Source organism: Clostridium sp. MSTE9, from assembly GCF_000277625.1.
Taxonomy (GTDB): Bacteria; Bacillota; Clostridia; order Oscillospirales; family Acutalibacteraceae; genus Faecalispora; species Faecalispora jeddahensis.
In genome coordinates, this window is the sequence record NZ_AKFU01000051.1 from 1 (window position 1) to 98,722 (window position 98,722).

Below are 98,722 nucleotides of genomic sequence, written 5' to 3' on the forward strand. Positions count from 1 at the left end.
CGGGGCTGCCATGGCGCGGTTCATTTACGTTGACAGGGAGGTGGTAACACCATGCTGAAATATCTCATCCAGGTTGTACAGAATTCGCTTACCACCGGAATTCTTTTGGCCATGTTGTTTGCCCTTTCACAGCTTGGCGGCAAACAAAAGCAAAAAAAATGGTTGCTTTGGGGGCTGTCAGCGGGAGTCGCGGCTGCGCTTCTGTTGGCGGTTCTCAAATCCACAACGGTTCTCATCAACAGAGAATACTTCAACATCGGTATTCTGTCTGTTGCAATCCTTTCGGAAATTCTTTTCTGTATGCTTTTGTGGGGCATTCTTCAAAAAAGACTGCCCGAACTTCACGAGAGGATATGGAGTGTATTATATGCCGTTTTGGCGGCTTCGCTGCTGCTCTATGCTCTGCCCGATATCTTTCTGTATCCCACCGAATTCCTGATGGCGGGGCAAAGCGTATTCAGTACGGATTTTCTGTATAAATCGATTGGGTATCTGGGCGGCCTGCTGATCGTGGGGCTTTCGGGGCTTGCCCTGTATCAAGTTGAAACAGGCCTGTCCTTTCGGCTGGTGCGAATTTTGCTGACCGTTGGTCTTGCCGTCAATATGGTGAAGCAGATCGCAACCATTGCACAGTTCTTATTGGCAAGGCGAATGATCCCCATGTCCAAGGGACTGTTTGAGTTCATTAAGATGTCTGTGAACTACAACGACTGGTTCCTTTACGGCATCATGGTCATCACGATTTTGATGCCCGTTCTGCTGTGGATCAAAAGCCTGCATCCGAAAGACGCCTTTTCCAACCCTGCGCAGCACCGAAGAATCCGCGCGGTATCGCGCAGGCAAAGGCGCTGGTGCACCGTTGTTCTGGCGGGGTATCTGCTCTCGATTCTATGCCTGACCGTGGTCAGGGCCTACGATGAGCGTGAGGCCGTCCTTTCGCCCGCCGAGCCGATGAACGTCGTCGGCAGCGAAATCGTGATTCCGCTTGAAAACGTCGGCGACGGTCATCTGCACCGATTTATCTATACGGCCTCGAACGGCACCGAGGTACGGTTTATCGTCATCAGAAAGAGTGCAAACACCAACTCCTATGGGGTGGGGCTCGACGCCTGCGACATTTGCGGGCCCACGGGCTATTATGAGCGCGGCGACCATGAGGTTGTCTGCAAGCTGTGCGATGTCGTCATGAATATTTCCACGATCGGATTTAAGGGCGGATGCAACCCCGTACCCCTTTCTTATACCATTCAAGCAGGCAATATGGTGATTCAGACAAACGATTTGGAAAGCGAAAAGAAAAGGTTTGAATAGGGGTGATGATATGTTCTGGAGAATGGTAAAAGGCGCGCTGTTTCGGCAAAAGGGAAAAATGCTGATGATCGCCTTCACAATTGCTTTGGGGGCTTCCCTTGCCACGGCCATGCTCAACGTGATGCTGGACGTGGGCGATAAGGTGAATCAGGAGCTCAAGACATACGGCGCAAATATCAATGTCATGCCCAAGGGAGCTTCTCTGCTCGATGATCTGTATGGCGTTGCGGAGGGCTCCGGCGTATCGGATCAATATCTGAAAGAATCGGAGCTCGGCAATATCAAGACGATTTTTTGGGCGTTCAATATTGTGGATTTCACGCCCTATCTCGATACAAAGGTGAAACTGAACTCTCAGGATGGAGAAGTAAAACTGATTGGGACATGGTTTCAGCATCACCTGGATCTTCCCACAGGGGAATCCCTTGATACCGGCATGAAAAACATGAAAAGCTGGTGGGATGTGTCCGGGCAGTGGCTGACCGATCAGGATGAAGCTTCCGCCATGGTAGGCAGCCTTATCGCGGGCAGGAACGATCTTCAGGTTGGAGACACCATTGAAATCGAGGTCGGGGGACAAACGAAGAAGCTGACCGTCAAGAGTATTTTCAATGCGGGAAGCGATGAGGACGAGCAAATCTATGTCCCTTTGCGAATCGCGCAGGAACTGACCGGCCGGGCGGGACAAATCAGCCGCGTGGAGGTCAGTGCTCTGACGACCCCCGACAACGAGCTGTCCCGCAGAGCCGCGCAGAACATCAAGAGTCTTTCCATCAAGGAATATGAAATCTGGTACTGCACGGCTTATGTCAGCTCGATCTGCTATCAGATTGAAGAGGTGATCACCGACTCCGTCGCCAAGCCCATCCGGCAGGTAGCGGAATCGGAAGGCGCTATCTTAGAGAAAACGCAGCTTTTGATGCTACTGATCACCATTTTGAGCCTGGTCGGTTCGGCACTGGGTATCTCCAATCTAGTCACGGCCAGTGTGATGGAGCGCAGCCGCGAGATCGGGCTGTTGAAAGCGGTTGGGGCACACAATTCCCCCATTTCATGGCTCGTACTGACCGAGATTCTCGTCACCGCGGTCGTCGGCGGCGTTGTAGGGTATTTTGCCGGACTCGGCTTTGCCCAATTGATCGGGCATTCCGTTTTCGGCTCGGCCATCGAAATCAAACCGTTGGTGATTCCGCTTGTCGCCGTTCTGGTTGCTCTCGTCACTTTGGCAGGGAGCATTCCGTCGATCCGGCTTCTGCTGTCGCTTCGCCCTGCGGAAGTCTTACATGGGAGGTGATCTGATGAAAAAGCAGACGATGTATTTTAGAATGATCATCAGCTCGCTCATCCGCCGCCGCTCCAGAATGCTGGTGGCGCTTTTGGCGGTGGCCATCGGCGCTACGGTGCTTTCCGGCCTTGTCACCATTTACTACGATATCCCCCGGCAGATGGGACAGGAGTTCCGCTCGTACGGCGCGAATCTGATCTTTGTCCCCACGGGCGGCGATTCGGCGATAAACGAGGAGGAAATGAAAAAAGCCACCGAATTGATTCCGGCAGAGGACATCGTGGGCATTGCCCCCTACCGCTATGAAACGATCAAGATCAACGAACAGCCGTTCATGGCGGCCGGTACGGATCTGGAGGAAGTGAAAAAGACCAGTCCGTATTGGTTTGTTTCGGGCACATGGCCTGCCGGCAGCGGGTCGGTTCTGATCGGACAGGAGGTGGCGGATCTCATCGGCCTTCTCCCCGGCAGCAGCTTTACCATGACCGGCACGGACAGTACCGGTAAGGGCTTCAGCCGTGATTTTACGGTATCCGGCATTGTGCAGACGGGGGGAACCGAGGAAGCGTTCCTCTTCCTGTCTCTTTCGGATTTGGAGGGTCTGATGGGGAACAGCGGCGAGCTGGATGTGATTGAGTGCAGCATTTCCGCTCCCCAGGCGACTTTGGAGGGGATCGTCAGGCAGGTCGGTGAAAACGTCGAGGGCGTTACGCCCCGGCTTGTCAAACGTGTCGCTGACTCGGAGGGAACTGTTTTGACCAAGCTTCAGGCTCTGGTGTATCTTGTCACGGTTGTTGTGTTGCTGCTCACCATGATCTGTGTTGCGACCACGATGATGGCGGTTGTCGCGGAACGGCGCCGGGAAATCGGACTGAAAAAAGCGCTGGGGGCTTCCAACCAAAGCATCGTAATGGAATTTTTGGGGGAAGGACTGTTTTTGGGGGCACTCGGTGGATTGATGGGCGTTGCGCTTGGGTTTGCGTTTGCCCAAACGGTCAGCATGAATGTCTTTACCCGCTCCATTTCCTTTCAGCCGCTGCTGATACCGGCAACACTGGCCGTTTCGATCGCGATCACCGGGCTGGCGTGCCTGATCCCTGTCAGAAGCACAACGGATGTTGATCCGGCAATCGTCCTGCGCGGTGAATAAAGGAGGAATCACGGAATGAATTTATTGGAATTGAAAGATATCTCAAAAATTTACGGCAGCGTCAAAGCGCTGCAAAATATCGATCTGCAGGTATCGCAGGGGGAATGGCTGGCGATTATGGGGCCGTCCGGTTCCGGAAAAACCACGATGATGAATATTATTGGCTGCATGGATAAGCCCTCCAACGGCTCTGTGATCCTTGACGGCATGAATATCGCGAAAGAGAGCGCAAAAAGCCTGACCAACATCCGGCGCGACAAGATCGGACTGATTTTTCAGCAGTTTCACTTGATCAACTACCTGACCGCCTTGGAAAACGTGATGGTAGCGCAGTATTACCACAGCATGCCGGACGAAAAGGAAGCGCTGCAGGCTCTGGAGCGTGTCGGCCTGGGCGACCGGGCCAAGCACTTGCCCAGCCAGCTTTCGGGCGGCGAGCAGCAAAGGGTGTGCATCGCCCGCGCACTGATCAACTACCCTATGCTGATTCTGGCGGATGAGCCCACCGGCAATCTGGATGAAACAAATGAGAAAATTGTTCTGGATATTTTCAAGCAGCTTCATCACGAAGGCAGCACCATCATCGTTGTCACGCATGACCCCGAGGTTGCCGAGGAGGCCCAGCGAACCGTTGTGCTGGAGCACGGGCGTATTTCGAGAATTGTCCGGAATGAAAAATAAACAGGGGGTGTTTTCCGTGAAAAACAAGGCTTTCTCCATTGTTTCTGCTTTGGCATTCACTGTGCTTCTGTTGGCAGGGTGTAAAGACAGTTCTGCCCCTGTCACCTACAAAGACGGCACCTATACCGGCAAAAGCAGCGGGGACGACCGGGGCGCTTACGGTGAGGCGACGATCACCATCCAGGATACGAAAATCACGGATTGTCAGTATGTTACCTGGCAAAAGGACGGAACCATCAAGGATGAAAACTACGGGAAGGTAAACGGAGCCATTTCCAACCAGGACTATTATGACAAAGCGCAGCTTGCCGTAAAGGCCATGAAGGAGTATGCGGAGAAGCTCGTGGAGGTTCAGAAGCTGGAGGATGTGGACGCCATTTCCGGCGCTACGATTGCCTTCGATCAGTTTCAGGAAGCCGTTAACGATGCTTTGGATGAGGCAAAAAAATGAGCCATACCGATAACGGAGGTCACAGGAGGCAATCGTTATGAAAAATCAATGGCTATATGATCGATTCACGCGCCCGTTCGCCCCGAAGAAAGAATCTTCCGCGATCGGTGACAACACAGAGAAGAAGATCGAAAAGACTTTCTTTGCGATGGGCACGATGATGAGCTTTATCGCCTATGGGGCCTGGGCTTCGGAAGCGCTGCAAGCTTCCGAAGCCGTCATCGCGAAGCTGGATTCTCTTCTTTCCCGGAAGAAGCCGGACAGCGAGATCACGCAGCTCAGCCTTTCGACCGGCGGTGGTTGGATGAAAGTGCAGCAGGACACGGACGCCGTACTGCGCGAGGCATTGCGGTACGCCCAAAAAACGAACGGAGCGTTCGACCCCGCGATCGGCGCGTTGGTGGATCTGTGGGCTATCAACAAGCGGGAGAAAAGCATTCCTGATTTAAACAAAATCAGGTGTGTCCTTGCCTCCTGCGATTACCGCAACATCGAGACGGACGGCGCAGGCAGATACCGAATCCATAACGGTGTGGGCATTGATCTGGGCGGGATCGGAAAAGGGTATGCGGCCGACAGGATCGACACTCTATGCCGGGAGCAGGGCGTTTCTTCCGCCCTGTTTTCCCTTGGAACGTCTTCCATAGCGGCATTGGGAGCAAAGCCGAACGGTTCCCCGTGGAAGGTGGGCTTAAAGGCGGCCGATTCAAAGCGGCCGCAATGCTTCGGCGTGGTCCGGCTCAGGAATCAGTTTTTATCCACCTCCGGCGATGATCAGCAGTGTTTTGTAAAGGACGGACGACGGTATCACCATATTTTTGATAAGGGTACCGGTTCTCCGTCCGATAAAGGGCTGCGCTCCGTGACGGTCATTGCAGACAGCGGAGCCATGAGCGAAGCGTATTCTACGGCGCTGCATGTTATGGGGTTGGACGCGGCTCTTGAATTCCAAAAATGCGAAGGCGGTTTCGAGGCAGTTTTCGTGACTTCTGATCAACGGGTCGTTTGTACACCCGGGGCGCAGACGATCTTTGAATTCAGAGGAGAAGCATTGGGATATCAGTATAAAAAATAAGAGTTAAAGAGGGTGTAGTTATGAAAAACAGACTTTTATCCGGCATTGCGGTCGCCGTTTTCGGGCTGCTGATCGCACTTGTTCCGGTTTGCATTTTCCCGGCCTGCTCAAAAGTGATTGAAACTGCGGCGGGCGGTGCAGTGCCGATGAAATGCTTCTGGGCCGGGCAGGCCGAAATCGGAATCGGTATTCTTATCCTGTGCGGCGGAATATTGCTTGTCGTTTTCAAATCACCGCTGACAAGGATCGGCGTCAGCCTGATGACCGCTTTGGCCGGTGTGTTAAGCCTTTTGGTCCCCACCCTGCTCATCGGTGGATGCGAAATGCCTACCATGCCCTGCAGGATGACGACTTTCCCCGCTCTGTATGTGTTAGGCGCCTTAACGGTAATCGCTTGTGCTGCAAACGCCTTCTATCTCTGGCGGAAAAATCATCAATCACGGGTGAAGGCAGATGGACAATAAGCCGTTAAACACAGTGAATATCGCGTTTCATACTCTCAAACGCAAACCGTTCCGGACGACCGGTCTGATCCTCCTTGTGGCGCTGTTTGCTTTCACGCTTTTTGGCGGGACAGTACTCTCCCAAAGCATGGAAAACGGCATGGACAACCTGTCGAAAAGAATGGGAGCGGACATTCTGGCGGTGCCGTATGGGTATGAGGCGGATATCCAGAGCGCTTTGCTTCGGGGAGAACCCAGCACGTTTTACTTTGATGCCGGTACAACCGAGAAGGTGGAAAGCGTGGAAGGTGTGGAGGCGGTATCCCCTCAGCTTTACATTGCAACGCTCAGTGCGGGATGCTGCTCTTATCCGCTCCAGCTGATCGGATTTGATCCCAAAACCGATTTTATCATCCAGCCCTGGATGTCAGGCTCTCTGGAGCATTCTCTCGCGGACGATGAAATCGTGATCGGCAGCAACATCAGTGCCAAAGTGGGCCAAAAGCTGAAATTCTTCGATCAAACCTATCTGGTTGCCGCCCGTCTGGATAAAACGGGCATGGGCTTCGACAACTCGGTTTTCATGAACCTTACCACGGCGAAACAGGTGGTGCGGAATTCGGAGAGAATTCAGGCGCATCCGGTAGCGGAAAATGATAACCTGATTTCGTCCGTAATCATAAAAATCAAAAGCGGTTATACCGGAAAGGATGTGGCGAACAACATCCTTCAGGCTTACGCCAAAGAGGGCGTGCATGTGGTGGTTGCCAAAAACATGATCAGCGATATCTCCGGCAGTCTGCGCGGGCTCACGACTTATATTTTGATACTGGCGGGAGTTTTGTGGGTTCTGGCTGTCGGCGTGCTCATTATCGTATTCTCCGTCACTTTAAACGGACGAAAAAGAGAATTCAGTATCTTCAGGGTTTTGGGCGCGACAAGAAGCAAATTGGTAAAACTGATCCTGTGTGAATCCTGCCTGATCAGTATTTTCGGCACTGCGGCCGGAATGACAGCGGCGGCCCTCGTCGTGTTTCCGTTCAGTACCTATATCAGCACATTGCTGGCATTGCCTTATTTGCAGCCCTCCCCCGGAGCTTTATTCCTCATGGCGGCGCTGAGCTTTTTGATCTCTTTTGCTACCGGTCCGATTGCCTCGGCTTATGCCGCGGTTCAAATAGGAAGCTCCGAAATCTATACCACGATGAAGGAGGGGGAATAATGCTGCTGGAAATCAAAGGCCTAAGCAGGGGATACCAGCGCAGGGGAAAAGCGTTTTGGGCCGTGAACGGCGTGGATTTATCCATCCGCCAGGGCGATTTTGTCAACATTATCGGGCGCTCGGGGAGCGGAAAAAGCACCCTGCTCAATATGGCCGCCGGGCTGCTGATGCCCACTTCGGGCAGTATCAGGCTAAATGGCACGGAGCTTTATGCTTTGAAGGACAAAGAAATTTCGGAGCTGCGAAACACACGATTGGGGTACATACCACAGGGGCTCGGCACGCTTTCCACTCTGACCGTTTTTGATAACGTCCGGCTGCCATATTTCCTTTCCAGGCGTCAGGGGGACGCGTCCGGACGGGCCTCGTTTTTACTGGATGAGGTCGGGATCTCCGCCCTTGCCGATATGCTGCCCTCCCAGCTTTCGGGTGGCGAGCTGCGCCGCGTGCTGATTGCAAGAGCGCTGATGAATGAGCCGGATATTCTGATCGCGGACGAACCCACATCGGATCTGGATATTGAAACGACCAGAGAAATCATGGAGCTTTTTGCCCGGATCAACAAAAACGGTACGACGATCTTGATCGTGACGCATGAGCTTGATACTTTGGAATTTGGGAACAGAGTGCTGACCATGGCGTCGGGTCAGCTGACAGAGGGATCGCATTTGGGTTCTCTCTAAAGTTCTTCCGATGAGCAACGTAAGCAAAGATAAAAGAAAGCCGTCAACTCCAGTCAATTGACTGGGGTTGAGGGCTTTCTTAGTTTTAAAATATAAATGATAAATGCGTATTAGAGTTGGCAAATAATTTTTAAAAAATGTGATTTTAGTTTCTAAGATAAAAAACAACTAGTTGTTTTTAGCTTTAACCATAAAGGTTGTTAACTGCATCTCAACAGGTTCTTGTAGCGGTGAAAATGGAGTTTTTGTCTAATATTTTATAGCTTCATTGTCCGATAAAACCGCATTAAATTGTCTATCGTTAGGGACAAATCCTGCCGTGAGCGCAGTTTGGCCACCGGAAAATCCACAGCGACCCGGTTAATACTGAAAATAGCGCTGACGCCTTCGTCGTAGGCGGCTTCCATGTCATCGCCGATGTCACCGACCAAAGCGGTGACAGGCACCCCAAGCGCTTTGGCTCTGCGGGCGATGCCAATAACGACCTTACCGCGCAGGCTTTGGCTGTCAAGCTTACCTTCGCCGGTAAAAATCATATCGGCCCCTGAGGCAAGTTCTTCAAACTGCACCGTATCGAGTATGGTTTCAATTCCCATTTGCAGTCGGGAATGAAAGAACGCTGCCATACCGGCACCCATGGCTCCGGCGGCTCCCGTTCCCGGAACGAAAGCCAAATCAAGCCCTATGGTTTGCTTGATGATTTGGCTTAAATGCTGTACGCCTGCGTCCAGCAGCTCAATCTCTTCGGGTGTTGCTCCCTTCTGGGGGCCGAATATAGCCGCCGCACCGGTAGGGCCATACATCGGGTTGTCGATGTCGCACATCGTGACAAATTCAATGCCCTCTATCATCGGTTCTATTTGGGAAAGATCCAGTTGCTGAATGCGGTGTAAGGTGCCTCCTGTTGGAATAAAGCTGTTTCCGGCTTCATCCAGAAAACGGATGCCCACAGCGCAGGCCGCACCGCAGCCGCCGTCGTTGGTACAGCTGCCCCCAAGCCCCATAATAATTTTGGATACGCCCTTTCGCGCTGCATGCAGGATTAATTCCCCCACCCCGAAGGTAGAGGCTTTCAGTGGGTCTTTGCGGTCTTCGATCAGGGGGAGCCCGGCGCTGGCCGCCATCTCGATGACAGCTGTGCGGCCGTTGTCAATCAGGCCGTAATAGCTGTCGATTGGTTCAAAAAAGGGATTGTTTGTTGTTACGATTACTTTTTCGCCGCCTAAGGCTTGTAAAAAACAATCCACACTTCCTTCGCCGCCATCGGCGACCGGAATCGAATGAATTTCTGCAGCGGGATAATATTCCTGAATTTTTTCTTCCAGCAGGGAACAGATTTCTATAGAGCTCATGGTACCCTTGAAAGAATCGGGAATCAATAGAAATTTATTCATGATCATCCATCCTTTTTAGAGGTACAGCGGCAGGGAATCCCTGCCGCTGTACCTCTATGAAATATGGCAGAGGATTATGCGTTTACCACGTTCACCGGTTTTTGCTCTAAAAACGCCTTCAGGTTGTTCACCGCAATATCCATCAGGCGGGCGCGGCTCTCTTTGGGCGCCCAGGCAATGTGGGGGGTGATGATGCAGTTTTTGGCGTTCAGCAATGGGTTGTTTGCTCGAATCGGCTCTGTGGCGACTACATCCAACCCCGCAGCGTACACCTTGCCGGAATTCAAAGCCTGTGCCAAATCGGCCTCTGCAACCAGCGGGCCGCGAGAAGTATTGATCAGGATGACCCCATCCTTCATTTTCGCGATGCTGTCTTTGTTGATGATCCCCTCGGTAGACGGAAACAGCGGGCAGTGCAGGGAAATAATATCCGATTGTGCCAGCAGTTCATCGAGTGTGACATAGTCGCCCAAAGCACGGGCAGCGTCGTTCGGGTATTCGTCATACGCCAATACCTGCAGGCCAAAGGCCCTGGCGATCTGCGCCGTGTTTTGCCCGATTCGTCCAAAGCCGATCACGCCGATGGTTTTGCCCGCCAGTTCGATCAACGGGGCATTCCAAAAGCAGAAATCGGGGCTTTTGGTCCATTCTCCGCGATGAACGGCTTCGGAATGTTCGCCAACATGATGGCAGATTTCCAGCAGCAGGGCAAACACCATCTGTGCAACGGCAGTGGTGCCGTAAGTAGGAATGTTGGTGACCGGAATTCCCTTTTCCTTAGCGGCCTCAATATCCACTACGTTATAGCCGGTAGCCAGCACCCCCACATAACGGATGCCGGGGCAGGCGGCAAATGTCTCGCGGGTAAGCGGGGTCTTATTCGTAATCACAATTTCCGCGTCGCCAATGCGCGAAAGAATTTGATCGGCAGGGGTGCGGTCGTATACCGTCAGTTCACCCAATGCCGCAAAGCCGTCCCAGCTTAAATCGCCGGGATTTTCGGTGTAACCGTCTAAAATGACGATTTTCATGACGAGGCCTCCGTTCTGAATTTGATTGGCTGGAAAACGATATTTAATCCTCCAGCAATGCCCATGCGCGGTTGACGACCCGCTTGGTGTTGGCCAAAATGATGTGGGCATCCTCGTGGGGACGCGGGGAAACCTCTGAGGAAAGCACCAAAGGATTCTTCGCGTTGAAAAAGCCTTCTTCTTTCAGCACGGTAAAAAAGTCCAAAAGCTGTTCGGTGTCATTGGCGCTGTTTGGATACCCAAAGCGCGGGTGCAGGTCACCGTATGCGTCAAAGCCCTCTTTTACCACGGCGTTGCCCATGTGCAGATGGGTGATGTAGGGCCGTAAGGTCTGAATGACAAATTTGCTGGTTTCATATGTTGTGGGGAAGTGCGAAAGGTCTACCATCAAACCGAAATTGTTGCAGTAGGTGCGTACATCAGAAGCAAACTTTGCCGCATAAGGGGCCGGGCCGATGAGTGCGGCCTTATCCATATCAAAATCAAAGACCTCGAGCTCTACGATCATGCCTTTTTCGGTTGCCCGTCTGCACACATTGCGGGTGGTTTTTATCAGTTGGAAATACGCTTGGTCCTTCGTTGCTTCTTCCCATTTTCCGGCCAAAAAGGCAATGCCTTTCGCACCCAAATATTCTGCTTCGTCCAAAGCTTCCAGCAACGTTTGCTCTGCCAGAACACGCTCTTCTTCGGCAATGGCATTGGGGTTCAGCTTTGGCCCCAACAGCCGGGGCTGCGCGCCATAGCATACTTTTAAATGGGATTGCTCTAAAATTTCTTTCGTTGCCTTTCGCAAGGCGTCGTCTTTGATTTGTGAAAGCTCGATTGCATCAAAAAAATCGTCCTGTGCAATCAACTGAAGCGACTCGAGTGAATCATACCGTGTAGGCGGAAAGGCCATCCAATGGATGGTACCGACCTGAAAATACTTGTGAATCGAATCTTTCATACATTTCCTCTCCTTTTTATATATCACTTTGTGTTGTGAATGACAATAATTTACCCTGCGATTTGTGTGCGAAAAGCTAAAATCATTTCTTTTTGCGCTGGAATACCTGCTTGGCCTTGCGGCAAATAGCAGAGCCGTTCAGTCCATATTTCGCAAGCAGTTCTTCATAATCGCCGCTTTCGGTGTAAGTAGAGGTACCCACAAATTCCATTGGGGTGGGGCACTCGCGCGCCAGCACTTCTGCAACTGCTCCGCCCAGACCGCCATAGATGCTGTGCTCTTCGGCGGTGACGACTGCCCCGGTCTCCGCCGCACAGCGGATTACCAGCTCTTCGTCCAACGGTTTGATCGTATGCAGATTTACCACGCGGGCATGAATGCCGTCTTTTTCTAAAAGCTCGGCCGCTTCCAGCGCTTTGTGAACCGGGTATCCGGTTGCAAAAATGGTAACATCGTTTCCGCCCCGCAAAACCACGCCCCTGCCAATTTCGAACGAATAACTTTCGTCAAAGATGGTGGGGGTTGCCGCACGGCTCAGCCGCAGATACACCGGGCCCGGATGGGCAGCGGCGGCAAATACGGCTTTTTCCGTTTCGACCGGGTCGCACACAGAAAGAATGGTCAGGTTCGGTAAGGCACGCAATACCGATATGTCGCAGGTGGAATGGTGGCTGGCGCCATCGTAAGAATCCGAAAGACCGCTGTAGGCGCCTGCCAGCTTTACATTTAGCTTATCGTAGCAAATCAGGCTGTTGATTGGGTCACCGCCCCGCAAAGCCGTAAAAATGGCGAAGGTATTGGTAAAGGGAATCAACCCGGAGGAAGCAAATCCTGCAGCCATGGCGTTCATATCCAGCTCAGAGATGCCAATGTTAAAATAACGCTCCGGGTATTTGCTGCCGAACACGGCGCTTTTGGTGGAGGAGCCAACGTCGGTTTCCAGTACGACTACCTTCGGGTTTGACTCACCCAGGCGGGCCAGCGCATTTCCGTAAGCGTCCCGAATGGAGATCAGATTACCCATGGTTACCAGCTCCTTTCCATTCCTCTTGTATGCTTTCGTACTCTGCGTCCGAAATCGGTCTGCCGTGCCAGCTGTTTTTGCCCTCCATAAACGAAACACCCTTTCCCTTGACCGTCTTGGCAAGGATGACGACGGGGCCTTCGGTGTAGGCTTTGGCTTCCTCCAAAGCGTTGGAAAGCGATGCAATGTCGTGTCCGTCGGCGGAAAGGACATGCCAGCCGAAAGAAGCAAATTTGGCGCCAATGTCCCCCATAGGCATGATTTCTTCATTCGTGCCATCCAGCTGAACGCCGTTGTGATCCAGAATGGCGACGAGATTCGGGGTTTTCAGTTTGGCTGCGGTCATGGCGGCTTCCCAGATAACGCCCTCCTGGATTTCACCGTCACCTAAAAGCGTGTACACCTGGTAATCCAATTTGTTTAGACGGGCGGACTCCGCCATACCCACCGAAGCGGAAAGCCCCAGACCCAATGGGCCGGTAGAAAGCTCTACCCCCGGGGTTTTATGGGCGCAGGGGTGGCCTTGCAGGTGGCTGCCCATTTGGCGCAGGGTTTTGATATCCACCAAGGGAAAAAATCCCTTATGGGCAAGGCAAAGATACAGCATGGGGGCCGCATGCCCTTTGGACAGTACAAAGCGGTCCCTGTCTTCCATTTGCGGGTTTCGGGGATCGACCCGCAAATGGTGAAAGTACAAAGTGACTAAAATCTCGCAGCAAGAGAGGGACCCTCCCGGGTGACCGGTCTGCACGCTGTGCAGCGTGTCGATCAGCTCACTGCGCAGGCGGTGGCAGAAGGTGTTCAGCTCTGCCAGCCGCGTTTCACTGATGCTCATAAAATGAATCCTCCGTTCCGCAAAAGCCGGGGGTTTTTGCATTGGTTGGTGATTGGAAGTATGTTATTATGATAGATAAAGTGTATGAACAATCTGCTTGACACAAAGCGCGGGGCTGGACAGAACCGGAACTCCGCAAATAGCAGCGAGTTCCTTTTCCATATGCGCCATAGAAGCCTGTGCCAGTACAACGACATCCTGGCCGTGGATTCCCCCAGCCGCTTTGCGTAAAATCGCATCGTGAGCCGACTGATTCATCTGTTTGATGGCTTCGTATGCGTCGTGGCACACCATATGGGAAAGCTCCACCTTTCTGCCAATTTTGGCGGCCTCCTCCAAAAGCTTTTGACAAGTGGGTTCTATGGTGCTTTGTGCCGTTGCCATCACTGTGATTTTACTGCCCAGGGTAACGGCTTTCTTCGTCATGGCGTCGTCTATTGCAATCAAAGGCACCGAAAGAAAAGGCCGGATGCGCGCAACTTCAGGAGTGAGCGTCGAGCAGGTAACGGCAATCACGTCCGGTTCTTCCAGCTCGATCGCTTTCAGCAGATGAAACAACCGGTTGCGGTTGTTTCGGGTAAAGCCCCGTACATTCGCGTCCGAAGCCAAAAATTCATCCAGTGTATTGTGGATGTTCAAATCCTCACCCGGCAAAGCAGTGCGGATGCGTTCTGCAAAAGAAAGAAAAACACTGGGGACGGTATGCAGCAAAGCGATTCGTTTCAAGAAATATCCACCTCCAAAGCAGAGGGGGAATAGGGGCGCCCGTATACCTCTTTCAAAATCGGCCCCAAATAGGCCATAGCGCCTTGCGCGGCTTTTTCCTGATCGGGAATTTGAAAAATTTCGGTGCTGAAAGCACCATCATACCCTGCGTTGCAAAAACACTGTATGATTTTTAAAAAATCTAGCCCGCAATGCCCGGGGTAGCGCCGGTTGTTATCTGCCAAATGAACGTGCAGATTGTAGTTCCGGTATTTCCAAATGGCGTCGTATATGTTCTTTTCTTCCAGATTTAAGTGAAAGACATCCATCATCAGGCCAAAGTTTGGGTGGTTTACATCTTGAACCAGCCGCACCGCCTCTTCCAGTGTATTGATAAAATTCGTCTGCATAATGGTGACGGTTTCGACTGCAATTTTCACATTCTCTTTTTCTGCACTGTTACTGATTTCCTGCAGAGCGGCAACGGCCCATTGGTAGCTTTGCTCTTTTGGGATGTCGTCAGAATATTGGCCCCGTACCCGGCCGATATTTACGTTTGCCCCCAAAAAACCGGCAAATGCAATGATTTCTTTTACCCGGTCTACCGCAGCCCGTCGGATGCTTTCGTCCCGGTGAGCAAAAGACAGCCCCAGCTGGCCAAAAACTTCCCCGGTACAGACCAGAGGAATCGTAAGCCCGTAACGCTCTGCGGCGTTTTTGACGGTGTTCCAATCCAATTCGGCGGGATTTAGCGTCATAAGCTCTGCGCCATCGTATCCTATGGCTGCCAAACGGGAAAAGGTGTGCTCCAAATCCCCTTGGAATGCTGTAACAGACGGTGCGATCGCAACATCCGGTGTAGCGACCTGATAACATAGCTTCATCGTTTTGATCCTCCTTGCAGCAAGGAAAGACCTTAGGGCTCATTCCCCTGCCTCATTAATCACACAGGCTGCTCTCATTTTCTGGCGGCTCTTTGCTTTCCTAAGGTCTTTCTGTTTGATTGCTTCCGTCAGGAATTTGTCCGCTTATGTACCGCCATTTTGGCGGCCATTTTTACCGCATTTTCAAAAGCGGAGGTATGCACCACGCCTTTTCCGACAATGTCATAGGCGGTTCCATGAGCGCAGGTAACAATGGGGTAGGGCTGACCGCCCGCAATGGTGATGCCTTGATCAAAGCCCTTTAGTTTTAAAGCGATCTGTCCCTGATCGTGGTACATGGTAACAACGCTATGAAAATCCCCGCGGAATGCCTTAATGAATAGAATGTCGGCAGAGAAGGGGCCTTGTACATCCATCCCCATTTCGCGGGCTTTTTCTACTGTGGGGCCAATGATGTCAAGTTCTTCCCGGCCGCAGCGCCCATTTTCGCCGCAGTGAGGGTTCAGTGCGGCAATGCCCAAAACGGGGTGCTCTACGCCGGTGTTTTTTACCGTTTGGTAAGAAAGCAGAATAGCCCGAAGGATCCGTTCCATTGACAGGTTTTCGCTGACTGCGCTGATGGGGATATGACTTGTTGTACGGGTGGTCATCAAGTCGCCCAGAACGTTGATTTCGCCAAAGGGCCCGGTCACACCGAAAATATCGGCCATCAGGTGGTGCTCGCTTTCGAAGGTGCAGCCCCCTTCTATCATGGCAGACTTATTAAAGGGTGCAAAGGAAAAGCCTTCAATTGTGCCGTCCTGACATAGCCGGCACGCCAGCCGAATCATTCGATTCACGGCTTTGCCGCAATCTGCGTTGATTTTACCGATTTCAATTTCAGCAGGATCCTGATCTTTTTGGTCCAGAACAGGAATTCCTTTGTTCCAGTCAGCCTCTGAAATTTCAGAGATGGTGTAATGGGGGGCTGTTGCGTTTACCATACGAAGTGCATTTTCGAATATCCGGTTGTCGCCTATGATAATCGGTCGGCAATGCTCGCTTAGAAAGCCGCTGGCGGCGGTTTTGGCCACGATTTCCGGACCCACGCCGGTGGAATCCCCCAACAGGATTCCTAGAATTGGTTTCGTGTTCATATTGTCTGGCATCCTTTCTTCTGGTTACCGGACTGCCGCGGTTGCATATGATTTCCACACACTCTGGTATTGCAGCAAGAAGCGTGCCAAACAGAAGAAACACGGTGCAAAAAGAAAAAAAGAAAGCAGGACAGCGGGCAATTCCACCGTCCTGCAAAAGGGCGAAGAGCGAATCCTCTCTCCCGTTTCTATGTAACATGTAACGAAAAGAAACAAAATGTTTCACTGTTGCTGTTTCTTTGCCCAGCGCCATAAGGTAGTGCGGCTGACCCCCAGCATTCGCGCCAAATCCTCCTGCTTTAATTTTTGTCTGGAAAGAAGCTGCACCAGCTGTTCCCGGCTTACGTTATCGGGCTGCTCCAAAATTGGTTCGGCGGGCTGTGGGTGCGATTCCCTAAGCCCCATGTTTCGCAGCTGAACATCGTCTACCACGGGGCTTTCGTTCAGCACCATCAGTTTTTCACAGAAATTGCGAAGCTCGCGGGCATTGCCGGGCCAGGAATAGCTTTGCAGCAAAGCGATGGCCTTGGGGGAGAAGGCAGGAATACTCTTTTTGTATTCCTGCCCGAACAGCCGCAGGAAAAAATCCGCCATCGCCATAATATCTTCGCTGCGCTCACGCAGAGGGGGCGCCTGTAGATTCAGCAAATTCAGCCGGTAAAACAGGTCGGCACGAAATTCCCGGGCTGCAATTTGCTTTTCGATATCAATGTTGGTGGCAGAAATGACCCGTACATCCACCGGAATGACCCGGTCGTCGCCAATGCGGCGGATTTCTTTTTCCTGCAGTGCCCGCAGTAATTTTGCCTGCAGGGCAATGGGCAGCTCACCGATTTCATCCAAAAAGATAGTGCCCTTATGCGCCAGCTCGAACAAGCCGATTTTACCGCCTTTCGAAGCACCGGAAAAGGCGCCCTCCACATAGCCAAACAGCTCGCTTTCCAGCAGGTTTTCCGGCAAAGCGGCGCAGTTGACAGCCACAAAGGGTTGGTGGCTTCGCTTGCTGGCCCGGTGAATGCTGTGGGCAAACAGTTCTTTTCCGGTGCCGGTTTCACCCACCAAAAGCACGTTGGCATCTACCTGGCTGTATTTGTAAGCGATGGACAGCGCTGTTTTTAAAGCGGGGGAAACGCCGATGATGTTATCAAAGCTATATTTGGCAGTAAGGCCTTTTGTAGTCAGTTCTTTTCGGATTTTTGTTTCTGCCGCGCGGATCTTATCGGCTGCCATGACCGTGATCAGCGCGCCCGCGCAGTTCTCATCCATCAATATAGGGCGGCAGCGGACAAAATACAGCGAACCAAAAAAATTCTGCAATTTTTCCGACTCTGTACGAGAAAGAATGACTTGTTCCCATTCAATATCCGGGCAGTAGTGATCCAGTTTTTTTCCATACATCTTTTCTTGTGCGGGAATATGACATAAATGGCAGGCCTGGTCATTCAGTGCGGTAATGCAGCCCTCGTTATCCACAGCGAAAATAGCATCCGGGGTGTTGTTCAGCACCGACTGAATCACCAGTGTTTTGGTACGTTCCTGATTGATGGTTTGTGCTGTGCTGATCGCTTCGGATACCGCCCGTTCCAAAGTCAGGTCACTGGTTTTGATATGGGTACACGCCAAATTCTGTTTGCTGCACTGCTGGCACAGGGTAAGCCCCCCGACAAAGACCTCAGCCCCTGCAGCCTGCCCTTCGCGCAGCGCTTCTTCCAATTGTGATTCATTGGTGACATCGTAGGCAAGAATTTTAAGCCCGGATAGTTCCTCTAAGCTGGCAACGTCCATGATGGAGGCCGACTGCATGCACACTGCTACCTTTTGGGGGCGGTATCTTCGTTTGCTTTCGGCAATGGCGTCCAGCACGTCGAAGCTGGTCATGTTGATTTCTATAATGTGTTTTTCGGGGTATTGACGGCGCAGAGCGCTGCAGGTCATGCCCCGTGCAACAATAATATCTGCGTCACGGTATTGCTCAGGGGGATTGGAAGTACCGTAGACGTGCATCGTTTGTACAGAAATTGCCGGGTCCCTTATTTTTTCTGCCCAAAGCCGCATTTTGTCCTGTACCTGGCTGTAAGGGATAATAATCAGAATTTGAACCATTGATTCCACACTCCCTTTTGGGTTCTTGGTGGCTTATGTGCCCTGGATTTTTCTATTCTAGCATGATTTGGAACCAGCGTAAACTAATTTGAGTTCATTTGGGAGAAGTATTTCAGATAAAGTTTCTAAAAAAAATAAACAAAATAAAATAAAAATAAATATTTCGCTTGAAACAATGAAACAAAATGATCAACATGAAACCAAATGTTACGATGTTGCTTCATGCTAACATTCTGCAAAAAATAAATAAAGTTAGGATAAAAAAAGAATTGCTATGAAAAATTACTAGATAAATCGCAGAGTATTTCGAATGTGTTGCTGAAATTGCCCTGAGGGCTTTTGGGTTGGCACGGGATTTGCTTTTCTAAAAAAGTAGCGAAGGGTAAACAAAAATCGATGGACAGAACCCTACCAAATGCGTTATGGTATTTTGCGGTAGAATATTTTATGAACAATCAAAAAAGGCAGCATTGTTCATAAACGAACAAATCTCTGCCGTAAGAATCCAAACTCAATCCACCATCCGGCTGTCAGCGGTTGCACATTTTCCACACATGATTTTGTTGTATTCCGGCGGACAGCGTTTTGCAGGAAAAAGTATCACAGTTGTTTCACCTGTACATTGGATGCTCCGTGCGGAGTCCGGTTGCCCCCAAACAGAGCGTTTGCGGATACCGGCATTATGAAGGAGAAAGGATCTCGTTATTATGAAAAAAAAGCTTTCTGTCATCTGTGCTTCTTTAATAGCGACCAGTATGTTGCTGACTGCCTGCAGCGGTTCCGCTGCGCCAAGCGAATCAAAGGGGACATCCGGCAGTTGGACGCCGAAATCCGAAATTGAGTTTGTTGTTCCGTCTGCTCCCGGCGGTGGCTCTGACACCAACGCCCGAATGATTGCCGATATTGCATTTACCAGCGGCTATACGCCAAAGAATTTTAAGGTGAATAATATGCCCGGCGGTTCCGGTGGGGTTGCTTTTTCCTATATGGCGACAAAAAAAGGCAATGATGAAATTCTGATGGTGCTGCACAACGGTCAGATTATGTCCACACTGGTGAACAAATCCCCTGTGGTAGCAGCTGATCTTACTTATTTGCCCGTAGTAGCGTTTGATAACCTGTTGTTGTGTATCAATAAAAACGGAAAATACAAGTCGGTAGAAGAAATGATCGAGGCGGCCAAAGCAAACCCCGGCAGTGTAAAAATAGGGGGAAGCCAAAGAGGCAACACCGACCACCTGTGTTTTGAAATGATGCGCAAATACTTGGATGTGGACATTACATATGTGCAGTTTAATTCTTCAGGGGAAACCATGTCTGCCTTACTGGGCGGGCATGTCGACTTTGGTATTTTCAATCCTTCGGAATGCGTCGGTCAGGTAGAGGCAGGCGAGGTTCTGCCGATGGCTACTTTTGCCGATGATCGCCTGAGCGGTCAGTTTGCCGAGGTACGCACGTTTGAAGAAATCGGTTATCCCGATATTCTGGTTACCGAGGTTCGTGCACTGTCCGGAACACCGGAAATGTCAGCTGAAGCCATTGCGTTCTATGACGAAATGATTCGCAAGGTTACGGAAACCGAGCGTTGGAAAACAGAGTACATCGAGAAAAATTATTTGACTCCAGTTTTTATGACGTCTGCTGAGGCCAAAGAGTTTTTCGATCAGGAAACCGAAAAATATAACAGCATCTTCAAAGAGGTTGGAATCATTCAGTGATAACCCTGACCAACGGTGCTTCTTTCAAATCTGTGGAGGTGTTTGATGTTGAAAGAAAAATTAAATGCACAAAAAATTGTTCTGACGCTGGTGTTTTTGGTTGGCGTGTATTGGATTATTGGTTCCCTGCAGTTAGACCTGTGGATTCGAAATGGCCCTGGCGGTGGCTTTTTGCCTTTGCTTGCGGGAATTATGTGTGTCGGTTTCAGTGGAGTGATCCTGCTCAGGGAATGGCAAAAGGAATCCGATACGGCTTTTAGTGTTCGGGCTTTGATTCCGTGGGGCGCGCTGATTGGTATGATACTTTGCGGAAAACTCATCGGGATTTTTCTTTCGCTCGTATTATTTGTATTCTTATGGCTGTACCTGTTTGAAAAATTCCCTTTGCGCAATTCCATTTTAACTGCGGTGATCTGGCCCGGTTTCCTGTATTTAATCTTCGTAGTGTGGCTGGGTTCCCCGCTGCCCAAGGGGCTTTTGGGACTGCTGTAATTCGGCGAAAGAAAGGTAGGAATTTCAATGGAAACGTTAGCCCTTCTTATGGAAGGCATCGCCATATCCTTAACGCCGGAAAATCTTCTGGCATGTCTTGTAGGCGGCCTTTTGGGCATGTGTCTTGGCTCTATGCCAGGGGTAGGTTCTCTGGCCGGCGTGTCCCTTTTGCTGCCGCTCACCTTTAAAATGAATCCCACAGCAGCGATCGTTATGCTGGCTGCACTGTATTATTCCACCATGTATGGCGGGTGTTTTTCCGCCATTCTGGTAAACATTCCCGGCGATTCGCCAGCCATTATGACAGCTTTGGACGGATACCCCTTGGCGCGGCAGGGGAAGGCCGGCAAAGCGCTGTTTTCCGCCAACCTGGCTTCGTGGATCGGGGGTGCCATCGGTATTCTGGCTTTGACCCTGATCGGGCCGCTGGCCGCAAAATTTGGTCTGAAATTCGGTTCGCCGGATCTGGCATGGCTGATCATTCTGGCGCTTACTTCAATTGGCTGGATCATCGGCGACAGTCCCTCCCGCGGACTGCTCGCCACAGCATTGGGAATCATGGTGGCCTCGATTGGTTTGGATGCGGCTTTGGGGCTGCCGCGGTTCAGCTTTGATAATGTATACCTGTTCAGCGGAATCAATATGGTTCCCATGGTCATTGGTATGTTTGGCTTCGGGCAGGTCATTGACATGGTAGTCAATCGCGACAATTTCAAAAAGATGAAAACCGAGCGAATCACCATCAAAGAAAGCTTGCTAAATAAGGAAGAGCTCAAGCGTATTTTGCCGGTATCCCTGCGGCAGAGCGGCGTCGGCACCTTTATTGGCGTGCTGCCCGGCGCGGGCGCCACAATGTCTGCATTCCTTTCCTATATTATTGAAAAACGCATTAATAAAAACCGCGATTTGATGGGCAGCGGTGCCATTGAGGGGGTTGCCGCTTCCGAGTCCTCAAACAATGCCGCGGCCATCGGAGCGTTTGCACCGTTGCTTTCCCTGGGGATCCCTGGCGGCGGAACGACAGCCGTTCTTCTGGGCGGACTGATGATGTGGGGCTTACAGCCCGGACCCATGCTGTTCCAAACAAACCCGGATTTTGTGTGGGGACTCATTGGCTCTATGTACATTGGTAACGTGGTGTGCCTGCTGATCTCGATTGCTTTCATTCCGTTTTTGGCGAACATCGTGCGTATTCCCACCGGCTACATGATTCCCTGTATTACAGCGGTGTGCGTTATGGGTACGTTCTCGACCAACAACAGCATGTTCGACGTGTATGTGATGATCGTATTTGCAGCCATTGCTTACATTTTAAAACAGGCAAAAATACCGTCGGCACCTTTGCTTTTGGCCTATGTACTCACCCCCATGCTGGAAATGTATCTGTGCCAGTCGTTTGATATGGGCGGCGGAAGCCTGGGGATTTTCGTCAGCAGTCCCATCTCCATCGTGCTGATTCTGCTGATTTTTGTTTTCTGCCTTGCTCCTGTTATGATTAACACCTTAAAGAAGAAAAACAATATTGAGGGCAATGTCATTGACGAAGGTTAATTGTGTTATTTTTTCTTTTCCCATTTCCTCCGAATCAATATTGACAGGATTACGCCAAGGCGTCATCCAAAAGTTTGGCGGGCAGCATAGCTGTTCGCCAAGCTTTTTTGATATCAGGATTGAAAGTACCCCAGTTAGGGCTCTATGGACTGATGTGAAGCAGTAATACGATATTAAGGATACTCAAAAGATAGAAAACCTCAAGGATGAAATTCAAAAATATGCGCATTCATAACAAGAGAAAGAAACGGTGATTGAGCGTATAGAGGTTGCATAGGAATCAGGCACGTATACCATAGATGAGCTGAAATCTCGTAAAAATCAAGATCAAGTCCGAAAAGAAAAGGTTACAGGAAGAAATAAAGCGTTTAGAATTTGAACCTAACTTTTTTAAAGCACAAGGTCAAACAGAAAAAGGGAATGTGTTGGAAGAATTTCAAGCGTTGATCGTGGATCCCCATCTTACAGGGGAGGAGCAAAATGAACTGTATAGAACACTGATAGACTGTATTGAGTATAGAAGGATAGGCAAGCAGGTGAAAATTCAAATAGGTATAAATGATTGTTGGGGAAAGTGCTTGAAAATAGTGGTATCCTTTCTTTTTTCAGGTATAATAAACACTATGATACCGAAAAGAGAAGGATGATGAAATGACTGGCTCACATAGAGTTCCCAATCACTTAGCCAAGGAAAAAAGCCCCTACCTTTTACAGCACGCTGAGAATCCCGTCGACTGGTTTCCGTGGGGAGAGCAGGCGTTTGAGAAAGCCAAACGCGAGGACAAGCCGATCTTTTTGAGCATCGGCTATTCCACGTGCCATTGGTGCCATGTGATGGCGCACGAATCCTTTGAGGACGACGAGGTCGCCGAGGCGCTGAATCAGGGGTTCGTCTGCATTAAGGTAGACCGCGAGGAGCGGCCGGATATCGATGCGGTGTATATGACTGTCTGTCAGGCCATGACCGGCTCGGGCGGCTGGCCGATGACGATCCTTATGACGCCGGAACAGCGCCCGTTCTGGGCGGGCACTTATCTGCCCAAAATGTCTACGTTCCGTTCCACCGGGCTTTTGGAGCTATTGGCGTTCATCCGCGAACAGTGGAGCACGAACCGTCAGCAGCTTCTGAATGCTGGGGAAGAAATCACAAATTATCTGCGCGAGCAATCCGGTCCCTCCCTCGGATCGGCCAAGCCGGAGCTGGATTTGCTCCGCGGCGCCGTCGCTCAGCTGAGCGCTTCCTATGATTCCCGCTGGGGCGGCTTTGGCGGCGCGCCGAAATTCCCGGCGCCGCATAATCTGCTGTTCCTTTTGCGCTATTCCGTGCTGGAGCGGGAAAAATCCGCGCAGAGCATGGCGGAGTATACGCTTTCTCAAATGTTCCGCGGCGGGCTGTTCGACCATATCGGCGGCGGGTTCTCGCGCTATTCCACCGATGTGAAATGGCTGGTTCCGCATTTTGAAAAGATGCTTTACGACAATGCCCTGCTGGCATATACGTATCTGGAGGCTTACGCCGTTACCGGCAGGCCGCTTTACCGCAGCGTGGCAAAACGCACGCTCGATTATGTTCTTCGCGAGCTTACGGATGAACAGGGCGGCTTTTACTGCGGGCAGGATGCGGACAGCGACGGAGTCGAGGGCAAATATTATGTCTTTACCCCGCAGGAAGTACAGGGAGTTCTGGGGAAAGAAGACGGCGAGCTGTTCTGCAGCCGCTTTGGCGTAACCGAAGCGGGAAATTTTGAAGGGAAGAGCATTCCGAATCTGCTGGACTTTTCTGCCTATGACGAAGAGGACCCGCATATTGCGCAGTTGTGCCAAAGGCTGTATGAGTACCGGCTGGAGCGTACCCGCCTGCACCGCGACGATAAGGTGCTGACCTCCTGGAACGCGCTGATGATCGCCGCGCTGGCCAAAGCGGGGTGGCTGCTCGACGAGCCGGAGTACCTGCAGGCGGCACAGAAAGCGCAGCGTTTTCTGGAAGAAAAGCTGGTGGATGAACGCGGGCGGCTGTTGCTGCGCTGGCGTGAGGGAGAAGCGGCGAATGACGGGCAACTGGACGACTATGCCTTCTACGCTTTTTCTCTGCTGGAGCTGTACCGCTCCAGCTTTGATTGCACGTATCTTCTCCGTGCCGCGCAAATCGCGGAGCAGATTTTAGAGCTGTTTTCCGACGCGGAGCAGGGCGGCCTGTATCTTACTGCCAAAGACAGCGAGCAGCTCATCAGCAGGCCCAAGGAGGTATACGATGGTGCGATTCCCTCCGGTAATTCCGTGGCGGGAGAGGTTTTTGTACGCCTTGCTGCGCTGACGGGCGAAGAGCGCTGGCGGCAGGCCGGCGAGCGGCAAATCCGTTTTCTCACCGGATGGATCAAGGAGTACCCGGCCGGGTATGGAATGTCGCTGATCGCGCTTTCTTCGGTGCTTTATCCCTCGCAGGAGCTGGTCTGCACCGCGCAGGGAGAGGAAGCGTTTCAGGAGGTGCGCGATTTCCTGCGCCGGCATTCGCTGCCGAGCCTGACGGTTCTGCTCAAATGCGCGAAAAACGAACAGGAGCTTGCCGCGGCAGCGCCCTTCACGGTAGAATATCCGCTGCCGCAGGACGGAGTGCGGTATTACCTTTGCCAAAATGGTACCTGCGCCGCCCCCGTGCAGGAGCTGGGTGCAGTCAAGCGGCAGCTTGCCCTTTCGCAGCAGAATGACTGATCAAAAGGGAATGATTTCGTCTGAGAACAAATGAAACAGGGCAATCAGAACAAAGGCTGGCCGATTCGGCCAGCCTTTGTATTTTGAGATGCTGTGTGTTATCATAAATTCAATTGGCTGTGTCTTGTGAGGGAAATGCGGACAAACGGAGGGAATGGGAATGGATTCACGAATTCAAAAAACGATACAGAGCCTGCAAAGAAACAATATGGCCGGCTATTACGTGGAAGATGAGACGGAACTGACTGCGTTGTTAAAAAAGCTGATCCCCGAAGGGAGCAGTGTGGGCTGCGGGGACTCCGTCACTCTGGAACAGACCGGCGTGTTTGATTTTCTGCGAACGGAAAACTATGTATTTTACGATAAGCACCGCCCGGGGCTTTCCTCAGAGGAGAAACGAAGCATCTATCTGCAGAATTTCGGTGCGGATACCTTTATTACCGGTACCAATGCCATCACTCAGGATGGGAAGCTGTTTAATATCGACGGCAACGGCAGCCGCGTTGCGCCCATGCTGTACGGGCCCGAGCAGGTCATCGTGGTCGTGGGCAAAAATAAAATCACCGAAACGGTGGAGGACGCGATCCAAAGAGCGCGTCAGATCGCGGCTCCTCTGGATGCCATCCGGCTGGGCAAGCACACTCCCTGCACTAAGCTTGGGCGTTGTGTGGACTGTAAGCACGAAGAGAGAATCTGCAACGATTTTGTTTTGATCGCCAGGCAGCGCATAGCCGGGCGAATTAAGGTGATTCTGGTAAACCGGGACTGCGGGTACTGATAAAATCGGCGCTTTTTACCTGCCTTCCATGTGTTTTCAAATGCCGTTTTTCATCGGCTTGTTTGTGCTTATCCCACTAACCAATTTTTAATTTTATCTTAATTTTGTGGACAATAAACAACGATTTTTACATTTAGTTCATAATTTATCTATTGATATTCTTTAAAAATACCGTATACTTAAGATGCATCCAAGAAAAGATGCAATGGAGAAAGGAGGTAAGGCAGTGAAAAAAAAGAAGGCGGCTGTTCTCGTGTGTGTTACCGGCCAGCGTGATTGCGATCGGTTGATCCGGGTGGGAAAAAAGCTTGCCGAAGAACAGGCGCTTCCAATGCAGGTGCTGTGCGTTCAGCCGCAGTCCGCCGGGTATGGCGCGTGCAGCGAAGAACTGGAGTACCTGTATCAAACGGCGCGGGAAGCGGGCGCCGAAATGACGATTATTTTTCAGGATGACAGTGCCCTGGTTGCAGCGGGATTTATTCGCCAGATCGGTGCGGTTCATGTGGTAACCGGCATGGCAGGGTTTGCATCTACCGGATTTATTGAAGTTTTGCATAGTATAGTGCCCAGGATTCCGATTTCCATGGTTTCAAAAGAGGAAGTCGTTTATAACATGTATCCTGTCGATTATAAAAGTCAAAATAGTCAGGCCATCTCTGCGGTCTGCACATAAAAGCTGAATCAAGAACATAAGCGGTCTGCCGGGTTTCCGGCAGGCCGCATTTTTCATTGCTGAAATAAAGGAAGCTTCTTCCGCTTTTTGCGGGGAGCCGAGGCAAAAATAAAGCCCGGGAGCACGGAAATTTCTCCGTGCTCCCGGGTTTATAAAAGGGAGGAAATCGATCAGTTTGCGACAGTAAGCCGGATTGCCGATTCGGCAGCCGTAGTGGTCGCTGTGTGTAAACCCGACGCAGCCGTGGCCGTGACGGAAGTGCCTTTTGTCCAGCCATATTTTTCGATCAGCGCCTTCGTGCGGGACGTGTCGCTGATGGCGATGCCAGCTGCGTCGATACGGATTTTTCCCGTATAGTTCCCGACCAGCTTTTGCAGCTCGCTGCCCGGTGCGGGAATGACCGCACGGGTTGTGAAATTGAGCTGGAGAGAATTGCGGTAGTCGTAGTTTCCGCTGAAGCTGCCGTTATCAGCCTCGATATCCAGCCGCAGCGCATCAATCAGCTCCTGAAGCTTTTCCTGATCCGGAATCAGGATGTGCTCCTTGCTGCCGTCGTACAAATGAATGGATTCGATAAGCTCCGGTGTCAGGTAGTATAATGCGTTGCCCGAAGTTTTGTATTCCTTTGTGGTGGTCACGGCCTTAACAGCCTCGTCATAGCGGCTGTTGTCGTGCGAAATCGGGTCGGAGGAAAAATACCGTTTTAGCACAGAACCGTCCTTCATGTGGTAGGTCAGCTGCACATCCGAGTAAAAAGAAGAACTCTGAATTTTGTACGGGTATCCTTTTGCGCGGATCTCGTCGACCAGCAGAGTGTGGAGCGCAGTTACCTTTTCCACATTTTCAGCTTCTCTCACGGTCTGTGGAACCCATGCAATCTGGCTGTTACCCTTTTCATTCATAATGCTGAAGCCATTCGATGGGTAGATGTTGCCTACGTTGTTCAGACGGGTTTCCACATAGCTGATCTCTTCCGCTTTCGGGATTTTGGTATCATACCCGAATGCGCCGGTAACACAAACACCGTAAAATGCTGCAAAGGCAACCAAAAATATGCCGTAGTAGGCAAAGCTCTTTTTCAGTCCCTTAAAGCCGCGCCCATAAATGGCCTCGGCAATGATATGGGCGATGATCGATCCGACGAACAGCCCGACAAAAAAGCTGGTGGTAGAGCCGAAGGTAGAATGGAAGATCAGCGCGCCGGCCAGGCCTGCGGCGGTTGTGGCCACAAACCGGATCAGGGTTTTCGGAATCGGGAAAGCGTAGTTGCTCTCTGCGCATTCACTCTTTCTGCTGCGGTACAGGTACAGCGCAGAAACGATCATCACGACGCTGAGAATCAGCCACCAGATGAGAAACGCCACGGAAGAGAACGTATCCGCTTCCAGACTGCCGTAAATCAGCGGCAGGTAGGAGGCTACAAAGGGAGAAAGCGCCGTGTAGGGGATTGACTGAAAATCAAGGTCCATACTCATGCCGGGGATGATCATTCCGGCGGTTGCGCGCCCGAGGAGGATCATCAGCGGGTAGGTAATGTTCACAACGACAATCGAAATCACCATATCAAAGGTGGTGCCGCTGCAAACCGCCATAAAGGAGCAGAAGAAAAACGAAGCGCATGCCATCAGGAAGACCCAGCCCAAAGAGGTGAGGAAGAATCCCATAAATTCAGAAACGGCAACCTGATAAACGGCCGCAACCACAAGTGTGAGTGCGAAATTCAGCACCAGCGGAATCAGCAGTGCCACAAAGCAGCTGAGTACCCGGCCGCCCAGCAGAGCGCTGCGGCTGACCGGCAGGGAATGGAACAGGTCCACACTGCGCTTTTGGTGCATGTATTGGAACGCCAGCACCGAAAGGATCAGCACCATCAGCAGTGACAAAGAAGCGGTGCACAGCGGGAGCACGACTTTCAGCGCGTTTAAAAACCGCTGAGACATGTCGATCACGTATCCGCTTTCCATATTGGTGCGCTGGGCGTTGTTCATGGCCAGAATTTCAACCAGCGGCAGAGTCACAAAGTGAAGGCCGCAGAACAAAGCAATCAGGCCAAAACGATGACGCAGCTCCCAGAGAAACGTTTGAATCAGTTCACCGCGCAGATTATTTGAGGATGTTTTCGATGTCATAACCGGCCACCTCCATTTCACTGATAAAGACTTCCTCCAGCGTAAGGGGAAGCAGTTCGATAAACACCGGGTTCAGCGCGTTGAGCTTTTCCAGTATTTCTTCTTTCTGCCCGCGGATGACAAGGTTCAAAAGAGAACCGCGGGAATCCTGTTTGATGATATCGAGCCCCTGGAACATATCCTGTGTGGGCATCGGCTTAAAGATGGCCTGCACGCGGTGAATGCCGAGCTTCAGAGCGTCAAGCTCCTGCTCGAATACAACGCCGCCCTTGTGCATCAGGCCGACGTGGTCGCACAGATCCTCCAGCTCGCGCAGGTTGTGGCTGGCGATGACGACGCTCATGCCGCGCTCTGAAACCTCGCTCGAAACGAGCTTTTTGAGCAGTTGGCGCATCACCGGGTCAAGACCGTCGAAAATTTCATCCAGCAGCAGATAATTTGGACGAACGGAAAGGGCGTTGATCAGCGCCACCTGGCGCTGCATGCCCTTACTCATGTTGATGATGCGGGCGTTTGTGTCAAGCGGAAACAGCGAGCACAGCTCCTGGTACCGATGCGCGTCCCACGACGCGTACGTTTTGGAATAAAAATCGGCCATTTCCTTCATGTTGGACTGCTGGAAAAAGTACGGATAATCCGGAATAAAAAACAGCTTGCCCTTAACGGCGCTGTTTTCAAACGGCGCCTGACCATCCACAAGAATTTCTCCATTTTCCGGCTGGTAAATGCCCGCCAGACTGCGCAGCAAAGTGGATTTGCCTGCGCCGTTGCTGCCGACAAGCCCGAAGATGGAGCCTCCGCCGATGGTAAAAGAAATTCCGTCTAAAGCGACTGTGCTGCCGAATTTTTTTACCAGTGATTTGACTTCAATCATTGCTCAGAACCCCTCCCGTTAAAATGGTTTTCCACCCGTTGAATCATTTCCGGCTGAGTAACCCCGCATTCTGCCGCATTGACGATCGCTTCACTGAGTTTTTCCAGCGCTCTCGACTTCTGCCGCGACAAGACGGAAAGATCTGGTGAGATATAGGAACCTTTCCCCGGAACGGAGTAAATAATTCCATTTTGCTCCAATAATTGATACGCTTTTTGCACGGTGTTTGGGTTGATCCCCAGATCCTGGGCCAACGTGCGAACGGACGGCAGCTGTTCATTCGGTTCCAGAGCGCCCAAAGCAGCCATTTTTGAAATGGATTTGTTCAGTTGCTCATAAATGGGCAGCCTGCTTTTATAATCCAGCGGAAACATCCGGTTCACCTCTCTGTGTATTAATGTGTATTAATTCGATTAGTACAGTCAGAATATAACATGCGCGCTTCCTGCTGTCAAGAAGCGCGCGGTATATTTTGGGTTACAGTTCTGTAAGCTTTTAGGAATCCGCAGGCGGCTCCGGCTGTGCGGTGTTGTCCTTCTGCGTAGGTGGAATGGGACGCTTGCCCTGCTTGTCCAAATCGGAATCCGACACAAAGAGCCGGGGCAGTACGCCGGTTTTACACAGAACCTGGTACAGCACGAAAAACAGTGTCATATAGATCAGGATGCTCACCCGGCCGGCTACCAGCGCAAAATAGATCGCGGCCAGCATTGAAAGCGGGTGAATATCTATGGAAGCGGAAACGATCTTCGGCTGAATCACCTGACGAATCGTGGAAATGAGCAGCCACGCAACGATCAGAGCCACCGCGGTAAAATAGTCACCCTGTACCAGGCTGATCACGGCCAGCGGGACATAAACCGTTCCCGGGCCCAGAATCGGCAGAACGTCCGCAATACCGGCGATCAGGCTGAGCACCAGCGGGTATGGCACCCCCAGCAGGAAAAACACCAGCAGGGTTTGCAGAAAGGTGATGAGGTAAATCAGCAGGAAAGAGGCCAGCAGCTTCCCACTCATCGCCAGGCTGTGACGAGAGGCCGAGCGAATGTTGATCACCGTGGTCTGCGACAGGAAGGACGCCACATGGCGTTTGATCACAGGCATATCCTTCGCAAAAAAGTAGGTGGAAAAGATCATGACGATAAACATCGTCAGTATCGCGGGCAGAGAGGTCAGAATCCGCAGAACCGTGTTCAGAACAGAGGTGAGGATGCCGGCGCCCGTCTGCAGGAATTTGATCAGCTGTTCCTGATTCTGGCGGATAAATTCCGAATCGATCCTGTCCACATAAATCCCGAGATGCCCCATCAGCTCATTGAGCGGCCCGACGATTTTCGTTGTATCGATGGAGGAGAGCCTCACCACCAGCGTGGTGATTTCTGTTACAAGCCAGTAGCCCAGCAGAGCCATTAACCCAAACAGGATGAAGAAAGACAGCAGGGTGACGAGAATGGACGCAAACCCCGGCCTCAGGCGCAGCTTCTCTTTCAGAAAGCGCACCAGCGGCTGCAGCATCAGCGCCAGTAAGAACCCGGCTACAAATGGGAAGGTAAAGCCCAGCGTCAGAGCAAAGAGATAAAAACAGACCGTGTACCCGATGAAAAACACAAACAATGGCTTTAACCGGGTCAGTTGAAGCTTGTCAAACAGAGTGGTTCCCTCCTTTTTGGATCACCGGCTAAGGAAAAACGCAGTTTTTTCTGCAGATACTGCCGGTTCCATCTGCAGAGGAACAAATTGGCCGCGATCAGGTCAACATTCGTTTGCCTAATCATATGCGGAAAATGAAATAATGATATCATCCGTGCCGTAAGTGGCCTGAATATTTGTGTCATTTGATCGCCAGGCCGGATGATTCCATGCTCTCAGGCGCCCAAAGTCTGCTTCGGAATGCGCCGTGATTGATATCGTGAAATTATTATACTCTAAAAAGGATACCGCGTCAAAATACAATGTGCGGGAACTGGTAAATTTACCGTAAACTTTCTGTGACAATTTTCCTGCTTTTTACTATTCTTGATCTCTTTCTATGGAACTTATTCAAAAACAGGTTCTTTTCTATCAACCTCACGCCGCGGATGGTAATCAATTGCCGTTGGCTGTAGAGAGTCTTGAAACTTGAAGTGGGGGATAGTCTCGCCACTTTGAAATAAATAACTGAGTTCCTTCCGATTCTTTTAACAAATGTAAAAAAGTGCCCGGTGGAGGGCAGACAAAAAATCTGCCTTTTAATTATGACGGAAGTGGAAACAATCACATCAAAATAAGTACAGAATGTAAATACTGAGGGATAGTTCTTGACAAAAAATTTTGTGCTCGATATTATTGTATCAGGGTAAAAAATAAACCTGCAATGTAGTAATAGAAAAGAGGTGATCGAGCGTGTTGGAGAGAATCAGGAGAGTCATGTATGGACGCTACGGCGGCGACCAGTTGATGGTTGGCAGCTTGGTAGTTTATATGGTGCTCGTAACGGCTTCACGGCTGACGAATTTCTATCCGCTGACGCTGGTGGCCTATGTGATTTTCGGGTGGAGCATGTTTCGCATTCTATCCCGCAACATTCCTCGCCGCTATGCGGAAAACCAGATGTTTTTAAAGTACTGGAATAAGGTACCCGCGTGGTTCCGTTCCCAGCAGAAATATTTGCAGGATCGTAAAATATACCGCTATTTCAAATGCCCAAAATGTACGACCCGTCTTCGCGTACCGAAAGGCCGCGGCAAAATCGAAGTGACATGCCCGGTGTGCAAGGCTCAGTTTATCCGGAAATCCTAAGTGCTTCTTGGGGATTTCCGGCTTTTTTATCTCAAAAAAGAGCGGCAGGGGAATTCCCCTGCCGCTCTGCCGTTGAAAGATTGTGCAGCCGCAGCTGTATTTTGCAGCTTTATGGCCGCGCAAGTTTCGGTGGCCTGTGTTTTTTACGGAGTTCAGTCAATGACCCGGTGATAATACTCGTCCACCTTGGCCCAGTCGATCACGCGGAAAAGAGCCTCCACGTAATCCGCCCGCAGATTCTTATACGATAAATAATAGGCGTGCTCCCATACGTCGATGCCGAGAATCGGCCGCCATTCGCCCCGGGTCTCCATGATCGGGTTGTCCTGGTTCGGGCTTGCAGAGATCATCACGTCTCCGCTGGAATTTGCGGAAAGCCATGCCCAGCCGGAACCGAACTGCCCCACGGCTGCCGCCGCAAGCTTTTCCTTCATCACCTCAAAGCTGCCGAAAGTGCGGTCGATCGCCGCGGCCAGCTTCCCGCCGGGGGTGCGTGAGCCGTTCGGGGAAAGCGTATCAAAATACAGATTGTGGTTGTAATATCCGCCGCCGTTATTGCGCACCGCAGTCCGCAGGGCAGGGTCCTTCACAGTTTCAAGATGTGCCAGAATCTGCTCAATGGATTCCCCGGAAAGCTCCGGCAGACGTTCCATCGCAGCGTTCAGGTTCTTGGTGTACGTGGCGTGGTGCTTTGTGTAATGGGTCACCATGGTCAGCTCGTCGATCGTCGGTTCCAATGTGTTAAAATCATAAGAAAGCTTCACTTGCTCAAACATGAAAACACTTCCTTTCATTTTCTGTGTTAGTTCAGTATAACATACTTTTCGCTCCCGTACAAGCCCAAAAGCATTGTTCTAGCTTTTGCACCGCGCCGCCGGATATGCAGAGCAGATTGCTTTTGCGTATGATTTTTTGCCTTGCGAAAGAGGAGCGGTCATGCTACAATCGTCTCATCATGCAAGGAAAGGCAGGCCCGCAGATGGAAAAGAAAAACATGCTGGTCTTATTCGGCTCCCCGCGGCCCCACGGCGCAACCGCGCTGCTGCTGCGGACATTTTTGCAAAAGGTAGACCCCGAAGCCATTCAGGTGACGACGTTTGATGCGTACCGCGGGAACTATCATCCCTGTACCGCCTGTGGATACTGTCAGACCCACGAGGCGTGTGTGTTCCATGATCTGGACGAGTTCGACCGGGAACTGCGCGCTGCGGATTATCTGGTGATCGCGGCGCCGGTGTACCATATGAGCTTTCCCGCGCCGTGTAAGGCTGTGATGGACCGCTGGCAGCGGTATTTTGAAGCACGGTTCGCCATGGGAATCCGCCCGCCGATTGAAAAGCCGAAAACAGCCGCTTTTTTAACCGCGTACGGTTCCAGCAACCCTGAGGGAGCGCATATGATGACCCGCCAGCTCGAGCTGGCCTTTACCGTTATGAACACGAAGCTGGAGCATGTGGTGGAGTGGCCGCATACGGATCGGACCGGCACGACCGAGATTCCGCCTGAGGTAATGGAGAAGGCTCATCAGGCGGCGCTTGCTATGACGGAAAAAACGTGATAAAATAAAATATCAAAGCTATTTTTACGGGAGGCTTATTAGTATGTCAGGCCATTCAAAATGGAGTACCATTAAACGAAAGAAAGAAAAAATAGATGGTGCCAAAGCCAAGATCTTTACTAAAATCGGACGAGAGCTTGCGGTGGCGGTAAAAGAAGGCGGGGGGCCGGATCCCAGATCCAATTCCAAGCTGAAGGACTGCATCGCGAAGGCTAAGGCCGCAAACGTGCCTAACGATAATATTGAGCGCATCATTAAAAAAGCGGCGGGCGACGGCGACGGTACCAAATATGAGAGCATCGTATACGAGGGCTATGGCCCCAACGGTGTGGCGGTGATTGTAGAGGCCCTGACGGACAACCGTAACCGCACCGCAGCGGATGTACGCCACTATTTTGATAAATTCGGCGGCAATCTCGGCACCAGCGGCTGCGTTTCCTTCCTGTTTTCGCAGAAGGGCGTGCTGGTGATCGAGCGCGAAGGATTGTCGGAGGACACCGTGATGACCGATTGCCTGGAGGCCGGCGCTGCTGATTTTCAGGCGGATGACGATGTGTTCGAAATCTACACCGAGCCGGACGATTTCAGCGCTGTGCTTTCTGATCTGGAGGGCAAGGGATATGAGTTCGTGTCTGCCGAGGTAGAGATGGTTCCCACCACCTACACCGCGCTGAACGACCCCGATTCCATCACTAAGATGCAGAAGCTGCTGGATAACCTGGAGGACAACGACGACGTGCAGAACGTGTGGCACAACTGGGAGAACGCGGACGACGCGGAATAATTTTGGAAGCGATCCAGTATCCATACGGGTTTTCAGGTGATTTTACAACAGTGGAATTCGTCTGTATTGTGTAAAATAGAATTCAATTGTGATAAACAGCTTAACTGTATTGTTACATACAAACATTGCTTAAGGAGTGTTTGATATGTTGACGAAAGATGCGGTTAAGCTGTATTTATTAGAAATTTAAGATGTAATATCAGTGATTAAAACTGGTTCCGTTATAATATCATGCAGCCTTTTGAACTTACATAGGAGCTTAGCGTGAAAATTTGTAAAAATAATAGCGTTGTATTGAGCTGATAAGAGGGCTTACAGATAAACTATCTGTAAGCCCTCTATTCTTATACAGCTTTATTAAATTACGCTCTACTGCCTTTTCCTTAAACTCTGCCATATTTCGCTTGTTCGATTTCTCTTTAGGCGTAGAAAAGCATCCCTTTATTTTCAGTATATCATACTGTCTAACAATTGGAATACAGTTCAGAATGCTAGCTTTTCGGGCTTTTTTGCAAATTAGCCCAAATGGCGTTTGTGGAGATTGCCAGATCAAGTGGAAAAAAGTTTTTGAATGATTGCCCAATCCTGATCGTTGAAATGATATTCACGCCTTAGAGCATCAAGATTTTGTACCCCACTGTTTTTTTTAGGAACAGCATGCAAAATACTATTGATTTTTTTGACAGATTCAAGATCGCGAAACTCTGAGTAAGTAAACTGAATATCCTTTCCATTATTAAAGAAAAATGTATACGAAAATGTATAATATCCAATCCTGCGGACTTGATGATGATAGTAAGCACCTATTTCCACCTGAGTGACCGTATTGAGTGGATATTGATTAGATACATGATTTAGGCAATCATATTTCACAATTGAAGTATCTGTGAGTTCATAACGTGAGTAGATGCCAAAAGCACCAATTACAAAAGATAATATTAAAATAATGGCTAAAGAAGCAGAAACAAACCTCTTATACATTTTTTTATTCTTACTTAAGTCGTTTATGCTTTTAGGTTTATGCTGTTGGCCAAATAAAGGATAGATATTACGGGTTTGCTCTCCATAGATTATTCCCCTTTTCCCGAAGATTGGCCTCTTTTCTTTAAATTTCACAATCCAAAAACAGAAGCTGATACAGAAAATGGTGAGCGTAGGTATCACTAAAAAGAGAGAAGAACTGCCTGTTGCTACAGCGAAAACACGATTGTTTGTAAACGAAGTAAAATTGTGTACCCATCCAGGAATAAAAGAAAAACTAAACGATATCATGATGATAATTAAAAAAAGAAAATAATAAATCAATTTATCTAAAACGGATAGTGGAGGCATCTTGGGTTTCTTCCGTTTCGGCATATAAATCATCCTAAGTATTATTAAGAATAGAGATCGGTTTTTAATTATATCATATATTTAGTGGATAATAAATTAAGATACAAAGATAGCGATGTATTTTATTCTGTATGTTAATGATTATCTGCTCTCTATCATCGCGCCGCCAGAAGAATATCGGTACTATGGATGATTTACTCTAAGAATGAATCGCCCGTACCACTATGAGTTACCCTCAAATGTTCATGAAAGCAAAAACAGGTTGGTATTGCTAACCTGTTTTTGCTTTTGATAGGAAGAAAACATGCCGGAATCAGAATTGTAAGCGGTTTATTTGAGTGCATCGAATGCACACGGCAATATCTAACCAATCTTTCTCAGCGCAGTCCATTGCTACGCGATGGAGTGATACAGACGGTCCAGCGGCTGAAATAAAATGCGGATTAAGATAAAATTGCTGACGCCATGCAGAATATCAAAGGGAATGCCCGCAATCCACCACGCCAGAGCGGTAGGGATGCCGCCTGCCAATAGGTAAATGAGCGAAAAGAAAAGGCCGAACAGCAGGCCGAATCCTCCGCCGAACGCTGCCCATGTCCATACGCTGCGGGGCCTTTTATCCAGTAGCGTAGCGATGATCCACAGAAACGCCCAAATGTACAGGTAGCCAAACCACCAGAAATGGAACCCATAAAAAACGCCTTCCAAAAGCACAAATACATAGATAATGAAAAGAGCTTTCTTTTGAAACCAGCGCGTATAAAGCAGGATCAGCAGCGTTACCATTTCGATATTCGGCAATGGGGAAAGCGCAATCTGTAAGACAAACAGTATCGCGGTGCATACCGACAGCCGGACCAGCTCTTTGGCGGTCAAAGAATTATTTTGAAGCATTTTCAATGTTTTCAACGATGAATTGATATTGATCGCCATCTGTAACTGGCTGCTGATCTATGCCATATTGTCCATATTCCCCGTTTACATAAAGCGCCCAGTATTGATCCCCTTGACTAAAGTCCGCGGTTACTCCATTGATCGTGTAAAGCGAGAACCCGTACTGCGTTTCTTTTCCCTCAATGGATAAAACAGATTCGGCTGCTTCTTTCAAATACTCAGCATCGGTATCGACGGTGAAATTTTCGGTTTTTCCATCCTCATAAACTACCGCGATAGAAATATGCTTGCTGCCCTCTGTGGGTTTTTGGGAAAAAATCGCCCAAAGGCCCGCGAGCAGGGCTATGGCCAGTACAAAAGCTGTGATGGGAATCCAAATCCGATTGCGATTATTTTGTTTTTCCATGAAATACCCCTTTATTTGATTGATCAGTCAGATTTGCCTTTTAATACGCGCTCTGCATATCTTACGCTTTCCATGGCGTTCTTTCCATAAAAATCAGCACCGATTTGGTCAGCATACTCTTGTGTCATGACGGCTCCGCCTACCATGACGAGCGTATCCGGCTTTTTTTCTTTCAGCTGACGGATCGTCTCAGCCATGGCAGGGACGGTGGTGGTCATCAGCGCGCTGAGCCCCACCAGTTTTACCTGATTTTCAATGGCCGATTCTACGATCGTTTCCGGCGGAACATCTCTTCCAAGGTCAATCACGTGGTAGCCGTAATTTTCCATGATCGCCTTGACAATGTTTTTCCCGATATCGTGAATATCGCCTTTTACTGTGGCCAAAATCACGGCCGGGCCGATTTCATCGGAAGCCGGCAGCTTTTTCCGCACTTCTTCAAATGCCGCCTTTGCCGCTTCGGCGCTCATCAAAAGCTGCGGCAAAAAGACCGTTTTTGCTTCAAATCCCTTTCCGACGATATCCAGTGCCGGCACAATCTGCTCCTGAATCAGGGCGAGCGGCTCTGTGCTCTCCAGCTTTTCCTTTGCCAGCTCGGCCGCCTCCGCACTGAAACCGCGGAGGATGGCGCCCTGCAGTCCGTCCGGCGTTTGGGAAGAATTCTGGGCGGCAGGGGCCTTTGACACTGTCACCGTATCCGACGGAACATTCTGAGAAAAGCGGATATATTCCTGGCAATTGTCGTCCAATCCGGCCAAGGCCAGGTAACTGTGATACGCTTTTTGCATTTCGAAAGAGAAGGGATTCATGATCGCCGCACTCAGTCCCTTTACCAAAGCCATGATAAAAAATGTGCCGGTGATAAAATCCCTGTTGGGCAGACCAAAGGAAATATTAGAGATTCCCAGAGAACAGCAAACGCCCAGTCTGCCTTGAATCATTGGAATCGTGTCCAGAGTGACCTGAGCCGCCTGCTGGTCGGAAGAAATCGTCATGGCCAGAGGGTCAAAAATCAAATCGCAGGCGGCGATCCCATATTCCGCCGCTCGACGTACGATTCGCTCGGCGATTGCGAAACGTCCCTCCGCTGTTTCCGGAATTCCGGATCCATCCAGCGTCAGGCAAACGACAAAGCCCCCATATTTTTTAACGAGAGGGAAGATGGCGCTCATACTCTCGTCACTGCCGTTGACAGAGTTGATCATCGGCTTGCCGTTGTACACGCGCATCGCGCGTTCCATGGCAGTCTGGTTAGATGTGTCCAGCTGAAGCGGCAGATCGCATACGCTTTGCAGCTCTTTCACACAGGTTACCAGCATTTCCGGTTCATCAATTTCAGGAAGTCCCACGTTGACATCCAGCACCTGTGCACCCTGCTCCTGCTGCAAAATACCTTCTTTGAGAATATAGCCGATATCCTTCTGCCGCAGGGCCTCTTTAAACCGTTTTTTGCCTGTGGGATTGATTCTTTCGCCAATCATGACCGGTTTGCCGCCAAATACAACGGCATGGGTATAAGAGCTGATCACAGCGCGGTGTTTGGAAAGAATCGGAGTAACGGGCAGGCCCTTTGTCTGATCCGTCATCAGCCTGATATAAGCAGGCGTCGTTCCGCAGCACCCGCCTATGACACGGGCCCCTCCGGCTGCAATGCGGAGCATGGTTTGTGCAAATTCTTCGGCCGACACGTCAAATACCGTTTTTCCGCCTTCCGAGCGCGGCAGCCCTGCATTCGGCTTGACCAGAACAGGGACGGACGCACAGGAAATAAATCTGGGGAGGAGCTCCAGCATTTTGTCCGGCCCTAATGAGCAATTGATGCCGATGACGTCTGCACCCAAACCCTCCAGCATGGCTACCATCGCCTCCGGCGTGGTACCGCTCATCAGCTTGCCCGTTTCATCATACACGTTGCTGACGAAAACAGGCAGACTGCAGTTTTCCTTCGCGGCCAGCACAGCGGCCTTGGTTTCATAGCAGTCGTTCATGGTTTCAATCAGCACACAATCAGCACCGGCTTCTGCGCCGGCCTGTACGATTTCGGCGAACAGGGAAACGGCATCTTCAAAATCAAGGTCTCCCAGCGGGGCAAGCAGCTTGCCGAGAGGGCCAATGTCCAACGCGACGAAACGATCCGGCTGACCGAATTTCGCTTCCTCTCTGGCGGTTTTTGCGCAGTTTACGGCGGCTGAAACCACCTCTTTTACCGAAAACCGGCCTTCCTGTCCGTCGTATTTCAACCCGTTTGCGCCGAAAGTATTGGTACAAACCAGATGGCTTCCCGCTTCGTAATACTGCCGGTGCAGATCCTTTATTTTTTCAGGATGCAGCAGATTCCATGTTTCCGGCAGCTCCCCGGGCGCCAGCCCCTGCTCCTGCAAATAGGTGCCGGTTCCACCGTCCAGATAAAAAATCCCTTGATTGATACATTCCATGATATTCATTTCTGCAAAGTCCCTTCATAGACGAAATGTGCAGTCTTGCTGACCGCAGGTCGGGCAATGATCCCGTTTAGAGCATACAGCCGGTTTTTCTGCTGTGTGGTCTGTTTGTTCCATTCCAATGATAGCCGAAACAGATTTCTGCGGAATCATGAGCAGCGCATCTGTCAAGGAAATGCCCGCATTCTGGTTCGCATGCAGGGCATCCAGCAAGGGTTTCTGCGCGTTTAAAGGCAAATCGCCGTAGCCAGGGCTGAAACGCGAACGAAAAGTTTGGCCAGGGTGCTCTTCGGCCCATTCCCGGCACAACAAATCACAAAAACTCTCGATGGCAACAGTACCGACGGCGTCCAACACAAGAGCCAGGGAAGGCGAAGTGACAAAAGCACGCTTTCTCTGCCGTTCGGTCTCTATGCCCGTGGTAGCTGCAAACAATATGGCACGGTCGCACCCTGCAAGATGTTTGGCAAGGCTTTTTCCTTCCACACAGAAAGTGCCGAAATCTGTTTTTGCCTCCGTAATAGACACGGGCACTTCCATAAAGCAGGCGGTATAATTTGCCGCCCTTTGAAAATCGGCCAGAGCCCTTTCCATCAAACCGACAAGCTGAGCATCCGGCTGAGAACGCCCGAGCCCCATATAGCGGCCAACTTCTTTCAGCGGGATTTCTACATCGGACGATTTATGAAAAACAGTTTTTACTGCGGAGCTATGTCTCATTAGATACCTCTGCGGGAGCGCCCACAATTTCCGATAGATTTTCCATGATCTTACGGGCAATCAAAGGATTGTTCATCGAATAAACGTGTACAGCGGGTATCCCATTGGCAAACAGATCTATAATTTGCTCTGTTGCATAAGCGATCCCCGCCTGGCGCATGGTGGCCGGATTCTCTCCGAAGCGATCTAAAATATACCGAAAGCGCTGAGGCAGTACGGTTCCCGAAAGAGCAATAATTCTGCGGATCTGAGCGACGTTGGTGACGGGCATAATTCCCGGAATGACAGGCACCTGAATTCCCGCGTTTCTGATTTTGTACATAAAGTTGTAAAAAATATTATTGTCAAAAAACATTTGTGACGTTAAAAAATCACACCCGGCGTCTACTTTTTCCTTCAGATATTCGATATCCTTTCTTTGGGACGGAGATTCCGTATGGCCCTCAGGATAACAGGCCCCACCGATGCAGAACCCGCCGTACCGGTGGATCTCCGACACGAGCTGACTGGCATAATGGAATTCCCAGTCTTCGTGTACGCTTGATTCCGGCGGCAAGTCGCCCCTGAGCGCAAGTACATTGCTGACGCCGGCAGCACGCAGGCTGGAAAGCTGCTCGCGGATACCTTCCTGTGAAGAATGGATGCAGCTCAGGTGGGCTAAAGCGGGTACGTGGAATTGATTCTGAATGTCCGCCGCAATCGAAACAGTATAATCACTGGTTCCGCCGCCCGCGCCATATGTCACGCTCATAAAGCTTGGCGAAAGCAGGGCGATTTCTTCGGCGGCCCTTTGTATGCTTTCATAATTGCTGCTTTTTTTCGGTGGAAAAACCTCGAAAGAGAGCGAGGGTTTTGGACCGCACAACAATTCCGTAAGCTGCATAACCATTCCCCTTATGTTTTATTTTCAAACCATCCCGATGGATGTCTGAATTTGGTATATTAATCTATTATACCAAAGAATTCCCCCAACAAGGTAATAGCATATTTTTATTTATTGTAATAGATAAATCCTATATATGAAGTACGAAATCACTTTTTCCTTTTCACCATCATTGAACTGAGCTGAAAACCATTGATTATGAATCTGTGGTATCATATGCGGGAATCGCAGAAGTAGTGGCAGGCATTAACAGAAATGTTTGTGGAAATGGGAAAGCAGGCGGTAAAGCGTATCCTAGAGAGAGGGAAGTCAGCCACTAGCATGGCCGAAACTTGGAATGGATGGAAAGGATGCTTTATTTCATAAAATTTATCTCTGGCTTTATCCTATAAGGAAAATGAAAACAGCAAGACGGTATCGCTTTCGCGATACCGTCTTGCTGCAAGGATACTTCCTTCTGACCTGAAATCATTGTACGAAATAGATTCATTGAGAGGTAACATAGCTTTTGCTTTATCATAATCCCTGAGTCGTTGGCAACCTGTTTTTCCATACAATATTCCAGATCATTCTCGCACAAAAAGCCTGGGAATAGCCTCAACAATACATGAGTTTTTAAAAAAAACTTTAGGATACCGGAACCTTCAGTACAATTTTTTTCACCATGCAGGGCTCGCCCGCAATCATCTTGGGCATATGGGCCTCCTCCGGGGCGACTACAATCAGTTCTCCCTGGGAAAGAATCACCTGGCTGGCCGTCTCTGGGCTGTGGTAAATGGTGATGTCCCGCTCAGCATCGTAGGGAATCTTCTCCTCCAGTGTATCGCGCGGGGCCAGATGAAAGCCCTCACGTCCTGCAACTATGTAATGAATGTCAAAGTAGCGGTCATGGGTCTCGTATTTGCCCTCGTCTGCAGGAATGGTCGTATACTCCTGTACGCTGGCGGTAACTCCTTGCTCCAGCTCAATCTTTTCCACCGGAAGGTCTGCAAGATCGGGTCTGCGGAGAAAGGCATAGCCGATTTTGAATTTTTCTGCCAAATAGTCGTAATGTTCGGCCAGGGCAAGACTGGAAATTAACATATAGGTACTCCCTTTCTTCTGTCGCAATGTGTTTGTGCGACAATCTGTTTATTTTTCCGGGTTTTAGAAATTACAGTGCACCAGACAACCAATGCGTTGCCCAGTGCAACCCTAGAGAAACCGCTAAGCATACTCGGCGCGACAAAGAGGATGGTTGCCGCAAAGAACAGCACCAGCTCCACCAACGTCAGGTTTTTTCTCAGATGATCCGCCACCGTTGAAGTCAGGAAGAAGGTGCTGCATCCTGAATATCAACCTGACTATGGAGGAAATCCAGTGGGAGGTGGATCGCCGGGGCCCTTCTGCACATGATTTTATTGATCCTAATTTGCTTCTCCGCTCCATTTGGGGTGACGGTAAACCTCCGGATTTGCCACACCGGGCCACTGCTCACCCTGCAGAACAGCCAGACAGCCGTCGGCGCACATGGTGGCGGCGCGGATCGTGGCCTCTTTTGTCTGGGCGGCGCTGTGGGGAGAAAAGATGAGATGCTTTGCTGCCAATAGCGGATTCCCCAGTCGGGTGGGCTCTTCTACCGGAGTGTCGATTCCCGCCCCCGCGATGATATCGTTATTGAGGGCCTCAATCAGTGCGTCTTCATCCACAATGCCGCCTCGAGCACAGTTTACCAATATCGCCGAGGGCTTCATCTGGGCCAGCTGTGCTTTCCCAATGAGGCCTTTTGTTTCAGGCAGCAAAGGAATGTGAAGGGTTACAATGTCCGCAGCCTTCAGCAGATGCTCCAGCGTCGGGCAGGGCTGCGCGCCGCGTTCTGCAATCTGCTGCTCAGACAGGTAAGGATCATAGGCCATCACCTTCATCCCAAAGGCAGCGCACAGCCGCCCAACACGATTACCAATGTCACCAAATCCCACAATGCCTACTGTTTTGTCCAGCAGCTCAAACTGGCGGCCGCAGTTTCGGATTTCAAAATTTCCGAGCAGCGCTTCGTTGTGACACTCTACCAGGTTAGAGGCCAGACCCAGCATCAGGGCCAGGGTGTGCTCCGCCACCGAATCGGCGTTGCAGTGCGGGGCGATCACCACCGGAATGCCCCGGGCAGTGGCCGCCGCCACATCCACGCTGTCGAACCCAATTCCGGAGCGCCCTATTACCTTCAGGTTAGGGGCCTGTTCCAGCTCCTGGGCGTTTAGGTGTCCGATGCGGATCACCAGAGCATCCGCAGTGGAAAGCTCCTCCAGATACTCTGTGGGGTTGCCGGAATTGGCAACCCAGATTTCTCCTGCTTGGGCAAATTTCTCATATCCCTCTTTGCAAAGAGGCTGTGTCATGATGGTTTTCATTGGCGTTCCTCCCATATCAGCAAATTTCCCCTTTCGTCAAAGGGCAGTTCCTTTGGTTCCTCAACAATTTCGATGCCGGGGGTGTTTTGGGCAAGCTCCCAATATGCTTTGGAAAGATACAGCTCGCCCATGGTCAGTGTGTTGCGGATCAGTACAATTCTGGGATTCTCGGGGTCAATGTGATTGCAGGTTTTGATCGCGCCCTGAATGGCCATCTTGTCGTCTCGCAGTACCATGGCCAGCTTAATGGGCCAAAAAACAGTGGAGGTCAGGGCATTGGGATAGGTCTCCAGATAATTGAATTTCTCATAAAAGCGAAGCGTGGTGGTATCAGCCTGACCGATTCCCATCCCGTTTCCGTGGGAGGCCTCGGTCAAATCCAATACTGCCGTGCGCTGGTGCTTCAGACCGCCGCCGCCATAGGGGGTGGACCAGGTTCCGGTGATGTTGGGGTCCATGCCGCTGCCGGAAAAATCCTTTCCGATCTCCTTCACCACCATGACATCGGTTTCATCCACCAAAATTCGGGGCATCAGACCTTTGGCATACTCCAGCAATCCTGGCTCTTCCACCGGGATTTCCTCGTTGCGCAGCACTGTTACCCTGCAGGTTTGGTCGTGGGCATTTTCAATTACCCCAATGCCGAAGAGTACCTTTGCATGGGTGCGGACAAAATTTCCGAAGAGGGGGATGCGGGTTTTAAACACCCCAAAGCCGTCCCGGTGAAGACTGTCCGCCCCCTCCTGATTGCCGAGACCGATGCAGAGCATTTTGGTCAGTCCTGACTCATAGCCGCCCCGAAAGGCGCTGTGGGGCTTGATGCGATTGATCGCCACGATGCCGTCTGCCTCATAGGCCAGCTTGTCGATGTAGACCGGAAGACGTTTTCCCTCCTCTTCCACGTGGCCCAGTTCCACCGTCTCCATGGAGGAATCAATAGGGCATCCGCAAAATTCTTCCGTAATACCATAACCGAAGAGGATGAGCCGCTGACCCTCGGCGGTGGCCCCTCCGTGGCTGCCCATGGCAGGGACGATAAAAGGGTGACAGCCAAGGCGTTTTAAGTAGGAGACCGCTTCCCGCAGCACAACATTCATATTGGCGATACCGCGGCTTGATCCCGTAAGGCAAATACGCATTCCCGGACGGAGCAGTTCCTCCAGCCCCTTATTCTCCAACTGGCGGCGCACCTCGCCGGCTACGTCGGTCAGGTGGGTGTCGTCAAAGTGCTGCCGAATCTTGAACATGGGCGGGATGTGAACCTCCTTCAGCAGTCCCTCAATGACACTATAGTCCTGAAAGCTATGGTTAGGGTTTTCCAAAACAACGCCCCCTTTCTTTTTCTTTATCTTACCGCAGAAAAGAGGAGACTGTCTTTTGAAAATTTTATTCTTTATTTGCACTTTTCTCAGATATATGATAAGGTGACTATGAGGTGATACTCTATGGAAAGCAACGTAACCGTTCACCGGGTGGTTCGCGACAAAAAGAAACCCGGTCAGTACATTGAACCTCACAGCCATCCTTTTTTTCACTATCTGTTCGGTCTGGCAGGTCACGTCCGCATGCATGCTGCAGAAACGGATTTTATTGTGCCGCCCGGCGGGCTTGCTATGATACCGCCGGGGATAGAACACTCCATCCACAGTCTGGATGATTCCTGTAGCCTGAATATAAAATTTACCTGCGAGGGCTGCCTGGCAAAACCGGCGGCGCAATTACCCCTTTTTTTGCCGTGGGTCGGAGATTACCAGCAGGTGTTGCTGAAAAACCTGTTGGAGGAGGCAGTCCTGCAGCGAGCTGGCAGTGCTGAGCTTGTAAGTCTGCGGATGTACGAGCTGCTGCTCCTGTTAAATCGGACAGAGTCTGCCGCACTGCCTGCACCACCAGTGGATGTAGGGCGAAACAGCAAGCTGAAAAAAGCACTGGAGCTGATTGCGATACATCCGAATTTGTCCGTGGCAGAGCTGGCGGCGGCCTGCGGCTACCACGAGAATTACTTTTCTTCCTTTTTTAAAGAAGCCATGGGCTGTACACCCCGGCACTATATTAACCTGCAGAAAATTAACAAGGCCAAAGATCTGTTGCTCTTTTCAGACTGCAATGTAACGCAGGCTGCGGAGCAACTGGGATTCAGCTGTGTACACTATTTCAGCCGGGTGTTTCATCAATTGACCGGCATCACCCCGTCAGAGTATCTTAGCCGCGGCAGCCAACCGGTTACTGTCAATGTAGTGCATAACAGCAACACGCCCGCGGGGATATTCGAATTCCCGCTTCGCGATCCGGCATCCTGATCATTTCACGGTACATTCAAGACGGATACTGCAAGGTCTTATATACGGTAATTTTGTATTATAAGACCCAAAACGCCTCTCCAAAGCATAAAAACGCACGATGGCATTGCCATTGTGCGTTTTAGATTTTTAATATCAGACAAATCTAAAGACATAAATTTTGCACACAAAAATGCAACAATGCAAAGGGCAGAGATGATAATGGCGACCTTATAATCATTGTGGAAAAAAAGCTAAATTATGCTTTATGGTAAAATACATAAGGAAAGTATAGACAATGCAGATATACAGCAGTTTTTCGCGATTGCATCTAGAAAAAATAACGACATGCAGAACATGTGGCACGACTGGGAGAACGCGAACGGCGCGGAATAATAAGAATAAAAACAGCCTTCCGATTGCATGGTGCGAACCGGGAAGGCTGTTTTTCTGCCCAAAAGCAGGAAAGGCCCCGCCGTTTTGGCGGAGCCCTCCTGCTTGGTTCAGAAGATTGTATATCCTGTGAGTTGCACTCGTAAGCAAATTTGATCGGGCGCTATACCACGGCCCGGATTGCCGCAGGGCTCATTCCGTAAAACGCGAAAGAAACGCCCGGGTGCGCTCGTTGCGGGTGTGAGAAAAAATTTCGTCCGGCGTGCCGTTTTCCAGAACTGTGCCGCCGTCCATGAAGATAACGTGGTCGGCCACGTCGTGGGCAAACTGCATTTCGTGCGTTACCACAACCATGGTCATGTGCTCTGCGGCCAGCTGGCGCATGACCCGCAGAATTTCGCCCGTCAGCTCAGGGTCAAGAGCCGAGGTCGGCTCGTCGAAAAACAGGATTTCCGGGTTCATGGCCAGCGCCCGGGCAATCGAAACCCGCTGCTGCTGCCCGCCGGAAAGCTGATACGGATAAGCGTCCGCTTTTTCAGAGAGCCCCATTTTCTTCAGCAGCTCTCTTGCGGTAGCGGTAGCTTCCTCGTGACTTTTCTGTAACACGCGCACCGGCGCGTCGGTAATGTTTTTCAGTACGCTGTAATGCGGGAACAGGTTGAAGTTCTGGAATACCAGCCCCAGACGCAGGCCGATTTTTCGGCACAGCTCGGGGGAGGAATACACGGCTTTTCCGTCGGGGCCGTTTTGTACCAGTACGTCATCGCAGACGGAAATAACGCCCGAGTCCACGTTTTCCAGCTGAGCAATGCAGCGCAGCAGGGTGCTTTTTCCCGAACCGGATGGCCCGATAATGGCGAGCACCTCGCCCCGGTGCACCTCCAGCGAGATCCCCTTGAGGACTTCTTCGCCGTCGAAGCACTTTTTGATATCTGTTGCGGTCAGAATCGTCTGGCTCATTGGCAATCCCTCCTTATTGGTAATAGCTCAACCGGTTTTCCAGCACTGTAAATGCCCGGGTGACAATCCCGTTCATTACCAGGTAGAACAGCCCGGCGATTACCAGAGGAGTCATATCCACAGCGCTCGAGACCCACTGAGAGGTGACCTTCAGCAGCTCAACGACGCCGATTACCTGCGCCAGAGAGGTATCTTTTACCAGGGTGATGAATTCGTTCCCCATCGGCGGGGTGATCCGCTTGATCACCTGGGGCAGAACGATGTGAAAAAAGGCCTGCGATTTGGTGTACCCCAAAACCTTTGCGGCTTCCCGCTGTCCATTGGGGATGGACTCCAGACCGCCGCGGTAAATCTCGGCAAAATAGGCGGCATAATTCAGGGCAAACGCAACCTCTGCGGCCAATACGCGATCCAGCTGGATTCCAAGCAGGGGCTTTAACGCGTAGAACATGAACAACAGCTGCAGCATCAACGGGGTTCCGCGCATGATCAATATGTAGAAGCGCACGGGCAGATTGACGATTTTCAGTTTCGACATTCTGCCCAGTGCCACCAAAAGTCCCAAAGGAAGCGAGACGATCAGGGTGAAAAAGAAAATTTGCAGAGACATCAGCGTTGCCGTAAACATTTCTGTTAATAGCACCTGATAATTCATAGCTTAGACCTCCGGGACCAATTTCGGAGACGGGTTTTATTTCACGTCTACCGTTGTAACATCTTCGCCAAACCATTTTCCAGAAATGGTGGTCATTGTACCGTCCTTTGCCATCGCACGCAGGGTCTCATCGATCTTATCTTTCAGAGCCAGATCGTTTTTACGCATGCCGACGACATAGTCCTCAGACGCCAGAGAAATCGCCGTACCGCCGTTTTCCAGAATGCGGAAGGAGCCGGGCTGGTTTTTCAGGTAAAAGCGTGCGACAACCTCATCGATCGAGATCGCGTCGATTGTGCCGTTCTGAATTTCCAGAATCGCCTTGGTGTAGTCGTCGATCTGTATCACATTCTTCAGGGAGCTCTTGAACTCCTTGTTTTCCACCGCGTTCAGAGCCGCTTCGGCGGAGGAATCGCCCTGTACGCCGACCACCCTGCCGCTTAAATCTTTGAGCGTTTTGTAGGTGGATTCCGTCTTGACCAGAATGATCTGGTTGTTGCTCATATAGGGAATGCTCAAGGCCATCGCTTCGGCGCGCTCAGGGGTTTTGCTGAAACCGTTCCACAGGCAGTCCACGTTGCCGTTGTCCAGTTCGGCCTGCTTGTTGCTCCAGTCGATCGGCTGAAGCTTCAGCTCTACGCCAAGGCGTTTGCAGGCTTCCTTCGCCAGATCGATATCGAATCCGATCAATTCACCGGTATTGGTATCTTTATAGCCCATCGGGGGGAATGCATCGTCCAGCCCAACAACCAGAGTGCCGGCTTTTTCCACCTTGTCCCAGGATTCATCTGCGCCGGCCGCGGAGGAAGCCGGCTGATTTCCCTGGCCGCAGGCAGTCATGCCGAGCGATATCGTAAGAGCGAGGAGTGAAGCCAGTAATTTCTTCATAATAACAGTCCTTCCGATTTTGATCACATTTCGGTCACTTTAGCGTAGTAGCATTAGAAAGTGCCCGCGATAACGTTTTTTATTCTACTCGATTCGTAAGAAAAAGTAAAGAGATTTTGAAAAGTCTATGCAAAGTATGCAAAAAGCTTCCGGATTTGCCGGAAGCTTTCGGAGCATCATTACAGCAAAGCGCGGCCCCTTGACGGAGAATTCCGCAGGCGCCGCGCTCTTTTAGAAATTACCAGGAAATGATCAGTTGAAGTAGCTGCGGTTGCGGGCAGCCTGACCGTGCTGTGTCACGTTATACGCCACGTCGAAGCGGATGGAAACGTGATTCAGTACGGTAGAACCGCTCAGCACATCCACCACAACATAGCAGGTGCCGGGGGCCTTTCCGGTTACGCGGTAATTGCCGTTGGCCAGCCTCTGCACGGTGGCAATTCCGGTGCGGCTGGAATAAACGTTGATGGTTTTGGTGTAGGCGTTTCCGGCCAGAACGACGCCGATGTCGTAAATGTTGCCGGGGGCCATGGTGTAGGTATTCGTATCGATCATAACAGAACCGGCATACTGCACGCCGTTGTAAATCAGATCGGTATTGGTGGAGCCGTTATCCGTTCCGGTGTTCGCGCCGGCAGGGATATCCGAAGAGGGATCGCTCTTGAGCTTAAAGGTATACCCCTTGCTGTTGGCGTATGCGCGCACATAAGAATCCGATGAGCCGCGCAGCGTGGTATTGTCTCCAAACGCACTGCGGCCGATGTCCTGTACGCTGTCGGGGACGACAAGGGTATAAAGTTTCGTGCAGTCGTAGAACACACCGTCGCCGATTCCTCTCAGCCCATCCTCTATAGTGACGGAACTGAGCATCTGGTCGTAAGCAAACAAGTCATCCTCCAGAGTATCGAGTTCGGCAGGAATATTGACGGACTGCAGGCGTGAGCAGTAAGAGAAGGCGCCCTCTCCCAACATGGAAAGATACTGGGGAAGCTTGACAGACTGCAAATTAACGCAGTAGGCAAACGCCTCGGGCTTGATTTCCTCCAGAAGTGAGGGCAGCGAAATCCCCGTCAGTGCGCGGCAGTTATAAAATGCACGTTCCCCAATGGAATAGAGCGAGCGCGGAAGGGATACACTGGTCAGAGCGGTGCAGTTGAAAAAGGTCTTATCCGGAAGCTCTTCCATACCGTCCGGCAGGCTGGCACTTGTCAGTGCTGTGCAGTAGGAGAAAACGGAATCATCCATCTCTGAGATCGTGCGGGGAAGAGAAACGGAAGTCAAAGCTTTGCAGTAGCTGAACGCTTCCTGTCCAAGGGTAGTAAGACCGCTGCGGAAGCTGACACTGGTAAGCTTTGAGCAATAGCTGAATGCGTTTTCTTCAATAGTATTTACATCCGGCGGAATAGATATGCTTGTGATGCCGGAATTGTAAAAGGCTGCGTCTTCAATGACAGTGACATTCGACGGAATCGTGATATCGTTTAAAGCGGTGCAGCCGCTGAACAGCCCGCTGCTGATTTCTGTCAGCTTTTTGGGCAGGGTGATATAATTGAGCTTGGGGCATTCCGCAAAGGCGCGGGTGCCGATCGTCTCAACACTGCTGGGCATGGAGACCGAGGCCAGACGGCCGCAGTCGTAGAAAGCCTTCTCGGCGATTGTTTCAACGGAATCCGGAATTGTCACATAAGTCATACGGTTGTTTCCCGAAAACGCACTTGCGCCGATTTCGGTAACGGTGGATGGGATTTTTACGGTAGTGTCGGTTCCGGTATACTTTGTCAGCACTCCGTTTGTTATTTTAAAATCGCTGGATGCGGCGAATACAGGCGGTGCGGAAAAAGCCGATACAGCCAATACGAAACCGATGACCAGGGTCAGCAGTTTGTATTTCTTCATAGAAACACGCTCCCTTTTTAAAAATGCATAAGATGTCGTTTCATTCTGTTAAACAATATAACTATAATGTATCATGAGATGGAAATATTTGCAAGAAAAGTAACAAGAATGAAAAAACTGCTTTTTGCAAAATTGGGAAACATGTTTTGTGTTGACCATGGCAGCAGAATGGCTTATACTGGAAATAAAGAGACCAACAGGAACCAGGCAGGAGAGTGATACAATGAAAAAATTTGTCATTACGATCGCACGTGAGTACGGCAGCGGCGGCAGAACAGTCGGCAAATTGCTGGCTGAGGAGCTGGGTGTTCCGTTTTATGACAGAGAGCTGCTTCGTATGGCGTCTGACGAAAGCGGAATTAACGAGACACTGTTTGCGAAAGCGGATGAAAATCTGAAAAGCACTGTGCTGTGGAAGGCGTTCCGCAAATCGTATTCGGGCGAACTGATTCCGCCGGACAGCGAGGATTTTGTATCCAACAGCAATTTGTTTCAGTTCCAGTCCAAGGTGATCCGCGAGCTGGCCGCGCAGGAATCCTGCGTGATTATCGGCCGCTGTGCGGATGATATTCTGCGGGACATGGATCATGTTTTAAGGCTTTATGTTCATGCGCCGATGGAATCCTGCATGGAACGGGCCAGGGTTTTCCACCCCAATCTTTCGGATTCGGAGCTGCGCCGCCTGATTCAAAAAATCGATAAGCGCCGCGCGGAATATTACGAGTATTTCACCGGGAAACACTGGAAGGATGCGGACAATTACGACCTGTGCTTCAACAGCAGCCAGCTTTCGTGGGATCAGTGTGTCCGGCTGGTCAAGGCGTATTTGGATATTAAACTGGGCTGATGGCCCCCAGAGCCGTTGAAGCGCGACGTAGTCGCAGCGTGTTCTGCGCTGTTTTTGGCGGCGGGAACGTTCCGTTGAATTCATAAATAAAAAAGCCCCGGAGACGACTCAGTCGTCTCCGGGGCTTTTCAGTTTTCAATCAGCATTCGGGTCTCCCCGGACTCATACTCCAACTCGATGCTGTGAATGCCGTTCCCTTCAAACAGAACCAGGGCGGGGTCGTCGCACAGCGCACAAATCAGCGGTATCCGTTCTTTTGATGTACCGAACGAAACGCTGCGGATTCGTTTGACCCCATTGGGATGCACAAAGCTTTTGGGCTTGGGATCAATATTGAAATAGGTCATCAGAAAAGGAATTTGCAGATCATCGGGGAACAGGCAGGTAAAGCGGAGCTTGTGGCCCTTGGTGTCATTCCTGCGGGAGGGCATGACAACATACTTCTGCTTGGCCTGATCCAGAAGCTTTTTTTCACGCTCCAGATTCGGCTCGTAGTTTTCCAGCGCCAGTCCGCAGGGGCCGCCCTCGTGGGTATCCCACAAATCGAGGCGGTCGGCAAACTTTTTTTTGCCCGACAGACGCAGCAGGCGCTTCATCATTTCCGGCATACCGGTAGAGGCAAGCAGCTCGAGGTACGGCCCGTCAGAAAAATAAATGATGGCATTATAAGCCCGCTTTGCCGAGCCGTATTCCACGGCAAAGCCCTTTTCGCGGTATTCTTCCACCGCTTTCTGCAAATCGTTTACTTTCAGGATCATGTGACTGACTTTCATTTGTTTTCTCCTCCCGTCAGCGCCGTCGGCGCGCCATCATAGCCATTTGCCGAAATCAGGAATGATGGACTTCTTTGTTAGTTATAACATACAAGTGCGCAGATTTCAATTCCTCAACCTGTTTTTAGAGAAGAAATGGGGGAGGGAACGTTCGGATTCTTTCCGGTAGCTTTCATATTCTGATTTTCGGCCGCATATCTATAACCAATCAGATTAGTTTGGGAGGCAGAGCTGTGAAAGGCATAGTAGAAGAGCGAGCCGTAGAGCTGGGAGAATACATCATAGAGAACAACGCGACCGTTCGCAAAGCCGCGAAAAAATTCGGCGTCAGCAAATCCACTGTACATAAAGATGTGGCGGAACGTCTGAAATATGTTGATCCGCAGCTGTACAAAGAAGTGAAGAATGTGCTGGAGATCAACAAGGCCCAGCGCCATATTCGCGGCGGCATGGCCACCAGAATGAAATACAAAAAAGACTGATCCGACCTGTGACTTCCTGGCAGCCGGTCTGTATCCGGCTGCCGCAAAAACGGCGGTTCCCTCTTCGAAAAGAAGGGGGAGCCGCCGTATTTGATTTTTAGGGATCAGTGTTCGATCATCCGGTACCCGGCTGAAAGAAGTGCGCTGCGGATTTCTTCAATGTGCTGGTGGTTGCGTGTTTCCATCACGATGCGCAGGGTGCAGCCGTTGATGTCGCTGCCTTCGCCGGAATGGTCGTGGCGAACCGCCACCACGTTGCCTCCCATATCCGCTATAATGGCCGAAACCTCTTTGAGCTGGCCAGGCTTGTCGATCAGCTCGAGCGTCATGTCGCAGGAACGGCCGGCCTTGAGCAGGCCGCGGTTGATGATGCGGGACAAAATCGTCACATCGATATTGCCGCCGGACACCAGGCAGACGACCTTCTTGCCTTTCAGATCCAGCTTGTTAAACAGGGCGGCAGCTACCGAAACGGCGCCCGCCCCCTCAGCGATCAGCTTCTGCTGTTCAATCAGCGTCAGAATGGCGGTGGAGATTTCGTCGTCGGTTACGGTTACGATCTCGTCAACGTATTGGTCACAGATGGAATACGTCAGGTCGCCGGGCTGCTTGACGGCGATGCCGTCCGCGATCGTGCATACGCCGTTCAGGCATTCCACCTGATGATGCGCCAGCGCCTGCACCATAGACGGCGCGCCGCTGGACTGTACGCCGTACACCTTGCAGTTGGGGCTCAGCGACTTGATGGCATAAGCCACGCCGGAAATCAGTCCGCCGCCGCCGACCGGCACGATCACCGCGTCCACGTCCGGGAGCTGGCTCAAAATTTCAAGGCCGATGGTGCCCTGGCCCGCCATCACGTCCTCGTCGTCAAACGGGTGGATGAAGGTGCTGCCGGTTTCCTCCTGAATCTGGAGCGCGCGCTGGTATGCGTCGTCGTATACGCCGTCCACCAGCTCCACCTGTGCGCCGTACGCGCGGGTGGCTTCCACCTTTGAGATGGGGGCGGAATTCGGGATGCAGATGCAGGACTGAATGCCGCTTCTGGCGGCCGCCAGAGCCACGCCCTGCGCGTGGTTCCCGGCGGAGCAGGCGATGACCCCGCGCTCCTTCTCCTCCGGACTGAGGCGCGAGATTTTATAGTAAGCGCCGCGCACCTTAAAGGAGCCGGTGACCTGAAGATTTTCCGTTTTCAGGTAAACCTCGCAGTCGTCGCCGATTTTCGGCGCGTGGATTAAATCGGTCTGGCGGATCACATCCTTTAAAACGAATGCGGCGTGGTATATTTTATCTAAGGTCAGCATGCTTCTACCCCCTGAGTGCTCATGGCCATTGCTCCTGTGCGAAGAATCTGTTCGATCTGGTACGGCTTGCACAGCTCGATCAGGCTGTTCAGCGCCGTGGCGTCGCCTACCAGCTCCAGAATCATCGTGGTGGGGGAAACCTGCAGAATCGAGGCGTGGAACGCGTTGGCCAGCGTGACGAGAAACTCGCTGTTTTCGGGTGTGCGGCGAACGCGCAGCAGCAGGTGCTCGCGCACCACCGCACTGTCCCGCTCCAGAACGGTCACCTGCTCAATTTCCTCAAGCTTGCTCAGCTGTTTATCCACCTGGCGGACGATGCGGTCGTCGCCCTGCACGACAATAATCATTTCGGAATACTGCTCATCCTCCGTCTGTGCGGCCACGATGCTGATGATGTTGTAGCACCGGCGGCTGAACAGGCCCGAGATGCGCAGCAGAACGCCGGGGGTGTTTTTGGCGCGCACCGACAAAATGTACTCTGTTGCTTTTGTGTCACTCATTGCTGCTGCTCCTTTTCGTCGATTTCCAAAATGGCTTCTTCCGCCGCAGAACCTGCGGGAACCATGGGCAGAACGTTCATGTCGCTGTCGATCAGGCAGTTGATCAGGGACGGGCCCTGGTAGTCGAGCGCCTGACGGAGGACAGGCTCCACGTCTTGGCAGGTGCGGATGGTAAAGGCTTTTACGCCGAACGCTTCGGCCAAAAGCTCGTAATTCGTCGCTTTATTCAGCGTTGTCTGAGAAAAGCGGCCGTCGTAAAACAGCTTCTGCCACTGGCGCACCATTCCCAGAACGTTATTATTTACGATCAGCTCAATCACGGGGATATTGTACTTGGCGGCGGTGGAAAGCTCCGCACAGTTCATGTGGAAGCTGCCGTCGCCCGCAACGTTGACCACCCGCAGCCCCGGCTGCGCCACCTGCGCGCCGAGCGCCGCACCCAGGCCGAAGCCCATGGTGCCCAGCCCGCCGGAGGTGATCATGCGGCGCGGTACTTTGAAGGGATAAAACTGCGCGGTCCACATCTGGTGCTGGCCCACCTCTGTGGAAAGGATCAGCTGATCCCCGGCCAGATAGTGAAGCGTTTCCAGCAGGTACTGCGGGGTTACGCCGCTTTCACAGACGGCCTTCTGCGAGAGCGGATACTCCCGCTGCCACGCTTTGATCTGTGCCGTCCATTCGGGGTGGCTGGCTGTTTCCAGCCGGCTGTTCAAAGCCTGTAGAATGGCACGGGCGTCGCCCTTCAGGCGGAGGTCAGCATAGATATTCTTATTAAATTCGGCGGAATCGATGTCGATATGCACCACGCGGCAGCCGCGCGCGAACAAATCCGCGTTGCAGATCACGCGGTCAGAAAAACGGGTGCCGACCGCGACCAGCACATCGCATTCCTTCAGTGCCAGAGCGGAGGGAACCGTGCCGTGCATGCCGAGCATGCCGAGATACCGCTCGTCGGTCTGGTCAAACCCGCCCTGACACATCAAGGAGCAGGAAACCGGGGCGTCCAGGCGCTCGGAGAGCTCCCGCAGAGCGTCGGAGGCCTCCGACGCAATGACGCCGCCGCCCGCGTACACAAAGGGGCGCTGGCATTCCCGGAGCAGCTCCACTGCCTGCTGGAGCCTGTTTTCATCCGGAAGAGCGGACGCGCTGACCGGATGATCCGGTTTTTGGGAAGTGAATTCGCATTTGTGCGCCGTTACATCCTTCGGGATATCCACCAGCACGGGGCCCTTCCGGCCGCTTTGTGCAATGCGGAACGCTTCGCGCAGGGTGAATGCCAGGTCGCTGACATCCTTGACGATAAAGTTGTGCTTGGTGATGGGCATCGTGATCCCTGTGATGTCCACCTCCTGAAAGCTGTCCAGACCCAGAAGGCCGAGGTTGACGTTCCCCGTGATGGCAACCATCGGAACGGAATCCATATAGGCGGTGGCGATGCCGGTCACAAGGTTTGTCGCGCCGGGGCCCGAGGTAGCAAGGCAAACGCCGGTTTTGCCGCTGGCACGGGCATACCCGTCGGCAGCGTGGGCCGCGCCCTGCTCGTGAGAGGTTTCAATGTGATTGATCTTGTCCCGGTACTCGTACAGGGCGTCGTAAATGTTCAGCACCGCTCCACCCGGATACCCGAATACGGTGGTAGCGTCCTGTTCCAGTAAGCATTCCATAATAATCTGCGCGCCGGTTAACAGCATGTTTTTTCCTCCTGCAATGAATTTTCGTTCCGGGGAGGATGCAAATAAAAAAGCCCTCGCCTCCGGTTTCCCAGAGGCGAGGGCGTCAGCTCCCGCGGTACCACTCTGTATTGCTTGCCCAGTACAGGCAGCATCTTGCTGCATATCTAACAATATGCTTCCCAATAACGGAGGAAATCCGGACTCAGCTTACTACCCAGCGGTTTCAGCCGTCTGCTCAAGGGTGATGTCCTGTGAGCGCCCTGCTGCCTCGCACCAACCGGCAGCTCTCTGAAAAGACGGTATCTCACATTCGTGTCCCTATCAAAGCATTTTTTCTGTTGCTATCATAGTATTCGATTGTTTTTCGTTTGTCAAGAGGGACAGGCAGAAAATTTGTTTTTCTTGAAAGGACAGAAATAGAGAAATCAGGGCAGCTCAGGCTCTGTCGCCGAGCAGAGTCGATACGACCCCACACAGGATTCCGCCCACGGGGAACACCACCCATCCCGGGTGCCACAGGCCAAACAAAAAGCCGAGAAGGAGGAACACCGCTGTCGCTATCAGCATAATGGCGCCGCTCAGCCGGCCTGCAAGCGTATCGTCCTGCCCCCTGGAAGCGTGGCGGTGGTGGTAAACAGGCGCGGACGGCTGGTATTGCTGCAGCTGCTCCTCCCAGTAGGATTTCTGCATCCCGAAGTAAACAAACAGGCTGACCCCGGCGGCAACCAGCAGGAAGAAGATAGTCGTAGCCAGAAAACCTTCGCCGAAAATCGCTTCAAAAATCTGCTGCATCACAATGGCGAGGATACAGCAGACCACCCCCGCGGTGATCGCGATGGCAAAGCGGCCGCGGAACGCCTCATAGCCGCGCAGCAGCTCTTCGGGGATGGAGGGAGGGTAGCTCCCTGCCGTAGACGCTGCGGTGGGGGGATCCTGATCCTCCGAAATCCCCAGCTCCTGCCGGATTTCATCCATGCTGCCGAATTCCGAGATCACGGCCCCGAAAGCCTCGTTTTCGTTCTTTCCCTCTTTTAAAAGCGCTTCATAGCGCTCCTCCATGCTTTCAATGATGTTCATTTTCACTTCGGCGACCTCTTTCGTGCGGGGCAAGGAGGCAAAGGAATTCTCTACGTAAATCTGAATTTTACTCATGCTCATGCTCGTTCTCCTCTTTCTCACTGGTAAAATAGTCTACGATCTGCCTGGTCAGCTTCCATTCGCCGCACTTCTCGCGATAATACGATCTTCCGGCATTGGTGATGGTGAAATATGTGCGGGGTTTGCCGAAGGATTCCGAACCGTGATAGCTGGCGATATATCCGCTTTTTTCCAGGCGGTTGATGGCGGAATATAAGGTTGTTTCTTTCATGCTGTAAATTCCCCTGGTGCGTGTCTGTATTTCCTTCGAAATTTCATATCCGTAAGAGTCGTGTTCCAGCAGAAGAAACAGGATCATGATGTCGTTGTAGCCGCGCATGATATCGCTGCTGATCAAATTAGTTCCTCCTCCTTTTATTACTACGTCTGTTGAAGTAATTTGAGTATAGCACAACTACTACGACAAGTAAAGTAATTTTTGAAAAAACTTGACAGACCCTTCTGTTTTCCGGTAAAATACTTTTAACTTAAAAGCTTAAAGGAGCATCCATATCCATGAATTCTGTTCAGCAGGAGGAGCTGAATCACTTTTTTGTAGAAACCTTTAATAAGATTCTGCAGTATGAGGAAGCCGCGCTTTCTGCCGGAGACACATCCGGCCTGAGCATGAAGGAGCTGCACATACTGGAGGCTGTGGCGCAGATGCAGGCCCGACAGGAGAACACCATGTCGAAGATCGCGGCACGGCTGGGGATCAGTGTGGGCGCGCTCACCACGGCAGTCGGTGTGCTGGTCGCAAAGGAATGCCTTGAGCGCCGCGGCTGTGAGCAGGATCGCCGGGTTGTGTGGATTGTACTGACTCCGAAGGGGGAAAGGGCGGAATGGCAGCATCGTCTGTTTCACCGCGATATGGTTCAGATGATCGGCGATTCCCTTTCGGAAGAAAGACTTTGCTCCCTTTTGGAATCCCTGAAAATCTTGAGTCGTTTTTTTGAAGAAAAAAAGGAAGGCGGAATGACAGCATGAGCGTTCAGATTTTAATAGACAGTACGGCAGATTTGTCCCGGGAGGAGGCCGAGCAGCTCGGAATTCGGATTGTTCCGCTGACGGTGCATTTCGGCGATCGCCAATATATCGATAAATTTACGATCACAGACGAAGAGTTTTACGGGATGCTGAATACGGAAGCAGAGATGCCGACGACAACGCAGGTCAGCCCCCAGAGCTTTCTGGATGTTTATGCCGAGTACCCGAACGATGAGATTGTGGGGATTTACATTTCCCAGAAGCTGAGCGGTACATATCAGTCCGCCGTGATTGCCAAAGAGGAGTGCGGGCGCAGCGACGTTTACCCGATCGATTCCACAACGGTTTCGGCCGGTGCGACTTTGCTGGTGCGCGAGGCGATCCGCCTGCGCGACGAGGGGAAGAGCGGCAAAGAAATTGCCGAGTACATCACCGAGCTGACGAAACACGTGGAGATGCTGGCGGTCTTCAACACGATGAAATATCTGGTCAAGGGCGGCCGCCTTTCCAGCACAAAGGGGACGATCGGCAACCTGCTGGGGATCAAACCGATCATTCGGGTAAAGGACGGCGTCCTCGAGGTGATCGGGAAAGAGCGCGGCATGAAAAAGGCATGTGATTTTGTCGTTCGCCATCTGCGTGAGCTTCCGGATTTTGATTCGTCGATGCCGATTGCGTATTCGCATAGCTTTAACCAGCAGGATCTTGATGCGCTCAAGCAGGAGCTGGGAGAAGGGCAAACCCTGCTGATGGGCAGCGTGGTGGGTACGCATGCCGGCCCGGGCGCTATTTTGGTAGGGTATTTCCGTAAATAAAATGCGAAACGCTACTGCCCCACTGCGGCTGCGGAGCGCAGGATCATTTGTATAAAAAAAGCCCCCGCCTGATAGCCAATGTCATTTAGTTAAGACCAAATCTGCAAAAAAAGAACCCTCGTCTGTTTTTTCAAAGAAATGGACGGTAAGCTCGTCGTCGCTACCGCCGACGAGCAGGAGCAGGCATTGCTGACTGTCAACGGTGAGAGCATGACCGGCAAGATGACGAGCTACCTCATCGCCGGGGAGGATTTGCAGGGCGAATACTGGGGCGCTGTCTTTCTGCTGCCCATTTCCCTGCTGGAGCGTGCGCTCGGTTGCCCGCTGACGGTGGGCCAACAGCTTGAGGGCAACTTTATTCGCGACGGCAAGTTAAGCGCCATGCATTCAAAACGGCGGGGAAACTGGTGATTGAATAGCCGCTGTGGTGCTATTGTTACAGTTTGGCGTGACACTGTTCAACAATTGTCACATAAATCTATCGAAAATCAGCGCTGCACTTGACAGTTTGTCACATAAAAGGGTACAATATCAATGGTGCTCTATCCGGAGATCGATGGAAAACCCAGTCATTCAGGTATGATCTGTCCGCAGGGCGACAGAGATGCAGGATTTTTAAAATCTGTTATAAAGCATGGCCGATGATTGGACTGCTTCGTTTTGGCCGGACACAGCAACAAACAAGCGAATTTTTCGATGGCCTAACTATATGGAAACATTTCGTGTTTATTTTGCAAATGAGAAATATAAAGGGGCGGATATTGTGGCAAATTATTCAGCAGAAGAATTATTGGATTTTTTTACGATTTTGACGCCATATCTGAATGAAATATTTACGGAAGATGTTGATGTTTCTGTCATTAAAGAGGGTTATTATACTTCATATGCCCCGGGTAGATCTTTCGACTTTAAAGTCAAGGTCGGAGACCCGATGCAAGGTAAAGCTAGCAAACAATGTATGGCAACCGGTCAAAAGGTTGTGCAAAAGGTTTCAAAGGAGCAATCCGCTTTTGGCGCACCTTATATTGCGTGCGCATACCCGTTTAAAAATGGCAACAAGGTCGTTGGTTGTGTTATTACAGCCCAGGCTGTAGATACTCAAGAAAAAATACAACATATTTCGAATAATTTAGCTACATCCGCACAGGAATATACCGCCAATATGGAGGAGATTGCCGCAACAACTGCGCAACTTGCCAATATTTCCGGTGAACTTGGGTCTTTTAGCAATCAACTCACAAGCTCGATCAAGCAAACTGACAAAATCGTCGCTTCCATCAGCAGCATCGCAAGGCAAACAAATTTATTGGCCTTGAACGCATCGATCGAAGCTGCTCACGTCGGCGCGCTTGGCAAAGGCTTTGACGTAGTGGCCGGCGAGGTGCGCAAGCTGGCGGTCGAAAGTGACGAGTCGGTTAAAACGATTAAGGACCTGTTGAACAAGGTGCAGCATGCCATTATTCAAATGAACGAGAAGATTCAAGCAGTTGACCGTACTGCAAAATCCCAGGAAGCGTCGATACAGGAAATGGCAAAGGCCAGCCTTGATTTTGCGGCGATGGCCGGGGAGCTTGCGGGAATTTCCAATTACATGTCAAACGAATAGCAATCCATATCCGCAAAGAAAACAATACAAAGCCCGAGGGTACGCGAACCGCTGCAATTCCTAATGTGATTTTGTTAAGCCCAAACTTACAAAAAAATGAAGCTCCCCGCCCATTATTCAATGAATGGGCGGGGAGTCTCTTTTTTGCTGATTGATGCGAATGATTGGATCGGGGGCATTTTTTTGTTTATAAAAGTTAAGGAGCAAATTTTTCAATTTGCTCCTTAACTGAATGACATTGACCTGATGGCGGGGGTTTTTTCAATTCCGATGATTTGGCGTCTGCGTGAAAGTTTAGAACAAAACAGCGTTCTGCCGCAGCGTTCCGTCTACAGAATTCCGATTACAGCTGATTGCCGGAGGTCGTGGAAGACCGGAATTTTCCGGGAGCGGCTCCCGTGTGCTTTTTAAACGCGCGGATAAAGTTGTTGGCGTTGCCGAATCCGCATTCCACCGCAATCTGGGCAATCGGCTTTTTCGTGTTCCACAGTAAATCCTTGGCGTAGGACAGCCGGTTCATCAGCAAAAATTGCTTTGGACTGTACCCGGTCATGCTCTTGAAGCTGTGCGACAGGTAATAAACGCTGATGTAAAACTGTTCTGCCAGCTCTTTGATCTGAATGTCCTCCAGACAATGCTCCTCCAGATACTTTTTCACTTCGTAAATGTGGGAGGAGTGCCTTCCATCATAGGAGGCGAACTGACCGGCGGAGCGGCGATAGGCCAGAATCAGAGACTGCTGCAGAAAAGATACCATGTAGTCGCCGCGGTAAGGGCGAAAGCGCGCGCTTTCGCGGGACATTCCTTCAAACAGCGTCTCGGCTTCCTCCTGGCAGTCTGTCAGATCGAAGGTGGGGAAGCTCTCGGCGGAATGATGCTGAAAAACAGACATCAAAGGGCTGTCGTATAGAATGTGATGGATTTTCAGCGGCTGAATCGTCACCAAATACCGTTGGTACGGCGCTTCCAGCACCTCCAGCGAGCATTCATCCAAATTGCTGAAAAAGAACATATGTCCCGCAGGAATAATGTAATTTGCTCCGTTGACAGTCAGTCGGATTTTTCCTTGTTTGATGTAAATCTGACGGTATACGTTGAAGTACAGCTGTTGAATCGGCATGTCGGAATCAGCATAGGTACAGTCAATTGCCAGATCTAACTGCGGTTCCATAATAGACCTCCTTTGCCCCTTTGATTCATGTTTTCAGAAAACGGTCAGTATGTAGGTGTTCGATAAACCGGCCATCGCCGCAGGGATGGGCAGGCGGTTTCGTTCAGGCCAAGGCAGTGCGTTTCAGGCCGCGGGCCAAAGCCTTTTTGTCCGGAGAAACCCGGTAGGATTCCGTGATCTTCTGGATCGCCTTATTGTGAATAAAATCATCCCAGGTCGGCTGCTCCAGATAGGGAAGTGTTCGTGCCGGGTCTTTGGCAAAACACTCCGAAATTGCCCATGCGGCCGCCATTTTGGCATAATACCCCTGCGCCTGTATTTGTGTCAGCCGAAGCAGCGTGCGCTCCAGGTATTCCTCGCCGCAGTAATGATCCAGCAGCATCACCATACCGAAGCGGCAAAAAAATTCCCGTTCGGATTCCACATAGGGCAGAAGAAAATTCCACACAGTTTCCGGTTCGCGCCCGGCCAGGCGGAAGCCGGAGCAAAAGCTGTCGCATACAGACCAGTTGTCGATCTTGGGAATAAAATCGGCGGTGCGGGCCAGCAGCTCCGCCGTATCTGCCTTGGCACACCCGAGAACAAGGCCCTGAAGCATGATCTCCTCAAAGGTGCCGTCCGATGCCTGTGCGAGATAGCCGCGCCAGTCTCCCGCTGCAATCTGTTTTGCCAGCCGCCGCAGCGTGGGAAGCCGCACTCCTAAAATGTGGGAGGTTCCGGGCAGAAGCTTTTCACTGAACGCACGATACGATGATTCCGCTAACAGCTCCAGTTGCTGACGGGCCGGAACTTCCCAGTCCCATTCCGGCCGGACGCTTTTCTCCATCCGAAAGAACCTCCTTACCGTGGTTTTCCGCACCGGGCAGAAAACCGGACGGCAGTACTTGGAACCGATTCAGTACACTCGGAACCAACTCATATGCTTTCAGAATAACAGCTTGAACGATAAAAATCAATAACCCTAAAAGCAATTTTTAACAAATCTCTCAAAGAATCGGCTCTGTATCTTGTTTTGAAAGCGATGCTGCATCGGGGAAAACTGCTTAAAAGAATATTCGCTGTTCCGGAAAAATTTTTCATTCCAATAAAGCAAAAGCTGTCCTGCTGCTTTTTAGAATTGATTTTGCTTTGGTTGCAATTGCTGCGGAAAGTGCCCATATCGGGCGGCAGGAGAAACGGAGTACCAACCCCTCGTTTTGTCTGGACAGAATAAAAGCCCGGCAGCATACCGCTGCCGGGCTCAGACTGTTGAGAAAATTGCACAACCGCGAAATCAGGAAACAATTTTGCTTCCTGTGCTGCTGCGTGCCTGCAGGGCAGAGGAACCCGCAAAGTGCAGTCGCATACAACAAGAGTGAGACTGTACTTTGCGGCGTTTGCCGTTTGTCTTGTGCAAATTTCGGCGGCCTGCATGTTTTTTGAAAAGCAGATCAGATTTCCTTTTTGACCTGACAGCATGCGGGAGAAACGGAGTCTGCAGTCCCTTCCGAGCTCTCTTTTTTCAGCAGATAAATGGTTGCTGCGGCAGTCAAAGCATAAAGAAGAGTCATAACCAGCATGATGATGTCGGTATTCAGGCCCAAATCGCTTCTCATTACCTGATAGCTGCCCAGGAAACCAAAGAAGATAAACACTGCGGCAGAAATCAGCTTCACTGTCCGCTCCGGGATCTTCTTACACAATACAACGCCGATGATGATTCCAATGCCGTCGGCGATCAGCATGCCCAGCGTGGTACCGGCCAGAATCCAAAGCGGGTTTGTGGGGAATTTTGCGGCGAGCGCCACCGTGGTCAGCTGGGTCTTGTCGCCCATTTCCGCAATGAAAAACGCGATTGCCACCGTCGCAATTGCCCCGAATTTTGTGGTTTTGTTTTCCTCTCCATCCAGCTTGTCCCCCCGGATGGTCCATAACCCGAAAAAGATAAACGACAGCGCGGCAATCCCCTGAATCCATACCTGGATCGTTTCAAAGCGCGTCAGCATATGGCCAACAGCCACGGCCAGCGCATGGTTTAAAATCGTGGCCAAAAAGACACCGATCATGACCTTAGTAGCTTTGTATTTTGCTGCGAAAGCCATTGCCAAAAGCTGTGTTTTGTCTCCCATTTCGGCTAAGACGACTGCGCCCAGTGAAAAAACTAAGGCTGTGATTCCCATTCTACTTCCTCCGTTTGTAATAAGAATTACAAAAGAAAAACCCAAGTATAGCTTTAACAGCTATACTTGGGTGTGTTACTCAAAACGTGGAGATCATGTATAGCCAATAAAGGTATACATGAGTCTCGTTAATTAAGGCAAGCCAGACCTGGTCGAGTCATTGTGTTGACTTGCCGCATACATAAAGTATGCAAACTACTCCCTCATGGGTTTTCAATTGTGGCTTCATTATACTGTGTGCAAGCGGGAAAGTCAAGTAAATCATTCCAAGTGAAAGAAATACGGACAAATGCGCATCAGCAGAATCATGGGTTGGCAGGCAGCGGTGCATGCGGCCTGTCCCATTTGTTCAGGGTACCAAAGGGTTCTATGTCCTTGGGTGACAGGGCGATGGGAAATACATCCGGTATAAAACTTTGCCGTTTGCTGTGCTGTTGTGGAGACAGCACAGGGTTCAAAAAATCCCCCAAATGAAGAACACCGGAGGATTTTTTCTGGGATGCTGCCGTAACGAACGGATGTGTTTAATCGGATTCTTCCTCAAGACGTTTTGCTAACCGTTCCATACATTTGTGACATACATTGTGGTCTTTGTACTTCGAAATTCGATCCATGCTCCCACAGAAAATACAGGATGGCTGGTATTTCTTCAGAATAATCGCAGAATCTTCCACGAAAATTTCCAAAGAATCTTTTTCTGTGATGTTGAGAGTGGATCTAAGCTCTTTTGGCAGTACGATACGCCCGAACATATCGACTGGCCGAACAATCCCCGTAGATTTCATGATGGTTCCTCCTAATCATAACCAATACCAATATGAATTCCCAATAAATTGATATTGCGAGTTAATAATACCTTTTTTTGGCATTTGTGTCAATCAACAAACAGTGAATAATTCTTTAATTTTACAATATGTATTTGTACAAATAAACTTAAAATTTTCATTCTCATGCTGTTCTTTCGATAAAAATGCTTTGGGTATGGAATGAAGCGCTTTTACATATGTATGTACGGGTGAAGAAATATGATGAATTACATTTGGGCTGGAATGATTCTGTTCAGTTGTATCTGCGCTTTGCTGACCGGGCGGCTGCCGGAGCTGTCCGATGCAGTGCTCTCCGGCGCGGCAAGTGCGGTTCAGCTGGTGATTGTTCTGCTGGGCATGATGTGCGTATGGACGGGTCTGATGAAAATTGCAGACGCCGGAGGGCTGACAAAGCTGCTCAGCCGGATGTTTTACCCTGTGATGAGGCTGTTGTTCCCCAAATACCCGAAAGACAGCGCCGCCATGAAGGCGATCTGCATGAACATAACAGCAAATCTGCTGGGGCTGGGAAACGCGGCTACACCGCTGGGGATCGCCGCTATGAAAGAGATGAGCCGCGTCAATAAACGGCCGACAGAAGCCGACAATAATATGGTGATGTTTGTGGTCATCAACACGGCGTCGATCCAGCTGGTGCCTACCTTTATGGGAACACTGCGGGCGCAGTACGGTTCTGCTCAGCCCTTTGATATTGTGCCTGCCGTATGGCTTGCTTCCATTGTGTCGCTGGGGCTGGGTATTTTGGCCGCAAAACTGCTGGAAAGGCGGGAAAACAGGCTTGGCTGATATAGGGAGCATGGTGGTACCGGCCACGATTTTTTTTATTCTCGTTTTCGGCTTTCTTAGGAAGGTGCCGGTGTTTGACGTCTTTGTCAGCGGAGCCAAGGAAGGCGCTATTTCGTGCTTTGAAATCCTGCCGTCCCTGGTGGGGCTGATTCTGGCGGTAAACATGCTCAGTGCATCTGGTGCGCTGGATTTGGTCGCGTCCTTTCTTCGGCCGGCAGCACTGGCGCTCGGCCTGCCGCCGGAGGTGATGCCGCTGGCGCTCATGCGTCCCGTCTCCGGCAGCGGATCAAACGCGCTGCTGCTGCAGCTGTTCCGCGATTACGGGCCGGACAGCTTTGTCGGGCGCGTGGCCTCTGTGATGAACGGTTCGACCGAAACCACCTTTTACGCGATCGCCGTGTACTTCGGTGCGGTGGGAATCAAAAAGACCCGCCATACGATCCCCGCAGCCCTTACGGCCGATCTGGTGGGGTATATTGCTTCGGTGTGGGCGGTTCGTATTCTTTTTTTGTGACGGTAAAGAGGATCAAATGCTTCCTCTTCAATGGCGGGCATGCCTCCCGCTTCAAAATTCCTAATAAATATACAGTTCAATCGGGAAAAATCGATGCAGAAGGGAGCGTGTTTCATGAAACACGCTCCCTTTGAATGGTTTTGATTCCGACAAGGAATATACAGAAAATAAGAGTGCCTTTTTCGGGAAAAAACAGCAGGAATGCCGGATGAGAGCAGTTTTGGGTATTGCGTATTCAGTCGGATTTGGGTATAATAACCTTCGTGAAAAATCGGGGGAGGATGCACTTATGCTCTTAACGCTGGATATCGGCAATACGAATATTACGATTGGTGGTTACGAGGGGAAGAAGCTTCGATTTGTATCCCGAATGGCGACCGACCGTTCCCGAATGGAGGATCAGTACGCAATCGAACTGCGCGATATCCTGGATATTTACGGGGTAAAGGTGATAGATGTTACAGGGGCAATCATCGGCTCGGTGGTGCCGCCGGTAACGACCTATATTACCCGTGCCATTCGAAAGCTGACTAAAATAGAGCCTGTTGTCGTCGGGGAAAAAACCGTGACCGGGCTGGATGTTCGCCTGAACCCGCCGGAAGCGCTGGGCGCGGACCTGGTGGCGGGCTGTGTGGCGGCGGTTGAGCTGTACGGCGGCCCCTGCATTATATGGGATATGGGCACGGCTACGACGGTCTCTGTGATCGACAGCAACGGCAGTATGCTGGGCGGCTGCATTATTCCCGGCGCGGGCATCAGCATGGAGGCGCTTACCTCCCGCACGGCTCAGCTGCCGGCTATCAGCATGGAAGCGCCGGATAAGGTGGTCGGTACCAATACGGTGGACTGTATGCGCTCCGGCCTGATTTATGGACAGGCCTCCATGGTGGACGGAATGTGCGACCGAATTGAGGAAGAGCTTGGGGTAAAGTGCAAGGTGATTGCCACCGGCGGACTGTCGCGCGACATCGTTTCTTATTGCCGGCGCGAGATTATTTACAGCTGCAATCTGCTGCTGGAGGGTCTGCGGATGCTGTATGAAAAAAATCTGCCGGTATAAATATTTGACATAGACTATTCTTTTTGCTATACTAAAATAAAGTTTTATAGGATTCCGCGGCATCTGCCGGTCTGGATCAGGATAAAACACACAGGATACTGTGTTCACAGAAGGATGCAGCCTGGGAGGTCTCTAAGATTTCCCGGGCATTTTTTCTGTGATGAACAGAAAGGAGTTGTAGCAAAAATGCAGTGGGTCTTTTTGCTGATCGCAGGATTGTTTGAGGTGGTTTGGGCGGTCGGGCTGAAGATATCCGAAAACTTCAGCAAATTAGTCCCCAGTGCGGTGACGATTGTGGGGCTGATCGCCAGCATGTATTTTCTGTCGCTGTCGCTCAAAGAGCTGCCGATCGGTACCGCCTATGCCATCTGGACGGGGATCGGCACGGCCGGAACGCTGATTTTCAGCATCTTCTGGTTTCGGGAGGCGATCACTCTGCCGCAGGTGCTGTGCGTCATGATGATCATCGGCGGGGTAGTGGGGCTGAAATTGCTGTCGCCCTCTTAATTTCTGATTCCTCTTTGATCAATCAGTTCTATGAAAAACATTGCCCGGCAGGTTTCCCTGCCGGGCAATGTTTTTCAGCTTTTTATCGAAATTCTAGGTGATTGCATGTTAAGTAAGGCTGCCCACCCGGGTGTTCAGCCAGTTCAGCAGCAGGTGCTTCGCGAATGGCTCTGTTTCAAACCGGGTACACAGTTCGTCCAGCTGGGCATACGAATACCCGAACTCTTCCTCGAACAACTCTTCGCACCAGACCAGCTCTTTTAAATAAGAAGCCACTTCTTCCGCGTGAGAGAAAATATGCAGGCTGAGCTGAAAATCCTCGCGCTTCCAGTACCGGTTAAACCGGCTGCAAAAACGGCGCAGGGCTATTTCCCGCTGTTCCCCGGTGCGCTGCCATACGGCGCTCAGCTCGAAAACAAAGCCGCTCATCGCAAGGCGATGGGGGGAATCGGTTGTCTGAACCATCTCCAAAAGCTCCGCCGTGGACTGGATGGGTACCATCAGACGATCGTTTTCGGGGTGAAGCACATAGTAAAACACGGTGGGAAGAAAAATATACTGCACAAAGCCCAATACGGATTCGGTGTCCGGGTAGCAGGCCCAGTTGCTGTCGAGCAAAAAGCGCCGCTCGTCCGCAACGCAGGCGTTGACGAAAACAGGCTGCCGGAGTTCCTCCGGCGGCACAAACAGATCGTTCCACACGTCCTGCTTTCCGAGGGTCCACTCCCAGAATCCGGGCTGCTGATATTTACAGGCCGGGCTGCGCATGGCGGTTACCTCGAATAATACTCAACGACCAGCTGATCGTTGACTTCCACCGGAATTTCTTCACGGTTGGGCAAACGGGTCAGCGTGCCGCTGAAGGCGTTGAAATCGCGCTCCAGATAAGGAACAGCGAACCCCCTGCCGTCCAGAAAATTGGTACGGAACAGCTCGTTGCTTCTGGATTTTTCGCGCAGCGTAATAACATCACCCGGCTGAATTGCATAAGACGGGATCGAAAGCTTCTTGCCGTTCACCAGAATGTGGCCGTGTGTTACCTGCTGGCGAGCCAGACGAATGGAGTTGGCAAATCCAATTCGATATACCATGTTATCCAGACGGCACTCAAGCTTCTGCAGCAGAGCATCGCCGGTCTTGCCTTTGGATTTTTCCGCCGCGCGGTAATAACGGACCATCTGTTTTTCCAGAATGCCGTAGTACGCCTTTACCTTCTGTTTTTCGGTCAGCTGCATGCTGTATTCCGAAACTTTTCTTCTCTTGTTGAATGCCGGTGCGCCCGCGCGGTTCATGGCCTTGGGGTGCCCGCAAACATTAACCCCCAACCGGCGGCATTCCTTAAAACGAGGGCCTCTTCTTGTTGCCATTCCTGTCTGTCTCCTTTATTCGTTTCTGATTTTGCAGTCTAAAAGTTAGCGAACGCTAACTTTGGGGCAGCGACCCCCGCCGCAAATAGCTGTTACAGTGAGCGCGTCCATGATTAGGTACGCACAAGATGATCGTGTTAGAAAAAACTAACAAAAGCATTATAGCAGATTCAGGTTCCGTTGGCAAGAGCGGATTCCGGATTTTTTCGGTTTGTGTGCAGGTGCAGCCCGATTCGGGATGAGTGAGAAGATCGTGTGAAATCGGGCTCTGCCAAAATGGTTTCGCTGCGGAATGCGCCGTTCTGTACCGGCGGGGTCATGACATGATTACGCCCCGCAGGCCATCGAGCAGGAATTCCTCAAAGCTGTTTGCCGCGCCCCAGTCAAAACGGAACAGCCCTTCTCCGCCGCCTCCGCTGACGTAGTGCATGCGGGTTCTGCCCTCAAAATCATCCAGCGTCACCGTAAGGGTCAGGCGGTTGCTGGCCCGCCAGTAGTGCTTTTCATAAATCAACACCACGCACTGGCCGGCGCCTCTCGCGTTCACGGTGTAGCTGTCGATCTGCTCGCCGGTGATGCTTCCCTGTACAATGATTTCATTGATTCTCTTCATCGCATCGAACAGGCTGATCGAAAGAAAAACAGTGTTTTCCATCCAGGAAATCCTCCTTCATACGTGATTTAAAATAATTGATCAAGTTACGGATCAGGCAGAATCGAATCCGATAAAGCCTCTTTCATCCAATCTTGAAAGGCGGCCGCCGCGCCCAGGTCGAAGTCCCAGGTTTTGACGTCGGTGCCGGAAAAATGAACCCGGGTCGTTCCAGTCAAATCATCCAGAACGGCCTGCATCACCAGATAATCGCGCCCGGTGCGCATGTAATATTTTCGGTATGCCGTAGCCGCAACCTGTTTTCCTTCCGGTGTGTTTAACCGGTAAGCCTCGAACGCCCAGCCGCTCATCGCGCTGTCGATCCTCTTGTTCAGGCGTTCCAGCGCCTCTTCTACCGAAAGGAAAACGAAAAACGTCATTTCCATGATGTTCCCCCCTTAGGACTGACGCTTACCCGAAACAGGCCGTGCTGATTGCAGTAAGCATAGAGCATTCCCGCACCGGTCATCGCAAAGCGGGCCTCGGGGTTCTGTTCCGGGTACAGCTTTTTCATCCGAATCTGATCCGGCGTGATCAGGGCAAGAAACGAAATAAAGTGATCCTTTTCCATCGGGTGCCTGAGCGTAACATAATACTCATTTTCTACCTGCTGCACACAGACACCGTGCGCCTCATCGGCTTCCTCCGCTTCCTGCACCGGCAGGGTGATGCCGCAGCAGGTAAACGAGCCCTGGCCAAGCGAGTGGATCACGTTACCGCATACCGGGCAGACATAAATGCAGGTGCGCAGCATGTTGCCGGAGCGGTTGCTGTTGGTCACCTGTTCCCCCGATAAAAGCTCCGCAACGGAGACCCCGAGTGCTTTCGCCAGCGGCTCCAGAAGAGAAATATCCGGCAGGCCGCGCTGCGTTTCCCATTTGGAAACAGCCTTGTCGCTCACGGTCAGCAGATCAGCCAGCTGACGCTGGGTATATCCTTTTTTCTCACGCAGGAATTTTATCGTGGTTCCCGTCACATACTGTATCATATGAAAATTCTCCCTTTGCAGTTGTCCTTCTGCTGAAAATGATGGATTTCTTCCCCGTTGAAAGTGGGAAGAAACTGCCGTAGTCTGTCAAACGGCCATTCTTCGCCAGAATAACAAATATGCAGCCCCAAAGCAACCTACGCTTTGTAGAGAGGAAAACGGGGCAGAGGCGATACTATCAGTATGCCCTCAGAAAAAGCAGTTGTCAACAGACCGTAGGGAAAGTCGTGCAGCCGCAAAATCATTCTACGGTTTTGCTTGCAGCGTTTCTGTATGTCTGTAGGGCGGTCACGCCCCGAAAATTAGTCCCATAGAACAACCATCCTTTTTCTTTGTTGGTTTTGCCGCCTTCTTTGGTGTGTTCTAGACGACCCGCATGTTTTTCGGCAGGCTCTGTCCAGAAAGGTTTCGATGAGAAAGCCCGCCGCAGAATTCTTGACAAAATACGTGTTTGGTGGTAGCCTTAGAGCAGTATTTTTAAATAACAGAAAAGGCTAAGACGAAGAGAGTAAGCTTTTTACAAAATGCAAAGCGAGCCGGGGAGGGTGTGAGCCCGGCCAGAGTAGGGAAAGACGAAGATCACTTTGGAGCCGCAGGCTGAATCAGAGTAGGCCGTGCCGGGATTCCCCCGTTACCGGGATAGCATATGGCGGTATGTAAAAGGGTGGTATAACGAAGTTTGGCCTTCGTCCTGATTCGGGACGAAGGTTTTTTTGTTCGTTTGAGCGTAATATTGTAGGAGGTACAGACCATGTATCAAAAAGTATCCACAGATCTTCATTTTGTGGACCGTGAAAAAGAAGTGGAGCAGTATTGGCAGGAGAACCATGTGTTTGAAAAAAGCGTGGAAACCCGCCGCAAGGGAGCGCCTTATGTTTTTTATGATGGCCCGCCTACGGCGAACGGCAAGCCGCACATCGGCCATGTGCTGACCCGTGTCATCAAAGACCTGTTGCCCCGCTACCAGACCATGAAGGGCAAGCAGGTGCCGCGCAAGGCCGGCTGGGATACGCATGGCCTGCCTGTAGAGCTGGAAGTGGAAAAGCTGCTGCACATCAACGGCAAAGATCAGATTGAAGCCTACGGCTTGGAGCCTTTCATCGATAAATGTAAGGAAAGCGTCTGGAAGTACAAGGGCATGTGGGAGGATTTCTCCCGCACGGTCGGCTTCTGGGTGGACATGGATCACCCCTATGTCACCTATGACAATAACTTTATCGAGTCCGAATGGTGGGCGTTAAAGCAGATTTGGGAGAAAGAGCTTCTGTACAAGGGCTTCAAGATCGTTCCTTACTGCCCGCGCTGCGGAACGCCGCTGTCGAGCCACGAGGTGGCGCAGGGGTATAAGGACGTCAAGGAGCGCTCCGCGATTGTCAAGTTCAAGGTAAAAGGAGAAGACGCCTACATTCTGGCGTGGACGACCACCCCGTGGACTTTGCCCTCAAACGTGGCCTTATGCGTGAACCCCGACGAAAGATATGTAAAAGTCAAAAAAGACGATACCGTTTATTATATGGCGGCGGAGCTCGTGAACACCGTTCTCGGTGAGGACGCTGAGATTCTGGAAAGTTTTGTCGGCACCGATCTGGAATATAAGGAATACGAGCCGCTGTTTCCCTTTGTGCAGCCGAAGGAGAAGTGCTGGTTCGTCACCTGCGACCGTTATGTCACGCTGACAGACGGTACCGGCGTGGTTCATACCGCGCCTGCGTTTGGTGAGGACGATGCCCGTGTGGGACGTGTTTACAACCTGCCGTTTGTTCAGCTGGTGGACGGCAAGGGGCAAATGACAAAAGAAACCGCATGGCCCGGCGTGTTCGTCAAAGACGCCGACCCGCTGATTCTGGACGACCTGAAAGCAAGGGGCCTGCTGTTTGCCGCGCCGAAGTTCGAGCACAGCTACCCGTTCTGCTGGCGCTGCGACACCCCGCTAATCTATTACGCAAGAGAATCCTGGTTCATTAAAATGACTGCGGTCCGCGAAAATCTGATCCGCAACAACAACACCGTCAACTGGATTCCCCCGGCCATTGGCAAGGGCCGTTTCGGCGACTGGCTGGAAAACGTGCAGGATTGGGGCATCAGCCGCAACCGTTACTGGGGCACGCCGCTGAATATCTGGGAGTGCGAATGCGGCTGCCGCCATGCGGTCGGCAGCATCGAGGAGCTCAAAAAGATGTCCCCGAACTGCCCGGAGGACATTGAGCTGCACCGCCCCTATATTGATGCCGTCACCATCACCTGCCCCGACTGCGGCAAGCAGATGCACCGCGTGCCGGAGGTGATCGACTGCTGGTTCGATTCCGGTTCCATGCCGTTCGCACAGCATCATTATCCCTTTGAAAACAAGGAGCTGTTCCACGAGCAGTTTCCGGCGGACTTTATCTCTGAGGCGGTCGATCAGACCCGCGGCTGGTTCTATTCGCTGATGGCGATCTCTACGCTGCTGTTCGATCAGGCGCCGTTCCGCAATGTCATCGTGCTGGGCCATGTTCAGGACGAAAACGGGCAGAAGATGTCCAAATCGAAGGGCAATGCGGTCGACCCGTTCGATGCGCTCGAAACGTACGGCGCAGATGCGATCCGCTGGTATTTTTACAGCAATTCGGCGCCGTGGCTGCCGAACCGTTTTTATGGCAAAGCCGTGGTGGAGGGTCAGCGCAAGTTCCTTTCTACCCTGTGGAACACGTATGCGTTCTTTGTGCTGTACGCCAATATCGACGAGTTTGACGCTACCCAGTACCGTCTGGAACCCGACAAGCTGACGCTGCTGGATAGATGGCTGTTCTCGCGTCTGAATTCGATGGTGCGCGACGTGGACACCAATCTGGAAAATTACCGTATTCCCGAGGCAGCCCGTGCGCTTCAGGATTTTGTGGACGATATGAGCAACTGGTATGTGCGCTGCAGCCGCGAGCGCTTCTGGGTGGAGGAAATGACCCAGGATAAGATCAGCGCGTATATGACTCTGTACACCGCTCTGGTGACGGTGGCGAAGGCCGCGGCCCCGATGATCCCGTTCATGACGGAGCAGATTTACCGCAACCTGGTGTGCAGCATCGACCCCAAAGCGCCCGAAAGCGTGCATCTGTGCCTTTTCCCGCAGTGCGAGGAATCCATGATCGACATGAAGATGGAAGAGGACATGAAGCAGGCCATGCAGATCGTCACGCTGGGCCGCGCGGCCAGAAACGAGGTCGGCATGAAGATCCGCCAGCCTCTGGCGAACCTGTTCATCCACGCGGAGCGTGATCTGGGCGAGGATTATCGCGGGATCATCCGCGAGGAGCTGAACATCAAAACGGTTCACTTTGTGTCGGATGCGTCCGATTTCTCGGATTACCGCTTTAAGCCGCAGCTCAAGCTGCTCGGTAAAAAGTACGGCAAGCAGATCAACGAAGTCCGTGAGGCTCTGGCTGCCCTGAACGGCTCCGCCGCGAAGAAGGAGCTGGATCAGAACGGCTCGATCAAGCTCTCGATCTCTACCGGAGAGATTTCTCTCACCGCGGAAGAGCTCCTGATCGAAACCGCCCAGAAGGAAGGTTTTGAGTCCATGTCCGATAAGGGCGTGACCATCGTGCTCGATACGACCCTGACCCCCGAGTTGGTGGAAGAGGGTTTTGTGCGCGAGATCATCAGCAAGCTGCAGTCCATGCGCAAGGATGCCGGCTTCGAGGTGACCGACCGCATTATCGTGTACCAGAACGGCAACGATAAGCTGGCCGACCTTCTGTGGAAAAACCGTGAACAAATCAGCCGCGAGGTGCTGGCGGACGAAATCCGCCTTGGCGAAACCGATGGATACACCGCCGAATGGGATGTCAACGGGGAACAGACTACGTTTGGCGTCGTGAAGGTTTCGTAAGCAGATTGAGCAGATATTAAGAATCAGATTCAAGTAAACGGGGAGAAGAACCAAAGATGATTCTTCTCCCGCAATACAGGCCCGAAGCCGGATCCATTTTCCGGCTTCGGGCCTGCTTTCTTTGTGTTTATCCGTCTGTTCTCTCGTTGTTTTGCAGCAGAAACCTGGCTGCCGCGGTGTTTTCCTCCGCGACAAAAATCCGGTACTCATCGCCGCTTTCCGGGCCGAAGTGCACTCTGGTCAGCATGGGGGTTCTTCCGCCCAGATTATTTCTGGATTCCCGGAAGGCGCGGTTTTCCGTCTTGGTTTTAAACGGCAGGCCGTGCTCTCTCAACACATTCTGGCCGCGGAAAAATTGTTCCGGATTGGTGCTGAAAAAGACCTCGTGCCAGCGGGGAGAAAAAAGACCCATGAGAAAGGCCTCCTGTTTGCTTTGTCCGTGAGTTATTCTTTGCCGTAAGAGCAGCAATAGTCCACGGGCTCCTGCATTTCAATCTGGAATTTGCTGTTGGCGGGAACCTCAAAGCTCTGTCCTGCCTCAATGGTCTGCCATTCTGTCCGGCCCGGCAGGAGTACTCTCACTGTGCCCGCCAGAATTTCCATCAGCTCGCTGTCTCCTGTTCCGAATTCGTATTGTCCGGGCAGCATGATGCCGAGGGTTTTTCTGGTACCGTCCTCAAACAGCACAGTGCGGCTGGTCACTTTGCCGTCAAAATAAATATTGGCTTTCTTTACTATGGTAACATTCTGAAACTGTTCCATGTTTTGCCCTCCATCGCATGTCGTGTAGTGTGCTTTTTCATATTATCACGTTAAATCGCTTTTCGCAATCCTCTGCTTCGTTCGGCGCTGTTTCTTATATTTTTCCCCGCATATTGAGAAATTGGATGCAGAAGAATATAATGAAACCAATTCTAAGCTGTCTGGTTTGCGTTTCAAAAGGAGGAGGGAATCCAGTTGTTCGGTAAATTTACGGTCAATTCCGATCAGGATCATATCAGTGTGAAAGACTTTCGCCCCGATGACACCATCGGTCTTTCCAAAGAGGACATTGAGGAGAAGTATAAAAAACTCCATGACGAGTTTGAGGAGCTGCAGGAAAAGTTCTATGCCTCGAAAAAGTATGCCCTTTTGATCGTGCTTCAGGGGATGGACTGCAGCGGGAAGGACGGCACCGTGCGAAAGGCGCTGTCCGGTATCAACCCCAACGGCTTTTATGTGGAAAACTTCAAGGTGCCCACGCCGCTGGAGCTCAATCACGATTATTTGTGGCGTGTCCACCAGAAAACGCCGAAGCGGGGGGACATCGTCGTCTTTAACCGCTCGTATTATGAGGATGTGCTCGTGACGCGTGTGCACAGGACGATCGACGACGAAACGGCGCACAGCAGGTTTGATGAGATCCGCGAATTTGAAAAATACCTGGTCAACAACGATACGATTCTGCTCAAGTTCTTTCTGCATATTTCGAAGGACTTTCAGCAGAAAAAGCTGGAGGAGCGGCTGGAAACCCCCGAAAAGAACTGGAAGTTCTCCGCGGCTGACCTGAAAGAGCGGCGCTTCTGGGACGAATACCAGCACTGCTATTCCGATGTGCTTTCGCACTGCAGCACAAAAGAAGCGCCGTGGTATGTGGTTCCGGCCAATCACCGGTGGTTCCGCGATTATTTTGTGCTCAGCGTGATCGTGAAAACGCTCAAAGAGCTTTCGCTGGAATTCCCGGCGATCGACGGCGATGTGCGGGAGCTGATCAAGGAAGTAAAGAACAACAAGTAGTTTCAAACTGTTGCAGAAGCGATGCGGCTTTGTTTGCAGCAGGGCTGTGTTCTGTTTTTTTGATGCAGGCGTTATGCCGGTCAATTTGAGTTCAACTGTTGGTGTTTTTCGCCCGGACAAGGCTCCTGAATCGGGGCCTTGTCCGTTTTTGCGTGGAGTCGTTTGGGACTTCATCACAATGGCGTGTAACCTCCCGTTTTGTGCTCGTAGTATTTTTGTCAAATGATTGAATATTTTGACGCAAAATGGTACAATTAATTTTCATGAGGTAGGTGAACAGGTTGAGGTTGAAAAAATGGCTGGTGTCCCCTCTGAACAAAGAGCGTGCGGCGCAGATTGCGGAGGAGTACGGTCTTCCGTTTTTTCTGGCAATGATGTTGGAGATTCGGGGCGCACACCGGCGCAATCAGATAGAAGAATTGTTGGGAGAAAGGTCGGAGCTGTCCGACCCGTTTTTAACAGCGGATATGGACAAGGCGGCGGAACGGATCCGCCGTGCGCTGGACGATTTTGAGAAAATCGCAATTTATGGGGATTACGATGCAGATGGCGTGACCGCCACGGCTATTTTGTACTCTTACCTGGAGTCTTGCGGCGGCAATGTGATGTATTATATTCCGGAGCGTGAGGGGGAGGGCTACGGCCTGAATCTGAATGCGGTGGAATTTCTGCACAGCAGGCAGGTAAACCTGATTATTACGGTGGATAACGGTATCGCCTCGGTCAAGGAAGCCGAGTATGTCAAAGAACTGGGGATGGAACTGATTGTCACCGACCATCACCGTGCGCAGGAGGTTCTGCCGGACGCGGTGGCGGTGGTGGATCCCCACAGGCCGGACGATGCTTCTCCCTATAAGCAGTTTGCGGGAGTGGGCGTTGCCTTTAAGCTGATTATGGCGCTTGAGGGCGAAGACTGCGATCTGGAAGGCTTGATTGAAAACTATGCCGATCTGGTTGCGGTGGGCACCATCGGCGACGTGGTGCCGCTCACCGGCGAAAACCGGCTGCTGGTGCGCGAGGGGCTGCGATTGCTTTCGCGTACAGACCGCCTTGGCATCCGCGAGCTGCTCGAGCGCTCCGGTATGGCAGGGCGGCAGCTGACTGCAGGGAACGTGGCCTTTTCGATCGTGCCGCGCATCAACGCGACGGGCCGCATCGGTTCGCCAGGCAGGGCCGTGCGCCTGCTGGTCAGCGAAGACCCCGACGAGGCGCGCGAGCTGGCAGAGGAAATCTGCGACGACAACGATTGCCGGCGGCAGATTGAATCCGAGCTGTTCCAGAGCGCCCTGCAGGATTTAAAGGAGCACCCCGAACGCCTGTACGACCGCGTGCTGGTCGTCGCCGGGCGCGAATGGCACCACGGCGTGATCGGTATTGTGGCGGCACGTCTGGTTGATCACTTTGGCAAGCCCTGCATGGTCATCTCGTATTCGGGGGATCAGGCCAAGGGCTCCGGCCGCAGCGTCGAGGGCTTTTCTTTATTCGAAGCGCTCTGCTCCTGTTCGGAGCTGTTTACAAAATTCGGCGGGCATCCCATGGCGGCCGGTATCAGCCTGCCCGCAGAGAATATCGAGACGTTCCGCGAGGCGGTCAACCGCTACGCGGCCGGTGTTCCGGATGCGGTTCCCACCCTGCGGCTCGACTGCAAGCTGCGCCCTGCCACGCTCAGCACGGAGCTGCCGGGCCTTTTGCAGGCGCTGGAGCCGTTCGGCACAGACAACCCGGCGCCGCTGTTCGGGCTGTACCGTATGCGTCTTGAAAAAATCACCCCGGTGGGGGAAGGAAAGCATTTGCGGCTGATGTTTTCCCGCGACGGAACCATGACGAACTGCATGCTGTTCCATACCACCGCAAAGGAGTTTCCCTATGAGCCCGGGGATGAGCTGGATTTGGCCGTTACGCTGGACGCAAAGGAATTCCGCGGTGAAATGCAGCTTTCTGTGTTTATCCGGGAGATGAAGCTGTCGGCATTGGATACAGACGCGTTTATTCGGGGCAAGCTAACCTTTGAAAAATATAAGCGGGGAGACGATCTCACTCTGAAAGAAGCGGAGGAGCTTCTGCCGGATTACACAAATTTTGCACAGCTGTATCGCTTTTTGCGGGAGCGGGGCGGCTGGTCGGGCGGGGCGGAGCTTCTGCTCTACCGGTTCGACGGCGGCAAAATAGGCTACGCCCGGCTTCTGACCGCATTGGAAGTATTTGCGGAGCGCGGCCTGCTTTTGCTTCAGCAGAGCGGCGATCAACTAAATGTTGAGCTGTGCGAAACAGATCAGAAGGTCAATTTGTTTGAATCCCCAATATTATGTGATATTAACCAAATCAAAGAAGATGGTGTTGCACATGACTGATACAACTTCAAAAACCTATGATGATCTTCTGCAGGCGATGGAAACGAGCGGCCACGATTTTGATCTTGATCTGATCGGGCGGGCGTACCGGCTTGCGGAAAGCTCCCACACGGGGCAAAAGCGCCTTTCGGGCCAGCCGTACATCATTCATCCTGTGTCGGTCGCGTGCATCCTCGTGGAGCTTGGTATGGATTCGGAGTCCGTGGCGGCGGGCCTTCTGCACGATGTCGTGGAAGATACCTCCGTCGGGCTCGATCAGATCAGAAAGCAGTTCGGGTCGGATATTGCCAGTTTGATCGACGGCGTTACCAAGCTGGGCCGGATTCCCTATTCCTCGCGCGAGGAGCAGCAGGCGGAAAACATCCGCAAAATGCTGATCGCCATGTCCGAGGATATCCGCGTCATTATCATCAAGCTGGCGGACCGCCTGCACAATATGCGTACGCTGGAGTACATGACCCCCCAGAAGCAGCGCGACAAGGCGCTGGAGAACATGGAGGTTTACGCCCCCATCGCGCACCGTCTCGGTATCCGCGCCATCAAGGAGGAGCTGGAGGACCTTTCTCTGCGCTACCTTGACCCGATTGCCTACCAGGAAATCGAAAATACACTTGAGCTGCGCAAAAAAGACCGAGACCACTTTATTGAAACGACCAAGGCGCTGGTCTACGACCGTGTTTCCCGCATGATCCCCAATGTGTACCTTCAGGGCCGCGTTAAGAGCATTCACGGCATTTACCGCAAGGTGTTCATGCAGGGCCGCAGCATGGATGAAATTTACGATATTTACGCGGTGCGCGTGATCGTGGATACCGTCAACGACTGCTATAACGTTCTCGGCATCATTCACGACATGTTCCGTCCGCTGCCGAACCGCTTTAAAGATTATATTTCCACGCCGAAGCCGAATATGTACCAGTCGCTTCACACCACGGTGATCGGCAAAGAGGGAATCCCGTTTGAAGTGCAGATCCGTACCTGGGAAATGCACCACACAGCGGAATATGGTATCGCGGCGCACTGGAAATACAAGCTCGGCCTTGCCGGCAAGGGCGATTCTCTTGAAAACCGCCTGGCATGGATTCGCCAGATGCTCGAAAACCAGAAGGACAGCGACGCGACCGACATCGTGCGCAACATCAAATCCGACCTTGTGCCGGAAGAGGTGTTTGTCTTTACGCCGAAGGGAGAGGTCATCAACCTGCCCATGGGCGCCACAGTCATCGACTTTGCCTATGCCATTCACAGCGCGGTGGGCAACCGCATGATCGGCGCCAAGGTGGATAAGCGCATTGTCCCGATCGACTATAAAGTCAAAAACGGCGAGATCATCGAAGTCCTCACCACAAAGGAAGCTAACCACGGCCCCAGCCGCGACTGGCTCAAGATCGTGAAAACGAGCGAGGCGCGCAATAAGATCCGCCAGTGGTTCAAAAGAGAGCGCCGCGATGAAAATATTGTGGAGGGCCGTGCCGAGGTAGAGCGCGAATTAAAGCGCAACGGCATCGCGCTCACCGAAGAAGAACTGAAAAACTTCCTGCTCGGCATTGGGCGCAAGGTCAGCTGCAATACGATGGACGACGTGTACGCGGCCATCGGTTACGGCGGAATCCAGCTGTGGAAGAACATGCCCCGCCTGCGCGAGGAATACCTGAAAACGAGAAAGCCGGCGCAGACAACGGAACGCAAGCAGTCCCAAAGCCCCATCAAACGGGCGGCGGGCGGCGTTCTCATCGACGGCATGGAAAACTGCCTGATCAAGTTCTCGCGCTGCTGTAACCCGCTGCCGGGCGACGAGATCATCGGCTTTATCACCCGCGGCTTCGGCGTGTCCGTTCATAAACGGTCCTGCCCCAACGTGCCGCGGAATATCGCAGAATCCCCCGAGCCGGAACGCTGGGTTTCCGCGCACTGGGAGAGCGGCGAGGTCAAGGAGGAATTCAAATCCACCCTTGAAATCGTGGCGGAGGTCCGCCCGGGACTTCTTGCCGACCTGACCCAGCAGATGTTTACCCTGCGCCTGTTCATCCACTCGCTGAATTCGCGCGAAACAAAGGACGGCAAAACAATCATTTCCGCTACCATCACCGTCAACGGTATCGACCATCTGGCCGGCGTGATCTCGAAGCTGAGCGGAATCGAAGGCATTCTGTCCGTTCGCCGTTCCTGAGGGCTTGGTATCCCCTCACGACTGATTGGAAGGAGACTCGGCTTATGAAAATCAACGCAATTACCGGCGGACTGCTGGAAGAAAATTGCTATTTGCTCACCGACGACGAAACCGGCCTTTCCGCCGTGATCGATCCCGGTTTTACTTCTGCGCGGCTGGATGAAGCCATCCGCGCTCTGCCCGCGGAAAAAGTGACGCTCTGCCTTTTGACCCACGGCCACTTTGACCATATCGACGGTGTGCCGCACGTCAAAGAGCTGACGGGGTGCGAGGTGTACATCTCCCGTCCCGACGCGCCCTGCGCCGGCGACCCGGACATCAGCCAGGGCAGCATGCTGCCCTCGATCCGGCACGAGAGCTTTGTGCCGGACCACATTTTCGACGACGGGGACGTCATTGAGCTGGGCAGCCTGAAAATCAAAGTGCTGTTTACGCCCGGGCATACCGTCGGCAGCTGCTGCTTTCTTGTGAATGATGTGATCTTCAGCGGCGATACGCTGTTTGCCGGCTCTATGGGAAGAACCGATCTTGCCACCGGCAGCAGCCGCGACATGCAGCAGTCCCTGCAGAAGCTTGCCAATCTGGAGGGCGACTACTATGTCTATCCCGGCCACGGCCCCTCCACAACCCTGGAGAGAGAAAGACGGTACAATCCGTTTCTAAATGAAGAGGAATTTTATTGATGGTTCTGTTGGTCGACGGGCACCCGTATCATTACGAAATGGAAAATCTGTGCCGGGTGTTCCTGCCTTATGAAGAAATCAAAACGGTGTTTGAAGTCCCCGAAGCGCTGCCGGAAACGCAGACCACCGTTTACACGGGCCTGCGGCAGCAGGGCGGTCAGGTGCAGATTTCCGTACGGCTGCACCTGGGCGGCCGGATGCTGGAGGACAGCAGGTCCTTTCCGGAGTCCATCTTACGGATGGACAAAGAAGCGGAGCGCCTGATGGCGGTGATGCTGTTCGAGCTGTTCGCCGAGCGCTGCGGCTATCGCCCGCAGTGGGGTATTCTGACCGGCGTGCGCCCGATCAAGCTGCTGCGCCGTCTGTGCGGGCAGATGGGCCGGGAGCAGGCCATCGGGCATTTTACCTCCGGCTTTCTTGTCACACCCGAAAAAACGCGGCTGAGCGTGGTGACGATGGACAACGAGCAGAAAATCCTGTCCAAATCCCGTCCCGAATCGTACAGCCTTTACATTTCCATCCCGTTTTGTCCCACGCGGTGCGCGTACTGCTCGTTTGTGTCGCAGTCGGTGGACAAGGCCATCCGGTTGATGCCGGAATATGTTTCCCTGCTGTGCAAAGAGCTGAAACATACGGCAAAGGTGGCTGGGGAACTGGGCCTTCGGCTCGAATCCGTCTACATCGGCGGCGGAACGCCCACGACCCTTTCACCGGAGCAGCTGCGCACGCTGCTCGATACGCTCTGCACCCATTTCCCGGTTTCGTCCTGCCGCGAATTTACGGTGGAGGCCGGCCGGCCCGATACCGTAACGCCCGAGCGCCTGCAGGTGCTCAAAAAATTCGGCGTGACCCGCATCAGCATCAATCCCCAGACGATGAATGACGAGATTTTGGAGCGGATCGGCCGCCGCCACACCACCGCGCAGACGGTTTCGGCGTTTGAGCTGTCCCGCAAAATAGGCTTTGACAATATCAATATGGATTTGATCGTCGGGCTGCCCGGCGATATGGTGGAGGGCTACCGAAGCACGCTGGAACAGGTGCTGCGGCTTGACCCGGAGAGCGTTACCGTGCATACGCTGGCTCTGAAACGTTCCTCCCGGCTGAACCAGTCGGAGCGCGACGGCTTTGATCCCGACGCTGCTGCGGCCGCGCAGATGCTTGACGACACCGCGAAAAGCCTGTTTTCGTCCGGGTACGAGCCATACTATCTGTACCGGCAGAGCCGTATGGTCGGCAATCTGGAAAATACCGGCTGGGCCAAGCCCGGCTGTTACAGCGATTATAACGTGTACATCATGGATGAGACCCATACGATCCTGGCCTGCGGCGCAGGCGCCGTCAGCAAAGTCAAGGACCCGTATTCCGATACGCTGCGGCGTATTTTCAATTTTAAATTTCCGTATGAATATGTCAGCAGACATGAGGAAATGATTGCAAGGAAGGAGCAGGTGAAAGAGCTGTATGAACTATTTCGCAAATAGCTACGTCAAATATGTCGATCACCTCGAGCAGATCAACGAGGCGGCCAAAACCGACCCGATCGGCATGATCGAGCAAATTGAATCCGCCTATCGCCGGTACCTGGGCTCCATCGTCAATACCATCACGGAAAATCCGGAGCGAAATAAAATCATTCTGCTGGCCGGGCCGTCCAGCAGCGGCAAGACCACAACCATGGAGATCATGAAAGAGATGCTCCAGAACCGCGGGGTTCGCTGCGCGACGATCTCTCTGGACGATTTTTACCGGGGTGAAAGCCAGGCGCCTCTCCTGAAAAACGGCGATCACGATTATGAATCGGTGGATGCGCTGAATGTTCCCGTGCTGGAGAGCTGTATGATGAACCTGATTGAAACCGGACGCTGCGATGTGCCGGTATTCGATTTTTCCATCCATCAGCCGACAGGCCATACAAAGCCGGTGGCTCTGCCGGAAAACGGCGTGGCCATTTTCGAGGGAATCCATGCGCTGAACCCGCGCATCAGCGCGCACCTGCCGCAGGATCACCTGCTCAAGCTGTACATCAGCGTCAAGCAGGATATTAAAGACAGCGCGGGCGTGGTGCTGTCGCACAACGATCTGCGGTTTATCCGCCGCGTGGTGCGCGATTACAGCTTCCGCGGTGCCGGCCCCGAGCGAACGCTCTCCATGTGGCAGAATGTGCTTGACGGCGAGAACAACTATATCCGTCCGTACAAGAGCGTGAGCAACATCACGATCAATTCCATCCACATGTATGAGCCCTGTATTCTGCGCCGTAAGGCCATCCCGCTGCTGCGCGAAATTTCGTGCGAGCATCCCCGCTATCACTACACCAGCCATCTCCTCACACAGCTCGAACGCTTTGTGCCGGTGGACGAAAGCCTTGTGCCGGAAAACTCCATTCTGCGGGAGTTTATCGGCGGGAGCATCTACCAGAGCGCCGTGGAATAAGTTTCGGATGATCGGCAAAGCCGCGCTGCCGCAAATTGCGAAATAATTTGATTTCGCTGCGTCAGTTTCGCGCCGCCCGGCGGTTTTCGACAGTCTGAATGCTTTTTACAGGTTTGGACCATTTTGCACACAAATAATTTATAATTTGTTTACAGGACAGATTCTTGCATTGTTAGCCAAATAGGTGGTATAATCGAAGTAACAAAAATCGAAGGAGCGTGTCTACGATGGGCCTTTTTGAAGATGTTGTCATCAATGCGAAATCGGCGGCGAATGCGGTCGGGAAAAAAGCCGGTCAGCTTGTGGATGTATCCAAACTGAAAATCAGTGCGGCCGAGCTGAATAACGAAATCAACAAAAAGTATGAGGCTTTGGGCAAAGCGGTTTACGACGCCAAAAAAGCAGACAGCGATCCTGCGGATTTGGTAGCCGAAGCAATGGTCGCGATTGACGAGCTTCAGGATCAGCTAAAGGCGCTCGAGGAGCAGATTCAGGAAGCTTCTGCCCAGCTGTAATCCCTTTTGAGCAAAACAAACGAATGAAACGCCCGGATTCCGTTTTGGCGGAATCCGGGCGCTTGTGTATCGATGGATTTTCGCATAACCGTTCCCCGGGGCTAATATAAATTCCAAAGAGAGGGCAAACGCCCGAACGGGATTTTTGGGGAATGGATGTGCTACTATGGGGAAAGCTTCCCGCAGGAAGAGCCAGAGCTTTTTACACGGTGCTTTGATTCTGACAGCGAGCATTTTAATCGTAAAATTGATCGGCGCCCTGTTCAAGGTGCCGCTGACCTGGGTCATTACAGAGGATGGCCTGGGGTATTTCAATACGGCCTATAATTTTTACGGGCCGATTTACAGCCTGGCCACGGCAGGGTTCCCAATCGCGATTTCGCGCTTGGTTTCCGAAAGCTGCACCCGCGGCGCTTACCGGGATATCCGGCGCATCCACCGCGCGTCGGCCCCCATCTTTATCGGCACCGGAACGGTCGGCTTTGCGCTGATGGTGTTCGGCGCGGCCGCCTACGCAAAAATCATCGGCAACGAAAACGCCCTGCCCGCGCTGTACACGCTGGCTCCGGCAATTTTGTTCAGCTGTTTAACCGCCATTTATCGGGGATACTATGAAGGTCTGCGGAATATGTACCCCACCGCAATTTCAGAAATCATCGAAGCGCTGAGCAAGCTGACGGTCGGGCTTTCCGCCGCCTGCCTGATTCTGCATCAGGGAATGAAGGAATACGAAACCCTCGGAACGGTGTTCGGGGTGGCCGCCGCTTCGCGCGATTACGCGAGAAGCGCGGTGCTGCCCTACGCCGCCGCAGGCGCGATCCTCGGCGTAACGGTAGGCTCGCTCCTCAGCTTTCTGTTCCTGTTCTGCCGCCACAAGCTGATCGGCGACGGAATTACGGAAGAAAACCTGAGAAATTCCCCGCCGCCGCGCAGCATGCGCAAAACAGTCTCCCGTCTGGTGAGAACGGCGATCCCCATCGGGATCGGGGCCATGGCCGTCAATGTGGCTGCCATGGTGGACACCACCTTTTTGCAGACCCGGATACACAATGTAATGGAGCAAAATCCACAGGTATTGCTTTCCATGTATCAGGGAATGATACCACAGATCAACATTGAGACAGATACCGTCCCGAATTTTCTGTTCGGCTGCTTCTCCATGGCGCTGACGCTGTTTATGCTGGTACCGGCCATCACGCAGGCGTTTGGCATCAGCGCGCTGCCCAACGTGACCGCTGCGTATACGCGCGGGGAAGCACTGCACCTGAAAAAGAGCATGGAAGCGGTTCTGCGGGTTACCGCACTGTTCAGCATCCCCGCGGGCATGGGTCTTGCGGTGATGGCGGGGCCGGTGGCGCGCCTGGTATTCGGCGCACGCCCCTCACTGCCCATTACCTCTCATGTTCTGGTCATTATGGGAGTCGGCGCGATTTTCGCGTCGTTCAGCACGCCGGTCAACAGCATGCTGCAGGCGGTCGGCCGGGTCGATCTGCCCGTAAAGCTTCTGGCGGTCGGGCTGACGATCAAGGTGACGCTCAATTACTTTCTGGTGGGAATTCCGGAAATCAACGTGCTGGGCGCCGGCGCGGGCACACTGGTCTGCTATTTTTTCCTCACGGTGGCGGCGCTGATCTGCCTGTGCCGCGAGACCAGAATCATGCCGGATTTTCTTTCGATTTTTGGTAAGCCGCTCATCGCGTCCATCCTGTGCTGCGCCGCTGCGTGGTCGACTCGAGGGCTGCTTTCGCATGTTCTTTCAGAGAATCTTTCCACGCTGGGCGGAGTAGGCGCGGCGGTGCTGGTTTATTCGCTTTCGCTGCTGTGTTTGCGTGCAATTTGCCGCGATGATATTTTGATGCTCCCGAATGGGCAAAAAATTGCAAAAATACTTGAAAAACATGGATGGATAAGGTAATATAGTACTAGTTTTCGCCGGCTATATTCCAGGAAAGGACCTGTCAGGTTGGATTTTCAAAGAAAAGAAACTTACACGATTGAGGACCTGCTGCAAATCGTCAGAATTCTCCGTTCGCCCGGGGGATGCCCCTGGGACCGGGAGCAGACACATCAAAGCATCCGGGCCTGCCTGATTGAAGAAACGTATGAGGCGGTCGAAGCCATCGACACCGAAGATACGGAGCTTCTGAAGGAAGAACTGGGCGATGTGCTGCTTCAGGTAGTGTTCCATGCAGATTTGGAAACTGAGGCAGGCAGGTTCAATTTTGATCAGGTTGCCGACGGCATCTGTAAAAAGCTGATTGTTCGGCATCCCCACGTGTTCGGGGATGTCCATGTCCAGGATTCCGCAGAGGTTCTCAAAAACTGGGATGCCATCAAAAAGAGCACCAAGCACCAGTCGACTCAGGCACAGGTGCTGGAAAGCGTTTCACCCGCACTGCCAGCTTTGATGCGCAGTGCCAAGGTGCAGCAGAAAGCGGCAAAATCGGGGTATGACTTTGCCGATGTCTGGCAGACGCTGCAAAAGGTGGAGGAAGAAACCGCGGAACTGAAGGAGGCGATCCGGAAGGGTAATGCGCAGGACTGCCAGCAGGAGGTCGGAGATCTTTTGTTTTCAGTAGTGAATGCGGCCCGGCACCTGAAAACGGAACCGGAGCAGGCGCTGACCATTTCCTGCAACAAATTCATCGCGCGTTTTACCGCGGCGGAGGAGTTGGCCAAGGAAAGGGGACAGCGGCTGGACACTTTGTCGCCTGAAGAGTTGGACAGGCTTTGGGATGAAGTAAAACAGCGTACCATTCCCCAGCTGGAAAACCAGACTGAAAAATAAAATTTTGGAGGTAACAAATCTTATGAACAAAACAGAATTGATTTCTGCAGTGGCAGAGAAAGCCGCTATTTCCAAGAAGGATGCCGACAGCGCAGTGAATGCAATGATCGATGTCATCATCGAGACCGTTGCGAAAGAGGAGAAGGTTCAGCTGGTTGGCTTCGGTACTTTCGAGGTTCGTTCCCGCAACGAAAGACAGGGCCGTGACCCCAGAACCAATTCCCCCATCACGATCCCCGCGTCCAAGATTCCGGCATTCAAGGCTGGCAAAGCATTTAAGGATGCTACCGACAAATAAACTGTTATCGATATTGAAGGCTGCGGACAGGCGTTTTGCGTTTGCCGTGGCCTTTTGTGTTATCGTCGGCAGGGTTGATCGTTGTGCTTTTTCTTCCGTTTTGGGCGGGAGAAACGACGGCCTTGGATTCAATGGCCTTATAGAAGCATAGAAAAGGAGAAAATTTGTCTCATGAGATTGGATAAGTATTTAAAAGTATCCCGTCTGATCAAGCGGCGCACCGTTGCAAACGAAGCGTGCGACGCCGGGCGGGTCATGGTAAACGGCAAGGTCGCCCGCGCCTCTTATGAGGTAAAAGAGGGCGATGTGCTGGAGCTGCAGCTCGGCGCGCGCAGCCTGAAAGTGCGCGTGGTGCGGGTGAGCGAATACGCCCCCAAAGGGGAAGCGTCCGAAATGTACGAGGCGGTTTCCTGAACTGAGCCAGAATATGTCCCTTTGCGCCAGCATATATGTAGTATAGCCCAATCCGCTTTCGCGCCGGATTCCTTGCCCTCTCCGCAGGTGGGAAAGACCGGAAGAAAAGCGGAATTGTGATAAACTATACTGTCGGGAGGGTACGATCATGGCGGAAGAAAAGAAACCAGCAGCCAAAACGGTCCGCGCGCCGCACAGCCTGATTGTGGATAACAGAAAAACACTTACGGCAACAGGGGTCTCGAATGTAGACAGCTTCGACGACCAGACGGTGGTGGCGTATACCGACCTTGGCGAAATCGTCATCCGCGGCCGGAACCTGCAGATCGGCAAGCTCAATACCGAAACCGGCGAGCTGACGATCACGGGGGAAATCTATTCTGTTACCTATACCGATCAAAAACAGAGCAGTGGGGGCGGTGTGTTCTCCAAGATGTTCCGATAGCGGGGTGATGGCGCTTTGGGTCTTACTCTGGAGGAGCAGGGCCAGGGTTTTCTGATGGCTCTGGCAGTTGGATTCGCGCTCGGCGCGTTTTACGATGTGTTTCGCATTTTCCGGGTGTTTGCCCGCAGTGAAAAACGCCAGGTGATCTGGCAGGATATCTTTGTCTGCTTTGTCGCGGCCGTGGTGAGCTTCCTTGTGGCCCTTGCGGTGAACTGGGGAGAGGTTCGGTTTTATCTGTTGGCGGGCGAGGCCATCGGCATGTGCGTTTATTTTCTTACCCTCGGCGAAATTACCTTCCGTTTAGCGAAGCTTCTTCTGCGGATTTTAACGGCGATCAAAAACTTTTTGCTGCGCTGGATTCTTCGGCCGATCGGGCGTTTGTTCCGCCGGATTTTCCGCGGGGTGCGCACGATCTGCGTAAAAATCGCGAAAGTCACAACAAAACCCTTAAAATTTCGGAAGAAAAGAAAAAAATCGCTTGAAACCTCCCCATCCGATAGTGTATAATCAGCTATATGGATTCTGAATTTGCCCGATTACAGCGGACTGCAGAGAGGGGAGCTGTTTGACTTTATGAGGGTGCTGAAAGCCAAAAAAGAAAAGAAGAGCTTTTTGCTGCGGTTTGCCATTCTGGTATTTGCGGTTTACGCGGCGGTCGCCCTTGTGAACCAGCAGATGCAGATCAGCGAAAAGAAGCGGCAGCTGGCCGATTTAAAGCAGCAGATCAAAATTCAGGAGATCAAAAACGAGGACTTAAAACACAGCTTGTCCTCCGGCAGCGGCGTCAGTGACGAGTACATAGAACGCGTTGTGCGGGAGGGGCTCGATTATGCCAAACCCGGCGAACGTGTTTTTGTAAATATTGCGGGGAATTAAACGGCTCTGAATTTAAGAGGAGGATATTATTACTGTATGCAACTTGAGGTAGGGACAATTCTTGAGGGAAAGGTTACTGGAATTACAAAGTTCGGTGCTTTTGTAGAGCTTCCCGAGGGCAAAACCGGGATGGTTCATATTTCTGAGGTAGCTCCGACCTTCGTGAAGGAAATCCGCGACTATGTAACGGAAAATCAGATGGTCAAGGTGAAAGTGCTGAGCATCAGCGATGATGGCAAAGTGAGTCTTTCCATGAAAAAGGCTGTTCCGCCGCCGCCTCGTGACAACGGTCCTGCCGCGCGTCACTTCGCGCCGCGTTCTTCCGGGCCACGCCCTTCCGGACCGCGCCCTGCAGGTCGGCCTGGCAACTACGAGTGGCAGGCGAGCAAAAAACCTGAAGCGTCCAGCTTTGAGGAAATGATGTCTCGGTTCAAGCAGACCAGCGATGAAAAAATGTCCGACCTCAAAAGGTGCATTGATTCCAAGCGCGGCGGCTTTACCAAGCACGGCGGCTCATCCAAATAAAGCAGGCGGAGTGGTTACACTCCGCCTTTTTGCGTAATGGTTCCAGGGGTTGTTTACAGAATCGGCACGATGGTTCGTTCCGGTAAAGCGAAGCAGCAGCCTCGTTCCAATCCCTGGAATCCATGCGGTACGCGTGCCCTTTGGGCATTCCTGCGGCGCCGCTTTGGTTCGCTTTGCTTTTAAAATATCCGATCGATCTGAAGTTACAGACAAGCCCGGATTTTTCCGGGCGTCTGCCCGTTTTTGGAGGTAACACATGCTGATACAAAATGCAATGATTTATACGATGGCAGGCGACCCGATCCCGAACGGCTACCTGCTGGTGCGGGACGGCAAAATCGCCGCGGTCGGCCCCATGCCCGCGCCCGACGCCGTGGGGGAGGAGGTGGTCGACGCCGGCGGTGCTTCCGTCTACCCCGGCTTTGTGGACGCCCATACCCACCTCGGCATGTGGGAGGACGGCCTGACCTTTGAGGGCGACGACGGCAACGAGGATACCGACCCCATTACGCCGCAGATGCGGGGCATCGACGCCGTGAACCCTCTCGACCGCTGCTTTGAGGAGGCCTGCGCCGCGGGCGTGACGACAGTCATTACCGGCCCGGGCAGTGCGAACCCCATCGGCGGGCAGCTGGCCGCGGTCAAGACAGCGGGACGGCGGATCGACAACATGGTCATCCAGGCGCCCGTGGCGATGAAAATGGCGCTGGGGGAGAACCCGAAATCCACGTACCACGGCAAAAGCCAGACGCCCTCCACCCGCATGGCTACGGCGGCTCTCATCCGCGAGGAGCTGTACAAGACCCGGCGCTATCTGGAGGATCTGGAGCTTTCTCGCAAGGACGAGGACATCGATCCGCCGGAGTACGACATCAAATGCGAAGCGCTCATTCCGGTGCTTCAGCGCAAGCTGCAGGTGCATTTTCACGCACACCGGGCCGACGATATCTTTACCGCCATGCGCCTGGGACGCGAATTCCATCTCGATTATGTGATCATTCACGGAACGGACGGCTACCTGATCACCGACGATCTGGCCGGGGAGGATGTGCCGGTGCTTTCCGGCCCCATTCTGTGCGACCGTTCCAAGCCCGAGCTGAAGAATCTGACGCCGGCGTGCCCCGGCATGCTCCAAAAGCAAGGCGTCCGCATTGCGATCGTCACGGATCACCCGGTCGTTCCGATTCAATACCTGCCGCTGTCCGCCGCTCTTGCGGTGCGCGAAGGGCTCGAGCGGGAAGAAGCGCTGCGCGCGATCACGATCAACCCCGCGCGCATCTGCCATATCGAAGACCGTGTCGGCTCTCTGGAGCCGGGTAAGGACGCCGATTTTTCCCTCTTCCGTGACGACCCGCTTCAAATCAGCACAAAGCCGGAAATGGTGTTTGTATCCGGCCGCCGGGTATTTTGATACTAGGCTTCCGCAAAACAGGTGAAAAAAGACGTTGCGCTCTCTCCGTTTGCAGAAGGAGCGTGAAATAGATCTCTGCTGTTTCGCGAGAGATGAGTATGAGATGGTTCGATCCGCGCCCGTGCGGCGCATACAAAAAGGAGTGTGGAGTGTATGAGAGAGGTTCCCGTTTCCCTGATCAGCGACGGGCTGTGCCGGATGTTTATCGAGGCGAACCGCGAGCTTTCCGGCGATCTGGAAAGCTGCATCCGCTGCTCTGTGCAGAAGGAGAGCAATCCTCTGGGAAAATCGATTTTGGAGGATCTGTGCGAAAATCTGGATGCCGCACGGCGGCTGAACCTGCCCATCTGCCAGGATACCGGCATGGCGGTTGTGTTCGCGGAGATTGGGCAGGAGGTGCACCTCATCGGCGGCTCGTTTGAGAACGCCGTGAATGAGGGTGTCCGCCGCGGCTATGTAGAGGGACTGCTCCGCTGCTCCGTGGTAGGCGATCCGCTGCGCCGCATCAATACCGAGGATAATACCCCCGCCGTGCTGCACACCCGCATTGTGCCCGGCGACCGTGTGACGCTGACCGCCTGCCCTAAAGGCTTCGGCAGCGAGAATATGAGCCGCCTGAAGATGATGACCCCGGCGGCCGGGCCGCAGCAGATGATCGATTTTGTCACGGAGACCGTCCGCCTTGCGGGCGGCAACCCCTGTCCTCCCGTCGTGCTGGGCGTTGGGATCGGCGGCGATTTCGAGCTGTGCGCACAGTTGGCTAAAAAGGCGCTGTGCCGCCCGCTGGATGAGCCGAACCCCGACCCGTTTTACCATCAGCTCGAGCAGGATATGCTCCGCGCGGTCAACGAGCTGAACGTCGGCCCGCAGGGCTTTGGCGGCGATGTGACCGCGCTGGCCGTGAATATCGAGACCTACGCAACACACATTGCCGGCCTGCCCGTTGCGGTCAACGTCGGCTGTCATGTGACCCGGCATAAAAAAATGATCATTTAAGATCGAACTACTTCTATTTTTTCGGTATTTATGTTATAATACTCCCAGAGAGTTCGGGTCAATTTTCAGGAATATGTTCCGAAAACTCTGCGATTTCCATTTGCAAAGGAGATGCGTACATGAATATCACGATTACTGGACGTAAGGTCACACTCAAAGATCACTTCAAGAGCCTGGCAACCAAAAAGCTTTCCCGTTTTGATAAGATCTTCGATGCGGACGCGGACGCTCATGTGGTGGTCACGCTGGAGCGCAACCGTCAGACGGTTGAAATCACAATCCGGAGCAAGGGCATGATTTATCGTGCGGAGGCTACCGATTTTGAAATGAACGACGCGCTGGATCAGGTCATCAGTGCTCTGGGCCGGCAGATTCGCAAGAACAAGAGCCGTCTGGACAAGCAGATTCATTCTGCGGCGCTGGATCAGCTCGTGACGGAAACGCCGGAAGAAGCCGAGCCTGCCGCAGTCGCCGAAGAAGAGGAATATCGGATTGTGCGCACCAAGCATTTCCCGGTGAAGCCCCTTACGGTGGAAGAAGCAATTTTGCAGATGAACCTGCTCGGTCATCAGTTTTACATGTTCCGCAACGGCGCTACGGGTGAAATCAATGTAGTATATCAGCGCAAAAACGGCGATTACGGTTTATTGGAGCCGGATGCGGAATAATATAGTGAGTCAGCGGGGGCCGCGTCAGACTGCGGCCCCCGTTTTATTTCCCGGGTAAAACACAAAATTTTTGCCCGCTATTTTTTCAGATACGGAGAGAAACACAATGGATCAATTTCAACTGGTATGCCCCTGCCTGCTGGGCGTAGAAGGCCTGGTGGCGGAAGAACTGCGGGATATGGGCGCGCAGCAGGTAGAGCCCCAGAACGGGCGCGTGGTGTTCGCAGGCAGCGAAGAAATGCTGGCGCGCGCGAATCTCTGCTCCCGTTACAGCGAGAGGGTGCTTGTGCTGCTCGGCACGTTCCGTGCCGTTACCTTTGAGCAGCTGTTTCAGGCGGTAAAGGCCCTGCCGTGGGAGCAGTGGATCGGCAAGAAGGACCGTTTCCCGGTCAAGGGACGTTCGCTCAGCTCTCAGCTTTCCAGCGTTCCGGACTGCCAGTCCATCATCAAAAAGGCCATTGTGGAACGCCTGAAGCTGAAATATCGCATCCCGTGGTTCGAGGAATCCGGCGATATGTATCAGGTACAGTTCCTGATTTTAAAGGATACTGTCAGCGTGATGCTCGATACCAGCGGCGTGGGGCTGCATAAGCGCGGCTACCGCCCCAACGCGGCGGAGGCCCCGATCAAAGAAACGCTGGCTGCGTCGATGGCGAAGCTGGCCCGTCTTTGGCCGGATTCCCACGTGTACGACCCGTTTTGCGGCTCTGGCACGATTCTCATCGAATCGGCGCTGCTCGCGATGAACATCGCCCCCGGCCTGCAGCGGAGCTTTGCTGCGCAGAGCTGGAAGGGGATAGATGAAAGCGTGTGGATACGCGAAAAAGCGCGCGCGCAGGATCTGGTTCGGCGTGACAGCACCTTCCTTGCTACCGGTTATGATATCGACGGCGCGGCCGTTGCCCTGACGCTGGAAAACGCGAAAAAGGCCGGCGTCATCGCCCATATCCGGGCGGAAAAGCGCGACATCCGCGACTTTGCGGAAGAGGGCGAGCGCGGCTGTGTGATCTGCAACCCGCCCTACGGCGAGCGCCTGCTCGACCTGAGTCAGGCGGAGGAGCTGTATACGGCCATGGGGCAGCGCTTTGTTCCCAAACGCGGCTGGAGCTACCACATCATCAGCCCCGACGAAACGTTTGAAAGCTGCTTTGGCCGTCCTGCAGACAAGCGCCGCAAGCTGTATAACGGAATGATCAAATGCCAGCTGTACAGCTATTATAAAGCGTAGAAGAGAGAGAAAGTAAAAGGCAGGATTCCACATGGAATCCTGCCTTTTACTTTTATTATCAATAATAATATATTTTTATACCAATATATTTCTTATTAATATATTTAAAATATGTCAATTCATGCTATTGTAAATAAAAATTGGAAAATGTATAAATCTTTCAAAGACCTGTAAGAAAACAATAGAACGGGAAGCGGAGAGGCTTTTGGTAAGCCGAATAATAAACGAATCACTTCCCAAAGTATTTATTGATGGTAATTGACTGAAAACACTGATTCGTATGCAATGGGATAGGAGGTAATGTTACTTACTGTGAATACCTTCTATTCCATTTTGAATTTATGTAAGTTATGAGGTGGGATCATGAAAGTACACTTTCGATGCTTTTTATTTCTTCTGATTTGTTTTATCATGGTATCCTCCGCTTCGTGTATAGAGTGGATAAAAGAAGAACGTTTTTCAGCAACTGGTTCTGCATCTGAAATCGATAAAATAGAGCATTCAGCTTTGGAAAACCCGGCCCCTGTGATTGACTCCATAGAGTTTTATCCTACTGAGGGCTATCTTCATCCTGACAGTGGAAACAATCCTGCATGGTGGTCGGAACTTAGCTTTTTTGGAACGGTAAAAGGTGATTTTACCAATTCGGAAAATGATAAGATCATGAATCAATTAAAAAAGTTTTTTCAGATTCAATCGGTAGTTACGGAGCAGAATCAAGAGCTTTTCGTTTCTTCCGCTGATTGGCTGGTATCGGGAGACGATAAAGAGAGCCGCGAAATTCAACTAAAAGTAATATTCAAAGAAAAAATACAGGAAAAAACAATAGTTACTGGGATCAGAATGGAAGAAAACGGAATTTTAACGGAATCTCCGGTTGGAAAATATGATATTCAGCCTGTTCCTTATGCAGAAACAAAAAATTGCTTTATGTTTGAAAATAGAATCGATCTTCTGGATACGGCGACTGAGGATATGATGCTGACCTACAGAGTAGCGGTACCATCCAAACATCCGGATACGATAACCTTTCACGCTGTAATTTCAGAGGATTCAAACCGGATATCGGCTGAAGCGATAAACTGGAAATATGATGAAGAAGCGACAAAGGATGCAAAAGATTATTATTCAACCACAAAAACAGCGTCGGATATCGAGAGCTTTCAAATATATGCGGTTGATTACGGATAAAAACGAACTTGAAGAGCGCCGCGATTCAGCCATATATTACCGTTTCCTATAACGGAAATTCTTATCACTGTATGTCGGAAGCCGTGTATTTTGATCTAAATCGGAGCGTTCAGCCATGAATTTTACACAGGCCCCCTTTCGGCTATTTCGAAGTCGGAAGGAGGCCCTTATTTTATTCTGGATGAATCAGGTAAAATTTGAGAGGAAAGCTAACCTCAAAAAGCAAAGATAGCAATTGTAAAAAAATTATGAAATTCCGTATTTTAGGAAAAAACCTCTTGATTTTTATGTGTCCAGCGGCTAAAATAAGTCTTAGCACTCGAGGATATTGAGTGCTAAACCAAATCAATCATTTGATTTTTTATAAGGAGGAAATAGGAAATGACGATCAAACCACTTTCCGACAGAGTTCTGATTAAAATGGAAGAGGCAGAGGAAACCACAAAGAGCGGTATCCTGCTGGCCGGTTCCGCAAAAGAGAAGCCCCAGATCGCGTCTGTTATCGCGGTCGGCCCCGGCGGTATGGTAGACGGCAAAGAGGTTACCATGTACGTAAAGGTGGGCGATAAGGTCATCAGCAGCAAATATGCCGGAACAGAAGTGAAGATCGACGGCGAAGAGTACACCATTGTACGGCAGTCGGATATTCTTGCTGTTGTGGAATGATTTTTCATTTTGATTCAGAAATTTAGGAGGAATGCAGTATGGCAAAGCAGATTATTTTCGACGTGGAAGCCAGAAAAGCTCTGATGAGCGGCGTAAACCAGCTGGCCGATACCGTTAAGATTACCCTGGGCCCGAAAGGCCGCAACGTGGTGCTCGATAAGAAGTTCGGCGCTCCGCTGATCACCAACGACGGCGTAACCATCGCCAAAGAGATCGAGCTCGAGGATGCCTTTGAGAACATGGGCGCACAGCTCGTCAAAGAGGTTGCGATCAAAACCAACGACGTGGCCGGCGACGGTACCACCACCGCCACTCTGCTGGCACAGGCTCTGGTCCGCGAGGGCATGAAGAATCTGGCTGCAGGCGCTAACCCCATGATCCTGCGCAAGGGAATGCAGAAAGCGGTTGACGCTGCTGTCAAAGCGATCATCGACAATTCCAAAAAGGTTTCCGGCTCCGACGATATCGCGAGAGTGGCTACCGTTTCCTCTGCGGATGAATTCATCGGCAAGCTGATCGCGGAAGCGATGGAAAAGGTCAGCTCTGACGGCGTAATCACCGTGGAAGAGTCCAAGACTGCCGAGACATACTCCGAGGTTGTAGAAGGCATGCAGTTTGACCGCGGCTATATCACCCCTTATATGGTAACTGATACCAATAAGATGGAGGCCGTAATCGACGACGCCTATATCCTCATTACCGATAAGAAGATTTCTAACATTCAGGAGATTCTGCCCCTGCTCGAGAGTATCGTACAGTCCGGCAAGAAGCTCGTGATGATCGCTGAGGACATCGAGGGCGAGGCGCTGACCACCCTGATCCTCAACAAGCTGCGCGGCACCTTTACCTGCGTTGGCGTAAAGGCCCCCGGCTTTGGCGACAGAAGAAAAGATATGCTGCGCGATATTGCGGTTCTGACTGGCGGCCAGGTGATCTCTGAAGAGCTTGGCCTGGAGCTGAAGGACACCACGATTGCTCAGCTGGGCCGTGCCCGTCAGGTGAAGGTGGACAAAGAGAACACCATCATCGTAGACGGTGCCGGTAACTCCGATGAAATCAAGGACAGAGTGGCTCAGATCCGCGCTCAGCTCGAGACCACTACCTCCGACTTCGACCGTGAGAAGCTGCAGGAGCGCCTGGCGAAGCTTGCCGGCGGTGTTGCGGTCATCAAGGTCGGCGCCGCTACCGAAGTGGAAATGAAAGAGAAGAAGCTGCGCATTGAAGATGCTCTGGCGGCAACCAAGGCTGCTGTGGAAGAGGGCATCGTGGCCGGCGGCGGCGTTGCGTTCATCAACGCGATTCCCGCGGCGGAGAAGCTGCTGGAAAGCACGGAAGGCGACGAAAAGACCGGCGTGCAGATCGTTCTGAAAGCTCTGGAAGAACCCGTGCGTCAGATTGCCGTGAACGCGGGCCTCGAAGGTTCCGTTATTGTTGAGAACCTGAAGAAGGAAAACAAGGTCGGCTATGGCTTTAACGCGCTGACGCAGGAGTACGGCGATATGATCAATGCGGGTATCGTTGATCCTACCAAGGTATCCCGTTCTGCGCTGCAGAACGCCGCTTCCATCGCGGCCATGATTCTGACCACCGAATCTCTGGTTGCGGATAAGAAGGAGCCGGTGGCTGCTCCCGCAATGCCTGCAGACGGCGGCATGGGCGGCATGTATTAAGCCTAAAACACATCTGAAAAAAAGCGATGCTGGTTTCAGCATCGCTTTTTTTATGCGGAAAAACCTTTCTCTGTCACAATTGCCAAAGAAAGAGCTGCGCTCCGCTTTGTGACGTGACATCGGCTTTTGATATTGAATTGTTGAAGAAAAAAGCAAGAAACAACCTCATCTGCATCAGCGGGACGGTTTTGCGTCATTGAAAAGAATTGATAGAATAGTCGTATATATAAAGTTTTTTGTCATGCATATTTGACTTTGTGACGCTGATATGATACTATATGCTGCAGGAGGTGGCAATGATGGGGAAGAATTTACGAATCAAGGCTGCGCGGGCCGCAAAGGATATGACACAAAAAGATTTGGCCGATGCTGTTGGGGTCGCTCGACAAACAATGAACGCAATTGAGAAAGGCGACTATAATCCCTCGATCAACCTGTGCATTGCCATTTGCAAAGCTCTGGACAAAACTTTGGATCAGCTTTTTTGGGAGGGTAACGAATATGAAAATCAATAAAAGTGCTCTGGATGAAATGCAGACCGAAAGACGTAACCATATCGGCAATCAAATGTTTCTTTTGACGTTCTATCTTCTTTTATTGGATGCGGGCCTTTATGGGATGGGGATTCGCTGGCTGGAATATCCCGTGAACAGCATGGTGATTATCATTCTCAGCATGAGCGTTTACCTTGTCAGAACAATCGCGGCAAACGCGTATCTGCCCCCAAAAGCGGACAGTAAGAAAACCGTGGCGTCCCTGCTGACTGCGATTGGCTGTTCAGTCGCGCTTGCAGCAGCCGTTTTTTCCTTTTTCAAAAATTCATCGGCGCCGTTTTCTGCGCAAGCCGCAAACGACCATTCTGCACTGATTCTCTTTCTTGTTTCGGTCGTTGGTCTGTTCCTCTCGCTCATTGCAGCCATCATAAGGAAGAGAAATGATAAAAATGACAGTGATGATTAAATAGAAAAAGCATGACGCGAAAAGCTTTCGATTACCTAGTAGGATGATCTTTCTATTCGCATCTCTCCGGTGTTTCGACAAAACGATAATTGAAACAGGCG

The 98,722-nt window shown here is 51.9% G+C and carries 99 protein-coding genes and 1 other annotated feature; of the genes, 54 read left to right on the top strand and 45 right to left on the bottom strand.

Going from position 1 to position 98,722, the window contains the following annotated elements; genetic code table 11:
• Positions 1–51: 51 nt before the first annotated feature.
• Genes HMPREF1141_RS14680 through HMPREF1141_RS14720 form a run of 9 tightly spaced genes read left to right on the top strand, consistent with a single transcriptional unit; the run spans position 52 to position 8,301 of the window.
• Positions 52–1,311, top strand: a complete 1,260-nt coding sequence (locus HMPREF1141_RS14680) for a Fe-S-containing protein (RefSeq protein WP_009065968.1) — start codon at positions 52–54, stop codon at positions 1,309–1,311.
• Positions 1,312–1,321: 10 nt separating this feature from the next.
• Positions 1,322–2,605: an ABC transporter permease gene (locus HMPREF1141_RS14685; protein ID WP_009066002.1), complete on the top strand. Its 1,284-nt coding sequence runs from the start codon at positions 1,322–1,324 to the stop codon at positions 2,603–2,605.
• A 4-nt stretch (positions 2,606–2,609) separates the two neighbouring features.
• Complete coding sequence (locus HMPREF1141_RS14690; protein WP_009066022.1) at positions 2,610–3,746, top strand: ABC transporter permease; 1,137 nt, start codon at positions 2,610–2,612, stop codon at positions 3,744–3,746.
• A gap of 15 nt (positions 3,747–3,761) precedes the next feature.
• Positions 3,762–4,427 (top strand): ABC transporter ATP-binding protein, encoded by a 666-nt coding sequence (locus HMPREF1141_RS14695; RefSeq protein WP_009066059.1) that lies wholly within the window; start codon positions 3,762–3,764, stop codon positions 4,425–4,427.
• A 16-nt stretch (positions 4,428–4,443) separates the two neighbouring features.
• On the top strand, positions 4,444–4,878 hold the full coding sequence (locus tag HMPREF1141_RS14700) for an FMN-binding protein (protein WP_009066048.1): 435 nt from the start codon (positions 4,444–4,446) through the stop codon (positions 4,876–4,878).
• Positions 4,879–4,915: 37 nt separating this feature from the next.
• On the top strand, positions 4,916–5,953 hold the full coding sequence (locus tag HMPREF1141_RS14705) for an FAD:protein FMN transferase (RefSeq protein ID WP_009066031.1): 1,038 nt from the start codon (positions 4,916–4,918) through the stop codon (positions 5,951–5,953).
• Between the two features lie 20 nt (positions 5,954–5,973).
• Positions 5,974–6,417, top strand: a complete 444-nt coding sequence (locus tag HMPREF1141_RS14710) for a DUF4418 family protein (RefSeq protein WP_009066045.1) — start codon at positions 5,974–5,976, stop codon at positions 6,415–6,417.
• Positions 6,407–7,618, top strand: coding sequence for an ABC transporter permease (locus HMPREF1141_RS14715; RefSeq protein ID WP_035317251.1), 1,212 nt, complete (start codon positions 6,407–6,409; stop codon positions 7,616–7,618). The genes HMPREF1141_RS14710 and HMPREF1141_RS14715 overlap by 11 nt, the downstream gene beginning before the upstream one ends.
• Entirely contained in the window at positions 7,618–8,301 is a 684-nt protein-coding gene (locus HMPREF1141_RS14720) for an ABC transporter ATP-binding protein (RefSeq protein ID WP_009066039.1), read from the top strand. The genes HMPREF1141_RS14715 and HMPREF1141_RS14720 overlap by 1 nt, the downstream gene beginning before the upstream one ends.
• A gap of 257 nt (positions 8,302–8,558) precedes the next feature.
• Here the strand turns inward: HMPREF1141_RS14720 and HMPREF1141_RS14725 are convergent, their stop codons facing one another.
• From HMPREF1141_RS14725 to HMPREF1141_RS14770, 9 genes are all read right to left on the bottom strand, one after another.
• On the bottom strand, positions 8,559–9,695 hold the full coding sequence (locus tag HMPREF1141_RS14725; RefSeq protein ID WP_009066055.1) for a glycerate kinase: 1,137 nt from the start codon (positions 9,693–9,695) through the stop codon (positions 8,559–8,561).
• 74 nt (positions 9,696–9,769) lie between these two features.
• The gene (locus tag HMPREF1141_RS14730; RefSeq protein ID WP_009066038.1) at positions 9,770–10,726 is read right to left on the bottom strand and encodes a D-2-hydroxyacid dehydrogenase; all 957 of its coding nucleotides are present in this window, start codon (positions 10,724–10,726) and stop codon (positions 9,770–9,772) included.
• Positions 10,727–10,769: 43 nt separating this feature from the next.
• Positions 10,770–11,672, bottom strand: a complete 903-nt coding sequence (locus HMPREF1141_RS14735; RefSeq protein WP_009065909.1) for a TIM barrel protein — start codon at positions 11,670–11,672, stop codon at positions 10,770–10,772.
• An 82-nt stretch (positions 11,673–11,754) separates the two neighbouring features.
• The gene (locus tag HMPREF1141_RS14740) at positions 11,755–12,696 is read right to left on the bottom strand and encodes a transketolase C-terminal domain-containing protein (RefSeq protein ID WP_009066064.1); all 942 of its coding nucleotides are present in this window, start codon (positions 12,694–12,696) and stop codon (positions 11,755–11,757) included.
• Positions 12,689–13,531 carry a transketolase gene (locus tag HMPREF1141_RS14745; RefSeq protein WP_009066090.1) on the bottom strand — a complete coding sequence of 281 codons (843 nt, stop codon included), beginning with the start codon at positions 13,529–13,531 and terminating at the stop codon, positions 12,689–12,691. The genes HMPREF1141_RS14740 and HMPREF1141_RS14745 overlap by 8 nt, the downstream gene beginning before the upstream one ends.
• Positions 13,532–13,597: 66 nt before the next feature.
• The gene (locus HMPREF1141_RS14750) at positions 13,598–14,257 is read right to left on the bottom strand and encodes an aspartate/glutamate racemase family protein (protein WP_009065898.1); all 660 of its coding nucleotides are present in this window, start codon (positions 14,255–14,257) and stop codon (positions 13,598–13,600) included.
• The gene (locus HMPREF1141_RS14755; protein ID WP_009066078.1) at positions 14,254–15,120 is read right to left on the bottom strand and encodes a sugar phosphate isomerase/epimerase; all 867 of its coding nucleotides are present in this window, start codon (positions 15,118–15,120) and stop codon (positions 14,254–14,256) included. The genes HMPREF1141_RS14750 and HMPREF1141_RS14755 overlap by 4 nt, the downstream gene beginning before the upstream one ends.
• A gap of 128 nt (positions 15,121–15,248) precedes the next feature.
• Positions 15,249–16,256 carry a 4-hydroxythreonine-4-phosphate dehydrogenase PdxA gene (locus tag HMPREF1141_RS14760; RefSeq protein ID WP_009065903.1) on the bottom strand — a complete coding sequence of 336 codons (1,008 nt, stop codon included), beginning with the start codon at positions 16,254–16,256 and terminating at the stop codon, positions 15,249–15,251.
• 222 nt (positions 16,257–16,478) lie between these two features.
• Complete coding sequence (locus HMPREF1141_RS14770) at positions 16,479–18,359, bottom strand: sigma 54-interacting transcriptional regulator (RefSeq protein ID WP_009066017.1); 1,881 nt, start codon at positions 18,357–18,359, stop codon at positions 16,479–16,481.
• Positions 18,360–19,066: 707 nt separating this feature from the next.
• On the opposite strand from HMPREF1141_RS14770, the gene HMPREF1141_RS14775 reads away from it, so the two are divergent.
• The 6 genes from HMPREF1141_RS14775 to HMPREF1141_RS14805 all read left to right on the top strand — a co-directional run bounded on the left by HMPREF1141_RS14775 (position 19,067) and on the right by HMPREF1141_RS14805 (position 26,280).
• Positions 19,067–20,077 carry a tripartite tricarboxylate transporter substrate binding protein gene (locus tag HMPREF1141_RS14775; protein WP_009066029.1) on the top strand — a complete coding sequence of 337 codons (1,011 nt, stop codon included), beginning with the start codon at positions 19,067–19,069 and terminating at the stop codon, positions 20,075–20,077.
• Between the two features lie 45 nt (positions 20,078–20,122).
• On the top strand, positions 20,123–20,569 hold the full coding sequence (locus tag HMPREF1141_RS14780) for a tripartite tricarboxylate transporter TctB family protein (protein WP_009066099.1): 447 nt from the start codon (positions 20,123–20,125) through the stop codon (positions 20,567–20,569).
• 27 nt (positions 20,570–20,596) lie between these two features.
• Complete coding sequence (locus HMPREF1141_RS14785) at positions 20,597–22,120, top strand: tripartite tricarboxylate transporter permease (protein ID WP_242824613.1); 1,524 nt, start codon at positions 20,597–20,599, stop codon at positions 22,118–22,120.
• A gap of 651 nt (positions 22,121–22,771) precedes the next feature.
• Positions 22,772–24,829, top strand: coding sequence for a thioredoxin domain-containing protein (locus HMPREF1141_RS14795; protein ID WP_009066068.1), 2,058 nt, complete (start codon positions 22,772–22,774; stop codon positions 24,827–24,829).
• A 160-nt stretch (positions 24,830–24,989) separates the two neighbouring features.
• A complete protein-coding gene (locus HMPREF1141_RS14800; protein WP_009065959.1) occupies positions 24,990–25,607 on the top strand; it encodes a lactate utilization protein in 618 nt (205 codons plus the stop codon).
• 226 nt (positions 25,608–25,833) lie between these two features.
• The gene (locus HMPREF1141_RS14805) at positions 25,834–26,280 is read left to right on the top strand and encodes a hypothetical protein (protein WP_009066088.1); all 447 of its coding nucleotides are present in this window, start codon (positions 25,834–25,836) and stop codon (positions 26,278–26,280) included.
• 170 nt (positions 26,281–26,450) lie between these two features.
• Here the strand turns inward: HMPREF1141_RS14805 and HMPREF1141_RS14810 are convergent, their stop codons facing one another.
• From HMPREF1141_RS14810 to ytvI, 4 genes are all read right to left on the bottom strand, one after another.
• On the bottom strand, positions 26,451–28,409 hold the full coding sequence (locus tag HMPREF1141_RS14810) for an ABC transporter permease (RefSeq protein WP_009066008.1): 1,959 nt from the start codon (positions 28,407–28,409) through the stop codon (positions 26,451–26,453).
• Positions 28,384–29,283: an ABC transporter ATP-binding protein gene (locus HMPREF1141_RS14815; RefSeq protein WP_009065946.1), complete on the bottom strand. Its 900-nt coding sequence runs from the start codon at positions 29,281–29,283 to the stop codon at positions 28,384–28,386. Before HMPREF1141_RS14815 ends, HMPREF1141_RS14810 begins: the two co-directional genes overlap by 26 nt.
• The gene (locus HMPREF1141_RS14820; protein WP_009065913.1) at positions 29,280–29,657 is read right to left on the bottom strand and encodes a GntR family transcriptional regulator; all 378 of its coding nucleotides are present in this window, start codon (positions 29,655–29,657) and stop codon (positions 29,280–29,282) included. The genes HMPREF1141_RS14815 and HMPREF1141_RS14820 overlap by 4 nt, the downstream gene beginning before the upstream one ends.
• A 121-nt stretch (positions 29,658–29,778) precedes the next feature.
• Positions 29,779–30,891 carry a sporulation integral membrane protein YtvI gene (gene ytvI, locus HMPREF1141_RS14825; RefSeq protein ID WP_242824618.1) on the bottom strand — a complete coding sequence of 371 codons (1,113 nt, stop codon included), beginning with the start codon at positions 30,889–30,891 and terminating at the stop codon, positions 29,779–29,781.
• Positions 30,892–31,665: 774 nt separating this feature from the next.
• Here ytvI and HMPREF1141_RS14830 point away from each other — a divergent pair.
• Positions 31,666–32,061 carry a hypothetical protein gene (locus tag HMPREF1141_RS14830; protein WP_242824614.1) on the top strand — a complete coding sequence of 132 codons (396 nt, stop codon included), beginning with the start codon at positions 31,666–31,668 and terminating at the stop codon, positions 32,059–32,061.
• A gap of 152 nt (positions 32,062–32,213) precedes the next feature.
• Here HMPREF1141_RS14830 and HMPREF1141_RS14835 read toward each other — a convergent pair whose 3' ends face one another.
• Positions 32,214–32,837, bottom strand: coding sequence for a superoxide dismutase (locus tag HMPREF1141_RS14835; protein WP_009066086.1), 624 nt, complete (start codon positions 32,835–32,837; stop codon positions 32,214–32,216).
• 203 nt (positions 32,838–33,040) lie between these two features.
• Here HMPREF1141_RS14835 and HMPREF1141_RS14840 point away from each other — a divergent pair, with 203 nt between their 5' ends.
• Both HMPREF1141_RS14840 and HMPREF1141_RS14845 read left to right on the top strand, forming a co-directional pair.
• Positions 33,041–33,619 carry a flavodoxin family protein gene (locus HMPREF1141_RS14840; RefSeq protein ID WP_242824615.1) on the top strand — a complete coding sequence of 193 codons (579 nt, stop codon included), beginning with the start codon at positions 33,041–33,043 and terminating at the stop codon, positions 33,617–33,619.
• A gap of 43 nt (positions 33,620–33,662) precedes the next feature.
• Positions 33,663–34,403, top strand: a complete 741-nt coding sequence (locus HMPREF1141_RS14845; RefSeq protein ID WP_009065920.1) for a YebC/PmpR family DNA-binding transcriptional regulator — start codon at positions 33,663–33,665, stop codon at positions 34,401–34,403.
• 549 nt (positions 34,404–34,952) lie between these two features.
• Here HMPREF1141_RS14845 and HMPREF1141_RS14850 read toward each other — a convergent pair.
• The 9 genes from HMPREF1141_RS14850 to HMPREF1141_RS14895 all read right to left on the bottom strand — a co-directional run bounded on the left by HMPREF1141_RS14850 (position 34,953) and on the right by HMPREF1141_RS14895 (position 44,788).
• Positions 34,953–35,759, bottom strand: a complete 807-nt coding sequence (locus HMPREF1141_RS14850; protein ID WP_009065985.1) for a hypothetical protein — start codon at positions 35,757–35,759, stop codon at positions 34,953–34,955.
• A 369-nt stretch (positions 35,760–36,128) separates the two neighbouring features.
• On the bottom strand, positions 36,129–36,629 hold the full coding sequence (locus HMPREF1141_RS14855) for a hypothetical protein (RefSeq protein ID WP_009066060.1): 501 nt from the start codon (positions 36,627–36,629) through the stop codon (positions 36,129–36,131).
• The gene (locus HMPREF1141_RS14860; protein ID WP_009066076.1) at positions 36,616–37,035 is read right to left on the bottom strand and encodes a DUF4430 domain-containing protein; all 420 of its coding nucleotides are present in this window, start codon (positions 37,033–37,035) and stop codon (positions 36,616–36,618) included. The genes HMPREF1141_RS14855 and HMPREF1141_RS14860 overlap by 14 nt, the downstream gene beginning before the upstream one ends.
• A 23-nt stretch (positions 37,036–37,058) precedes the next feature.
• Positions 37,059–39,479 carry a homocysteine S-methyltransferase family protein gene (locus HMPREF1141_RS14865; RefSeq protein WP_009065911.1) on the bottom strand — a complete coding sequence of 807 codons (2,421 nt, stop codon included), beginning with the start codon at positions 39,477–39,479 and terminating at the stop codon, positions 37,059–37,061.
• Between the two features lie 15 nt (positions 39,480–39,494).
• On the bottom strand, positions 39,495–40,004 hold the full coding sequence (locus tag HMPREF1141_RS14870; RefSeq protein WP_196795051.1) for a vitamin B12 dependent-methionine synthase activation domain-containing protein: 510 nt from the start codon (positions 40,002–40,004) through the stop codon (positions 39,495–39,497).
• 181 nt (positions 40,005–40,185) lie between these two features.
• Complete coding sequence (metF, locus tag HMPREF1141_RS14875; protein WP_009066080.1) at positions 40,186–41,079, bottom strand: methylenetetrahydrofolate reductase [NAD(P)H]; 894 nt, start codon at positions 41,077–41,079, stop codon at positions 40,186–40,188.
• A 627-nt stretch (positions 41,080–41,706) separates the two neighbouring features.
• Entirely contained in the window at positions 41,707–42,162 is a 456-nt protein-coding gene (locus tag HMPREF1141_RS14885) for a YhcH/YjgK/YiaL family protein (RefSeq protein WP_009065907.1), read from the bottom strand.
• Between the two features lie 323 nt (positions 42,163–42,485).
• Entirely contained in the window at positions 42,486–43,466 is a 981-nt protein-coding gene (locus HMPREF1141_RS14890; protein ID WP_009066047.1) for a hydroxyacid dehydrogenase, read from the bottom strand.
• Positions 43,463–44,788 (bottom strand): lactate racemase domain-containing protein, encoded by a 1,326-nt coding sequence (locus tag HMPREF1141_RS14895; protein ID WP_242824616.1) that lies wholly within the window; start codon positions 44,786–44,788, stop codon positions 43,463–43,465. The genes HMPREF1141_RS14890 and HMPREF1141_RS14895 overlap by 4 nt, the downstream gene beginning before the upstream one ends.
• Positions 44,789–44,911: 123 nt before the next feature.
• Between HMPREF1141_RS14895 and HMPREF1141_RS16940 the strand changes: the two genes are divergently transcribed.
• On the top strand, positions 44,912–45,763 hold the full coding sequence (locus tag HMPREF1141_RS16940; RefSeq protein ID WP_009066066.1) for an AraC family transcriptional regulator: 852 nt from the start codon (positions 44,912–44,914) through the stop codon (positions 45,761–45,763).
• Positions 45,764–46,327: 564 nt separating this feature from the next.
• Here the strand turns inward: HMPREF1141_RS16940 and HMPREF1141_RS14905 are convergent.
• The 4 genes from HMPREF1141_RS14905 to HMPREF1141_RS14920 all read right to left on the bottom strand — a co-directional run bounded on the left by HMPREF1141_RS14905 (position 46,328) and on the right by HMPREF1141_RS14920 (position 50,534).
• Entirely contained in the window at positions 46,328–47,095 is a 768-nt protein-coding gene (locus tag HMPREF1141_RS14905; RefSeq protein ID WP_009065932.1) for an amino acid ABC transporter ATP-binding protein, read from the bottom strand.
• 13 nt (positions 47,096–47,108) lie between these two features.
• Positions 47,109–47,750 carry an amino acid ABC transporter permease gene (locus HMPREF1141_RS14910; RefSeq protein ID WP_009066010.1) on the bottom strand — a complete coding sequence of 214 codons (642 nt, stop codon included), beginning with the start codon at positions 47,748–47,750 and terminating at the stop codon, positions 47,109–47,111.
• Between the two features lie 36 nt (positions 47,751–47,786).
• Positions 47,787–48,638, bottom strand: coding sequence for an amino acid ABC transporter substrate-binding protein (locus HMPREF1141_RS14915; protein ID WP_009065940.1), 852 nt, complete (start codon positions 48,636–48,638; stop codon positions 47,787–47,789).
• 252 nt (positions 48,639–48,890) lie between these two features.
• Positions 48,891–50,534, bottom strand: coding sequence for a leucine-rich repeat domain-containing protein (locus HMPREF1141_RS14920; RefSeq protein WP_009066062.1), 1,644 nt, complete (start codon positions 50,532–50,534; stop codon positions 48,891–48,893).
• A 223-nt stretch (positions 50,535–50,757) separates the two neighbouring features.
• Between HMPREF1141_RS14920 and HMPREF1141_RS14925 the strand changes: the two genes are divergently transcribed.
• Entirely contained in the window at positions 50,758–51,381 is a 624-nt protein-coding gene (locus tag HMPREF1141_RS14925; RefSeq protein ID WP_009065930.1) for a cytidylate kinase-like family protein, read from the top strand.
• Positions 51,382–51,509: 128 nt separating this feature from the next.
• On the opposite strand, the gene HMPREF1141_RS14930 is transcribed toward HMPREF1141_RS14925, so the two are convergent.
• Positions 51,510–52,154 carry a VOC family protein gene (locus HMPREF1141_RS14930; protein ID WP_009066036.1) on the bottom strand — a complete coding sequence of 215 codons (645 nt, stop codon included), beginning with the start codon at positions 52,152–52,154 and terminating at the stop codon, positions 51,510–51,512.
• Positions 52,155–52,387: 233 nt separating this feature from the next.
• On the opposite strand from HMPREF1141_RS14930, the gene spoIIID reads away from it, so the two are divergent.
• Entirely contained in the window at positions 52,388–52,636 is a 249-nt protein-coding gene (gene spoIIID / locus HMPREF1141_RS14935) for a sporulation transcriptional regulator SpoIIID (protein WP_009066041.1), read from the top strand.
• 104 nt (positions 52,637–52,740) lie between these two features.
• Here the strand turns inward: spoIIID and ilvA are convergent, their stop codons facing one another.
• From ilvA to HMPREF1141_RS14960, 5 genes are all read right to left on the bottom strand, one after another.
• The gene (gene ilvA, locus HMPREF1141_RS14940) at positions 52,741–53,940 is read right to left on the bottom strand and encodes a threonine ammonia-lyase (protein WP_009065961.1); all 1,200 of its coding nucleotides are present in this window, start codon (positions 53,938–53,940) and stop codon (positions 52,741–52,743) included.
• Positions 53,934–54,440 carry an acetolactate synthase small subunit gene (ilvN, locus tag HMPREF1141_RS14945; RefSeq protein WP_009066033.1) on the bottom strand — a complete coding sequence of 169 codons (507 nt, stop codon included), beginning with the start codon at positions 54,438–54,440 and terminating at the stop codon, positions 53,934–53,936. The genes ilvA and ilvN overlap by 7 nt, the downstream gene beginning before the upstream one ends.
• Entirely contained in the window at positions 54,437–56,131 is a 1,695-nt protein-coding gene (gene ilvB, locus HMPREF1141_RS14950) for a biosynthetic-type acetolactate synthase large subunit (protein WP_009066013.1), read from the bottom strand. The genes ilvN and ilvB overlap by 4 nt, the downstream gene beginning before the upstream one ends.
• Before the next feature lie 69 nt (positions 56,132–56,200).
• Positions 56,201–56,447, bottom strand: a binding site (T-box leader).
• Positions 56,448–56,548: 101 nt separating this feature from the next.
• Positions 56,549–57,271 carry a permease prefix domain 1-containing protein gene (locus HMPREF1141_RS14955; protein ID WP_009066027.1) on the bottom strand — a complete coding sequence of 241 codons (723 nt, stop codon included), beginning with the start codon at positions 57,269–57,271 and terminating at the stop codon, positions 56,549–56,551.
• Positions 57,258–57,608, bottom strand: coding sequence for a PadR family transcriptional regulator (locus HMPREF1141_RS14960; protein ID WP_009065974.1), 351 nt, complete (start codon positions 57,606–57,608; stop codon positions 57,258–57,260). Before HMPREF1141_RS14960 ends, HMPREF1141_RS14955 begins: the two co-directional genes overlap by 14 nt.
• A gap of 158 nt (positions 57,609–57,766) precedes the next feature.
• Here HMPREF1141_RS14960 and HMPREF1141_RS14965 point away from each other — a divergent pair, with 158 nt between their 5' ends.
• From HMPREF1141_RS14965 to HMPREF1141_RS17815, 4 genes are all read left to right on the top strand, one after another.
• Positions 57,767–58,237 (top strand): MarR family winged helix-turn-helix transcriptional regulator, encoded by a 471-nt coding sequence (locus HMPREF1141_RS14965; protein ID WP_009065956.1) that lies wholly within the window; start codon positions 57,767–57,769, stop codon positions 58,235–58,237.
• Positions 58,234–59,052, top strand: coding sequence for a DegV family protein (locus tag HMPREF1141_RS14970; protein WP_009065987.1), 819 nt, complete (start codon positions 58,234–58,236; stop codon positions 59,050–59,052). Before HMPREF1141_RS14965 ends, HMPREF1141_RS14970 begins: the two co-directional genes overlap by 4 nt.
• Positions 59,053–59,190: 138 nt before the next feature.
• Positions 59,191–59,463: a hypothetical protein gene (locus tag HMPREF1141_RS14975; protein WP_009065997.1), complete on the top strand. Its 273-nt coding sequence runs from the start codon at positions 59,191–59,193 to the stop codon at positions 59,461–59,463.
• Between the two features lie 298 nt (positions 59,464–59,761).
• A complete protein-coding gene (locus HMPREF1141_RS17815; RefSeq protein WP_009066025.1) occupies positions 59,762–60,658 on the top strand; it encodes a methyl-accepting chemotaxis protein in 897 nt (298 codons plus the stop codon).
• Between the two features lie 343 nt (positions 60,659–61,001).
• On the opposite strand, the gene HMPREF1141_RS14985 is transcribed toward HMPREF1141_RS17815, so the two are convergent.
• The 5 genes from HMPREF1141_RS14985 to HMPREF1141_RS15005 form a co-directional block, all read right to left on the bottom strand.
• The gene (locus HMPREF1141_RS14985) at positions 61,002–61,829 is read right to left on the bottom strand and encodes an AraC family transcriptional regulator (protein WP_009065998.1); all 828 of its coding nucleotides are present in this window, start codon (positions 61,827–61,829) and stop codon (positions 61,002–61,004) included.
• Between the two features lie 103 nt (positions 61,830–61,932).
• Positions 61,933–62,655: a DNA alkylation repair protein gene (locus HMPREF1141_RS14990; RefSeq protein WP_009065994.1), complete on the bottom strand. Its 723-nt coding sequence runs from the start codon at positions 62,653–62,655 to the stop codon at positions 61,933–61,935.
• 89 nt (positions 62,656–62,744) lie between these two features.
• Complete coding sequence (locus tag HMPREF1141_RS14995) at positions 62,745–63,113, bottom strand: hypothetical protein (protein WP_155863671.1); 369 nt, start codon at positions 63,111–63,113, stop codon at positions 62,745–62,747.
• 146 nt (positions 63,114–63,259) lie between these two features.
• Complete coding sequence (locus HMPREF1141_RS15000) at positions 63,260–63,988, bottom strand: TMEM165/GDT1 family protein (protein ID WP_009066082.1); 729 nt, start codon at positions 63,986–63,988, stop codon at positions 63,260–63,262.
• 524 nt (positions 63,989–64,512) lie between these two features.
• A complete protein-coding gene (locus HMPREF1141_RS15005; RefSeq protein ID WP_009065992.1) occupies positions 64,513–64,773 on the bottom strand; it encodes an AbrB/MazE/SpoVT family DNA-binding domain-containing protein in 261 nt (86 codons plus the stop codon).
• 240 nt (positions 64,774–65,013) lie between these two features.
• Here HMPREF1141_RS15005 and HMPREF1141_RS15010 point away from each other — a divergent pair, with 240 nt between their 5' ends.
• The 4 genes from HMPREF1141_RS15010 to HMPREF1141_RS15025 all read left to right on the top strand — a co-directional run bounded on the left by HMPREF1141_RS15010 (position 65,014) and on the right by HMPREF1141_RS15025 (position 67,682).
• Positions 65,014–65,601, top strand: a complete 588-nt coding sequence (locus HMPREF1141_RS15010) for a nucleoside recognition domain-containing protein (protein ID WP_009066003.1) — start codon at positions 65,014–65,016, stop codon at positions 65,599–65,601.
• The gene (locus HMPREF1141_RS15015; protein ID WP_155863672.1) at positions 65,594–66,115 is read left to right on the top strand and encodes a nucleoside recognition domain-containing protein; all 522 of its coding nucleotides are present in this window, start codon (positions 65,594–65,596) and stop codon (positions 66,113–66,115) included. Before HMPREF1141_RS15010 ends, HMPREF1141_RS15015 begins: the two co-directional genes overlap by 8 nt.
• 289 nt (positions 66,116–66,404) lie before the next feature.
• Positions 66,405–67,175: a type III pantothenate kinase gene (locus tag HMPREF1141_RS15020; protein ID WP_035317273.1), complete on the top strand. Its 771-nt coding sequence runs from the start codon at positions 66,405–66,407 to the stop codon at positions 67,173–67,175.
• Between the two features lie 186 nt (positions 67,176–67,361).
• Complete coding sequence (locus HMPREF1141_RS15025; protein WP_009065976.1) at positions 67,362–67,682, top strand: multidrug efflux SMR transporter; 321 nt, start codon at positions 67,362–67,364, stop codon at positions 67,680–67,682.
• Positions 67,683–67,790: 108 nt separating this feature from the next.
• Here the strand turns inward: HMPREF1141_RS15025 and HMPREF1141_RS15030 are convergent, their stop codons facing one another.
• The 5 genes from HMPREF1141_RS15030 to HMPREF1141_RS15050 all read right to left on the bottom strand — a co-directional run bounded on the left by HMPREF1141_RS15030 (position 67,791) and on the right by HMPREF1141_RS15050 (position 70,689).
• On the bottom strand, positions 67,791–68,450 hold the full coding sequence (locus HMPREF1141_RS15030; RefSeq protein WP_009065989.1) for a hypothetical protein: 660 nt from the start codon (positions 68,448–68,450) through the stop codon (positions 67,791–67,793).
• Positions 68,451–68,455: 5 nt separating this feature from the next.
• Complete coding sequence (rpsD, locus tag HMPREF1141_RS15035; protein WP_009066097.1) at positions 68,456–69,049, bottom strand: 30S ribosomal protein S4; 594 nt, start codon at positions 69,047–69,049, stop codon at positions 68,456–68,458.
• 316 nt (positions 69,050–69,365) lie between these two features.
• Positions 69,366–69,704: a DUF6054 family protein gene (locus HMPREF1141_RS15040; protein WP_009066020.1), complete on the bottom strand. Its 339-nt coding sequence runs from the start codon at positions 69,702–69,704 to the stop codon at positions 69,366–69,368.
• 44 nt (positions 69,705–69,748) lie between these two features.
• On the bottom strand, positions 69,749–70,087 hold the full coding sequence (locus HMPREF1141_RS16945) for a hypothetical protein (protein ID WP_009065983.1): 339 nt from the start codon (positions 70,085–70,087) through the stop codon (positions 69,749–69,751).
• Positions 70,078–70,689 carry a helix-turn-helix domain-containing protein gene (locus tag HMPREF1141_RS15050; protein WP_009066070.1) on the bottom strand — a complete coding sequence of 204 codons (612 nt, stop codon included), beginning with the start codon at positions 70,687–70,689 and terminating at the stop codon, positions 70,078–70,080. Before HMPREF1141_RS15050 ends, HMPREF1141_RS16945 begins: the two co-directional genes overlap by 10 nt.
• Before the next feature lie 751 nt (positions 70,690–71,440).
• Here HMPREF1141_RS15050 and ileS point away from each other — a divergent pair.
• A complete protein-coding gene (gene ileS / locus HMPREF1141_RS15055) occupies positions 71,441–74,554 on the top strand; it encodes an isoleucine--tRNA ligase (RefSeq protein WP_009065918.1) in 3,114 nt (1,037 codons plus the stop codon).
• A gap of 127 nt (positions 74,555–74,681) precedes the next feature.
• On the opposite strand, the gene HMPREF1141_RS15060 is transcribed toward ileS, so the two are convergent.
• Both HMPREF1141_RS15060 and HMPREF1141_RS15065 read right to left on the bottom strand, forming a co-directional pair.
• On the bottom strand, positions 74,682–74,966 hold the full coding sequence (locus HMPREF1141_RS15060) for a hypothetical protein (protein WP_009065954.1): 285 nt from the start codon (positions 74,964–74,966) through the stop codon (positions 74,682–74,684).
• 32 nt (positions 74,967–74,998) lie between these two features.
• Positions 74,999–75,316, bottom strand: a complete 318-nt coding sequence (locus HMPREF1141_RS15065) for a pyrimidine/purine nucleoside phosphorylase (RefSeq protein ID WP_009066092.1) — start codon at positions 75,314–75,316, stop codon at positions 74,999–75,001.
• 195 nt (positions 75,317–75,511) lie between these two features.
• On the opposite strand from HMPREF1141_RS15065, the gene HMPREF1141_RS15070 reads away from it, so the two are divergent.
• From HMPREF1141_RS15070 to HMPREF1141_RS15185, 24 genes are all read left to right on the top strand, one after another.
• Complete coding sequence (locus tag HMPREF1141_RS15070) at positions 75,512–76,330, top strand: PPK2 family polyphosphate kinase (protein WP_009065901.1); 819 nt, start codon at positions 75,512–75,514, stop codon at positions 76,328–76,330.
• 287 nt (positions 76,331–76,617) lie between these two features.
• Positions 76,618–78,681, top strand: coding sequence for a single-stranded-DNA-specific exonuclease RecJ (recJ, locus tag HMPREF1141_RS15075; protein WP_242824617.1), 2,064 nt, complete (start codon positions 76,618–76,620; stop codon positions 78,679–78,681).
• Positions 78,674–80,851 carry a bifunctional (p)ppGpp synthetase/guanosine-3',5'-bis(diphosphate) 3'-pyrophosphohydrolase gene (locus HMPREF1141_RS15080; RefSeq protein ID WP_009066051.1) on the top strand — a complete coding sequence of 726 codons (2,178 nt, stop codon included), beginning with the start codon at positions 78,674–78,676 and terminating at the stop codon, positions 80,849–80,851. Before recJ ends, HMPREF1141_RS15080 begins: the two co-directional genes overlap by 8 nt.
• Positions 80,852–80,895: 44 nt before the next feature.
• Positions 80,896–81,534 carry an MBL fold metallo-hydrolase gene (locus HMPREF1141_RS15085; protein ID WP_009065972.1) on the top strand — a complete coding sequence of 213 codons (639 nt, stop codon included), beginning with the start codon at positions 80,896–80,898 and terminating at the stop codon, positions 81,532–81,534.
• Positions 81,534–83,018, top strand: coding sequence for a coproporphyrinogen dehydrogenase HemZ (gene hemZ / locus HMPREF1141_RS15090; protein ID WP_009065966.1), 1,485 nt, complete (start codon positions 81,534–81,536; stop codon positions 83,016–83,018). The genes HMPREF1141_RS15085 and hemZ overlap by 1 nt, the downstream gene beginning before the upstream one ends.
• Positions 82,999–83,970, top strand: a complete 972-nt coding sequence (locus tag HMPREF1141_RS15095; protein WP_009065938.1) for a nucleoside kinase — start codon at positions 82,999–83,001, stop codon at positions 83,968–83,970. Before hemZ ends, HMPREF1141_RS15095 begins: the two co-directional genes overlap by 20 nt.
• Positions 83,971–84,197: 227 nt before the next feature.
• Complete coding sequence (locus HMPREF1141_RS15100; RefSeq protein WP_009065899.1) at positions 84,198–84,485, top strand: hypothetical protein; 288 nt, start codon at positions 84,198–84,200, stop codon at positions 84,483–84,485.
• Positions 84,486–84,651: 166 nt separating this feature from the next.
• Positions 84,652–86,400, top strand: a complete 1,749-nt coding sequence (locus HMPREF1141_RS15105; protein WP_009065948.1) for a polysaccharide biosynthesis protein — start codon at positions 84,652–84,654, stop codon at positions 86,398–86,400.
• Positions 86,401–86,448: 48 nt separating this feature from the next.
• Complete coding sequence (mazG, locus tag HMPREF1141_RS15110) at positions 86,449–87,273, top strand: nucleoside triphosphate pyrophosphohydrolase (RefSeq protein WP_009065950.1); 825 nt, start codon at positions 86,449–86,451, stop codon at positions 87,271–87,273.
• A gap of 22 nt (positions 87,274–87,295) precedes the next feature.
• Positions 87,296–87,571 (top strand): HU family DNA-binding protein, encoded by a 276-nt coding sequence (locus HMPREF1141_RS15115; RefSeq protein ID WP_009066053.1) that lies wholly within the window; start codon positions 87,296–87,298, stop codon positions 87,569–87,571.
• Between the two features lie 171 nt (positions 87,572–87,742).
• On the top strand, positions 87,743–87,985 hold the full coding sequence (locus HMPREF1141_RS15120) for an RNA-binding S4 domain-containing protein (RefSeq protein WP_009065970.1): 243 nt from the start codon (positions 87,743–87,745) through the stop codon (positions 87,983–87,985).
• A 148-nt stretch (positions 87,986–88,133) separates the two neighbouring features.
• Positions 88,134–88,430, top strand: coding sequence for a sporulation protein YabP (gene yabP / locus HMPREF1141_RS15125; protein ID WP_009065926.1), 297 nt, complete (start codon positions 88,134–88,136; stop codon positions 88,428–88,430).
• Between the two features lie 15 nt (positions 88,431–88,445).
• Positions 88,446–88,937, top strand: coding sequence for a spore cortex biosynthesis protein YabQ (gene yabQ, locus HMPREF1141_RS15130; RefSeq protein ID WP_009066023.1), 492 nt, complete (start codon positions 88,446–88,448; stop codon positions 88,935–88,937).
• A 66-nt stretch (positions 88,938–89,003) separates the two neighbouring features.
• The gene (locus tag HMPREF1141_RS15135; RefSeq protein ID WP_020072056.1) at positions 89,004–89,306 is read left to right on the top strand and encodes a septum formation initiator family protein; all 303 of its coding nucleotides are present in this window, start codon (positions 89,004–89,006) and stop codon (positions 89,304–89,306) included.
• Positions 89,307–89,342: 36 nt separating this feature from the next.
• Positions 89,343–89,831 (top strand): S1 RNA-binding domain-containing protein, encoded by a 489-nt coding sequence (locus HMPREF1141_RS15140; RefSeq protein WP_009066095.1) that lies wholly within the window; start codon positions 89,343–89,345, stop codon positions 89,829–89,831.
• 256 nt (positions 89,832–90,087) lie between these two features.
• A complete protein-coding gene (locus HMPREF1141_RS15145) occupies positions 90,088–91,242 on the top strand; it encodes an amidohydrolase (protein ID WP_009066005.1) in 1,155 nt (384 codons plus the stop codon).
• Positions 91,243–91,395: 153 nt separating this feature from the next.
• Entirely contained in the window at positions 91,396–92,238 is an 843-nt protein-coding gene (locus tag HMPREF1141_RS15150) for a fumarate hydratase (protein WP_009065952.1), read from the top strand.
• A gap of 119 nt (positions 92,239–92,357) precedes the next feature.
• Positions 92,358–92,906: a ribosome-associated translation inhibitor RaiA gene (gene raiA / locus HMPREF1141_RS15155; protein WP_009065922.1), complete on the top strand. Its 549-nt coding sequence runs from the start codon at positions 92,358–92,360 to the stop codon at positions 92,904–92,906.
• Between the two features lie 106 nt (positions 92,907–93,012).
• On the top strand, positions 93,013–94,134 hold the full coding sequence (locus HMPREF1141_RS15160; RefSeq protein ID WP_009065896.1) for a class I SAM-dependent RNA methyltransferase: 1,122 nt from the start codon (positions 93,013–93,015) through the stop codon (positions 94,132–94,134).
• Positions 94,135–94,497: 363 nt separating this feature from the next.
• Positions 94,498–95,325: a hypothetical protein gene (locus HMPREF1141_RS15165; RefSeq protein WP_009065978.1), complete on the top strand. Its 828-nt coding sequence runs from the start codon at positions 94,498–94,500 to the stop codon at positions 95,323–95,325.
• A 381-nt stretch (positions 95,326–95,706) separates the two neighbouring features.
• Entirely contained in the window at positions 95,707–95,991 is a 285-nt protein-coding gene (locus HMPREF1141_RS15170) for a co-chaperone GroES (protein ID WP_009065964.1), read from the top strand.
• 38 nt (positions 95,992–96,029) lie between these two features.
• Positions 96,030–97,661 (top strand): chaperonin GroEL, encoded by a 1,632-nt coding sequence (groL, locus tag HMPREF1141_RS15175; RefSeq protein WP_009065924.1) that lies wholly within the window; start codon positions 96,030–96,032, stop codon positions 97,659–97,661.
• 299 nt (positions 97,662–97,960) lie between these two features.
• The gene (locus HMPREF1141_RS15180; RefSeq protein ID WP_035317262.1) at positions 97,961–98,176 is read left to right on the top strand and encodes a helix-turn-helix transcriptional regulator; all 216 of its coding nucleotides are present in this window, start codon (positions 97,961–97,963) and stop codon (positions 98,174–98,176) included.
• Positions 98,163–98,621 carry a hypothetical protein gene (locus HMPREF1141_RS15185; protein ID WP_009066043.1) on the top strand — a complete coding sequence of 153 codons (459 nt, stop codon included), beginning with the start codon at positions 98,163–98,165 and terminating at the stop codon, positions 98,619–98,621. The genes HMPREF1141_RS15180 and HMPREF1141_RS15185 overlap by 14 nt, the downstream gene beginning before the upstream one ends.
• Positions 98,622–98,722 lie beyond the last annotated feature (101 nt).

Excerpts from the sequence above, each read along its gene's own strand:
- HMPREF1141_RS14740 (WP_009066064.1), bottom strand. The coding sequence starts at position 12,696 with ATGGGTAATCTGATCTCCATTCGGGACGCTTACGGAAATGCGCTGGCC.
- HMPREF1141_RS14835 (WP_009066086.1), bottom strand. The coding sequence starts at position 32,837 with ATGTTTGAGCAAGTGAAGCTTTCTTATGATTTTAACACATTGGAACCG.
- HMPREF1141_RS14710 (WP_009066045.1), top strand. The coding sequence starts at position 5,974 with ATGAAAAACAGACTTTTATCCGGCATTGCGGTCGCCGTTTTCGGGCTG.
- HMPREF1141_RS14720 (WP_009066039.1), top strand. The coding sequence starts at position 7,618 with ATGCTGCTGGAAATCAAAGGCCTAAGCAGGGGATACCAGCGCAGGGGA.
- HMPREF1141_RS14800 (WP_009065959.1), top strand. The coding sequence starts at position 24,990 with ATGGATTCACGAATTCAAAAAACGATACAGAGCCTGCAAAGAAACAAT.
- HMPREF1141_RS14925 (WP_009065930.1), top strand. The coding sequence starts at position 50,758 with ATGAAAAAATTTGTCATTACGATCGCACGTGAGTACGGCAGCGGCGGC.
- HMPREF1141_RS14965 (WP_009065956.1), top strand. The coding sequence starts at position 57,767 with ATGAATTCTGTTCAGCAGGAGGAGCTGAATCACTTTTTTGTAGAAACC.
- HMPREF1141_RS14855 (WP_009066060.1), bottom strand. The coding sequence starts at position 36,629 with ATGCTTCAAAATAATTCTTTGACCGCCAAAGAGCTGGTCCGGCTGTCG.
- HMPREF1141_RS15160 (WP_009065896.1), top strand. The coding sequence starts at position 93,013 with ATGGATCAATTTCAACTGGTATGCCCCTGCCTGCTGGGCGTAGAAGGC.
- HMPREF1141_RS15065 (WP_009066092.1), bottom strand. The coding sequence starts at position 75,316 with ATGGAACAGTTTCAGAATGTTACCATAGTAAAGAAAGCCAATATTTAT.
- HMPREF1141_RS14860 (WP_009066076.1), bottom strand. The coding sequence starts at position 37,035 with ATGGAAAAACAAAATAATCGCAATCGGATTTGGATTCCCATCACAGCT.
- HMPREF1141_RS15105 (WP_009065948.1), top strand. The coding sequence starts at position 84,652 with ATGGGGAAAGCTTCCCGCAGGAAGAGCCAGAGCTTTTTACACGGTGCT.
- HMPREF1141_RS14795 (WP_009066068.1), top strand. The coding sequence starts at position 22,772 with ATGACTGGCTCACATAGAGTTCCCAATCACTTAGCCAAGGAAAAAAGC.
- HMPREF1141_RS15025 (WP_009065976.1), top strand. The coding sequence starts at position 67,362 with ATGCAGTGGGTCTTTTTGCTGATCGCAGGATTGTTTGAGGTGGTTTGG.
- HMPREF1141_RS14955 (WP_009066027.1), bottom strand. The coding sequence starts at position 57,271 with ATGAGCATGAGTAAAATTCAGATTTACGTAGAGAATTCCTTTGCCTCC.
- HMPREF1141_RS14735 (WP_009065909.1), bottom strand. The coding sequence starts at position 11,672 with ATGAAAGATTCGATTCACAAGTATTTTCAGGTCGGTACCATCCATTGG.
- yabP (WP_009065926.1), top strand. The coding sequence starts at position 88,134 with ATGGCGGAAGAAAAGAAACCAGCAGCCAAAACGGTCCGCGCGCCGCAC.
- HMPREF1141_RS15180 (WP_035317262.1), top strand. The coding sequence starts at position 97,961 with ATGGGGAAGAATTTACGAATCAAGGCTGCGCGGGCCGCAAAGGATATG.
- HMPREF1141_RS15000 (WP_009066082.1), bottom strand. The coding sequence starts at position 63,988 with ATGGGAATCACAGCCTTAGTTTTTTCACTGGGCGCAGTCGTCTTAGCC.
- raiA (WP_009065922.1), top strand. The coding sequence starts at position 92,358 with ATGAATATCACGATTACTGGACGTAAGGTCACACTCAAAGATCACTTC.
- HMPREF1141_RS15080 (WP_009066051.1), top strand. The coding sequence starts at position 78,674 with ATGACTGATACAACTTCAAAAACCTATGATGATCTTCTGCAGGCGATG.
- HMPREF1141_RS14975 (WP_009065997.1), top strand. The coding sequence starts at position 59,191 with ATGGACGGTAAGCTCGTCGTCGCTACCGCCGACGAGCAGGAGCAGGCA.
- HMPREF1141_RS14915 (WP_009065940.1), bottom strand. The coding sequence starts at position 48,638 with ATGAAGAAATTACTGGCTTCACTCCTCGCTCTTACGATATCGCTCGGC.
- HMPREF1141_RS14685 (WP_009066002.1), top strand. The coding sequence starts at position 1,322 with ATGTTCTGGAGAATGGTAAAAGGCGCGCTGTTTCGGCAAAAGGGAAAA.
- HMPREF1141_RS14985 (WP_009065998.1), bottom strand. The coding sequence starts at position 61,829 with ATGGAACCGCAGTTAGATCTGGCAATTGACTGTACCTATGCTGATTCC.
- HMPREF1141_RS15185 (WP_009066043.1), top strand. The coding sequence starts at position 98,163 with ATGAAAATCAATAAAAGTGCTCTGGATGAAATGCAGACCGAAAGACGT.
- rpsD (WP_009066097.1), bottom strand. The coding sequence starts at position 69,049 with ATGGCAACAAGAAGAGGCCCTCGTTTTAAGGAATGCCGCCGGTTGGGG.
- HMPREF1141_RS14715 (WP_035317251.1), top strand. The coding sequence starts at position 6,407 with ATGGACAATAAGCCGTTAAACACAGTGAATATCGCGTTTCATACTCTC.
- HMPREF1141_RS14840 (WP_242824615.1), top strand. The coding sequence starts at position 33,041 with ATGGAAAAGAAAAACATGCTGGTCTTATTCGGCTCCCCGCGGCCCCAC.
- HMPREF1141_RS14885 (WP_009065907.1), bottom strand. The coding sequence starts at position 42,162 with ATGTTAATTTCCAGTCTTGCCCTGGCCGAACATTACGACTATTTGGCA.
- HMPREF1141_RS14905 (WP_009065932.1), bottom strand. The coding sequence starts at position 47,095 with ATGAGCCAGACGATTCTGACCGCAACAGATATCAAAAAGTGCTTCGAC.
- HMPREF1141_RS16940 (WP_009066066.1), top strand. The coding sequence starts at position 44,912 with ATGGAAAGCAACGTAACCGTTCACCGGGTGGTTCGCGACAAAAAGAAA.
- HMPREF1141_RS15115 (WP_009066053.1), top strand. The coding sequence starts at position 87,296 with ATGAACAAAACAGAATTGATTTCTGCAGTGGCAGAGAAAGCCGCTATT.
- HMPREF1141_RS14920 (WP_009066062.1), bottom strand. The coding sequence starts at position 50,534 with ATGAAGAAATACAAACTGCTGACCCTGGTCATCGGTTTCGTATTGGCT.
- HMPREF1141_RS15170 (WP_009065964.1), top strand. The coding sequence starts at position 95,707 with ATGACGATCAAACCACTTTCCGACAGAGTTCTGATTAAAATGGAAGAG.
- HMPREF1141_RS14845 (WP_009065920.1), top strand. The coding sequence starts at position 33,663 with ATGTCAGGCCATTCAAAATGGAGTACCATTAAACGAAAGAAAGAAAAA.
- HMPREF1141_RS15060 (WP_009065954.1), bottom strand. The coding sequence starts at position 74,966 with ATGGGTCTTTTTTCTCCCCGCTGGCACGAGGTCTTTTTCAGCACCAAT.
- HMPREF1141_RS15165 (WP_009065978.1), top strand. The coding sequence starts at position 94,498 with ATGAAAGTACACTTTCGATGCTTTTTATTTCTTCTGATTTGTTTTATC.
- HMPREF1141_RS14820 (WP_009065913.1), bottom strand. The coding sequence starts at position 29,657 with ATGTTTCCGCTGGATTATAAAAGCAGGCTGCCCATTTATGAGCAACTG.
- HMPREF1141_RS15095 (WP_009065938.1), top strand. The coding sequence starts at position 82,999 with ATGAACTATTTCGCAAATAGCTACGTCAAATATGTCGATCACCTCGAG.
- HMPREF1141_RS14730 (WP_009066038.1), bottom strand. The coding sequence starts at position 10,726 with ATGAAAATCGTCATTTTAGACGGTTACACCGAAAATCCCGGCGATTTA.
- groL (WP_009065924.1), top strand. The coding sequence starts at position 96,030 with ATGGCAAAGCAGATTATTTTCGACGTGGAAGCCAGAAAAGCTCTGATG.
- HMPREF1141_RS14705 (WP_009066031.1), top strand. The coding sequence starts at position 4,916 with ATGAAAAATCAATGGCTATATGATCGATTCACGCGCCCGTTCGCCCCG.
- HMPREF1141_RS14725 (WP_009066055.1), bottom strand. The coding sequence starts at position 9,695 with ATGAATAAATTTCTATTGATTCCCGATTCTTTCAAGGGTACCATGAGC.
- HMPREF1141_RS14970 (WP_009065987.1), top strand. The coding sequence starts at position 58,234 with ATGAGCGTTCAGATTTTAATAGACAGTACGGCAGATTTGTCCCGGGAG.
- hemZ (WP_009065966.1), top strand. The coding sequence starts at position 81,534 with ATGGTTCTGTTGGTCGACGGGCACCCGTATCATTACGAAATGGAAAAT.
- HMPREF1141_RS14815 (WP_009065946.1), bottom strand. The coding sequence starts at position 29,283 with ATGATTGAAGTCAAATCACTGGTAAAAAAATTCGGCAGCACAGTCGCT.
- ilvN (WP_009066033.1), bottom strand. The coding sequence starts at position 54,440 with ATGAGTGACACAAAAGCAACAGAGTACATTTTGTCGGTGCGCGCCAAA.
- HMPREF1141_RS15120 (WP_009065970.1), top strand. The coding sequence starts at position 87,743 with ATGAGATTGGATAAGTATTTAAAAGTATCCCGTCTGATCAAGCGGCGC.
- HMPREF1141_RS14690 (WP_009066022.1), top strand. The coding sequence starts at position 2,610 with ATGAAAAAGCAGACGATGTATTTTAGAATGATCATCAGCTCGCTCATC.
- HMPREF1141_RS14990 (WP_009065994.1), bottom strand. The coding sequence starts at position 62,655 with ATGGAGAAAAGCGTCCGGCCGGAATGGGACTGGGAAGTTCCGGCCCGT.
- HMPREF1141_RS14910 (WP_009066010.1), bottom strand. The coding sequence starts at position 47,750 with ATGAATTATCAGGTGCTATTAACAGAAATGTTTACGGCAACGCTGATG.
- HMPREF1141_RS15005 (WP_009065992.1), bottom strand. The coding sequence starts at position 64,773 with ATGAAATCTACGGGGATTGTTCGGCCAGTCGATATGTTCGGGCGTATC.
- HMPREF1141_RS15145 (WP_009066005.1), top strand. The coding sequence starts at position 90,088 with ATGCTGATACAAAATGCAATGATTTATACGATGGCAGGCGACCCGATC.
- HMPREF1141_RS14775 (WP_009066029.1), top strand. The coding sequence starts at position 19,067 with ATGAAAAAAAAGCTTTCTGTCATCTGTGCTTCTTTAATAGCGACCAGT.
- HMPREF1141_RS14695 (WP_009066059.1), top strand. The coding sequence starts at position 3,762 with ATGAATTTATTGGAATTGAAAGATATCTCAAAAATTTACGGCAGCGTC.
- ilvA (WP_009065961.1), bottom strand. The coding sequence starts at position 53,940 with ATGCTGACCTTAGATAAAATATACCACGCCGCATTCGTTTTAAAGGAT.
- ilvB (WP_009066013.1), bottom strand. The coding sequence starts at position 56,131 with ATGCTGTTAACCGGCGCGCAGATTATTATGGAATGCTTACTGGAACAG.
- metF (WP_009066080.1), bottom strand. The coding sequence starts at position 41,079 with ATGCAGCTTACGGAATTGTTGTGCGGTCCAAAACCCTCGCTCTCTTTC.
- HMPREF1141_RS17815 (WP_009066025.1), top strand. The coding sequence starts at position 59,762 with ATGGAAACATTTCGTGTTTATTTTGCAAATGAGAAATATAAAGGGGCG.
- HMPREF1141_RS15030 (WP_009065989.1), bottom strand. The coding sequence starts at position 68,450 with ATGCGCAGCCCGGCCTGTAAATATCAGCAGCCCGGATTCTGGGAGTGG.
- HMPREF1141_RS14755 (WP_009066078.1), bottom strand. The coding sequence starts at position 15,120 with ATGAAGCTATGTTATCAGGTCGCTACACCGGATGTTGCGATCGCACCG.
- HMPREF1141_RS14780 (WP_009066099.1), top strand. The coding sequence starts at position 20,123 with ATGTTGAAAGAAAAATTAAATGCACAAAAAATTGTTCTGACGCTGGTG.
- HMPREF1141_RS15140 (WP_009066095.1), top strand. The coding sequence starts at position 89,343 with ATGCAACTTGAGGTAGGGACAATTCTTGAGGGAAAGGTTACTGGAATT.
- HMPREF1141_RS15085 (WP_009065972.1), top strand. The coding sequence starts at position 80,896 with ATGAAAATCAACGCAATTACCGGCGGACTGCTGGAAGAAAATTGCTAT.
- HMPREF1141_RS14890 (WP_009066047.1), bottom strand. The coding sequence starts at position 43,466 with ATGAAAACCATCATGACACAGCCTCTTTGCAAAGAGGGATATGAGAAA.
- HMPREF1141_RS14680 (WP_009065968.1), top strand. The coding sequence starts at position 52 with ATGCTGAAATATCTCATCCAGGTTGTACAGAATTCGCTTACCACCGGA.
- HMPREF1141_RS14865 (WP_009065911.1), bottom strand. The coding sequence starts at position 39,479 with ATGAATATCATGGAATGTATCAATCAAGGGATTTTTTATCTGGACGGT.
- HMPREF1141_RS16945 (WP_009065983.1), bottom strand. The coding sequence starts at position 70,087 with ATGGAAATGACGTTTTTCGTTTTCCTTTCGGTAGAAGAGGCGCTGGAA.
- HMPREF1141_RS14850 (WP_009065985.1), bottom strand. The coding sequence starts at position 35,759 with ATGCCGAAACGGAAGAAACCCAAGATGCCTCCACTATCCGTTTTAGAT.
- HMPREF1141_RS14770 (WP_009066017.1), bottom strand. The coding sequence starts at position 18,359 with ATGGTTCAAATTCTGATTATTATCCCTTACAGCCAGGTACAGGACAAA.
- HMPREF1141_RS14810 (WP_009066008.1), bottom strand. The coding sequence starts at position 28,409 with ATGACATCGAAAACATCCTCAAATAATCTGCGCGGTGAACTGATTCAA.
- HMPREF1141_RS15020 (WP_035317273.1), top strand. The coding sequence starts at position 66,405 with ATGCTCTTAACGCTGGATATCGGCAATACGAATATTACGATTGGTGGT.
- HMPREF1141_RS14745 (WP_009066090.1), bottom strand. The coding sequence starts at position 13,531 with ATGAGCATCAGTGAAACGCGGCTGGCAGAGCTGAACACCTTCTGCCAC.
- ileS (WP_009065918.1), top strand. The coding sequence starts at position 71,441 with ATGTATCAAAAAGTATCCACAGATCTTCATTTTGTGGACCGTGAAAAA.
- HMPREF1141_RS14760 (WP_009065903.1), bottom strand. The coding sequence starts at position 16,256 with ATGAACACGAAACCAATTCTAGGAATCCTGTTGGGGGATTCCACCGGC.
- HMPREF1141_RS14785 (WP_242824613.1), top strand. The coding sequence starts at position 20,597 with ATGGAAACGTTAGCCCTTCTTATGGAAGGCATCGCCATATCCTTAACG.
- HMPREF1141_RS15100 (WP_009065899.1), top strand. The coding sequence starts at position 84,198 with ATGGGCCTTTTTGAAGATGTTGTCATCAATGCGAAATCGGCGGCGAAT.
- HMPREF1141_RS15010 (WP_009066003.1), top strand. The coding sequence starts at position 65,014 with ATGATGAATTACATTTGGGCTGGAATGATTCTGTTCAGTTGTATCTGC.
- HMPREF1141_RS14930 (WP_009066036.1), bottom strand. The coding sequence starts at position 52,154 with ATGAAAGTCAGTCACATGATCCTGAAAGTAAACGATTTGCAGAAAGCG.
- HMPREF1141_RS15150 (WP_009065952.1), top strand. The coding sequence starts at position 91,396 with ATGAGAGAGGTTCCCGTTTCCCTGATCAGCGACGGGCTGTGCCGGATG.
- HMPREF1141_RS15040 (WP_009066020.1), bottom strand. The coding sequence starts at position 69,704 with ATGGAAAACACTGTTTTTCTTTCGATCAGCCTGTTCGATGCGATGAAG.
- HMPREF1141_RS15135 (WP_020072056.1), top strand. The coding sequence starts at position 89,004 with ATGAGGGTGCTGAAAGCCAAAAAAGAAAAGAAGAGCTTTTTGCTGCGG.
- HMPREF1141_RS15050 (WP_009066070.1), bottom strand. The coding sequence starts at position 70,689 with ATGATACAGTATGTGACGGGAACCACGATAAAATTCCTGCGTGAGAAA.